The following is a 115,343-nucleotide window of genomic DNA, read 5'->3' as shown; positions in this document are numbered from 1 at the left end:
AAATCATCAGTGAAAGGATGACAACCTTAAACTTTAAACCCTGAACTTTAAACTCTCCTATTCTAAAATCCTCAAACCTCACTTACCATCCAAGAAAGACCATTCCAACTCCGCAGACCGTCACCACAGCACCGCTTACCACCCCCATGTATCTTTCCAGTTTTTCAGTATTGAATAGTGTCGAATAGCCATAACGTCCTAAAAGTACCATTCCTAGCATCGTTAAAACCGTAGTAACCGTAAATGAAGTTACCAAAACAGCAATTTCGGGCATAGAATGCTTAACTCCTGAATAGAATAACAAAGGAATCAGGGGTTCACTTGGTCCCATTACGAAAATCATGAAAAGAACAAGTGGTGTTACTTTTATTCTTGTCTGAGGCATTACCACTTCACTGTGATTGTGTTCATACACATAAACATCATCCCCCATCACATCGAAATGTTTATGGGGTTTATTTCTGATCGCCTGGATAACACCGTAGATTAAATAAACTCCTCCAAAGATCAGTAATGCCCATCCTGAAAAATTTCCTCTGATGTCCTGAAACCAGGAGATTTTATTCAGCTGCCAACCCAAAAACACTCCGATAAAACCAAGGATCAGAGAACTCAGAACGTGTCCAAGCCCACAGACCACTGTTAATATTGCGGTTTTCATTCCGCTCCATTTTTTTGATTTTGAAATCACGATGAAAGGCAGATAATGATCTGGCCCTGAAGCTGTGTGTATAAAACTTATTGAAACGGCACTCAAAAGAAGCGCCCAAACTGTACTATCCATTTTCTATTAATGCTGTTATTTCAAATTCTTTACTAAGTTTTGGCTAAAGCCAATGGAAGGTTTCTTTTTATTTGCGCGGGCTAAAGCCCGCTTCTGTTGAATATGTGCTCTCGCAGATTTTGGAGATTACGCTGATGCCAGCCTTGTCAAGGTTTAAAACCTTGACAAGGCTCCTGAATAACTCAACTCTTACTCCAGCGACCAAAGGATCTCCTGCACGTAAACGAAAAAGTTGTACATCATTTCCCCACCATGCCCTAAGGCTCTTACTACAAAACCATTATCTTCCATCGCAGAAACGCCTACTTCCATCTCTTCAATATGTTGAGCTGCCGCTTCAACGATCTCTTCAATCAATCCATTTTTATCTACATTTTCTTTTGTGCTGTAGAAGATCAATGTTCCCTGATGGGTATATTGTTCCAGATTACCTATACTGCTGATCGGAATCAAGTCAGGTTGGATCACCACATTATCCTTCACTACCAATTTATTATTATGATAGATTTCCATAAGGTTCTGGAAACGTCTCAGCTTGAAAACTTCTCCATAATGCTTTCTTCCGCAGGTGATAATTTCACTGATGATGATCTGACTGTTGTTTCCGATATGAACATTCGCTTTACTTTTAAAATTCGAATCTTCATGCGGAACAATAGGATGCGGAACATACGCGAAAGAGGTTTCGTCCTCCATCGTTACATTCAGTTCCTGAACAGCCTTATCTTTCATGTTGAAAAGTCTCTGATATGACTGCGACTGCAATTGAAGGGAGGATCCTTTTTCAAGCGCTACATCCAAATGGTAATGGTCACCATCCAGAATCCCCGGAGAGGAGCTCATCACCATCTGATAGAGCTTTTTGTCACTTTTTCTCTGCCCTACAGAAACAACTCTGAAAGGAAGCGAGACATAAAGATCTTTCACATATGATTCTCCTCCCTTGAATCCTGCGATAATATTTAAACGACTATCCATTTATCTTACTAAGTTCGGTTCTTCAATTTCTTCTAAAAGAGCGTATTTTTTGATCCAGCCAATCACTTTATCCAATCCTTCATCTGTTTTAAGGTTGGTAAAAACAAAAGGATTTCCTTTTCTCATTCTTCTGGCATCGTTCTCCATCACTTCTAGACTGGCTCCTACATAAGGTGCAAGGTCAATTTTGTTGATGATTAATAAGTCTGATCTTGTAATACCAGGCCCTCCTTTTCTAGGGATCTTTTCTCCTTCTGCAACATCAATAATAAAAATTGTAACATCTGCAAGGTCAGGGCTGAAAGTCGCGGAAAGGTTATCACCTCCACTCTCGATAAGAACCAGTTCAATTTCAGGGAAACGTGCTGCCAGTTCATCTACTGCTTCAAGGTTCATACTTGCATCTTCACGGATCGCCGTGTGAGGACAACCTCCGGTTTCTACCCCGATAATTCTGTCGTGAGGAAGAAGGCTGTTTTTGGCCATAAACTCAGCATCTTCTTTAGTATAAATATCATTGGTAATAACGCCAAGATCATATTTCCCGAATAATTTTCTGCTTAAACGTTCCAATAATGCAGTTTTTCCTGAACCTACAGGTCCTGCCACTCCTACTTTTATATATTTTCTGTTTTCCATTTTTTCTAAATTTTACTTTATTTGTTTTTTTAACGCTATGTGCGCTAAGATTTTTTTATTGATTGTGAAGATTTTTCTTTCGTAAAGGCATCTTCATTCATTTAACTTATTTCCTACGACATATAAAGTCTTGAATAAAGCCTTTCGTGCTGCATACACCTGATATCAAAAGCAGTATTACAAAGTCCCACCATATCTCTATCCAGCTCCATGGTTTCCCAAACTGTTTTTTCCATAACAGGATATAAGGAGAATAAGATATCTTGTCCATCAAGCTGTCCCAGGGGTACCAGCTTTACAGCATTGGTAATCATCCCGGCAACAGAAGTATAATAGAATCCTAACAATGCTTCATATAAAGGAATTTTCATTAAATAAGCATAGACTCCAAAGACGATACAGTAATGAGAATTGGCTTCTTTGTTACGAACGGCTTTTTCGAATTCATCCATTAATGGAAAGTTGTCTCTTCTTTTGAAGATTTTTATCAGTCTTAATCCTAATTTCTGACTGGCCTGACGGATTTCTCTTGGACATTTTATAGCATTACACTCATTGTCAAGATCCAAAAGTGCCTGCAAATCTCCTTTTTCAGCTGCTTTATAAGCCAGTTTTACAAAAGCACCATCATTAAATTTAAGGTTGTACTGAAGCATATTCTGAACAAACTCTTTCGCTGTCTCTACATTATGGACAATCCTTTCCTGAACGTAAGTCTCAAGTCCATTAGAATGAGTATAGCCCCCGATAGGAAGAGTGGGATCTGCAAGATGAAGCAGTCCTGATAAAAAGTTGATGTTCATATTATTCATCTTTTGGAGCAGCCATTTTTAAGATTTTGGTAAAAATTGTAGAACCAAGACTTCCATGTCCGTGAGGTTCTACATTCGATTTTAGAAGATTAAGAAGTTTTACGGATTGTTTTTCCGGTTTAAAACCGCTTGCTTCCAGCCATCTGAACATAGGCATTTCAAACGGAAGCAATACTTTATCTTCCTGAATAAAAAGCGGAATATGCTTGTTTCCGATTTCATAACATACAGTTCCCATTTCCAATAAAGAGCCGGGAACCATTACGATCGCATCTGTTTCCAGCACATTGATCGCAATTACTTTTTCTGCATCCTCAAAAAGAATATCTCCTTCACGCAAACGCTGACCTTCTTTTAGAAACTTGATGGCAACATCTACTCCATTTCTGGTTCTTTTGCGTTGGATTCTTTTCGTGGTTTCAAACCACTCCAGATCCAGATAATCGATATTCTTTTCCGTAGGATTTTCGGTGAGATTGCCTATGGTTTGATTAATTATCATCTTTAGCCGATTTTTTTCTGAAGTCAAAGTTTTTAGAAATACCAACCCCGAATGTTGAACCACTAAGTCCTGCTACGTAACTCTTCGTCCAGCCTTCTTCTTTAGTTTTAGTCTGAAGCATTGAAAGTTCTGCAAATTTGAATTTCAGGGCCCAGCCTCCACCTAATAAGATTCCGATCAGAGGATAAGCACGAAGACGGAACCCATTAAAGTTCTGCATCGCATCCGCTGTTGTTGACTGTTGCTGCCCCCAAACGTAGTGAGCATCTATCTGCCCGATCAATACGAAGTATTTTCCAAGCATTAAAGACGGACTGTACCAAACTCCGGCTTCATTTTGTTTATACACAACATTATGATTTACAGAATTTTGTGAGTATGCATAATTAACCCCAACGAGGTCATTGTTATTGATAAAATATCCCACACCTAATGGTGCACTGGAAACGGTACTGCTGCTGCTGGTAGGAGTAGTAACTTTTGAATAATCCAATGAACCATACATCATAAATTGTCCTTTGGGTCCATCTTCATCACTCTTCAGCCTGTGTCCTCCTAAAAACTGAGCGCTTACATTACCAGAAAGTAAAGACATCCCGGCTATAGCAAGAGAAAAAACTGTTTTATTTAAATATTTCATTCTAAACGTAGTTCTATAATTGTTCTATAATTGTTTTAAAATTCTAATAGATCGACTTTGAGTAAAGAGAGTGTCTGGAAATGTCATTCTGACGAAGGAAGAATCTCTTTGATAATCCCATGGAGATTCTTCACTCCATTACATTTCGTTCAGAATGACAAAACCAAATAATTTTAGTTTTCAGACACTTCTTTAAAGCTTATCTTAGAACAAGTAATATAACTGTGTTAAAGGAAGTGTCTCTGCCGGTTCACAAGTGATGTATTCACCATCTACCGTTACTTTATAGTTTTCAGGATTTACTTCAATTAAAGGAGTCTTATCGTTATGAATAAGATCTTTTTTACCAATATTTCTACAGTTTTTCACCGGAAGAATCATTTTCTCTAATTTGTAAGAAGCAATCGTTCCGTTATCAATAGAAACCTGAGAAACAAAATTGGCACAAATACCATATTTTGCCTTTCCGTGAGCACCAAACATATTTCTGTAGATCACTGGCTGCGGTGTTGGAATAGAAGCATTCGGATCTCCCATTTTAGCGGCGATTACAAACCCTCCTTTTACAATCATTTCAGGTTTCACTCCGAACAATGCCGGTTTCCAGATTACTAAATCTGCCAATTTTCCTTCTTCAATAGATCCTACATATTCTGAAATACCGTGTGCAATCGCTGGGTTGATTGTATATTTAGCAACATATCTTTTTGCACGATAGTTATCGTTTCCGCTATCTTTATCTTCAGCCAAATCACCTCTCTGCTCCTTCATTTTGCTTGCAGTCTGCCAGGTTCTTGTAATCACCTCACCTGGTCTACCCATTGCCTGAGAGTCAGAACTCATGATACTGAAAACTCCCATATCATGAAGAATATCTTCAGCTGCAATGGTTTCAGGACGGATACGTGAATCTGCGAATGCCACATCTTCAGGGATGTTTTTGCTCAGGTGATGGCAAACCATCAGCATATCTAAGTGCTCGTCGATTGTATTTACGGTATAAGGACGTGTAGGGTTAGTAGACGCTGGTAATACGTTTGGATACATCGCAGCTTTGATGATGTCCGGCGCGTGACCTCCCCCTGCTCCTTCCGTGTGGAAGGTGTGGATTACTCTTCCGTTGATCGCTCTCATGGTATCTTCAAGGAATCCTCCTTCATTTAAAGTATCGGTGTGGATCGCAACCTGAACGTCATATTTGTCGGCTACTTTTAATGCTGCATCAATCGTTGCAGGTGTTGCTCCCCAGTCTTCGTGGATTTTTACTCCTAATGCTCCTGCTTCTACCTGCTCTTCGATAGGCTCTTCTGCAGAACAGTTTCCTTTTCCGAAGAAGCCTAGGTTCATTGGGTATTCTTCTGCTGCTTCAAGCATTTTCTGCATATTGAATTTCCCTGGGGTTACTGTTGTCGCGTTCGTTCCGTCATTAGGACCTGTTCCTCCTCCGATCATGGTAGTAATACCACTGTATAGAGACGTTTCAATTTGTTGTGGGCAGATGTAGTGAATGTGTGTATCAATACCTCCGGCAGTTACAATATATCCTTTTCCACCGTGAACTTCCGTAGAAGCACCGATGATCATATTAGGAGATACTCCATCCATGGTATCAGGGTTACCTGCTTTACCGATCCCTACGATCTTACCATCTTTAATACCAATATCTCCTTTTACAATTCCCCAGTGGTCGATGATTACTGCTCCGGTGATACAAAGATCAAGAACGCCTTCGTCTCTTTTAGCAGTAACATTCTGTCCCATCCCGTCACGTACGGTTTTTCCCCCTCCGAAAACGGCTTCGTCTCCGTAATGGGTGAAATCTTTTTCGATTTCAATAATGATTTCAGTGTCTCCCAGTCTGATTTTATCTCCAGCGGTAGGGCCTAATATATTGGCGTATTGTTTTCTGTCTATGTTTAAGCTCATCTTAGTGATTTTTAAAGTTTAACTCTTCAGCTTTTGCAAGGCTTGCTTTTTTCTGATCTTCAGAATCTACCTGTCCATCAACAAGATTATTAAAGCCCATTGCTTTTTTGGTTCCTCCTATTTCTACCAATTCCACTTCTTTTTCTTCTCCCGGTTCAAAACGTACTGCAGTACTGGCTACAATATTCAGTCTCTTTCCGAAAGCTTTTTCACGATCAAAGCTCATTGCCTTGTTTACTTCAAAAAAGTGAAAGTGTGAACCAACCTGAATAGGACGATCTCCTGTATTGGTTACTTTTATTTTGACAGTTTCTCTGCCTTCATTGCAGATAATTGTACCTTCTTTTACAAAAATTTCTCCTGGTATCATAATCAATAGGAATTAACGGATTGGGTTGTGTACGGTTACCAGCTTTGTTCCATCAGGGAATGTAGCTTCAATCTGAACATCGTGGATCATATCTGCCACGCCAGGCATTACATCATCTTTAGTTAAAAGATTAGCGCCTTCCTGCATCAGTTCAGCTACTTTTTTTCCGTCTCTTGCTCCTTCAAGCAAAAAGTGGCTGATCAGCGCTATTGATTCTGGATAATTTAATTTAAGGCCTCTAGCCTTTCTTTTTAGAGCCAGCTCTCCTGCCAGAAATAGCATAAGCTTCTCCGTTTCTCTCGGTGTTAAGTGCATAATATTTTTATTTAAAATTGGACAAACAGTATCCTGTTCGCCTTTCTGAAAAGGCAAATAGATAGGTTCAAAAATTTGAAAATGGGAATGATGCTTATGGATCAGTACCTATAACAGGATACAAACCACAGCAGATCATTAAAGTTTAAGATAAGATTAGCAGCCTGCTATTTGCAGGGAATGATACAGAATGTATCTTGGTGCTGTAATATAAACGCGGTTTTGAACGGCCGCAACGGGAGTCTCAAAAGTATACTTTGCAAAGAAATAGTGAAGCCACTGCTGAGCAAGTATTGAATAATCAAACTTTACTTTCTCCCAATCATTGGAATCCTGTACATCCTGCGCATCTGAAAAACTATAAATTTCAGGCTGGGTCTGCTGATCCGATTTTTGCTGAAGAAGGTTGATTTTTGATAAGACATCACTGTATGATTTAGTTTTCCCTGTATGGGTAAAGATACCTACACATAAAGCTGAGAAAAATAATACAAAAGAGAAAAATATGACTCTTTTTTTCATACCTGATTAATAATGATGTAAAAGTAGAGAAATCTTAAAACTCCGGCTATCAAAAAAATTATTTAAAATGTTCAAAATCGCAACAAATACAATTTTATATAAATTTAACATTTCTTTATAAATCCTTTATTTACAACACTTAAAGATAGCTTATCAACTATGACAAATATTTTATTGTCCCAATTCCAATAATTATAACAAATCTATATATCTTTTTCTTCTATATAAAGGATTGAATAAATACATAAAATATCTCCAACATATAATACTCAAAAAACATTATATGCCAATGATTATCCTTTAATAAAGTTTATTTTACAAAAAGAGGTGTGATTTTTTTCTTTCCTTATAATTGTCGTAAATTTGTATACAACATACTTATTTAATTTAATAAAATAATAAAACGTAATATGTCAAAAGCAATTTCGCAAGTACCATTAGCGGTAAATGAGCCGGTAAATTCTTATGAACCGGGATCTCCGGAAGTAAAAAGCCTTATCAACACTTATAAGAAAATGTGGGCTGAGAAGGTTGAAATCCCAATGATTATCAACGGAAAGGAAGTAAAAACTGATAATAAAGTACAACTTCAGTCTCCTCAGGATCATGCTCACGACTTCGGATTTTATTACCAAGGTGGTATGCAGCATGTGGATGACGCTATCAACGCGGCATTGGCAGCTAAAAAAGAATGGAACGAACTAGGTTGGGAACAACGTGCAGCAATTTTCTTAAAGGCTGCTGATCTATTGGCAGGTCCTTACAGAGATGTAATCAATGCTGCTACAATGATCGGACAATCTAAAAACGTACACCAGGCTGAAATTGATTCTGCTTGTGAGTTCATCGATTTCTTAAGATTCAATGTTGAATTCATGACAGAAATGTATTCTGAGCAGCCGGTTTCTGACAATGGAATCTGGAACCGTGTAGAATACAGACCATTAGAAGGATTCTGTTTTGCAGTAACTCCATTTAACTTTACAGCGATTTCCGGAAACCTTCCTACTTGTATGGCGATGTTAGGAAACGTTGTGGTTTGGAAACCTTCTGATAAGCAGGTTTATTCTGCTAAAGTAATCATGGATGTATTAATTGAAGCGGGTCTTCCTGCTGGAGTAATCAACATGATCTTTACAGATGGTAAAGAAACTGCTGAGAAAGTATTGGCTCACAGAGATTTTGCAGGTCTACACTTCACAGGTTCTACAAAAGTATTCCAGGGAATGTGGAAAATGATCGGTGATAATATCCACAACTACAGAACATATCCAAGAATCGTTGGAGAAACTGGAGGTAAAGACTTTGTTATTGCTCATCCTTCTGCAAACGTAGAAGCTGTAGCTACCGCTTTAGTAAGAGGTGCTTTCGAATACCAGGGGCAGAAATGTTCTGCAGCTTCAAGAGCTTATGTACCTAAGTCACTTTGGGCTGATGTGAAAAAAGTAATGGAAGCTCAGATGGCTACTATCAAAATTGGTTCTCCTGAAGATACCTCTAATTTTGTAAATGCTGTAATTGACAAAAACTCTTTTGAAAAATGTAAAGGATATATCACCAGAGCAAACGAATCTTCTGAAGCTACTGTAGCTATCGGTGGAACATGCGATGATTCTAAAGGATGGTTTGTACACCCAACGGTAATTGAAACTACAAACCCTCAATACGAAAGTATGGTTGAAGAGATCTTCGGGCCAATCCTTTCTGTATTTGTGTATGAAGACCAGGACTGGAAAGAAACTCTTAAATTAGTTGATTCTTCTTCTCCTTATTCGTTAACAGGTTCTGTATTCTCTCAAGACCGTTACGCAATTGCTGAGGCTTATAAAGCTTTAGAAAATGCATCTGGTAACTTCTACATCAACGATAAGCCAACTGGTGCTGTAGTAGGTCAACAGCCTTTCGGTGGTGGTAGAGCCTCAGGAACAAATGACAAAGCGGGTTCTAAAATGAACCTTCTTAGATGGACGTCTGTAAGAAGTGTAAAAGAAACTTTTGTTTCTCCAAAAGATTATAAATATCCTTACCTAGGGTAATAATGAGTAATGGGCAATGAGTAATTGTTGTCTGTTCTTTCAATATAGCCTCGGAATTTCGGTTTCGGGGCTTTTTTATGGGATATGATAAAGTTTGAGAGTATTAGCGTTTGAGGGTAAGAATGTTTAAATTTCAAGGTTCTGATTCTGCTTGTCATCAACCCCTTTATTCAATCCTACTCTAATATTCTAATACTCTCAAACCCTCCTACTCCTTTACTACCTAACATCTTTTAACAAACTTTACCTATATTTTACGATTCCTTCCACCTTGTTAGGAATAATAGTTGTTTTTTCATGATTACACCCCAAAATAAAATTGTATGAAAAAGTTATTGTTAACAGCTATCGGCATAGGATTATTTGCAGTGAGCTGTGGAACCAAGGAGTCATCCATGTCTACAAGCAACAGTGATTCAGCTAATACACGGGCCGCATCACCCATGACAACAGACACTATGACTACAAAAATGACGAATCCGGACAGCATGAAGATGAAAAAGGATTCGATGACAACACCTCCTGCCAAATAGCATTATATACGTTTAATTTAAAAATGGAAAATCTGCAGTTGAAAGCGCTGCAGATTTTTTTTGTTGAAAAGAATGGTAAATCATAGGAATTAAAAGAATGAAATTTAAATTGGATTCTTAGGTTTTGGCTAAAGCCAATGGAATTTGATTTTTTATTTATTGAGTGGCTGGGCTAAAGCCACCCCTATTGATGTTGATATCTGAATGAATATACATAAACGCAATAGTTCTTTAACGATAAGATCTTTTATCTTTTATCTTTTATCTTTTATCTTTTATCTTTTATCTTTTATCTTTTATCTTTTATCTTTTATCTTTTATCTTTTTAATAAAATCATTATATTTGATATAACACCAAACATAAAAAAGTATCATTATGAAAAAAATATGGGCAGGAGCAATACTTGGACTTCTTTTCCTTGGAGGTTGTGCTCAAAACAAAGAAAAAAGAGAGGAATTTAAGGCAGCTCATGACAAAGATTCCTTAAGAAACAAAATGGGTGATTCCGCAGTAGCTAATTCTGAACCGGTACCGGATACTTCAAAAGCCAAAACCGACAGTTCAAAGGTGAAATAAAATCGCAAATCCACAGAATATCTGTGGACTTGCACTTAAAAAAACTTGACTGAAAAAAAACCGGGCAATCAACCCCGATTATACTGTATAATCATATTCTAATCAGAATATTTTTTGTAAATGAAAATAGGAACCGTGGTTATTTCATGAAAAACGAAATATACACGTGTTCCGTATCTAAAGTTTCATGGTTTGTTTTTTGTGGAAGAGTATTATTTTATTTCAAGAAAAAAACAATTCCTTCTAAAATAAAATAGATAAGATGTAATATTGTAGTCATTCCCTTAACACTGTTGCAAAGATAGGATTGCAGCAGTCTTACAAAAAACAATAGGTTATCCATTTTCATGAAAATAGCAAGACAGAATATTAAAAGCTATTTATTTTTAATCGTTTTCACGAAAATGAACATCTTTATCTAACTGGTTTTCAGCATCAAGATGTTTAATATAAGCTGAAGGTGAGAAATCTGTAACGGCTTTAAATACAGCAGCAAATTTACTGTGTGAAGAAAAGCCACACTCGTCAGCAAGAATACTGATTTTGTATTGTCTGTACTTCTCATCATTGATAAGTTTATCTACAATATAGTTGATTCTTAACCTGTTAATATAAGTCTTAAAATCTGCAGTCTTGTGCTGATTAATTACATAAGAAAGATATTTCGTATTGGTATTGAGTTCCCCTGCTAAAAATGAAAGTGACATTCCTTTATTGTTATAGAGATCACCTTTCTCAAACTCATCAAGAAGTTCAAGCAGCTTAGTCTCAGTTTCAGAAGTCATCAAAGAGTCATTTCTCTTTCGAGCGGATTCAGAATCTTTCTCGTCTATTTCTTCTACGGATATATTAGAAAATTCAGAATTTATGGGCTGCCTTAATAAAGATGATTTGTAACCGTTGCCCACACTCATTTGAGTCCTAATAATATTTCTCAGCTTTGTAACCTGTCTTTTCTGTCTTGTTCTAAAAAAGATAATTAACCCTACCAAAGAAACCAACAATATAATAATAGCTACATTTTTAGCTACATTCATCGATCCATTTCCTTTGTTCATTTTAGGAACCGCTGAATCTTTAGTTTTTACAGTAAATCCTTGATTCCGGGCTGCAATACTGTCATAGGCTCTCACATATTTAACAGCATATAGAGATGCTTTAAAATTATCTCCTATTCCTTCATAATAATCATTGATATTGGAGTAAACCGCTTTTTTAAGCTTTAGACTTCGGGAGGTATCCGCAATTTTTTCAGCCTTTTTCAGGTATAGCTCTGCATCTTTCCAGTTCTTTTGCTTTACACGAATTCCCCCTAGACCGTTATAAACCAGTCCAAGGGTGCAGCTTCCAGCTTTAAGCAAATCTTCAGCTTTCCTGTAATAATCTTCGGAAACCGCATAGTCATTAAGCTTAAAATAGATATCTCCCAGCAACTGATAAGAAGCGGCCTGAGTTCTGTCTTCACCCTCACCGTCTATTTTTTCAAAATTTTTCAGAGAAAACTCAATGTATTGTATTGCATTTACATAGTTACCTGCTTCCATTTCATAGAAAGCCATCTCCTGATTCAGATGTCCCTCAGCTTCATTACTATTTTGAAAACCGGAAATTTGTCTGGAGGCTCCCAGTCCTTTAATAATGTATTTTTTAGATCTTTCGTATAACCCTACCTGTCTATACTGTCTCGCTAACAATCGGCATACGCGGGCCATCCATTCCGTATCATGAGACTGTTCAATTAAAGAATGGGCATTTTCACTGTAGCATATTGCTTTTTTAAGATCTCCACCATGATGGTAAAGCTCTGAGGACAGCATGAGACTTTTCACTTTCTCTAATGGTTGATGAGCCACCATATAAAGGGAATCGGCTGTTTTGATGGCCTTGGGTAAATCTTTATAGGCTGTGATAGAGGAAGTCCTTTCGCACACCTGATCGAAGTCGTTTTTTTTCTGGGCAGATATAGAGATTGCTGTAGCCAGCAAGAACAAAAGTTTCAATAGATTATTAGACATAAAAAAACAAATTATTATTCTTATAATAATTCATCATTTTCTCACGGGTGTCTTTTTGTTTTTTACAAAATTAGTAATATTTTGCTTTTTATTAAAATATTCTACTGAAATTTAATCATTTAACTAAAATAATCATTTACATTAATTTTAATAATAAGCTTGAAACAATAGATGTTTTTCTTTCATATAGGGCTATCCCTGTATTAAAAATAAAGTTCTTCAATAATTATTTTCAATGTGAATAACTTAAATGTCATCATATTTATTACATTTGCAGGAAACAAAACGTTTTTTATGAAAAAAATAGTGATACTTTCTACTCTATTTATAGGTGCTTTTGCATGGGCGCAGGGCATCAAATTTGAAGATGGCAACTTTGCCTCTATCCTTGCCAAAGCTAAAAAAGAAAACAAACTGGTTTTTGTAGACGCTTACGCATCATGGTGCGGCCCCTGTAAACTGATGGTCAAAAATATCTTCCCTTTGAAGAATGTTGGGGATTATTATAACGCTCATTTCATCAATGTTAAAATTGATATGGAAAAAGGAGAAGGAATAGCGTTGGCAAAAAAATACAACGTAAAAGCATTCCCTACCTATTTATTTATTGACGGAAACGGTGAAGCTGTACACAGAACTTTAGGATATGTAGAAGAAAAAGACTTCATCCAATTTGCTACAGATGCTGGAGACCCCAATAAAAGACTTACTTCTTTAAAACAACAATTTGAAAAAGGAGAAAAGGAACCTGGATTTTTAAAAAACCTTGCAGAACTTACCATTTATAATGATGGAGAGTTTGCTGAAAAAGTATTGAATCGTTATTTTCAGGTGAAACCTACAATGGATGAAGAGGATGCCCAACTTCTTATTTCGGGTATACAAACAACAGAAAGTCCTTTGTACAAAATCTTTCAGGATAAAAAAGCAGAGATCGTGAAACTTTTCCCTGACGACAGGTATGAAAGATTTAATCAGAACTTCCAAATGAGTACGATTACTAAAAAGGCTTATAATCCTGATACTAAAACCTGGGATGACCAATACTTTATTACAGAAGTTCAGAAATTCGTAAGCAAAGAAAATGCAGAAAAATTACTAAAGAAACTAAAAGCCAGCAGAGCTTTAAAAAACAAAGATATTGCCCTTTTTGAAAAGCTGACTTTAGAGGTATATCAGGACTATTCTAAGGCAAACGGTTCAGAATTAAATTCTGCAGCCTGGAACTTCTTTGAGAATGTAAGCAATAAAACCTCTTTGGAACAGGCTATTGCATGGGGTCAGGAATCTATAAAAAAAGGACAGAGCTATGCCAATACAGATACACTAGCTAATCTTTACAATAAGATTGGTGATAAAAAAAATGCGAAGATGTGGGCTGAAAAATCCATCGAACTTGCAAAAAGTGAAGGACAGGATTCTTCTGATACCGAGAAACTATTGAAAAGCCTTTAATTTACAGGCAAAAACATAAAAAAACCGCAGAATATTCTGCGGTTTTTATTTTCTATAGGCTTTAATTCCAACAAATTTTCGATTTGTTATAGCCTTTCATTTGATTAATATTCAAAAAGAACACTTCCCCAGGTAAACCCGCTACCGAAAGCTGAAAGAAGTACTAAATCTCCTCTTTTGATTTTCCCTTGTTCAATAGCTTCACTTAATGCAATAGGAATAGAAGCTGCAGTTGTATTTCCGTATTTCTGAATGTTGTTGAAGATTTTCTCATCCGGTAATCCAAACTTTTGCTGAACAAACTGAGCAATTCTAAGGTTAGCCTGATGAGGGATAAACATATCAAGGTCTTCGATTGTTTTTCCGGCTTTATTCAAGGCCTCCATCATGGTTTCCGGGAATCTTGTTACCGCATGTTTGAATACAAAGTTTCCGTTCATGATAGGATATACTTCCTTATCTGTTACATTTTCCGGTTCTTTTCTCATTCTATCGCTCCATCCGAACTTAGAACCTGGAAACTGCGTACATAATTCATCTGCATATTTCCCTTCAGAATGCATATTTACGGCTAAAATATCTCCTGCATTTTCATCTTCTGTTGCCGAAAGCACAACAGCTCCTGCCCCGTCTCCAAAAATAACAGAAACACCTCTTCCTTCATCAGAAAAATCCAATCCAAAAGAATGAACTTCTGCTCCTACAACAAGGATATTTTTATAAGTACCTGATTTAATAAATGCGTTAGCCACACTCATAGAATATACAAATCCTGAACACTGATTTCTTACATCTAATGCTCCGATGGTATCACATCCCAGCATATCCTGAAGCAAAACTCCACATCCCGGAAAATAATAATCCGGTGAAAGGGTTGCAAAAACAATATAGTCAATATCTTTAGCTGTTAAACCCGCTTTTTCTATGGCTTTTTCTGATGCTTTGAAGCCCAGATAAGCAGCAGTTTCCTGAGAATCATTTCTGTTTTTTCTGTGTCTTCGTTCCTTGATGCCTGTTCTCTCCGTAATCCATTCATCATTGGTAGTCATTAGTTTGGCTAGATCATCATTGGTAACAACGTTATCTGGAACATAAAATCCCACACCTTTTATTGTACTTTTAATCATATAGTTTTATAATTTTGGCAAAGATAAACTTATTTAAAACATAGTATTTCAAAATATTAGTATTTTTACTTTATGCCAATTGATACAATATACAGAAGTACCCACTGCGAATGGGTAGATGTAGAGGCTCCTACTGCGGAAGACCTGAAATTCCTTCATGAACGATACGAAATCAATAATCTCCTTCTGGAAGATACCATAGACCCCAATCACCTTCCCAAATATGAAGAAGACGGGAATGTAAAGTTCTTTCTTCTCCGTGAAAGTACAGAACTGGAAAGGAAAAACCTGAACACCATCAGCGATATCAGTACAAAAATTGCGATTTTCATTCTGGATAAAACCATTATCACCATCCACAGAATGAAAACAAGAAGTATTTCTGAAACGAAAAAAAAACTTACCCTCACGCAGGAAGAAGTAACTCCGCAGAAAGTAGCTTTGATGATCGCGATATTGATTATGAAAAGCTTCGATGATGAATCCATAAGCTTACTGGAAACGATGGATAATATTGAGAATGAAATTTTCCTTAAAAATACCAACCACACCAGCCAGATCCGAAGACTCTACAAACTGAAAAGAAAATCCGGACTGAATTCACGGGTTTTAGTCATTTCCACAGATGCTATTGATAAGTTTAAGCTGCTGAACCTTCAGGATTCTGAAATTGTGGATTTAAAGGATAAACACAAGGACGTGGTTGCCGATTTTGACCATCTGAACATCCAGATTACCAACCTTATTTCAATGTTTCTGGCCCTTTCGGATCAGAAAGCCAACCAGGTGATGAAGGTTTTGGCTATTTATTCAGTGTATTTCTTACCTATCACCTTTATTGCAGGAGTTTATGGGATGAATTTTGATAATATGCCTGAGCTTCACCATAAATATGGCTATTATTTCACCTTGGGAGGCATGGCATTGGTTGTCATCAGTACGTTCATCTATGTGAGGCGTAGACAGTGGTAATGCTAAGGATGAATTTATGTTTCTCACAGATCATGCAGATGATTATGGAAATCAACTTGAACTGTAAGCATCTCATCTGGTGGAATATCTGATTTTTGTTCTTGCAATACATCTAATATATTATCCATCTTTACTATAAAACAGTCTTATGATTTCCAAATAAATAGTAATTTAGAGATTGCTTCACCGACGGTTCGTAATGACAGCATATTACGAACCGAAAACCATAGCCTATGAAAACTGAAACCCTTAATAAAATTCTGGAAGATCCTTCTCTATCACAGGCGTCTAAAGATAAGCTTATGGCTCTGCAAGGGAATATTTCTACAAAGGAGTTTTCTGATCTGTTGGATGCAGAAGGAAATCAGTATATAGAATTTGTGCAGGAAGGCGGCGGTGTCTGGGGAAGTGCATTGGTGGGCTATCTTTATGCATTAGAGGTGTTCGGAATCCGTTTTTTGAAAGTTGCAGGAACCAGTGCCGGAGCCATCAATACGATGCTTATTGCAGCCTGTAAAACAAAGGAAGAACCTAAAAGTGAGCTTATCAAAGAAATCCTTTTCAGTTGGGATTTTGCTGATTTCATGGATGGAAAAACGTATGTAAAGACAACCCTTCATGCAATGCTGAACAATAAGAATTTCTTTAAGATCAATGCTATTATTGCAGCTATTTTGTTCATTATTCTTGTCAGTATTCCTTTTGCAGCTCCTTCAGAAAGCATTCTGAGTGCCAAACTGATGTTTTTAATTCCTTTAATTCCTGCAGTTATCCTTTTTTTCTGCATCAAAAAATTATACAACAACTTCAGAAAGGAAAACAGTGGGCTTAATCCAGGAAATGTTTTCCTGAACACCATGAAAACTGCTCTGGATAATTTTGGAATAAAAACGGTGGCTAATCTCAATGAGAAGTTTATACAAAAGGAGCACGACCTCAACCTCAACTACCGCTATGGAAACGGACAGGAATACTATAACATTACGTTAGCAAGTATTGATAAAATCAAGGCTAAAAACCTGGAACATATCGATCAGACAAGATATAAGATTTTCTATGACAGTGCTTTTAATAATGATTATTATAAAAACAACCCGTTCTACCTGCTTCGCTCCGAATATGTTGTGATTACTACAGACATCAATGCCAAAATAAAAGTAGAACTGCCTACTATGGCTAATTTATATTGGTCTGAAGAAGAACTGAAACACATTAGTCCGGCAGAGTTTGTAAGAGCATCCATGTCCGTCCCTTTTTTCTTTGAGCCTTTTCAGAAGAGAATTAATAAGGACGAAGATTCTGTGAAATATGCATGGAAATTCTGGATGAATACCAAAAAGGAAGATATTAATCCGGTGAGAGTTTTCATTGATGGAGGCAGTATTTCCAATTTCCCTATTGATCTGTTTCATGCGGATGAAGTGTTTTATCCTAGAATGCCTCTTTTTGCAGTACAACTTACCAGTGACTCTGATCTTCTTTCTGAAAAAGGAAAAACAAGTGAAGAAATCCTGAAAACACCTTTCAGCTATGCCGGAAATATCATCAGTACTTTAAAAGGTTTTAATGACAAGATGTTTCTTACCAAACATAGTTTCTATCGTTTATACAGTATACAATCCGTCAACTGTGGAACCAGCAGCTGGTTGAATTTCTTCATGAAACAGGAAGAAAAGGAGGATCTTTTCAACCGGGGTTTTCAGGCTGCTCTTGATTTTCTGAATCAGTTTGATTGGGAGAAATACAAATATGAACGGATGATGCTCACCATGAAGGAGAAAAAAATACTAAAAGAAGAAGACACCCCAACGGTAGGGTAAAAATTTTTAAGTATTTTAGTTTAAAATTACATCCATGAAATATATCTGTGATTGTTGTGGTGAAGAAAAAGAAGACTGGCCTGCATTAGCTTATAATGCTCCCCATTTTTACTCTTGCCTTTCTGAGGAAGAAATGAAAAACGCAAAGCTCACTTCAGACCTTTGCTTTGTTGAAAGTCCTGAAGAGACCAATAGATTCATTCGGGCTGTTTTGATACAGGAAGTTAGCGATGACTGCAGGGATCTTGATTATGGAGTATGGGTTTCATTAAGTGAAAAAAGCTATACTGAATATGTTGAAAATTATGATCATAAAGAATTCAAAGCTGAATATTTCGGATGGCTTAATACCTATCTTCCCGACTATGATTTTTCTGAAAGTATTCCTACAACAGTCGTAGTGGATAATACCATCGGACGCCCGTTTGTTTTCCCACATCAAAGCTATGACCATCCTTTCGTTCATGATTTTTATAATGGAATTACGAAAGAAGAGGCTGAAAAAAGAATTAACAGGGTTTTAAATAGTTAAATATGAACAGGTTTAATAAATACATTTTCCTGATAGGACTTTCAATGATTTTCCTTTCCATCATTATGTTTTTACTATCTGTAGGAATGTTTACTGCAAGAGGAAGCTATCCGGTATTTATAATCAAACTCAGTGAGATCTCTTTTGTGCTATGGCTTCCCTTTTTAATTATAGGAGTATTTTTAACTGTATTAGGAATAGGAATCTATTTAAAGAAGAGCACTAAATAGATTCCCATTATGTTTTTATAGATTATCCAAAAAATTAAGATACATCGGGACACTTCTCTCAATCCACTCATCCGAAGAGTCACGCTCTATGCCATAATAAACAAAAGGTTCTTCATAGTGTCCTTCAACATAATCAAAAGTCAGTTCATAAGGACGAAACAGTTCCTTCATAGTATATTTGTACTCTCCGGTTATACTATAGCCTTCTTCATCAATCCCTGCAGTAACGGCCAATGACATTTTCTTTCCTGCTAACTTGTAGCCACTGTTACTTCCGTAAGCCCAACCGTACAAAACAACTTCATCTAACCATTGTTTTAAAAGTGGTGGACTACTAAACCAGTAAAAAGGGAACTGAAATACAATTTTATCATAAGATTCCATAAGCTCCTGTTCTCTGGCTACATTAATTTTTCCATCAGGATAAGCTTCATATAATTGATGAACGGTATATTTTTCAGGATATTTTTTTAATTCTTCAATCCATCTTTTATTGATGACAGATTTTTCAATTTCAGGATGAGTAACGATTACTAAAGTCTTCATTATGTTTAAATTTCTATTGCAAAATTACAACACACTACTTACATTTCGTACATTAGCAACCTATTGTAGGGTACTATAAAAAATGTAAGTAATGACTAAAATAAAGGAAACCTCAACCAATTTTGCCAATAAAAAAGCTCTTGCAGACGAATGCCCGGAAGTGTATGCATCCAATATCATCGGCGGACAATGGGCATTAGCTATCTGCTGCTACCTCATCAATGGTAAAATGAGATTTGGTGAATTAAAGAAAAAACTTCACAACATTACAGAACGTATGCTTACTCTTCAACTTCGCAGATTGGAGGAAGATAAAATCATCACAAGAACTGTTTATGCTGAAGTTCCGCCAAGAGTAGAATATGAATTAACCGAGATTGGTTATAAGCTAAAACCTATTATTCTGGAATTCGAAAAATGGGGAATAGAACATAAAGAATTAATAAAAAAAGAAATCTACCACAAGGAATGATATTTTAAACCACAAAAGTCACAAAAGCTTTATGCTTAAACACTTTAGTTCACTTAAGAAAGTTTATAATAATACTGCATAAAAGTTCACTTAAGTTTTTGAAAATCTTTGATTTTCGTCTTATATGAACTTATTATACGCGAAACTTCTCCCTTCAAATTACTTAAGTGGTTAGTTCTTTTGTGACTTTTGGAGTTAAATTTTATAGTCCAGAATCATTTAATTCTTTTCCGTTTCTTTCCACAAAGGTTTTTGTACCAACACTTTTGCATGAATCGGACAGGTTTCATGATGGGCTCCTTTCAGATATCCGGTGCTCATCAGAAATTCATTTACAATTTCTCCGCCTGTAAATTTGAAGGTTTTCTTGAAAAGTTTCATCCATTCCGGTAATGTTTTGGGATGATGATGTTCTATCCATTTTTCAAAGGAGCCAAAGTCTTTTTGCAGTTCCATAATGGTCTTTGCATTTTCAATGGCTGCATTTACCTTCAGCTTATTTCTGATAATCCCACTATCATTCAAAAGCCTTTCACGGTCTTCTTCTGTGTAGGCTGCTATTTTCTGGATGTCGAAATTATCATATGCCTTTCTGAAACTGTCTTCTTTCTTTAAAACTGTTTCCCAGCTTAAGCCTGCCTGATTGATCTCCAAAATCAATCGTCCAAACAATTCATTATCATCATGAATGGGAAATCCATAATAGTTGTCGTGATAGTTTTTATGCAGTTCTTTTCTGCTCTTAGGCTGCATTCCCTCTATGGCTAAGCAATAACTCATTGAAGTATATGTTTTAGTTAACGGGATAAAGATAAGACAGGATCGTGACAACTGTTAGTCAGTAGAGAATTTTTTTTTGAGGAAATGAAGATGGAGACTGGAAAATAGAAGTTCCTTGATTCCAAAAGAACAGGGCTGGCGAAAATTCAGGAAATTTTTGAAGGAATCATTTTACAACATACCTAAAAAACGACCTCAATCAATAACTTTCCACTCTACACCTCAAAAATATTAGCTAGATTCGTAATCTCAAAGTATCAGCCATGAAATCATTATTCTCACTTCTTCTTTGCTTATTCTTAATTTCCACAAATGCTCAGACTATCTATTCAAAAGCTTATGGAAATGCGCGGAATCCTGCTGTTATTTTCATTCACGGAGGTCCTAGTGGTAATGCTACTTTATTTGAAGGAACTACAGCTCAGAAGCTGGCTGATAAAGGATTTTATGTTATTGTCTATGACAGACGTGGTGAAGGACGTTCTAAAGATGAAAGTGCAACCATGACCTTCAAAGAAAGTTTTGAAGATCTGAATCAGCTTTACCAAACTTATCATATCAAAAAAGCTCATATTCTTGCCCACAGCTTTGGAGGAATCATTGGTACACTATTCACCAATCAGTTTCCTGAAAAAGTAAGAACATTAACCCTGGCAGGTGCACTATTCACCCAACAGCAAACCTACGATCATATTTTAAAACAGGCCAAAGAACACTTTAAAAATGATTCCGCTCAGTTGCAGGAAATTTCTGAAATAGAAAACCTGGACAAAAGCTCCGCTGCTTACAGAAAAAGATGCTATGAAATTGCCAGTAAACTTGATTTCTTCAATATGCCCAACCCTACTCCGGAAAGTAAAAGTCTGAGAAAGGAATATGAAACTGGTGAATTCTATAAAAATAACATCAGAAACCACAATTCTCCAACTAAATTTTATCAGAATGAGCCTTTGAATAACCTTGACAATACAGCAATTTTAAAAGAGATCAAAAGAAAAAGCATTCCTCTTTTTGCGGTGTATGGAAAAAATGACGGAATATTCTCTGAAAAGCAGCTGAACAGTCTTAAAAATATTGTCGGAAAGAAGAATTTTAAACTTATCGATAACTGTTCACACTATTTATTTGTAGATCAGCAGGATGAATTTTTAAAATTTATTGAGCTGAAATTAAAATAAAGTGTAGTTTTGTAGGAATGTCAGACACCAGAATCCATATGAAGACTTATAAGGCCATCATTACGATGCTTATACTGGCGTTTTCATTATCACCATGTTCTGTCAAAAGAAATGTTCTTGATATTTTTGACATTCAATACATCAGCGGTTTAAACAAAGTAAAGATAACATCCGGGCTTTCTTTACACTGTGATACTTCTACTACTTCATCAAAAATTTCCATTTCAAAAGCTGAAGCAAAATCTAAATACAAAGAAACTTTCTCAGATTTTAATGCCAGTATCAGAATTACAGGGGAACATCTTAGCTTTTTTAATGAATATTCTGGGCATACAACAGGAAACAGCCCACCGAAGTATATTTTATTTAAAAGACTGAAATTGAATCTGGCTTAAAACTTCATTTAAGCCTGAAAACCAGTTTTTTACAATACAATATCAATTTTAATGAAACATACTACCAACAGCCAGTCTTATGACCTGGCCGGATTATACACTTTATCTCTCCGAATGGTCATCGGATGGACTTATTTTTCAGCCTTCTGGCGCAGACTTATCCTCGAAAACAAGCTTATTCCTGATGAAAAGGGATATATCGGGGAGAAATTCAATCATTTTTTACCGAATGCTCTGGGAATTAAACCTATTATAGAGTACCTGGTTATCCATCCGGATGCTTTGCAAAGGTCTATGATGATTTTTACAATTATTGAAGCCATCGTAGGATTATTTATCATTTTAGGTCTTTTTACCCGACTGATGAGTATAGGAATTTTCAGCCTTGCTCTGGGAATCTTATTGGGTTCAGGATGGCTGGGAACTACCTGCGTGGATGAATGGCAGATTGGAGTTTTGGGAGTTGCAGGTGGTTTCGTTCTGTTCCTTACGGGGAGTGGTTCTTATTCCATCGATAATTATTTTATAAAGAGAAACAACAGCTTTACCCTATCCAAATGGTTCCAATGGCTAGGTTCGGGAATTCTTCCTATAGCTCAGCCAAAGGTGTTTGTACTAACGGGTTCACTACTGATTTTCGGACTTACCCTTTATACCAATCAATATTTTCATGGGGGCGTTTGGGGAACCTTACACAATAAATCTGTCAAACCAAAGCTTGAAATTTCCAATATTTCCCGTCGTGATTCAGATTTAACATTTGAAGTTTACAGAACTGAAGGCGCCGATGTATATGGTTCTTTCCTTATAGGAATCCATATTCTGGATAAAAACGGAAATATTTTAAAGGAAATCGATCATAAAGAGCTTTCAGAATTTTCTAAAGACAATATCAAAAATCATTATGTAGCCAAAGTAAAACCGGGAAAACACAGTCTTGTTATTCCATTAGGTGCTAAGGCTGATGTCAATATCGGAATTGATGATATTCTTCAGAAAGATGCTATTCATACCTTGAAACTGATTGATATTAGTGGGATTGAATGGGTGGAAATTATAAGATAAAATATTATACCTCATCTGTATTTGCCAGGGAAACATGATTTGGGATGTGTGTTTTGGCTAAAGCCAAATGAATGGGATTTTAATAATGAGAGCGGGCTAAAGCCCGCTCCTATTAATGTTGATATCCGAATGGATAAAATGAAAAGTTATCTCTTCTCCACAATTACTTCATATATACATGAGCTGTCAGGATTGAGTTTCAGCACTTTCATTTCAAATAAAACATCCAGTCCCATAGTATCGCATACTCCCTGTATAAAAGGTTCTATAACCGGCCACTTCAGCAGTCCTGCGATCTGGAGACTTTGTGTGATTTTGTGGTAACGGTCTACTCCTTTAATCAGTAGTTCAACTCTGTGGTCATTTAATTCTTTGAAATCAAAATTATATTCGGGACTGGATGTAAAAACTGCTCCAATTACGATTTTGGCGACTGCCGGAATTCCTGGCTGCAGATCAGGTTTTGCTTCCAGATTTCTCAAAGCCATTTTTGATCCGAGATCGTACATAAAAGCAGTAGAAAGCTCATTAATGGTCTCTGCACCATAAAGCTTACCTGCCTGCTTCAGTAATCCGCCATAAAATGCTCCTGTAATATCTGAGAGACGTTGGGTAAGTTCTGTAAACGTCCCGGGAAAGAAATCTGAAATAATCAGGTTCTGATCCATTTCTGGCAAATAGACATCATGTTTCCTGAAATCTGATAATGCCGTAAAAGTTTCCGGAAGCTGTATTGGATTCATAGTTAAATTTTATAAAGTAGGTTATTAGCAAATACAAATATTTTTAAATCATAAAACACGGTATCGATTTAAAAATATCCAGAATGAATAAAATATCTGTTCCTCTATTTCTTTATTCAATTTCAGAAATCAGGAATACCACCCTTTACTTTAGCATCAAAAAATACATGAAAGTAATGGAAAACTATAACACTAAATATTGGATTACAGATAAGCATGTAATATTATACTCCAATCTGGGCCTTTTGAAAAGGTTTTATAGGGATGAGGGAATCTATTCATATTTTTTCATTTGGTAGCGTAAAGCTAAAAAAAATAAATAAATTCTCCAATAAGTGATATTATTTTTATAATAAAAGATTGATATATAATTAGAACGGAAGGAGGAAGATGGAAATCATAATAATTAATGTAATGAATCTTAAGTCATTATCATTTTAAACAAAAAACCTCCGGAATATCCGAAGGTTTTAGTTAAAATTTAGTGCATGGCTTCACTCAAATCTATCTTTTCTTTACTCTTTCTTTCTTTAATAAATAAGATAAACGGAATACATATTAAAAATATTACCCCGAGGTAAAGAAATACATCCATATAAGACAATACTGTTGCCTGCTTGGTGACAGAGAGGTCTAGCATTTTATAAGCAGCATTCATTGCGGCATCAGGAGTCATCCCTTTTGCAATGAAACTGGCTTTCAAAGCTGCCAGCCTTTGCTGGACATCAAAACTGTTTACATCGAGGTGAGAAATCAGATTATTCCTGTAGGTCTGGCCTGCATTGGCAATGAAAGTCGTAATCGCGGCAATCCCGAAAGATCCTCCCAACTGTCTCATCATTCCTGTAAAGGCTGCTCCCTGACCAATTTCTTGTCCTTTAAGAGTACTTAATGACAAGGATGTTATCGGAATAAATAGTAATCCTAATCCTGCACCTCTTACAATCAGCATCCAAAAGAAAGCATCTTTACTGGTGTCCGGAGTCAGAATTTTATATCCCCAGAAACTATAGATAAAGAAGATAAACAATCCGAGGGAGACCAATATTTGTTGTTTTGCACCTTTCGCCAATAATCTACCAATGATAGGCATCATAAAGGCTGTTGTTAATGCAGCCGGAATCATCAATGCTCCTGACTGAAGTGCCGTCCAACCCAAAATACTCTGCGTGTACAGTGGAACAATAAATGTGGACCCATAAAGCCCAAATCCAAGTACAAATGACATCATTGTTCCGATTCTTAAATTACTGTTTTTAAGTACCCTAAGCTCTACAATCGGATATTTAAAGGTAAGTTCCCGCCAAAGAAATAATATAAATCCTAAAACAGCTGCTACTGTAAACGCTACAATCATTCCACTGGCAAACCAGTCTTCCTCATGTCCTCTTTCCAGAATGAATTGTAATGAACCTACTGTTACTGCCAGCAAACCAATACCTATCCAGTCAACATCTGAAATTTTACGTTTTTCAGCATATTTCGGACTTCTCACAAACTGCAGTGTCATCAAAGTTGCTGCAATCCCAATTGGAATATTAATATAAAAAATATAGGGCCAGCTGAAATTATCAACGATATATCCTCCCAATGGTGGGCCTAATGTAGGACCAATAATTACCCCAAGACCATAAATGGCTTGAGCCATACTTCTTTTTTCTATCGGATAAGATTCCGTAATGATCGTTTGTGAAGTTACCAATAAGGCTCCCCCACCGATTCCCTGCATCAATCTGAAAAATACCAGCTCCCAAATATTGGTCGCATTTCCACATAAGAATGAAAATATGGTGAATATAATGATGGATGCCGCAAAGTAATTTCTACGTCCAAACTGCTGGGAAAGCCAACTGGTCATCGGTACGATAATTACGTTTCCGATGGCATAGGCAGTAATTACCCAGCCCACTTCTGAAAGCGTAGCTCCAAGATTCCCCTTCATTTCATTCAAGGCAACATTGACAATCGTGGAGTCTACAATTTCAAGAAGGGCACAAAGAATAGCTGTGATTGTAATAATCACTCTTCGGGCTCCATATTCTACTAATGAGTCTTGCATAATTTTATTTGAATATTTGTATTAATGTAAAATGTTAGGATGTATTAATGATTTTCAATTCATCATGAATACATTTTACGTAAATACATGAATACTATTTCAAAGAAACCTCAGCCTTCACATTCATCCCTGTTCTTAATCTTTTTGCAATATTCTTATCTATATTTACAAAATCAATTTTTACGGGAAGTCTCTGAACTACTTTTACGAAGTTTCCACTTGCATTATCCGGAGGAAGGATAGAGAACGTAGCCCCAGTAGCCGGAGAGAATGAACTTACTACTCCCTCAAATTCCTTATCAGGGAAAGCATCAATCTCAATTTTCACTTTCTGGCCTTCTACCATTTTATCTACCTGCGTTTCTTTAAAGTTCGCCACTACCCATTTTTGGTCATTTTTAACCAAAGCAAATAGCTGGGCTCCTGCCTGAAGATACTGACCTGCCTGAGTGGATACTTTTCCAACATATCCGTCTTCAGGAGCTAAAATTACCGTGTATGATAAGTTTAATTTAGCATTTTCTACATCTACTTCTCTTTGTTTTGCTACTGAATTCGCAACACTGATCTGTTGAGAGCTCGCTGCAGTCTGAGAAGAAGCAATGGTAGTCTGCTGCGCAATTTGGTTTCTTTGCTCTACCAACACCTGAAGTTGTTTATCTGCAGATTGTTTGGCAGCCAAAGCCTGCTCATATTGCTGTTCTGTAATAGAGTGATCCTTTACAAGATTCGCATATCTTTTTAAATCCTGAGAAGTCTTCCAAACATTTACTTTAGCCGCTTCAATCTGTGCATTGGCTGTTGCTACAGCAGCTTCAGAGCTATTGATATTCTTAGAAGTAGCGGTAGTAGTAGCTTCTGCAGTAGAAATATTACTTTTTGCTGTTGTTAAAGCAGCTTGTGACTGTTCAAGAGCCATTTTTTGGTCTCTGTTGTCCAAAATCACAAGAGTGTCCCCTTTTTTTACAAATTGGTTATCTTTTACTTTTACCTCAGCTACATATCCTGATATTTTGGAAATTACCGGTGCCATATTGGAAGCAATCTGAGCATCGTCAGTCTCTTCATGATACTGCCCGTAGCTATATGCTCTGTAACCGTAGATTCCTCCTCCGATTACTACAGCTGCTAAAATGATAGGAAAAACTAAACTTTTTTTCTTTTTAGGTTCAGCTGCCTGTGTATTATTATTTTCCATTTTGGTTTCGATCTGATTATTTAATTGTTAAAGTTCCTGTTGTTTGCAATAGTTTTCTGTAAGCTAGAGCGGCGTCTGCTTTTGCATTGATTACGCCAACGTTAGCAGCAATCTGAGCGGCGTCTGCATCCAATAATTCTGTCATGGTTGCAAGACCGTTGTCATATTTGTTTTTTGTAATTCTGTAGTTTTCATTAGCCTGTTCAGCAGATTTTTCAAAAACAGAAATTCTTTTTTTAGAATAATCTGTATTCTGATATTCTCTGTTTACATCAAGCTTAATGTTATCATTCAGCAATTCGTCAGTAGCTGCCAATTGCTTTTCTCTCGCTTGAGATTGTCTTAATGATGAGTTTTCTTTCCAAATATTGGATAAGTTGTAAGAAATTCCGATTCCTACATTCAATGCATTATATACGGTAAGAAACTTAGGAATATCTGCTGCTATGTAGCCTCCGGTAAATGCTAATGAAGGAAGATTTTCTGCCTTGGCTGCTTTCGTTCCCAATTCTGCTGCTTTTCTCTGTTGAACTAAAGCCTGAAGATCCTTACGGTTTTCTCTTGCTTCGTTCACATAAAAATCAACAGGTTTTACTTCTGAGCCTTCTTCAATATAATTCTGATCTACCTCAAGTGTTGTATTTTCAGGAAGTCCTAATAACAAATCCATATTGATATTGGCAATATTGTAATTATTTTTAGCTTCAAGCAGCTGAAGTTCAATATTAGAAGTCTGAAGATTGGCTTTTAACCTGTCGTTTCTAGCGATCAGTCCATTGTTTTCCATTTTAAGGAAAGTTTCGTCTCTCTTTTGGGATGCCGCCAGATTTTCTTCAAAAACTTTGATAGACTGATTAGCTTTAAACAGATTATTATAGGCCTGAGCCACATTATAAGCAATAGCAGTCTTGTCATTTTCCGTGCTTAGCTTTGATGCCTCTACCAAATATTTTGCTGACTGAATACCATATTTAATTCTTCCGCCATTGTAAATAGGAACACTAAGATTAGCCGAACCGTATAATACCTGATGAATCTCCGGGCCGCCTGCTGCACCTGAAGCTCCTCCAAGTTTCATATCTACAGTCGGTTTCATCGGAAGGTACATATAACTTCCTGAAATCTTCAGCTCCGGAAGCTGTCTGTTTTTAGCTTCCAAAAGATCAGCAGTAGCCTCCTCGATCTTGGCTGCATCGATCTTGAGATTCTTGCTGTTCTGGATTCCCAGCTGCACAGCTTCGTCAAGAGAAAGGGTCTTTTTCTCCTGAGCATTTGCATTTGCTATTCCTACGAATAGTGATAATGCAATCACTGAGTTATTTATTCTCTTCATAACCTAAAAGGTCTTTTAGTAAATGTTTTATATGTTTGTTAAGTTCTGTATAGTATTTTTCATCAAAAACACTCTCATCTTCTGTATTATTAAGGAACTCCTTATACATTAGTTTAGCATTAAGTGCATAGAACAAGGTTCCGCTCACCGTGGAATGAAGTAGATAAATAGGAGGATTCTTTGTGAAAATTCCATTTTTCAGACCACGCTCCAGCAATTGAGAGTACATGGAGATGAAGCCTATCTTTGTCTCTTTCAAAAACTCTAAAATCTGAGGATTTTCCGCATGCAACTGCTCTCTCTGCATAATCCTGTAAAAACATTTTTGATTTTTGATTCTGTCTGAGAATTGATCTATTATTTTTACAATTTTCTCCCACTCATTCATGTCAGTTCGCTCCAGGATATCCTTTGAAAAAAATTGTCCTTCCCTCATCCTATATTCCACCAGTTTCTCATAAAGCTTCTCCTTAGAACCAAAATAATATGAGATCATAGAGATATTTACATTAGCCGCTTTTGCAATTTCCCGGGTTGAAGTTCCTTCAAAACCCTTTTCTGCAAAGAGTTTTTCTGCTGCGAATAATATATTTTCTTCTTTTGAAATCATGTTAGTGTTCATTTTCAGGGTGCAAATTTACACAAGTTTTGAAACAAATCAAACGATTGATTGATTTTTTAATATAGATTTAATTTATATTTACAAAAAACAAACTCTATGGGCTTATTCGATTTCTTTTTAAAGATATTTAAGAGAGAGAAAAAAAAACAGACAAATGAAGTAACTTTTAAGAATGATACTCCGCAGGAAGTGCCAATTGCTCCAATCAATGAAGAGATATCCGCTCCATTAGAAGAAACAATTACTCCGTTAACGCAAGAGACGAATACCACATCCATTGAAGACACCCCTGCTGTATCAGAAGAAACGGTTGTTCCATTCAATGAAGATGGAAACCGCTTCGACCTTGAAATCATTGAAGCCTTCAAAAGATATCATTCTAATCCTACACTTGATGTCAATCTTCCGCTTGAAGATGACAGAGGTAATACCTACCTCGCTCATGAAGCTTATGGAACCCTTTTCAAAGAATGGAAAGATATTCAATCAAAATGGGACCGCATGTCTTTATTTTACCGTTTCTGGGACCCATCTCAATTTGAAAAGCTTGAAGACTGGCAGGTGATTGAAAGGTTCGTAAAAGATCGATATTCTAAAAAAGCACTTCAATATTTTGAAGAAAATATGTCGGATAAAAGGCATTTTACTAAGGAAGAACTTGTTTCACTTTCAAAACTTCATCGGGTATTATTGAATAACCCTGCAGCAAAGGACTATATTGAAACAGCCTATGAAGATCATCCTGATGATAATGCTGTAAAAGTGGAATATGCAACGGTGCTCCATATTATAGGAAATCACTCTGAAAAAGAACTTTCCCATCAGTTATTTCATGAAGTACTGGATAACAAAATACAACAAAATGATACGGAATCAGTTTTTGATTGTTTCAGGTTCTCCGAAGGCTATACGGATTCTTCTATTTTTGCCATGCTTTATCTGATGAATACGGAAGCTGATAATGATACATGGGATTATGTTGCTGAAGAATATTATTATTGTCCTGTATTCAGATATGAACATGCTGTACAATTGGCTCAGACCGGTAATTCTTTGAGAGCATTGGCAAAACTTACCTCTTTAAGTCAGGAGTTTCCATGGTTCAGGACTGCTCTAGAGAGTACCATTGGTAATATTAAATTGATGCGAAAACAGCTCGATAATCCTGATTTTATGGAAAAAGAACTTCAGGAATTTCAGACTTCATTAAAAAATATATAGAGTAAACAAAAAAGCATTACATTTAGCCACTTAAAAATTTTAGATCATGAAAAAAATAATCTCAGTTCTTGCCATCGGTTTATTTACATTCAGCTTTGCCCAGGAAAAGCCTAAAGAAGGAGGATGTTGCGCTGGAAAAGACAAAAAAGAATGTTCTGTAAAGGATAAAAAGGCATGTTCAGATGCTCATCACAAAGGTTGTGATACCAAGGTAAAAACAGCAGAAAACACGGCAAAAGATAAAAAGACCCCTACAAAAGAAAAGAAAACAGCTTAAAAAACAAACTCCGGAAATTGTCCGGAGTTTTATATTATGTACTTTTATGAATATATCTTGATAATTTTATTCCAAGATCTGTCCAGACTATTTTAGGGTTTCCGTTTCGGGTAAGATGCAGATCTGCTGTATTGATTTCCTCCAGAATACTTTCAATATTGGCTCCACTGATAAATTTTGAAAAACCTGCCCAGTTAAAACCATTGGCATCAATCTTTTTATACACCAGATTTTCCGATTGATAATTCTGAAGAAGTGCTAATCTGAAAATCTCAGAACAGTAATTTAAAAAGTTCTTCTGCTTTTCTCTGTTCCAGCCCGCTATTTCTCTTGCCCATAGAATAATGCTTCTCAGATATTCCGGTTTCTTCTTTACCATAAAAGCATCACGAACCCACTGCACAAAAAGTCTTTCAAATTCATTAGTCTTATCTCCTGAATTCAGCAATTTTATCGCTTCATTAAGGTTTCCTTGGGCTTCATGAACAATTTCTCTTACTTTTTCTTCAGTAACAGAGAAATTTTTCTTTAAATAGCCTTCAATATCTTCATCATGAATCCTTGGAATTTCCACCACCTGAGTACGGGAAAGTATCGTAGGAAGAATATCGTTGGTACTTTCTGCGGTAAGAAGGATAATAGTTTTGGCCGGTGGTTCTTCAAGAAATTTCAGAAACTTATTTGAAGCAGCAATATTCATTTTATCAGCTCTCCACACGATCAGTATTTTGGTTCCGCCTTCGAAACTTTTTAATGAAAACTTCTGGTTCTGATCATCAACTTCATCTGCAGAAATAAAAAGCTGCTTGTTTTCTGATTCTAAAAAGGCAGTCCAGTCATCATAGCTTGCATACGGAGAAGCCAGAATCATTTCTCTAAACTCTTCAAATTTATTTTTACTTAAAGAATTTTTGTTATCTGTAAACACAGGGAAACTGAAGTGCAGGTCTAAGTGATTAAGATGTTCTACTTTTGAAGCAGCATGCTCATTTTCCTGGCTTAAAATCTCTTTTGCATAGGCCAACACCATCGGTAAAGTCCCATATCCCTCCTTTCCTACGAAAAGCTGGGCATGGCTCACTCTGTTTTCGGCAATGCTTTCTCTAAGAAGTTTTTTCAAATTTTCCTGTCCGGCGATGTTCTCCCAATTCATGTTTCAAAGATAAAAAATCTGAAGAAGATATCAGAGTTAAATTTGTGAATGGTTCATTTTTGCTTTGCAAAGTCAAGAGTGAATGGATGGTAAAAGAAATTACAGTGTAAAACAGATTCCCATTTCACCATTCACATGATACAAATAGTGAATTATGGCAATAAATTATACAATTAGATAAATAAAGTAAAATCATGATTCACAATTGACAGCAATAATCTCTAAAGATTAAAAATTCCCCATTATACAGCCCTTAACAAACTTTAACCACATATAATTTTTACAATTCATTAATATTTAAGATATTTGCGCATTATTTTAAAAATAAAGAATGAAAAAAATCTTTGTAGTATCATTCATATCAGTTGGATATTTTCTAAATGCACAGAGTCTAAGTAACTCTCCGTATGCAAAGTATGGAATTGGAGATGTAAAATATGATAATACGATCGAAACTGTTTCCATGGGAGGTATCTCTACTGCTTTTATAAGTGATTTTACCAGTAATTTCAACTTTGCCAACCCTGCAAACAATGCTAATTTCGAACTTACAAGTATAAAACTTGAAGCTACTAACGAAAACAACTATTTCAAATCGAATTTTAACGATATGAAATCTACAAAGCATTCTACGTATCTTTCTAATATTTCATTAGCATTTCCTATTTCCTCAAAGGTGAAAATGGGAATCAGCTACCAACCGTACAGTTCAAAAAGCTATGATATCCTTAGTCAGCGTAAGGCAGATAATGGGACTATTATTGACCAAAACCAATTTAGAGGTAGTGGTACTTTAAACACAGCTGCTGTGGCTTTATCTTATAAGATCAACCAGGAATTCTCTGTGGGAGCAAGGGCTAATTTATATTTTGGGGATCTGTCTGATCTTACTGAGTTCAGCTCTGCAGGTTCAGAATATATTGCCGGGTATGAAACGAAAAACAGAATCAGAAACTTCAACTTTACCTTAGGAACAAGCTATCAGAAGCTGAATAGTCGTACTGATAAGAAATTAACGATCGGAGCTACCGCAACTTTCGGAAATATTGGTAATATGACTACTGAGTTTACCAACAGTACTTACAGATATGCTGATGCAGCTGGTACAAAAACAGATATCAATCCGATTGATTACAAAGAAGATAAATCTAAAAACCTTCTTCCGCTTCAGGCATCCGTAGGGGTTGGATATGGAAGTGAGAACCATTGGTTCCTTTCCGGACAGGTTGATTATAAAAAAGGGGAAGATATTGCTTATTTCGGACAGTCTTTCAACTTACAGGATACTTACAGGATTTCTGCCGGTGGATGGTACTTACCTAATTATAACAACTTCAGAAGCTACTTCTCAAGAGTAATCTATAGATATGGAGCTTTCTATGAAAGAGGAAACCTTAAGCTGGAAGGTAACAGCATCAATAAATTCGGTATTTCTGCCGGAGTAATGCTTCCATTCAAAAACAGCAGTATAACAAGAATGAGTGGTTTAGAGATTGGTGTAGAACTAGGTAAGAGAGGTACTCTTCAAAATAATCTTATCAACCAGAACTTTATTAACCTGAAAGTCGGCTTCAATTTTGCTGATAAATGGTTCAGAAAGTCTCTTTATAACTAGAATGAATTTTTCAAAAAAAATAGTATATAAAAATATAGCATACCTTTTTAGTTGTGCTATATTTTTTATATTGACATCCTGTGAAGAGGATCTTACTAAAAAGAACGGAAATAACAGCAAAAATTTTCCTTCACAGATCATTAATAATGCGAATATCATACAGCGTGATTCCGGATTTGTAATTCTGAAAGCCAAAGCTCCTATTATTGAAAAATATGAACTGATTGACAGTCCTTATACGGTAGCCAGAAAAGGAATTGATATAGAATTTTTCGATAAGAAAAAACCCAAAATGCCGGGAACAATCAAAGCCAAATATGCCAAGTTTTTTGATTACAAAAAGTTTTACGAAGCGAAAGGCAATGTAAGAATTACAACCAACGAGGGCCAAAAATTTGCCATGCAGAGTGTGTACTGGGATCAGATCAAAAAAAGGATCTATACCAAGGATACCGTGTATGTAACGATGGAAGACGGTTCTACATTGGTAGGTGCCAACGGGATGACTGCTAAGGATGACTTTTCGGAATATACTTTCTATAATAATTCAGGAGACTTTAATTCTAAAAGACTTTCTGAGAATAAAAAATAGCTTCTGTTATTATGAAAACGCTTGCCATTGGACTGATGTCCGGAACAAGTTTAGACGGTTTGGATATCTGTCTTGCTGAATTTGAAAAAAAAGACAAATGGCATTTTCAGATCCTGAAAGCTGAAACGCTCCCCTATCCAGCTGATTGGGAAAATAAACTCAGAAATTCCATCCATCTTTCGGTAACAGACCTGCTGGAACTACATTCTGATTACGGATTCTATCTGGGGCAAAAAACTAAAGAATTTATTGAAAAGCATCAACTTGAGCATATTGATCTGATAGCCTCTCACGGACATACGGTTTTCCATCAACCCCAAAAAAAATTTACGCTTCAGATTGGAGACGGCAGAGCTGTTAAAATAGAAACAGGAATACCGGTACTTTATGATTTCAGAAGTCAGGATGTTCTGATGAAAGGAAATGGAGCTCCGCTGGTTCCTATAGGTGATGAGCTTCTTTTTTCACAATATGACGCCTGCCTTAACCTGGGTGGGTTCTCAAATATCTCTCTGACATCACTAGGTAAAAGAATCGCCTTTGATATTGCTCCTGTCAATATTGTCCTTAATCATCTGGCTCAACAGTTGAATGAAAGCTTTGATAAAAATGGGGACATGGCGAGAAAAGGACAAATAAATGAAACGTTAATTGCTGAACTTAATTCTCTAGACTTCTATCAGCAGCTTCATCCCAAATCATTAGGGATAGAATGGTGCCATCAATATATATTTCCAAAACTTGAAGGTATACTTCCTCTGGAAGCCCTGGCTACGTTTACTGAACATATTGCCCAACAAGTTTCTATGGTCATCAACGAAAATGACATAAAGGATATATTGATAACCGGAGGAGGTGCTTATAACACCTTTTTAATAGAGAAAATAAAAGCAAAAACAGAATCCAAGATCATTATTCCGGAAAAGGAAATTATAGAATATAAGGAAGCTTTAATCTTTGCGTTCATGGGCGTATTAAAAATGAACAATGAGGTTAATATCCTGTCGTCTGCTACAGGAAGTATCGCTGACCATTGTTCGGGGATAATCGCTTAATCTACCACCTTTTTTCATAGCACTAAGGTATTTCTTCTTCATAACAGCATTGATATTCTGCTAAACAAATCAATTGATACCATCAATATCATAGGTTGGCTGAAAATTAGTATTTTTAACACATTTCTAAAGCAAAAAGAAATTGTAAAAAGAAATGGCATCAGTCACAAAAATTAAAACTTATCATTTTCTCCCCTGCAAGTATGGACTGGAGCTGCTATTGGATATCGGACGCATCGAAAGTCTGAATCATTATGTATTAGACAGCACATTACATCAGCTTAGCTTCTACGAAATCATCTTTATTGAAGAAGGAAGGGGAACTTTTACATTGGATGAAAATAAGATGCCAGTAGCTCCTCAAACTGTTATTTTCACAAGTCCGGGACAGATACGTTGTTGGGAAATTGAAGAACAAGTTAAGGGCTATACACTACTCTTTGAAAAAGACTTTCTTCATCTTTTCTTCTCGGATGAATTATTTCTGTATCGTTTTCAATACTTCCATCAATACTCAAGCCCTACACAAATGCAGGTATCAGAGGTCTCATTTGGGAAATGCCTTGATCTTTTATATGGAATAGAACAGGAATTCGGGCAGCTTCAGAATGACAGCAATCATTTGATCAGATCACTTCTCTATCAATTATTGGTGATTCTCAATCGATATTACGCAAGTGTTTACAACGTTCAGAGGGACACTTCTGTTCATTCTGATTTTTATAGATTCCGATCTTTATTGGAAAAGAAATTTGTGGATGACCGAAGTGTTGAAGTTTATTCAAGAATGCTAAATATCAGCCCTGGATTCCTTAATAAAATCTGCAAACAGTTTAGTGGATTATCAGCTCAGCAAATGATCCATTACAAGGTAATTTCAGAAATAAAAAAACAGCTTTATCAAAATAAATCTGCCAAAGAGATTTCCTATGAATTTGGGTTCTCAGATCCATCTAATTTCAACCGCTTCTTTAAAAAACTTACTGGTATTACCCCACAACAATACAGAAAGAATATATAAATGACCTTTTTAAGGATAAAATGACCTTTTTATAAAGTAAGAGTGTTCCTATTTTTACAAAAAAAAGGAATATGATAAAATATACATTTAGTTTTCTGCTGTTCGTAATCAGTATATCCTTATTACAGGCAGAGCAATTATACGTTAATCCTCTAATCGGCAATGATGCCAATGCAGGAACAAAGATACAACCCTTAAAAACTATTCTGGAGGCTGCAAAACGAGTCAACTTGAACAAAGAACAGGAAGCTACTACAATTATTCTTTCAGAAGGGATACACTTATTAACTCAACCCGTCCTATTCACCAATGATAAATATACTCTTAAAAACCGGCTTGTCATTCGTGCCGATGTCATGCCTGATGATGCAGGCTGGTCTCCTCAAAAAATGCCGGTTGTAGTAACGGCCACTCCATTGGAACCAGGTGTAGGCGGACAAGAAGCAAGAGGTATACAGCCAGAGGTTAGCCATGTAACTATTGAAGGACTTCGTTTTAGTGGCAGCCCGGATTACTCTTATATGGATGGCACCAATCTGCGCCGTTCTTATCCTATATGGCGTGACGGGAAAAACCTGGATGATCTGCTCGTAACACAATGCCTGTTTGCCGGAAATGCAGATGTATTACCTTTGCATGTGGGAGTTATAGCCAATGGTTATGGTCTGGTAATCGATCATTGTGTCTTCTTCAACTGTAAAATTCCTGTTGTTTTTTGGAAAAACGATGGTGGAACAGGAAGCCGCAGTGCTATGCGTTATTCGCTGGTATATGGTGGCTATTTCTGTGGCGTTTGGACTACACAAGGAACCAATGGGGACGAATTCGACTTTCATCATAACATTATAGCCAATACGAATACGATATGGATCAGAGAAAAAGGTAGTAAACGCCGATACAAAGCTTCTGATAGTATTTTTGCCGATTATACCCAACTGGCAGGATATGGAAGCGGTCCGTTAAGCGACAGTGATGCAACATCAACAGACTTTCTGGAAATGAAAAATGTACTGACTACCGGAAGTGTAATCATTGAAAAGGATCAAAGTAAGCGTAATTATCTACAATTGGCAGAAGGCTCAATAGGGTTAAATTTAAAGACCGGACTTTTTAAAAGGAATCAGTAACAAAAAAACCTTCATTTCTGAAGGTTTTTATTTATTATTTGTAGGCTTCGATCTTATCTGTCAATGTATTGATAAAGTTCTGTAACGGCTTTTCTACCATCATTTTGATGAACGGGTTGAATTTACCTTCAAACAACATCTGAACTTCTGTCTGGTTCTCGCTGATTGGGTTTAGAGTAGCAGTTAATGAAAAATCTAAACTTGAACTTGCAGATTTAAGCACTGCTTTCTGATCGTCTACCTCATCAATTTTAAGCGCAATTTCCGGCATTCCCTGTAATCCGAATTTAAAACCATTATCTCTGGTTTCAAATTTCTGAAGACCATCCGGCATGAAATCTTTGTAATTTTCAGGAGTTTTCAACAGCTCAGATAACTCTTTAGATGATTTATTGACAATAATTTTTCGTCCTTCTAAATTCATTTTTTTATTTTGTATTTAAATTCTTATAAAGATAAGGTTCTTTACATTTACGATAACAACAAAATTATAAAAAAAATCTACAAAGACGTTATCCAAAGCATACTTTTGAAGGCAGAAGATTAAACTAGAAAAAAAAACTTACGGTACATGAAGCTTATATAAATATAATATTTTGAAACAAGAACAAAAACAATTTCTAAAAGAGTATCACCCTATTGGTATTTATTTTTATAAAATCTATAAGCGAAGTCCTGATACACTATTTCATCGGCGCCTTCTTTTATATTATAAGGAGAATTCGTGGGAAAATAATCTTCATATATAATACTGTCTTTTTTAAAAAGAATACCTGAACACCATTCTTACCTTGCATAATAATCGTTTTATCTACAGCAATATCAGGATAAGAAAAAGATAGAACCTTTCCATCTCTTTTCAAAAAATAACAAGGGGGCTTAATCTTTATTTTCCCTTAAACCTTATATTGATCTGAATAAATTTTTAATACTCCTACATCCGCACTATCTGCTAGTTCTAATAAAATATTGTCGACTAAAGTAGTATCCGTAAGTATGTTCCTGCTATCAGATTTTGTTAATGAATTTTTTTTTGACTCCTTTGAACAAGAAAAGACAAACATCCATACAATTATGACATATACTATTTTTTTCATAATACAATCATTTTAAATAAGAACCCAAAACCATATTTTTTTTCTTTTTCAAAATAATCAGGTACTTCTATCTCACCAAGCCATCTGCCCATAATAAATACAACATCTTCATGTCTAAAGCTTTTTGTACCATATCAAAATAATTTCTCATTTAAATTAATAAATATTTTTTTAATCTCTATCACGGGAATATTTGATTAGTAAAATCTATATTAATGAGGACATGTCCACTCAGGATAACTCTCCCTAAGAAAGAATACCATTTTAAACCAAACAATTGTTCACACTGAGAAAATAAAGCGTATCAAATGGTTTATTTTGTTGCTATAATTTGATATATTTGCGTATCAATTGTGGTAAAAAGCGGGATAAAAACAACCTGTTTTCCCGTCTTTTAAAATCGCTAGCCTCTAAGGATCAATACTAACTATAACTATCTGAGATGTATAAAGTTTTTGTGAACGAAAAAAAATTATTGATATCTAAGCATCCCGAAGAACTTGAAAAAAAACTTGGGTATGAAAGTTTCACGACTTTAGAGATTGCATTGGATCTTTTAGAAAATACCTCTGTGAACGAACTGAATGTTTACGGTGAGAATATTGATGAAATCTGGCAGGAGTTTCAAAAGCTGTTCAGAATTATAGAAGCAGCCGGAGGACTTGTTATTAAACCTGAAGGTGAAATGCTTTTCATCAGGAGATTAGGGAAATGGGATCTTCCAAAAGGGAAAATGGAAAAAGGAGAATCCAGGGAAGAGTCTGCGGTAAGAGAAATTGAAGAAGAAACCGGTTTAAGAGATGTAGAACTGGTACAATTTATCAATACTACTTACCATATTTATATTGAAAGAAACGGTGAAAAAATCCTGAAATGCACCCATTGGTTTGAAATGAACTTCAATGGTGAAGATACTTCAAAACCGCAGATAGAGGAAGGAATTACTGAAGTTGCCTGGAAAAACGTCCCTCAGATTGAAGATGAAGTTTTCCCAAGCACATTCAAGAATATTAAGCTTATTGTAAAAGAATACTGGGCTTTAAAGGCTAAATAAAATCAATTACCTTTTCCAGCGCTATTCCTCTTGATCCTTTCAAGAGTATATTTTCTGTCTGAATTTTATGATGTTGTAAATATTCAATCAGTTCAATAGTGTTTTCAAAAGCAAGATTTGATGAATTCACTCCTTTAAAGTGTTTTCCAACAGTAATGATGGTATCAAATCCAAGTGTATGGGCTAATTCTAAGATGTTTTGATGCTCTTTTTCACTTTCTGCCCCCAATTCCAGCATATCACCAATGATGATGGTTTTACGGCCTTCAAAAGTGATAAAGTTATTTAATGAAGCGGTCATTGAACTTGGGTTGGCATTATAAGTATCCAGTACCAATGTTCTGTCTTCTTTTTTCACGACTTGCGAACGCATATTGGTCGGAGTATACTGCTCCACTGCATATTTTATTTTGTCAAAGCTGATTCCAAAGTGCAGTCCAAGGCTTGCAGCAGCACAAAGATTGGTAAAATTATATTCTCCAGTCAGTTTAGATACGGTCTTTTCTCCCTGATACATTAATCCTACAAAATGATCTTCTGAGAAAGCCTCGAAATTATAATCCGACCCTACTGTTCCAAAAGTAATCTTAGGTGAATAATTTTCCGTTTTTTCAACCTGAATGGGATCATTTTCGTTAACAATGATTGTCTGGTGATTTTCTTTAAGATAATCGTACAACTCGGACTTTCCTTTAATCACTCCTTCAAAGCCTCCGAACCCTTCCAGGTGTGCTTTTCCAAAATTGGTAATATATCCGAAATCCGGCTGTGAAAGGGTACAAAGAAGTTCTATTTCTTTCTGATGGTTGGCTCCCATTTCTATCACGGCCATTTCATGCTCAGGTTTGATAGAAAGAATCGTCAACGGAACCCCGATGTGATTATTAAGGTTTCCATAGGTATACTGAACATTAAACTTTTCTGAAAGCACAGCATGAATCAGCTCCTTAGTTGTTGTTTTCCCATTACTTCCTGTAAGGCCTATAAAAGGAATGGTAAGTTGGCTTCTATGGTAAACGGCCAATTGCTGCAGGAATTCCAGAGTAGACGGAACATAGAAAATATTCTTATCCTTATTTTCAAATTCAGGCTGTTCAACAATCACAGCCAAAGCCCCTTCTTCTATGGCTTTTTCGGCCAGTGTTGCTGCATTAAAATTATCACCGGAAAAGGCAAAAAAGATATCGTTTCTGGCTATTTTTCGGCTATCGATCGTTACTTTATCAGCCTGTAAAAATAAAGGATAAAATTGTTCTATATTCATGTGGAAATATATATTTTTTCAAATAGAAATCGCTACATCTGCATCAATATTTTTGAGTTTTTTAAGTTCAGCGATTTCATCATTCAAAAATAAAAAACCTTCCGAAAATCCGGAAGGTTTTTTAAAAGTATTTTTTGATAAATATTATCTTCTAGTTCTGCTCTTATCATTAGTTCTGGCATCCTGTGCAACACGGAAACCAATCCAACCATAAGCTTTACCTTGATTTTTATATCTTCTTTGTCCCGGATCAAGCCAGTACGCAGTATCTTGCCAAGAACCTCCTTTTACCACTCTAACATCGTTAGAAATTGCGGATGTTCTATCCTTAGAATCTTTCTGCATTTTAACTCTACCGTTTGCATCTACAATAAAGTTCTTTCTAGGTGCATTGTACATATCGAATCCTGCAGCCGAATCTGATTCTCTTCTGTATTCTAGAGAAGACATTTTATCACCATCTCTATAGTTTCTGTAATCAGCAATCGTTTCTCTTTCGAATTGTCCAGGAAGTCCTTTGTATACTAATCTACCATCAGCTAGAGTATCATACTTGATATTTCCCTCATCAACCATTTTATAAGTTCCGTCACCGTTTCTTACAATGGCCTGAGGCATATTTCCTCTGTAGTAGTTGAAGTCGTTGTAATCTTCATCAATGATAGGTCTGTAAACATCAGCCGTCCATTCTGCAACGTTACCATACATACCATAGATTCCAAGATCGTTAGATGGATATTGTCTTACATCTGAAGTTTGTGCAGATCCATCGTTTTTCCATCCAGCGATACCAGAATAATCTCCTTTACCCATTTTAAAGTTTTCAAGGAACATTCCTCTTTCTTTTCCTTTGGTACCTCTTAATCTTTCGATCTCAGGTTTTTTACCTAGGTATTGGTTATATTCTCTGTTTTTCGCCATTCCTAAAGCTGCATATTCCCATTCAACTTCTGTAGGAAGTCTGAATTTCTGAACCATTGCACCATTAGGAGCTCTGTTTGCTGCCAGCAATCTTTGGTTGGTAGTTTTCATACCAGCTTTCTGCTGCATTCTTTTTTCGTTGATATACCCTTGCATTTCAGGATCATTCGCTTTGAATTTATCCATGTTAAATGCTGTTCCACCCTGGTTATTGGATTCGTTGATATACATATCCTTAGCAATAATACCCGCCTGCATCAAAGCTTTTTCATTCGCTCTGTCTGTCAACCATTCACAGTATCTGTTTGCCTGTGTCCAGGAAACCCCTACTACCGGATAGTAATCGAATTCCGGAGAACGCAGATAGGTTTCATTATAATCGTTTCTAGATAATTTGTTGTCCCATAATAAGGTATCCGGCAAAGCACCGTTATAGATTTCCTTAAAACTAGGGTCACTTGGAGGGAATACATACTTCAACCATGTCAGGTATTCGCGGTATTCGTAGTTAGTAATTTCTGTTTCTCCGATAAAGAATGAACTCACCTGCATTCTGCGTGGTGTATTATTCCAATCGTGCATAACATCATCTTTCACTAATCCCATTGTAAAAGTTCCACCTTCTACATATACCATTCCCGGCCAACCCTTCTGCTTCTGTTGCTTTCCTGCAAAAAACCAACCCTGTTTTTCGTTTGGTTTCCAACCTGTTTTACTGACAAATTTTTTGGTACCGCCACCTTTGCTGGTCCCTGATCCGCCACAGCTGGTTAATGCAAGTGTAGAACTTAATGCTATTAATGAAAACAACTTTAGTTTTTTCATAGTCGATATAAATATTTTCAAGAGTACAAAGAAAAAATAAATTATTCAATAAATCAAATAAAGATTTGATTTTTTTGAACAACGATAACAAATTAATTTTATTGTATTACAATTTAATTCTAAAATTTTCATTTATTTTGTAATTTAGCAATTTCAATAATAAACATGAAACGAAAAGTCACGCTTTTATCTTTAATCGCTTTTGCATCAACACTTTACGCACAAAGAAACACTATAGAATGGAATGGATCTAAAATTCAGGACTTTGGTGACACAAAAATAAATCTTCCAAATTTTAAAAATGAAGGTTTTTCTTTTAACCAAAATAACGTTTTTATAGTAACAAAGCAAAAAATCGGAGAAAAGGAGCTAAAAGTTTCTGACCTTGCCTGGGATGGTGTTTCCAACCAGGATTTATTCGAATTAGACAAAGGAGGACTTCCTGAACGTGATATTGCAGAAGTTACTTATTATACATTAGATGGGGAGAGATATGCCAGCATCAGTGTAGCTTTGTTCAAAAAGACAAAAGGAGGTGTTCAAAGATTATCTTCGTTTAATGTTTCTGAAGCCTCTACTCCAATTAACACTTTTGGAAGTGTCAATAAAATAGGAACTACCGGCAACCCTCTTGCCAGTGGTAACTTTTACAAAATAAAGGTTGACAAATCCGGAGTATTTAAAATTACAGCACAATTTTTAAGAGATAATGGCATCAACCCTGCTTCTGTAAATCCAAAAAATATGAGAATTTATGGAAACGGAGGTATTATGCTGCCTGAGTTCAATCAGGACCCACGATATAATTCCTTACAGGAAAATGCCATTCAGGTAGTGGGTGAAGATGATGGAGTATGGAATGATAATGACTATGCCTTATTCTATGCACAAGGCCCCAATGGATACAACCTTTATGATACCAATAATGGGCAGGGGTTCAAAAGAAAAGAGACAAGATCAGATTCCAGTAATAACCTCAAAAATATATATGATGACTTTTCCTATTATTATATCAATTTTGATAAAGGAGCAGGAAAAAGAGTGGCTACTATAGACGGGAACTTACCCGCTCAAATGATTACCCGGTATGATAACTACCAGGTCATCAACAATGATCAGAATAATTTATTGAAAGTAGGAAGAATATGGGTAGAAGACCCTCCTTTCACGACAGAAAAGACGATCACTCTTACTACTAATTCTCCTATTCAGTCTACAGATGTTATAAAATACAGATCACAGATAATAGGATACAGATCTCAACAGAATTCTATTGACATTAAAATTAACGGTCAGAATCCATATCAGAATAGTGTTCCTACTGATGAACCAACGTATTCGTATATTTTCTATCCTATGAGATATAACGGAAGTATTACCAATCAGACAGGAAATCAGATTACCTTGAAATACACTCCGGATATCTCTAAAAACCCAAATGGTACCTTCTACTTTGACTACCTTGAAGTTCAGTACAAAGAGAATCTTGCCTTCAATGGCTCTCAGATGAATTTCAGAGACTACTCTATTGTAAGTGGAAGCAATACGGATTATGGATTCAGTATTTCTAATACGTCCGGCCTGGAACAGGTATGGGATGTTACCGATATTACGAATGCAAACAGAAGAGTGAATAAGGCAGGAGCTGGTTCTTTCAATTTTGCTTATACTGCTTCTGATCAGAATTTCAACAATGAATTTGTAGCATTCCGTGCTGATGCCGCTTTTACACCACAGTTTGTAGGAAGAATTGCCAATCAGAATCTTTCTGCGATCAGCAATATCGATTACCTGATCCTTACTGTACCTGAACTGATGGGACAGGCACAAAGACTGGCGAATTATCATCAGACAAAAAATAATTACAAAGTAGAAATTGTAGATGTTAATAAGGTCTATGAAGAATTTGGAAACGGAAGTAAGGACCTTACCGCAGTAAGAGATTTTGTTACCAAATTAAACACTCCGGAAGGAAGGCTTAAATATGTATTTATTCTTGGAGATGCTTCTTATGATTATAAAAACAGAATTTCCAATAATAACAATATTGTCTCGGCTTATCAAAGTGAACATTCTTCAGATTACGTACAGTCCTTCGTTACAGATGACTATATCGTAATGACCCAGCCTCAGACAGCAAATAATATAATATACAATCTCCCCAACCTTCCTGTAGGAAGAATTCCGGCAGCCAATAATACTGAGGCAGCTAACATGATTGATAAAACGCTGGCTTATTACAATGCCCTTCCGGGGCAATCCAGTCCTTTTGGTGATTGGAGAATGAGACTTGATTTTGTGGTGGATGATAACGAGGAAGGCGGAGGTCCTTTCCATAATGTGATGAACAGTGCATTGGTGAATGTATTTGAACAACCAGGAGTACAGCCACTAAAAGAATATAATGTAAAAAAACTATATCAGGATGCTTTTACAGTACAAAGTACTGCGGGAGGACCGAGATATCCACAGGTGAACCAGGCCATCTCCAACAGTATAGGAAACAGTTTATACCTGTTCTATTTTGGCCACGGAGGAATTAATGGCTGGGCTCAGGAAAGAGTTTTAACAAGTACTGAGATTCAAAATTCTAATAACTTCTCTAATGTATACAGCAGATTCCCGTTCGTATCTACTATAACCTGCGAATTTACATTATGGGATGAGCCTGCTACCAATTCTGCAGGAGAGCAGTTTATAAAACTTAAACAGGGAGGTCCAGCTACAATGATTACTTCCAGCCGTGCTATCGGAATTGATTATGGACGTGACTTCACAGATATTTTCACCAGAAATATATTTAAATTAACAAATGACGACTTTAATACGTTAGGTTACGCTCATTTAAATGCAAAAAAAGAAAAAGGGGTCAACGCTAATCATTTAAGAGTAAATCTACTGGGCGATCCGGCTATGAAACTGAGCAGACCTCAAAGGTTATTAGCCATTGATGATATTGAAACTCCGGTTCCCGGATTGATCAGAGGACTTGACTTCGTTAAAATAAAAGGCCATATCAACAATCCTAACGGTACTTTAAACAATACCTTCAACGGAAGAGTTTCTATTAATATTTTTGATAAAAGACTGAATAAAAAGACCCTGAATAACAATAACTGGCCATACCCTGTATTAAATTATACAGAAGAAGGAAGTGCTATTGTAAAGGCTTCCGGAATAGCTGTAAACGGTGTTTTCACTGCAGAATTCTATGTTCCTAAAGATATCAACTATACTGTTGGTGAAGGAAGAATATTAGGATATGCTGATAATAAGGTAACCGATGTATTCAATAATCAGGCTGTTCAGGTTGGAGATATCAATCCTAACGGAATTAATGACAATCAGCCGCCAAAAGTAAAACTGTATATGAATAACACCAACTTTGCAGATGGTGGAATTACCAATCAGAATCCAATGCTTCTGGCTTGTCTTACTGATGATACGGGAATTAATTCTACAGGATCAGGTGTAGGTCATGATATTACAGTATATTTAGACGGTCAGGTTATCAATACCGTTATTCTTAATGATTTCTACTCACCGGGAGAAGGAAACGGATGCTTAAATCCAAGTCTTGCAGAATACCAAAAAGGAAATGTAAGCTACCCATTCAGAAATCTGCCAGTCGGACAACACCAATTAACATTTAAAGTTTGGGATATAAACAATAATTCGACAACAACCACGTTAAATTTTGAGGTTAAAGATGAAGCTGACCAGCATCTGACGATCAACCGTCCACTGAACTGGCCAAATCCATTCACCAATAAAACGTATATTCAGTTTGAACACAATTGTGATGATATTCTGGATGTGAATGTACAGATTTATACCATAACGGGTAGATTGGTAAAAACTTTATCTCAGCCGGTAGTTGCAGAACCTTTCCTACAAGGCTTTAGAACCCCTCGTCAGGCCATAGAATGGGATGGAAAAGATGATTTTGGGGCTACCGTTGCAAAAGGTACATATATTTTTAAGATATTTGCAAAAAGTCAAAACCAAGAAAAATGCAAAGGAAGTGCCACAGCTGTAGAAAAAATGGTACTTTTGAAATAATTAAGTAATACATAGACAATAAAAATTATAAAAAACTGATAATATATAAAAGACAACATATGAATTTAACTACTAAACTGCTTTTAGGACTTGGGTTAAGTGCTGGTTTTCTAGGCTATTCACAGATAAACCCCGTACTTACCGGAGCTCCCTTCCTGAGAATTGCGCCAGATGCAAGAGCGGGAGGTATGGGAGATCAAGGGGTAGTAACCTCTCCTGATGCATTCTCACAATTCTGGAATGCAGCTAAATATCCTTTCAGCAGAACAAGTTCTTCCGTAGGTCTTAGCTATACACCTTATATGGGAAAGCTAACCAATGATGTATTCTTATTATACGGAGCATTCCATAAATTCCTTGGGCAGGATGAAAGATCTACCATTTCCGCGAGTATCTATTATTTCAATATGGGGGAAGTAGACCTTACTCAATTAGTAGGTAATGATGTTACTTCAAACGGGGTATCAAAGCCTAATGAATTTTCCATTGATGTAGCTTATGGTTTGAAACTTTCAGACTCCTACTCCATGGCTGTAACGGGTAGATTTATCCGTTCAGACTTAGCCGGAGGATTCAATACAGATAATACACTTAAAGCAGCAAACTCTTTTGCCGTAGATATTTCAGCATACTATACTTCTGAAAGATTTTCAAGTTTCGGAGGATATGACGGTAAATTTAATGCAGGTTTGGCCATCCAAAACCTGGGTCCAAAGCTTGACTATACCGGAAATGAAGAATCAAGATCTTATCTTCCAACAATGGCAAGATTAGGGATTGGGTATGATATGTATATGGATGACCTGAACAGACTCGGGATTTCCTTTGAAGGTTCAAAACTTTTGGTACCGGGATCCGAATATGTAGGAGTAGATGCCTACAGAAGGCCTAAATATGAAATTCCAAATGTAGGTCCAATAGCCGGTATCGGAAAATCATTCAAAAACCCAAACAGTATCATGTATAGTGGTGCTTTAGAATATTCCTATGACAATGCTTTCTCAGTAAGAGGAGGTTACTTCCATGAAAGTGAAGAACAGGGAGCAAGACAGTTCGCTACTGCAGGTATCGGATTGAAATACCGTTCTTTCGGATTGGATCTTTCTTATCTGATCAATATGTCTAAAGTGAATACAGCATTGGATAACACTCTTCGTTTCGGGCTTACCTGGAACATTGGTGAAGAAACGTCCAACAACGATCGCTAATATATTCCACAATTATACAAAGCCTCATCCATATGGTATGAGGCTTTTTTTATTCCCTTGACTCTGCTCATCATGTCACTACATCCGGTAAATTCTATTCCCTTCTGGCCACTTGGCGAACCAAAAATTCATTATTGACAAGAACCTTGTTTTCTTTATTAAAAAAATATAACATTTAAGTTTATAAAAGTCTATCCTTTATGGCGATTTTTCTAAATTCAATAGCTATTTTTGTAATATGAACTATTCGGCGGAGCTAAAAAAATTTGTAACCAGTCAATATCTGTATTCTGCTATCAGAATTACACTGGCTACTGTTCTCCCATGTTTAGTTCTTGCTCACTTTGGAATTTTAAAAGAATACTTTCTCTTTCCTCTCGGAACCAGTTTTGTAGCCCTTACGGATCAGCCCGGACCTTTTATCAGAAGAAGAAATGCATTGGCATTTGCCATTTGCTGTTTTGTCTTTGTAGCTTTGATTGCCAGTCTGGTGATGAATTTTAAGATCTTGGTATTATTCGAGATCATAGTCTTCGGGATGTTTTTCTCCTTAATTGGAGTCTATGGCCAGCGCCTCGCTGCGGTGGGTTCATTATCATTGGTAGTACTGGCCATCTTTATCGATGGGCATCTTACAGGAGCGGATATTTTTAAAAGCCTCCTTATTTTTGCCTGTGGATGTATCTGGTTTTTGTTGATATTTCTTGTCGTAACAACAATTCGTCCTTATAAATTGGCGGGTCAGATGATTGGTGAAAACTATCTTCAATTGGCCGAATTTTTAAAAATCAAAGCCAGTTATTATCAGAAGAATCCTGATTTTGACAAACTTACCACTCAGGTGATTGCCAAACAGATTGAAATAAAAAACCTTCAGGAAGATACCAGGGAAACTGTTTTTAAAACAAGAACCATCGTTAACGAATCTACCACGACCAGTCGTTTATTGATGCTGATGTTCCTGAATTCAATGGACCTTCATGAAAAGCTGATGACTTCTGAAAGTGACTATCAGAAGCTGCAGCAAAGCTTTGAAGACAGCATGATCCTGGTCAATATTCATGATTATCTTAATCTGCTGGCTGAAGAGATTACCAATATCGGAATTGCTCTCCAAAGCGGAACACGGGCAAAACCAATGTTTAACCTTGAACTGGAATTAAAAAACCTCAACTATAATTATTTCGAACTTAGAAACAAACAACTCTCTCCTGACAGTCTGGAAAACTTCATGGTTCTGCGTCAGATCCTGATGCGTATCAACGAAATTACCAAGGAGATCAATGAGATTTACAAAGTATTTTCACAGGACGTAAAGTTGGCAAAAAGTCTATCCACAGGGTTAGACTTAAAGAAGTTCATGCCTAATGAACCCAAACTGAACTCTAAGGTTTTAAGGAATAATATTTCATTATCCTCTTCCCATTTCCGCCATGCCATAAGAATTACAACAGCCCTGCTGGTTGGATATCTTTTTTCTATGTTTGATTTTCTGGGATTGGGACATACCTACTGGATATTAATTACCATTACAGCCATTCTAAAGCCGGCCTACTCCATCACCAAGCAAAGAAACCTGCTGCGTCTCTACGGAACGGTTACCGGAGCCACCATTGCTTATATCATCCTGCATTTCATACATATCAATAGTGTTTTGTTTGCGATTCTGCTGATCAGCATGATTATGTGCTTCAGCTTTTTGAAGGGACGATATTTTTGGGCAGTACTTTTCATGACCATCTATGTTTTTCTGAGTTTTAATTTTTTAAATCCCGGAAAAGTAAATATTATTTTCAAAGACAGAGTTGTAGATACGGCCATTGCAGGAATTATAGCATTTGCAGTATCTTATATTGTATTGCCTGTTTGGGAGCATACCCAAAATCTGGATCTGATGAAAAAATCTGCAGCTGATAACCTCATCTATTTCCAAAGCGTAATGTCTAAATTCTTACAGGGAAATTTTGATATTGAAGACTATAAAGTAAAGCGAAAAAATGCCATCATTTCATTAGCCAATCTTTCTGATAATTTCCAGAGAATGATTTCGGATCCTAAAAATCAGCAGAAAAAGTTGGAAGTGGTTCACCAGTTTGTAGCTACCTCGCATCTTGTCACCGCTTATACTGCTTCTTTGTCTCAATACTCTAAAAGCAATGAGCAATATCCCGAAATAGACGCAGAAAGCTGGAGCCGAAAAATAGAGGCTGAAATGCAGCAAACCTCAACTTTATTAAATGGAGATGATATTACTGAGACTCTTAGAATGGAAAGCCGCCTGGAACCGGAAGACTCTTCCATTGAAGATATGCTGCTGAAAAGAAAGACAGAGATTGAGGAAAATGAGATTGTTGACCGAAGAGATCCTGATAAAATATCCCACTTAACAGAGCTTAAGAATATCCATGATATTCTGGAACTGATTTATGATGTGGCTAAAGAGCAACGAAAAGTAATCGAAAAATACAGAGCTGAAAAAGTGGAAGAATCCTAACATTACATCTTTGAGGTTTCTTGTCTTACGGCAACCAGATTTTTAACGAATTGTAATATCTTAGTTAAAAATCAACCATGGAAAATTTGCCACTTCCTATTTCATTCCTGTTTGGAATCATCACCCTTGTCACCCTCCTTCTATTTTGTTGGATAGTCAAAAATTCTGATTCAAAGGTTGTAAAATCCAGGACCGGAATGATCTTCCTTATCCTGATTTCTTGGCTGATGATTCAAGCTGCTTTATCTCTGAATGGTATCTATAATAGCAATTTAAATTCACTGCCACCAAAAATTGTACTGTTTGGAATCCTTCCGCCGATTTTAGGTATTCTACTTATTTTTAATCTTGAAAAGGGAAAACTCTTTATCGACAGCCTGTCACTGTTACATATTACTTACCTTAATATAATAAGGATCTTTGTTGAAATAACCCTGCATAAATTATTCCTCTATAAAATGGTACCGGAGATGATGACATTTAAAGGGATCAACTTTGATATTCTGATAGGTATTTCTGCTCCATTTATTGCTTACTATGGAATCAGGATGTCAAAAATAAGCAGGAATATGATTTTATGCTGGAATATTATAGGACTTGCGTTGCTGTTCAATATCGTTATCATAGCGTTTCTTTCAGCTCCATCACCATTACAGAAGATCGCCTTTTATCAGCCAAATATTGCCATATTATATTTTCCATTTAGCTGGCTTCCTACTTTTATTGTTCCAGTCGTTCTTTTTGGGCATTTGGTTTCAATACGACAGCTATTAAAACAGAAACAGGTTACTCCTCCACAATCGTAAAACAATAGTCATCAAAAAATTCCACTCTGGCTTTAAATTCATCTGAAAACTGCTCATCATACACCCGGCAGCTGATTTTATGAAGATGTTTCAACTCAAAAGGTTTTACTTCATAATTTTTCTTCAATGACCAATATTTAGAATGATGGATCTTATACATACTTTCCTTTACGCTCCAGATAATGGTGTAAAAAGTATCGGCTTTATCTTCAGGAATAAACCCTCTTTCATTTTCATAGGTGAATTTATCAATCACTCTTAAAATCTTGGGATTGAACTTTTCAACATCTATTCCTATTTTATTATTAGAAATAGCAATAGCTGCAAACGGGAAAGAATGGGTGATGGAGATTTCTGCATCCTTGGGAGAAAGAAAAGGTTCTCTTTCATTGTAAAGAATTTTGGAGCCAGGTTTTAATCCTTTCAGAAGCTTACGGACCATCAATACTTCTAAGAGTTTTTTAGGATGGTAATCCTTTACTTTTTCAGCATTTTCCGGTTCCAGAAGTTCGTTGATATCAAGTTCTTCACTTTCATCGTACTTCCAAACTAAAATCGTGGCATTATCATCTGAAAAATCTCGGTAAAGGGGCATTCTTTTTTTATTCGGTAAAAATAGTGAAAAGAAGCGGAAAGAGAAAATAGGGCAAGGATGGAAGATGGGAGCCGGAAGATGGAAGTAAGGAGGGTTGATAAAACAAGCGTCAACTTATTTAGAAAATCCCTAAAAAAGCAGACTTTTAATGAGTTTAAAAACCTATAACTTCCTGCTTCCCTCTTCCAGCTTCCCTTCTTATTTATTTAGACTGATGATTCACATCATTTCTATGTTCTAAAATTTCCAGATTGGCATCCACAAAGTAAGCACTTCCGAATCCGTTTACATAAGAACCTTTTGTTGGCTGTAATGCAATTAAAATAAAATCACCCATTCCAGAAATGACATCCACTACTTTCCCATGAGTTTCTTTTAATTTTGCCACTACATTATTCCATGTTTCTGAATCTCTTTCAATCTGGGAAGTGCTAGCTTCTATTGTTAAACGCTCTCTTGCATATATCTGTTTGGTAGCAGATTCATCTTCGATAAACATGATTGAGGTTTTTCTTCCTTCAGAAAGATTTTTGGTATGTTTTGCCATAAAGGAAACCAGAATATAAAACGTATTATCAACCTGAACAAACGGTGCATAACTTGAATTAGGAGTTCCTTCTGCGTCTACAGTAGCAAGAATTACACTTTTCGATCTTTCAATGAGCTCCTTTACTTTAGGAGCGACAGGCTTTGCCTTTTTCTCTGTATGGGTAGTATTCATAATATAGTATTTGTCAGATAAAAGTAGTTATTTATATTAAGACTAAATAATTTTAAATCATGTTTAATCTCATGAAACTGAAATTGAACTGCCGTTTTTTTATCTTAATTATAAATTGTAATTTTGCCTTTCGTTATCAATTGAATTTAAATTTATTCATTACATATGAGTACAACAACACAATACGTTCCTTATAAAGTTAAGGATATCTCCCTTGCAGAATGGGGAAGAAAAGAAATCACCCTTGCAGAAGCAGAAATGCCAGGTTTGATGGCTATCCGTGAAGAGTACGGACCGTCTCAACCGCTTAAAGGAGCAAGAATCGCTGGATGTCTTCACATGACGATCCAAACGGCTGTGCTTATCGAGACATTGGTAGCTTTAGGAGCTGAAGTTACTTGGTCATCTTGTAATATTTTCTCTACACAGGACCACGCTGCTGCTGCTATTGCTGCTGCAGGAATTCCGGTTTATGCTTGGAAAGGTTTAAATGAAGAAGACTTTGACTGGTGTATTGAGCAGACCTTATTCTTTGGTGAAGACAGAAAGCCATTGAACATGATCCTTGATGATGGTGGAGATTTAACCAACATGGTTTTTGATAAATACCCAGAGTTTACAAAAGATATCAAAGGACTTTCTGAAGAAACAACTACCGGAGTACACAGATTGTACGAAAGAATGAAGAACGGAACTTTGGTAATGCCGGCTATCAACGTAAACGACTCTGTAACTAAATCTAAATTCGACAACAAATACGGATGTAAAGAATCTGCAGTAGATGCTGTAAGAAGAGCTACTGACGTCATGTTAGCTGGAAAAAGAGTGGTAGTTTGCGGATACGGAGACGTAGGTAAAGGGACTGCTGCTTCTTTCAGAGGAGCTGGTTCTATCGTTACTGTTACTGAAATTGATCCAATCTGTGCGCTTCAAGCTGCAATGGATGGGTATGAAGTAAAAAGATTAGATACTGTGGTAGATAACGCAGATATTGTCATCACTACAACAGGTAACTTCAACATCGTAAGAGGAGAACACTTCCTTAAGATGAAAGATAAGGCTATCGTTTGTAACATCGGTCACTTCGATAACGAAATCGATATGGCTTGGTTAAATGAAAACTACGGTTCTACTAAATCTGAAGTGAAGCCTCAGGTAGATATCTATACCATCGAAGGAAAAGAAGTAATCATCCTTGCAGAAGGAAGATTGGTAAACCTTGGATGTGCTACAGGTCACCCAAGTTTCGTAATGTCTAACTCTTTCTCTAACCAGACTTTGGCACAGATCGAGCTATGGAACAATTCTGCTGCTTATGGAAACGAAGTATACATGCTGCCTAAGCACTTAGATGAAAAAGTTGCCGCTTTACACCTTAAGAAATTAAGCGTAGAGCTTGAAACACTTTCTCCTGAGCAGGCTGAGTATATCGGAGTAGACGTAAAAGGGCCGTTCAAGCCTGAGTACTACAGATACTAAGATTAATAATAATATGATATTATCCCACTATTTTGAAATAGTGGGATTTTTTGTTTCAACCAAGTAAAACAATATTTCCGAAGCTCCGTATTTTACCCATATTTTCTCGAAATGGTGATAATGTTAACAAAAAATGAATATATTTAGCTCTTTAAACAAAACATTAAATTCATGAAAAAACAAAGAGTATCAAATGCATTTGTCGCAGCCTCTTGGGTCGCATTGGGAGCAGGAATGATTGGTTATATCGTAGGTCTTGCAAGAGCAGAAATGCAGCTGAATGAGAAAGGTTACTATTTTACGATCTTATTATATGGTCTATTTGCTGTTGTTTCTTTACAGAAAGCTGTACGTGATAAATTAGAAAACATCCAGGTAACGGATATTTATTATGGAATCTGCTGGTTTGCTACCCTGTCCTCCATCGTATTATTGGCTATCGGGCTTTGGAATGCTACCATACTCCCAAGTGAAAAAGGATTTTATGCCTTCGCTTTCCTTCTGGCACTTTTTGGCGCTATTGCCGTTCAGAAGAATACCAGAGACAATATGCTTCAGGAATAATTCAAAAACTCTCCCTATGCCGGAGAGTTTTTTATTTTACACCAATTTCATACTATTCAAAGTATAAAAATACATCACCTGCTTACGGAGTATTAAAAAATAAACATTTATTTTATTTTAGCTATATTCATTTCACAAAATATTAATATGCATAAAAAAATTTTACCATTTCTGCTTTTTATTGCATTCTTTCAGATGATAAAAGCTCAAAATGAGTTTATCACAGTCTGGAAGCCAAGCCTTCCGCCATCTTCTTCTATAGGAATTCCATATAACTCTAATGAGAATCAGATCTGGATGCCCGGAAAAGGAACCGATTACAACATCTATTGGGAAGAAATAGATTATCCAGCCCACAATGCTACAATATCGAATGTATCTTCCGATTATCAAATACTTATCGATTTTGGACACCCATTAAATCCTATTCCTTCGGATGCCACTTACCGGGTAAAAATAAGTAACGGGAATGGAAGTTTCAATCAAATACAATTTATGAATTCTCAGGCAGTCACCGGAAATCAACCTCTTGATATCGTAGGAGATTTATTTAAAATAATAAACGTTGAACAATGGGGAGGTATAAAATGGGCTTCCATGCAACAGGCATTTTATCGTTGTCAGAATCTCGATATTACGGCAACTGATACTCCTGATCTTTCTGAGGTAACCAATATGTCTCTCATGTTTTATTCCTGTCATAATCTGGTGGGAAACCCTACCATCAATAACTGGGATATCTCCAATGTTACCTCCTTGGCAGGAACCTTCAATGCATGCTACCTATTTAACCAGCCTATAGGAAACTGGAATACCTCAAATGTGACCTCAATGGGAACCACATTTCTAATGGCACAAAAATTCAATCAACCCATAGGAAACTGGGATACCTCTAAAGTGACAACTACAACTTCCATGTTTTTATATGCTTCTGAATTTAATCAGCCTATTGGGAATTGGAATATGTCCAATAACCTTCAAATGGAACTGATGTTTGTCAATGCTGCAAAATTTAATCAACCCATAGGAAACTGGAATACCTCAAATGTCACTGATATGCACGCCATGTTCCAATTTGCCACAGATTTTAACCAGGACATCAATACCTGGAATACGGGTAATGTGAAATTGATGAGAGATATGTTTTTTATGGCTGAACAATTCAACAGTAATCTTTCAAACTGGAATGTAAGCAATGTAAAAGACATGTCCAATATGTTTAGCGGAGCAAAAAAATTCAATCAAAATATTAGCGGATGGGACGTAAGCTCTGTGAGAAACATGGTTGGTATGTTTAGTGATGCAGAAACTTTTAATCAAAATTTAGGGAACTGGAAACTCAATTCTTTACAAACAGCAACCAGCCTTATCAAAAATACGGCTATTAGCTGCCAGAACTACAACAGTACTCTTTATGGATGGAGTCAAAATCAATCAATATCTAATACTGTTAATATTTCACCTGTCTCACCTCTTGTTTATTCAACCCCACAAGCTGTTACAGCAAGAGACTATCTGATAAACTACAAAGGCTGGACGATCACGGGAGATACTTATAATCCGGAATGTGCATCTCAACTTGGAACTTCTGATATAAAAACAGATAATAAAGCAGGTGTCTACCCTAATCCTGCAACAGATATCATTTATACGAAAAACACTCATGCCGATCGTTATACCATCCTGGATCCGGCTGGCAGAATTATTATTAAAGGAAGTCTGGTGAATGAACAAATCAATATTCAAGACTTAGCTCCTGGAAACTATATCTTACAGCTTCAATTGAAAAACAATACTCAATCTTTAAAATTCATTAAAAAATAGAAATAATAAAGCCTCGCTGAGAAGTGAGGCTTTTTATATATTGAGTTCAGAGGTCAACTATTGATCAAAATGATTAGGATGCTGGGCTTTGATGTCTTCCACAGTCCCCAATACTTTATCTTTCAAAGAATCTTGATATTTTTGAAGTTTAGCAGCTACTTCTTCATTACCGCTTCCAATAATTTTAGCAGCTAAAATTCCGGCATTCAATGCTCCGTTCAACGCTACGGTTGCCACCGGAATTCCACCCGGCATCTGAAGAATTGAAAGTACAGAATCCCACCCGTCAATAGAATTGCTTGACAAAATTGGTACTCCAATTACAGGAAGTGTTGTACAGCTTGCCACCATTCCCGGAAGATGAGCTGCTCCTCCAGCTCCGGCAACAATCACTTTCAGTCCTCTTTCCTGAGCTGTTTTTGCATAATCAAACATCCTTTCCGGTGTTCTGTGCGCTGAAACTACAGTCAATTCATAAGGAATATCCAAACTTTTAAGGAAATTTGCAGCCTGTTCCATGATCGGCAGATCACTCTGACTGCCCATAATAATACCTACCATCTTCAATTTTTATTAGATGCTCAAAGATAAAAAATTAAATTTTAAAGCTGGAAGTTAGCAGACTGGAAAGCTGGAAATATATTTCCGAACAACACAATACCTATTCATTCATAGTGCAATTTCTAAAAAACTGCTATAGCTTCCATCTTCCGGACCTCCTCCCCTTTCATCTGTATCACAGAAAATCATCTCAACTGTACCCATCAGTATCATAAAAAAACAGCTACATTTGTTTGTTACACTTCATTTACTTTGAAAGATTATAAACTTATTTTCGCTGTTCTCACCGTTGCTTTTGTCTGGGGAACTACATTTTTAGCCATTCGTGTGGCTGTAGAAACCATCCCGGCATGGTTTGTAGCAGGAATCCGTCAGTTTTTAGCCTCTATTATTATGCTTATTGTTCTTCTTTCAAGAAAGGAATTCAAATGGATTGGCTGGAAAAGTTTGGGTTACCAGATTGTATTTGCCACCTTGATGTTAGTTATCGCTAACGGAATGACTACTGTTGCGGAAGAAACCGTATCAAGCAGTCTGGCATCACTTATTAGTGCCTGCTCTCCCATTCTCGTATTTTTGGGAAGTGTAGCCGTTGGGTTACAAAAATTCAGCATCCGGGCTTTTCTCGGTGTTCTATTATGCTTCAGTGGAATTCTTTTTATTTTCTGGGACGGCCTGCAGGATCTCGCCAACCCCGATTACAGAATGGGAATGATCTTCCTTTTTTGTGCCATTTCCGGATGGGCATCTGGAACAATTTTCACCAAGAAACTGAATATCCAAAGCGGAAATATCACCCTTAATCTGTTTTACCAGTTCCTGTTTGCAGGAATTGTTCAGATCATCCTGGCTTTTCTATTTTCAGAGAACTATAACTTCGGAAACTGGACCTTAAAAAGTATTTCAGCAATGTTATACCTATCTATTTTTGGTTCTGTAGCAGCTTTTTTTGCATTCCATTATGCTTTGACCAAAATCTCTCCGGTACAGGTTTCCATATTGGCTTATATCAATACCATTATTGCCATATTCCTGGGTTGGCTGATTATGGATGAACAGATCTCTTTCAAATTTATTCTGGCTGCTGCCTTAATTATTTGCGGAGTATTCATCATTAATTATAAACCGGAAATGTTTAAAAGGCAAAAGGTGACTGCATAAGATAATCAATGAGTATGAGAAAATGAATTCTTCTTTTTTCAATGGTCTTCAGTAAGGGTTCTATAATTGTTCAAACTATACATTATTTGTAGATTCCATTGATCTTTAACCAGTTTAAAAACAAATTTGTCCATTCACCCGTATTGGTATCTTTTTTACCCAATCCCCAGCCATGCCCTCCGGATTGAAACAAGTGTAATTCCGCAGAAACTTTATGGTCCTTCAAGGCCTGATACATAAGGATACTGTTTTCGACTGATGAAATAGGATCATCTTCAGACTGTGCCAGAAAGGTGATTGGAGTTTGTACTGTTACCTGCTTCTCAACAGAATATTTTATCTGATCTTTTGTCTCTGATGATTTCCCCAATAATGATTTAAAAGAATGGGTCTTGTTATTAGGCGGAAGCATAGATACAACAGGATAAATCATTGCTGTAAAGTCTGGTCTGGCTGAAACTTGATCGATGGCATCCTGTAATGGATAGTATATTTTGTCAAAAGTAGAAGAAATATAACCCGCGAGGTGACCCCCTGCAGAAAAGCCCAAAACACCTATCTTATCAGGATCAATTTTATATTTCTCTGCATTACTTCTGATGATTCGTAAGGCACGTTGAGCATCCTGAAAAGGGACTGATTCAGTTTCCCAACCTTCACCAGGCAGTCTGTATATCAATTCAAAAGCTGTAATCCCCTGTGATTTCAGCCACTCTCCTGTAGGATTGCCTTCGGAACCGGATTCAATATGGGCATATCCACCTCCACTTATTACCAAAACTGCAATTCCATTAGGGTCAGCAGGCTGATGAATAATCAATTTAGAGGTACTAATATTGGTCAAAGAACCTTTTGATGAAATAATTTCTCCTCCTTTTGGGCCGGGTCCATCCGGTATTTTTGTCCAAAGAGTAATGGTCGGCAAAACACCTGAAACTTCAGCGTTGTTCTGTGCGAAAGATAAATTTGAAAAAAGAAAGATAATCCAAAATGTATTTTTCATTTCTTTGAGCTTTACTTAACAATACTATAAGATGGATAGAATTCATGTCATCCTACCACCAAATTGTAACATTAAAAATAACACATATTGAGAAAAAAATCAAGAGATAAACAGAAGATTATTACCAATTTACAAAAAATATAGGATTCAGATTCCAACCTAAAAAATGAAAAAACACAGAAAGATCGATTTTCATATTCTTTGCATTTTTCTTATATTGTATACTCAACCTATACAACATGCTAAAAAACACATTTTTCATCCTTCTTGCTGCTTCTTTTATGCTGGTAAGCTGTGATTACAAGGAAAAAGAGAAGAACCTGACGGACAGGGAAAAACAATTATTGGAAAAAGAAAAAACGTTCGCCAAAAAAGAGTCTGAATACCAGTCGCTTTTAAAAATGAGAGATAGTATTTTTGCTAAAAAAGATTCTGTGGTCATTGCCACATGGCCTGCAGAAATCTCCGGCCCATGGAACGGAAAAGTAATCTGTACAGAATCCAATTGCAGTGATTATGCTGTAGGAGACCAGCGTACAGATCTTTGGGAGTTCGATAATGATTCTACCCAACCTGTTACCAAAATCATCAATAATAATAATCTGGTAAGACTTTATTCCGGTAAATTCGAGAATAATGAGATCAGGCTTTCTTTCAAAACAGATTCCACCGCTAAAAAGAATGTAGAAATGAGCGTTCTGCTTAATGATATTTCTGACAGCAAGATCAAGGGAACAAGAACCATTACTTCTGATGGCTGTACCGCTAAGTTCTCTGTTGAATTAGTACGTTCCACCAAATAAACACCTATGACTTTACTGAGTATACACAATCTGAGCCTTCCCATAGAGGATCCGGTACTGAAGTTCCTATTAGTACTGATTATCATCCTTGCGGCTCCCTTATTACTGAATAAAATTAAGGTTCCCCACCTTCTGGGCCTTATCATCGCCGGAGCTATTATTGGTCCTAATGGATTTAATGTATTATCCAGAGACAGCAGTATTGTAGTGACCGGAACTACCGGACTTCTTTATATTATGTTTTTAGCAGGATTGGAAATCGATATGGGAGATTTCAAAAAAAACAAATGGAAAAGTCTGGGGTATGGAGGATATGCATTTATCTTTCCATTTATCTTAGGATATCTGGGCGCTTATTATCTGCTGGATTTTTCAATGTTAACCTCCGTTTTGTTTGCCAGCCTGTTTTCTTCGCAGACTCTTATTACTTATCCTCTTATCAGTAAACTGGGAATTGCAAAAAACCAGGCGGTTAATATTACTGTGGGAGGAACGATGATTACAGACATTGCTACATTATTGGTATTGGCTGTAGTAGTTGGAATGGTTCAGGGAGATGTCGGCACCTCATTTTGGGTTAAATTATCTGTTTCTTTCATTCTTTTTGCCTTGATTGTCTTGATTCTATTTCCCATTATAGGACGTTGGTTTTTCAAAAAGGTAGAGGATAAAATTTCACAATATATTTTTGTATTGGTGATGATCTATCTGGCAGCTATGCTTGCTGAACTTGCCGGTGTAGAAGCTATTATCGGGGCTTTCTTTGCCGGATTGGCATTAAACAGGTTAATTCCTCACACTTCTTCTTTGATGAACAGGGTAGAATTTGTGGGAAATGCTATATTCATTCCTTTCTTTTTGATCAGCGTCGGAATGCTGATTGATTTTACCGTATTTTTCAAAAGTTTTGAAACCTTAAAAGTAGCTGCCATTATGTTGGTTGCATCCATCGGTGGTAAATATATCTCTGCAGTAATCACTCAAAAAACGTTTAAATTCACGAAGGAAGAGGGAAGACTTATTTTCGGGTTAAGTTCTGCTTCTGCCGCTGCAACGCTAGCCACAGTGATGGTAGGTTATAATATTATTCTTTCCGAAACTGAAACTGGAGAACCCATAAGATTATTGAATGAACATGTATTGAACGGAAGTATCTTATTGATTCTGATTTCGTGTACGATTTCATCATTTATTTCCATGTCCAGTGCTCAAAAAATTGCTGAAACAGATAATGAAGATACTGTTTCCGGAGACAGTCATGAGGAAGAAAATATCCTGTTGGCTATTAACCATGAAGAAACTGTGGAGAGAATGGTGAACCTGGGAATCCTGATTAAGGCACATTCCAATACAGAAGATCTTTTTGCTTTAAATGTCATCAATGAAGATAAAAATGAATCATCTGTAAAAAATGCTGAAAAACTCCTTCATAAAGCCACCGATACAGCCGCTGCTGCAGACGTTAAATTACAGGCTCTTAAAAGATATGACAATGATGTTATCAATGGGGTAAACAACGTTATTAAGGAACAGAAAATTACTGATTTGATTATCGGATTAGAGGATGAGAAAGGATTCTCTCCTTCCTTTGTCTACAATCTTTATAACGGTTACCTTCAGAATGATGATGTAAACGTCTTGGTGTACCATGCTGCCCAGCCACTTTCTACGATTAAGAAATATGCTGTAATGATACCTGAGAATGCCCATAAAGAGGCAGGATTCTTCCATGCACTTTTAAGGGTTTGGAACATCGCCAGAAATTCCGGAGCTTCCGTTGTCTTTTATGCCCCTGAAAACATTCTGGATATCCTTCAAAAGATCATTAAAAAGGCTAATATAGAAGCTGAATTTATCATTATGAATACCTGGCAGGATGGTGAAAAAACAGCAGCTCAGCTGAAAGCTGATGAAGCCCTGATCATTCTGATGGCCAAACGCGGAATGCAATCTTATATTCCACGTATGAGGCTTATTCCAGAATTATTGAACAAATACTTGAATGATAATAATTATCTCTTGATTTTCCCATTCTCAGAATATGATAAAAACAATCTTGAAATACGTTCTGTAGGTAATCATGGAGATTTTGTGGAAATCGGAAATGTAATACAGAAAATATTTAAGTAAGAAAATTTTGAAGCTGCGGGCTGGAAGTTATTGAGTATTATAAACGATTAAGAGCTAATGCATTAATTATCTTAAGGATGTTAAGAAGCAATTACTCATCTGTCAGTAACTTCCAACTCCCAAGCTTTTTACCTATTTTTGTTCAAAATTAAAATTCATTGAAAACAAAGAAGATATTCCTTTTAACAGCCGCTTTAAGTGTACAATTATCATTTGCCCAGTTTGCAAAGGTTGTAGATAAAGAAGGCTATGTTAATGTAAGGGAAAATGCAGATGCAAAAAGTAATATCGTAGGAAAGGTGAATTCGGATGAGATCGTCTATATATTTGAGTCTGACCCGACGAATAAGAATTGGGCTAATGTAAGTAATGGTTACATCCATAGTTCAAGACTGAAATATATACAAACTTATCAGGCTGTTCCCCCCACTCTACGTGATGGAAATAAAGCAATTTTTGAATCAGGAAATATTAAAGTAAATATTGTTTCCGGAAAATTTAATTTTAAGGAAAATGAAAAAGACTTCACCTCAACATTATATGGTGATTTCTATAAAGAACAGCAAGTTTGGGGGCTGGACGGAATAACTCCTAAGACTCATTATCTTTCCATTACTGCGCAGGTTGGAGACAAGACCGTTCAAATTCCTGCCAAGGATATCGAAAACCTTTTCCAAGTCAATAATAAATCTACAAAATGTTATTATGATCGTGAAAATGATACTTTATATATTTCAATGCTCAATTCTGATGGTGCCGGTACTTATGTTGCCCTTTTTACCATAGAAAAAGGGGAATATAAAGGAAGAACATTGGAAATTCCTTTTTAAAGTTATCTCTCGCTGATCCGTAGATTATTATGGAAAATCTGCGTGTAAAATATATAAAAATAAAAAGCAACTGTTTCAATACACAGTTGCTTTTTTATATTTTTAGAACGTGATTATTCTGAAATCACTCTCACCATTCCCTTCACCATCACAAGCTTTTCCATAAGTTCTTCTCTGGAGTCTGCCAACACATTAATGTGTCCCATTTTTCTTCCTGGTTTGGTTTCTGTTTTTCCGTATAAATGAATGTAAGTTTCTGGTAATTTAAGAACCTCTTCCATTCCTTCATAGACCACCTTTCCAGCGTAGCCTTCTGCTCCTACCAGATTCAGCATTCCACTGTAGGTAATGGCATCCGTATCTGCCAAAGGAAGATTCTTCACTACACGGTACATCTGTTCAAACTGTGAATTCGTATTACCTTCCTGGCTTTGATGTCCTGAATTGTGCAGTCTTGGAGCTGTTTCATTAACCCATACTTTCCCTTCTTTATCAAGGAATAGCTCAATGGCAAAAAGTCCCGGAGAGTTTACTGCGTTCAAAAACTTCTCAGTAATCGTATCAATCTGCTGTTGAACATCTTCAGTCAGAAGAACCGGACATACGTTGAAGTCCAAAAGATTAAGCTTTGGATCAGCCACCATTTCCGTTACCGGGAAAATATTTGTATCTCCTTTTTCATTGATGGCAACGATTACAGAAAGTTCTTTATCAATATCTACCAGGCTTTCAATCACTGAAGCTTCTTTCCACAGATGCTGATAATCATCTTCTGTTTTAATAACCTGCACTCCTTTTCCATCATATCCGCCTGTATTCATTTTCTGAACAAAAGGTAATGGCATCATGATCTTTTCATCACTGTTCCACACTACCTGAAATTCCGGGCTTGGAATATCGTGAGTTTTATAAAATTCCTTTTGGAGGATCTTTTGCTGTATGGTTTTGATGATACTGGCATTAGGAACCACTCTGATTCCCTGCTTTTCAAGTTCAGCCAACGCATCAGCATTTACGTGTTCTATTTCAATAGTTACCACCTCCTTATCTTTTCCAAAGTTCAGAACAGTATCATAATCATTGAAATTTCCTTGCGTAAAATATGAGATATTGTGGCATGGTGCATCAGAAGCCGGATCCAGAGTATAAAACTCATCATCATACTTCAAGGCACTTTGTATCAACATTCTTCCCAGTTGTCCGCCTCCCAGAATTCCTATTTTCATTTTTTATTTTTATTAGATTTACGCTTATTGAATTTTATCAATTTTTAAATATCCCAGTCCCATAGAGTTCTCCTGATTTTCAGCATCCGATTTTGTAAGAACAATAGAATATTTTTCTTTCATAGCTTCCGGAAGAATATCACTCACATTAAAAATATCATCAATATCTACCCCATGCTTATCATCAATATGGCTTACTGCTCCTTCAAATCCCATAGTCTTATAGAATTCCGTTGCTTTTGCTCTTTTCACGATCTCTCCCATCGATTGTCCTACCATCAGGTGTTGTTCATGAAATTCTTCAAAAAAACCGGGCTTATATCCTCCCAAATTAAGAAAGAACAGTTGGTCTTCTGATGAAGATTCTCCTTTTTCAACGATCTTCACTTCATAACCATCAGCAAATCTTACTTCCTGATAACAGTCAAGGTGAATCTTTCCTTCTGCCTCCTTCCAAAAGGCTTTCATATCTGGAATCAAGTCCTTCAGACTTTCAGCAATTCCAAAAAACACGTCATGCTGCTCTATGTTTCTTCCTTTGGGAGTTGCCCCAAGGATCACATAAAATAATTTCATTTCATTTTTCATGCATACAAAAATACGTTAAATTTATCTTTTTCAAATGTTTGGCAGACTACTACAATAATTTTATATTTGTAACATTAATTGTAGTATGTCAGAAATCATCATACTCTTCTTTGGCGCCATTTCTGCGGGCCTATTAGGCTCACTTACAGGGCTTGGAGGAGGGGTTATCATTATTCCTTTATTAACGCTGGGATTCGGTGTTCCAATGCATTATGCTATCGGTGCATCACTCATTTCTGTGATCGGAACTTCTTCCGGTGCAGCAGTTGCTTTTGTAAAAGAAGGCTTTACGAATATGAGAATCGGTATGTTTCTCGAAATTGCCACTACGGCTGGAGCTATTGTAGGGGCTTTAGTTTCCGGGATGCTTAATCCGAATACCATTGGAATTATTTTCGCAAGTATTCTTCTTTTAACGGTTATTTTAAACCTTAAAGGAAAACCTGACCATCAGGAACCTTTGATCCATGGAAGTCTGGAAGAGAAACTAAAACTTTACGGAACTTTTCCGGATAAAGGGATATTAAAAAATTACTCTGCAAGAAATACAGTTCCTGGATTTCTAATGATGATGTTTGCCGGAGCAATGTCCGGGCTTTTAGGTATTGGGTCTGGTGCATTAAAGGTATTGGCTATGGACAATATGATGAAACTGCCATTCAAAGTTTCTACAACCACCAGTAATTTTATGATTGGGGTAACGGCTGTTGCCAGTGCACTGATTTATTTCCAGCGAGGTGAAATTATTCCTGTAATTGCAGCTCCTGTACTGATAGGAGTAGTGATTGGAAGTTTTATAGGATCTAAAACCTTGATGGTATCCAAAACTAAAAAACTAAAGGTATTCTTTGCCATTGTGATTACAATCCTTTCGGTCTATATGATGTATAACGGTATCAACAAAAGCTTCAGATAATGAAAAAGAATTTTACAGATGTCGATCTGAACCGCTCCGTAGGAAATCTCCTAAGACTGGGTGTCATTCTGTCTGTGGCTACCTCACTCATCGGTTTTATCAAACTTTTTACAGAAGGTTTTGAAATGCCTAAAAAATATACCAGCCTTGTAGTGGGAACTTCTTCTGAGAAGGTCTGGAGCCACTTTTGGGACTCTTTATGCAAAGGGGAAGGAATGGCTATTATTCAACTGGGAATTCTTTTATTGATCGTCACTCCGCTGATGAGAATTATCTTCGCTCTAATAGGCTATTTAAAGGAAAAAGATTACATATATGTATTCATTTCCTCCATTGTTTTAGCGATTATGGCGGTTAGTTTTTTTGCAGGTTACGCCCACTAATTACATTTCATAAAACTCCAACGGCAGCTGGTCCGGGTCCTGGGTAAAGAAAAATTCTTTTCCTGTGAACTCATCAATACGGATCTCCTCACAGTTGAGTCCTTTCTCTATCAATTCATTTCGTTTTTCCGTTACATTTTCTACAGAAAAAGCAAGATGTCTCAACCCACAGGCTTCAGGACGTGAAGGACGTGCAGGTGGATTCGGAAAAGAGAACAGCTCAATGACATAATGCTCTCCAATAGCCAAATCAAGTTTATAAGATTGTCTTTCTTCACGATAGACTTCACGGACAACCTGTAATCCTAAAACCTCCGTATAAAATTGCTTTGATGTTTCGTAGTCTGAGCCAATAATGGCAATATGATGGATTTTCATTTTTTTTCCTGAATAATTAAAATTCTATTATTTTATTTCTTTACACTGATCCTTTCTTCTGGTATCAATAACATATTGAATTTTCCATTCACCATTTTGTTTCACCAATTGAAAACTATTGGCTCCACAATGGGATAATTTCCCTTTCAGATAAAAGCTATAAGGCGTAAATACACTTGCCAGATGCCCATCTGTATGCACAGCTTCTATCGTAATTCTTTCATCCAGATCATCCTGTGTAAACTTAGAAACACTTGCTATGAAGTCCTGTAGACTATCACTTTTCACCATACCCTCTTTTGTAATGGTCTGCATCATGGCATTGTCAGCAAAGGCTGTTTTTACAAGCTCAGAATCAGCATTTTTCATGCCAAGAAACAGACTGCGGATAGGTTTCTCAATTTCCTGATACTGTTGTCCGAAACAGAAGCTGCTGAATACGAAAAGAATTGCTGCTATTTTATTCATAAGAAACAGGTTTAGGTAACTAAAATAGGTAAAATAAAATTTAGTGGCTCTATACAATTTTACATCACTGTCATTGACTACATCGAATCTTTGATTTCTGACGAAGGAAGAATCTCATAATATCGCTTAGATTCTTCATTTCACTTCTGAACTACGTTCGCAGATCTTCAATCTGTATTCAGAATGATAGAGTTATAGTAATAAGATAACCGCATTAGTGTAAAATTGTATATAATTACCTAAAATTTAAATTGGTTATGAGATTTTAAAATTCATTTTTCTTAAATTGTAACAAAATTATTTCAGCCAAAGAATTTTTATATGTGGATTATTTATATGATTCTGACCATACTTTTATTGGTCTTCACTATACTACCAAAAATTCAGCATTCTCACTGGATATTCCGGGTTCCCGAATTTGCTAAAATACAGGTCACTTATCTTATATTTTTTACTTTTCTATTAGGGTTTATAATTGATTCTACAGAATATTTATGGTATTATCAGGGGTTTCTGTTTGTTTTATTTGTTTATCACAGTCAAACCCTCATTAAATATACTCGGTTCTATCCTGTAAAAAAACATAGACACCGTTACAAATCCTCGGAAAAACTCCATTTTGTTTCAGCCAATGTGTATCAGTTCAATAATGAATATGAAAGGTTTTCTAAACTTATTGAAAAATATGAGCCTGATTTTTTCATGACCATGGAAAGCAATAGCGATTGGGAAAAAGCAATGAGGAATCTGGAAAAGAAATATCCCTACCAGCACAAAGTAACTCTTGAAAACACTTATGGAATGCACTTCTATTCAAGAATTGAAATCAAGGAAGCCAGAACTCATTATTTTGTAGCAGATGATATTCCGAGCATCGAGGTACACATGGAAACAAATGATGGTTTTTCTTTTGTTTTCTTTGGAGTTCATCCACCACCACCAAGCCCTACAGAGGAGGAAACTTCCAAGGAAAGAGACGGCGATCTTCTAAGCACTGCCAAAAGGGTAAAAGATATCAAAAAACCGGTTATTGTTGTGGGAGATTTCAATAATGTTGCTTGGTCAAGGTCATCCGTGCTTTTCAGAAAAATAAGCCATCTGATTGATCCGAGAATCGGACATTCTTTCGTTTCTACGTTTCATGCCCGATACCGCCTTTTAAGATTTCCTATTGACCTCATGTTTCACAGTGAAGATATTTTCATCAAACAGTTGAAAACATTGGAAAATTTTGGATCAGATCACTTGCCGGTATACTGTGAGTTTTTCATAGACCATCACAATGATGAACAAGAGGAACTGGTAGAAACAGCCAACTCTGAAGAAAAAGCTGAAGCCGAAAAAATGATAAAGGAAGGAAAGCAGGAAGACGGCGAACGCGATGCTGTAGTCACTGAAGATTAACAAAATAGGTGAGCAAAAGCCCACCTATTGAATATTATGTCTGTTTTTAAAACTTCATTACATCCTTCACTACCCCATTCTTTTGAGTGTGTTGTAGTAATTCAGTTTCTATAAATGCTTTGATCAGCTCTTCCGAATCATCCCCCGGGAATAAAAGGTGTACGTTCGCACCTGCGTCCAAGGTAAAGAATAATGGTAAACCAGTATCTCTTCTAAAATCCCATATTTTATTGATGACCTCCAATGTTCCTGTTTTCATCAATATAAAAGCAGGATCGCTCATCATCATCATGGCATGAAGAGTAAGTGCTTCATGTTCTACCAATTTGATAAAACGTTCCATATCTCCGCTTTTCAGAATTTCCTTCATCGGAACAAAGTTTTCCCTTGCCTCCTGGAATCTTCTTTCTGCATACGGATTGGTCTTCATCAAACCATGCCCTACTGTTGAAGAAACGCTTTTCTGCCCTTCATGGATCAATAACACCCAATCATTGAAATTTTTGAATACCTCATGAATTTCAGTCTCAGGATATTCTACAGCAAATAAATCAGAGCTTCCCTGAACCTCTTCTGTTTCTCCCCAGACGATCAATCCGTTGTATAAACTTCTGCATGCACTTCCGCTTCCTAATCTGGCTAAAAATGAAGCTTTTCTCAGAGATTCTTCTTCAGAAGCTTTTCCAGTAAATGTTTCATCTAATGCCATCAGACATTTAGCTATAGCTCCGAATCCCGAAGCAGAACTTGCAATCCCGGAACTGTGTGGGAATGTATTCTCTGTTCTGATGATGTATTTTCCTTTTAAAATCCATGGAAGATACTGCTCAATATTTTTGAAGTATTTTTCAATCTTTTCAGCAAATTTCACCTCTTCATTTCCTGATAAAAAGGTTTGTACAGAAAAAGGCTCATTAGCCGAAAATTCCATCGTAGTATTGGTTTTACAATGATTTAAAGTATAACTGATACTAGGATTGGCTGGAATCTGATTGTCATATTTCCCCCAATATTTAATCAAAGCAATATTAGAAGGGCAGCTCTCTGAAACCGTTTGTGTATGAATGGTGAAATTTTCTTTTCCTATAAATGATGTTGTCATAGTTTAATTTAAGTGATACAACTTAAGTATTTAAAGCTTGCTTTCGCATTTTTTGTAGTTGACAAGTCTATCAATACATCTTCTCTATAATATCTGCATATTTTTTAAGAACTACATTTCTTTTCACTTTCAATGTGGGTGTGATTTCTCCAGTATTAATGTCAAATTCTGCCGGCATCAGGGTGAATTTTTTCACTTTCTCATAATCGGCAAGCTGATGTTGCAGCTCCTTAATTTTTTCTTTATAAAGACTGATTATTTTTTCATTTTTTACCGCATCTCCCCAATTTGTAAAAGGAATATTATTCTTTTTAATATAATCCTGTAAGAATTCAAAATTCGGAACGATTAAGGCAGAAACAAACTGTCTTCCTTCTGCAACCAGCATGATCTGCTGAATGAAATTATTATTGGTCAGAAGGTTTTCAATCTGTTGTGGAGCAATATATTTTCCGTTAGAAGTCTTCATCAGATCCTTAAGTCGGTCTGTAATAATCAGGTTACCTTTATCATCAATTTTACCTGCATCACCGGTTTTAAACCAGCCGTCTTCCGTAAATACTTTTTGAGTTTCTTCAGATCTGTTATAATACCCTTTCATAATTCCATTTCCTCTGGCCTGGATCTCATCACTTTCTCCGATACGGATTTCTACCCCCGGTAATGGTTTTCCGCTCGTAGCATGTTCAAAATGCGTTAAAGGGAAAAGAGTCAAAGTAGCTGTAGTTTCTGTTAATCCATATCCAACAGTAACGTGAATTCCCACCGACTCAAAGAACCGGGTTACTTCAGGTGATAACGAAGCCCCTCCACAAGGCAAAAACCATAGTCTTCCCCCCATTTTATTCTTGATCTTACTGAAGACCAGCATATCGGCAATGGATTCTTTTATTTTTAATCCAAAAGGAATCGGTTTCTCATTTCTTCTTAATTCTGCAGTTTCCCACCCTGTTTTCAAAGCCCAGTCAAAAATCTTTTTCTTGAAAGATGATCCTTCTTCTGCCTTTTCTAACACTCCGGCATATACTTTCTGGAAGAACCTCGGTACTGCGCACATCGCAGTTGGCTTTACTTCTTCCAAAGCTTTGGCTACATTTTTCGGATCTTCAAGGAAGTACACTCTTGCTCCTCCGTAAAGACATAATAGACTCCAGCTTCTTTCAAAAACGTGACTTAAAGGCAGAAACGCCAATGAAAGTTCTTCTTCAAAGTTTTTAAACTTAAAAAATTCAAAGTGAGAATCAAATGCTTTGATGAAATTACCATGGGTAAGCATAACACCTTTGGGTGTTCCCGTAGTTCCGGAAGTATAGATAAGTGTTGCTGTATCTTCATCTTCTTTCTTACAGATCTCCAGTTCTGAAGAAGATTTTGCGATAAAGTCTTCAAGATAAAAACTATTGAATTCTTTCTTGATCCATACTGCTTTTTTAGCAATAATAATGGTTTCAAGATGGTTATCCTCTTTGTGTAAAAGTTCCAGACAGGCATCATACTGCATTTGATTTCCTACCAAAACTACCTTAGCTCCGGAATCTTTTATGATATATTCTGCCTGCTCAGCATTATTCGTAGAATAAATAGGAACGGTAATCGCTCCTATAGCCATTGCAGCCAGATCCATAATCATCCATTCAGATGAATTGTCTGAATAAATAGCAACTTTATCGTCTTCCTGAACTCCTGCTTCCTTTAAGGCATTGGCTGTTTTAAAAATAATCTCACTGAATTTCTTCCAGCTCAGCTCTTTCCAGGCTTCTTCTTTCTTTTTAAAACCGATTGCCCCTTTTATAGGATGTTTTTCTACATTTTTAAGGATTATTGCCTCTGCAAGATTCATTTCTTCAGCTTTTTGTCGTTAATATAATTGTTCAGGTGAAAGTCGATGCTCTCTTGTATTGGGATAAACTTGTAATTCAGTTTCTCCCTTACTTTGTGATTGGAAATGGTGTTGAATGAAGATATGGCTTCAATATTTGATTCTGTAGCCATTCTCAATTTGGGAATCAGCCATCCGAAGAGGGTATTGGCTAATTTGCCTATATTTAATTGAGATCTTGTAAGAATTCTTGCCTCTTTAAGACCTAATCGGGTTCTGATCTGTTTTGCCAAATCGGCATATCTGTTGTTTTCGGAAACGATGATAAAACGTTCTCCAAAAATATTGTTTTCCATGAGTTCAACGGCTGTTTTAGCAACATCTCTCACATCTACATAAGCAGATCCTCCTGCAAAAGTAAAGCTATTGTCTTCAAAGGTTGAAAACAGTTCACCGCTGCTTTGGGTCCAGTTTCCGCTTCCTACGATCATTCCCGGATTGATGATGACTACATTTAAACCTTCAGCAGACGCTCTCCAGGCTTCCATTTCGGATAAATGCTTGGAAATAGCATAAGCAGAGTGCTCCAGTTTCGGATTAAAATCAGATTCTTCGTCCAACTCTCCTTTTTCATTATAGTTATCTAAAACAGCTACAGAGCTTACATGCAGAAATTTTTTAACATCAGATCCTTCGCAGGCATACAATAAGTTTTCGGTACCTTTAATATTGGTATGATACATTTCTTTTTCATCTTTGGGATGAAAGCTTACTTTTGCGGCACAGTGATAGACCTCATCTACCCCTTTCAAGGCATCTTTTAAGGAATCAATATCATCAAAATCCACATTGATCCATTCGATTTTATTAAAAAAATCATCAGGATTTTCCGTATAAAAGCTGTATGAATGCCTTACTTCGTTTAAATTGCTGCCCGATCTTTTGGAAGCCCGTACGTTTTTACCTCTCTTAAGAAGTTCAAGCACTATTATTCTTCCTAGAATTCCGGTTGCACCCGTTACAAAAACCATTAATTATGTTACTTGATTGCTGACTAAAATATGACAATATTTTCTATCCTACAATTCTTCAGGTTCCTGCAAAAGTTACCCAAAAAACTGCTTTTGCAAATTTGCGATTTTTAAAGCAAAATTCAACTTTATTTAACCAATATTATCATTCTGAAAATCACAAAATTTGAAACTAAAAAAGAGAACTTATTATTTTAACCACAAAATACACATTTTTTTTGAACACTTAAAAAATGTAAGTTATCAACTTTGTGCATAAGCAGTACCCTTAAGCTTTGTGAAAATTTCCGATCTTCACGAATATTTCTGTTGAAGACGTGAAATATTCCTTTCCTATGGAGAGGTCACAAAAAGTCAAAGAATTTTGATGGGGTGAGACCTACACACCATTAAATAAAAAGCCCTGAAAGCATTCAAAAACTTCCAGGACTACTATATAAAAAGTTAATCATTTATACCATTACCACATTATCTCTTCTTGGAGCTTTGTCACAAAGAACATCTGCAATACTTTTAGAGATAAGATTTGCTTCGGTAAGATTATCCAGCCAGAAAAATTCTCCCGCAGCATTGATTTCGATGAAATAATATTCATCTTCAGGAGAAACGATAATATCTATTGCTCCATAGTCTACATTGTAAATATCAAGAAGATCCAGAAGCTTTTCTTTAACATCAGTGGGAAGTTCCGTCTGTGTCCATTTATCCAGCAGATTAACTCCATCTTTTCTCCAGTCCACTTTAGCATCTTCAAACTGCTGAGAATCCACTTCAAAAGCATACACATCTCTTCCTACAATGGTAACCCGAAGTTCTTTTTTCTTCTGGATCATTTTCTGGAACTGCATTGGACAGTATAGCAGTGAATCCAGTTCTTCAAGTTTATCTTCACTCACAATATTAGTGAAGACCACATTTTCCACTCCGTTTTCATAGATGGCAAAGCCTGTTTGCATTTTGGCTACTACATTCTGATGCTTCAGAATAAACTGTTTGGCTTCTTCAGGATTATTCGTCAGACAGGTTTCCGGAATGGTAAGTCCGATTTTCTGAGCGATTTTCAATTGTTCTTCCTTACTGTCCAACCTTCTATAAACACTTGGTTTTCCTAATGCATACACATCAATAGATTCAAAGAATCCGAATAATGTATTGCGGATCTCTCCCATTGCTGCACTATAAAACTTAGGATCCATTTCCTCCTTTAGTCCTTTTCCTATATTGTAAGCCCGGCGGTACCAGACTGCTGAAATATCATTCAAACGGTATTTTTTTTCAGAGGTTTCAAGAAATGTCACCCATGCTCCGTCCTGAAAAACAGTGGACAGTTTATTATGTAAAGGATATAGGTCAACATCAAAGCGAATAACCTCGCAATCGTTTTCTTTGATATATTCCGTTACTTTTTCAATGGAAAAATTATCTGCAGTATGTGTTATAATTAAGATTTTATTCATGGATATTAATTCTTTTAATAAGATTATCAGCAATTCTTTCTGCTATGGGAAACCTTAGTTCTTTTTCAAGCATTCCCCACTCTCCCTGTGGATTAACTTCGAGGAAATAATATTTTCCATCTTTTCCCCGGATCATGTCAATAGCGCCTGTATACAATCCCATTTCCTTCATCATCGAAATCAGATTTGTTTTGATCTCATCAGGCAATTCATATACGGTCCAAAAATAGCCTTCGTGACTTACTCTCCAATCTGCATTTTCACTGTTATTGATCTTTCCTGTAAAAAACGCTCCATCTACATACATAATCCTCAATTCATATTCTTTATCAATATAGGGCTGGAAAATCATAGGACAATAGATAATATCTGAAAGGTTCTCCAATGTATCCCGTTCAATCACCATTGTGGAGACCAAATTTTCACCACTCATTGTTTTGCGGGTTACACCATGAAGTTTAGCAATTGCTTTTCCTGAACAATGCTGGTCAAAAAAAGCTTTTACTTTTTCTTCATCATTAGAAAAAAGGGTTGGTGGAGTGGTTAAGTTATTTCGCTGAGCTATTTTTAGCTGAAGCATTTTATTCCCGTCTATTTTCTTTTCATTCTCGTAAGGATTGATCCATGGAAGATGCTCCAGTTGGGTAAACAGATTGTAACGGAGACTTGCATATTCATTTCGAAAGATTTTTTCATATTCCTGATCCAGTTCTTCCGGAACGCTGATCTGCCATGCTTTTCTATGCCATACTCCTGTAATATCATCAGAATGAATAGAGTTCCCATCCTCATCCGCTATCTCAAATGAATTCTCATTGATGCTGATCTTCTGAAAATGGTTCAATTGGTCAGAATTCAGCCTGAAATATGGAATATTTTTAGATGAAAGGTGTTGAAAGAAACGATCAATAGTATAGAAATCCTGTGAGTGGGTAATACAGAGAATCATTTGCCGTTGTTATTAAAAAGGGAAACTTAACCTGTTAAGTTTCCCCCTTTGTTACAATTTTGTTAATATGTTACTGTAAAATAATCATTTTATAGCTGAGCGGCATCATCATCACCATCAGAAGGATATTTCATAGTATGCTCCATATCGTTTAACTTAGAAGTTACATCATCGATAATCGGCTTCGTAATAACATCCCTTTCTGGAATTGTGATATTCGTTCCTCCTTTTACTGTTTCCGGATCTTTAAGTTGTTTTTCAAGAAATGACGCGAAAAACGGTTTCTTTTTTGAGTTTTTGTTTTCCATAAGTTAATATGTTTGTTTATTTGATAATCGAATGTACAAAAATTTCAACTCATGGAGAAATAAATAAACACTTTAAGATAATTTTAACATATTATCAAAGCATAAAGTATATTTTTAATTCAAACCAAGAAATTGCTTAACAACTATAGCAAAATCAACAGGGTTTTCAGCCTGAACCCAATGCCCTGCATTCTTAATGGTTATAATCTTCGCTTTTGGAAATTGCTGTTTGATTCCATATTCATCCTGTGGAAGAATATAGTTAGACTTCTCTCCTGCTATAAATAAAGCTTCTCCTTCAAAAACACCGAATTTAACAGCATTGGATACGAATTCATTATACTTTTCAGACAGGGTTTTAAGATTGAATCTCCAGTTCAGCTTTTTATTATCATCCCAGTATAGATTCTTTGTTAAAAACTGTATTGTTGATTTTTCAGGAATATACTGATTCAACACAGCCTCTACATCATTTCTTGAACCTACCGTATTAAAGTCTACCGTTTCCAGAGCTTTGATGATTCCCTGATGATGGGGTGGATAAGCTTTTGGTGAAATATCTACAACGATCAGCTTCTCTACTTTTCCGGGATACTTTATAGCAAACTGCATCACTGCTTTCCCGCCTAAAGAATGGCCTAAAACATGAGCCTTCTGAATGCCATAATGTTCCATATAACGAACTATGTCATCCGCCAAATCATCATGGGACATATCATCGGAATGAAAACTTCTTCCGTGGTTTCTGAGATCAATAAGATGTACGGGAAGATATTCTCCAAGGTCTTTCCCGAAACTTCCCCAGTTATCAAGCATTCCAAATAGCCCGTGGAATACTAAAAGCGGCGTAGCGCTAGAACCTTCGCCAAATATTTTTGAGTTTAAGATTTCCATATTTTCTTTAAATAATAGATTTCAGATACAGATTCCAGATAATTCCAGTTGCATCACATACTACTAAGGTCTGCCTTCCGATGTCTGGTATCTTGTATTCATTATTACCATGTTGCCAATCTCTTCAAATAAGACTGAACTGTATTTTCCAAGCCCATATATAATGCTTCAGAAACCAAAGCATGTCCGATGGATACTTCTAATAAGTTAGGAATAGTATCTGCAAAATATTTCAGATTCTCTAAGCTTAGATCGTGACCGGCATTGATCCCCAAACCGAATTCATTGGCTACAACGGCAGTATCATAATAAGGTTTGATCGCCTGTTCTTTATTAGACAGATAGTTTTTTGCATAGGCTTCTGTATAGAGTTCGATTCTGTCTGCTCCAGTCTTTGCAGCATACTCTACCAGCTCAGGTAAAGGATCAAGAAAGATAGAGGTACGGATGCCTGCATTCTTAAATTCTGCAATAATCTCAGTAAGATAATCAAGGTGTCTTTTAGTATCCCAACCTGCATTGGAAGTAATGGCATCATCGGCATCCGGAACCAGAGTTACTTGTTCAGGCTTCACATCCAATACCATATCAATAAAAGACTGATGTGGATTTCCTTCGATATTAAACTCAGTCGTCACCAATGGTTTCAAATCATAGACATCTTTTCTTGTAATGTGCCTTTCATCCGGTCTTGGGTGAATCGTAATTCCCTGACCTCCGAATTCCTGAATTTTTATAGCAGCCTCTGTCACACTTGGTGTTTCACCTCCTCTTGCATTTCTTAATGTCGCAATCTTATTGATGTTTACGCTTAGTTTTGTCATTTTTATATTTAGATGTTAGATAGCAGAAGTTAGAAAGAGGAAGATGGAAGCCTGGAGGTTACCCAGACCTATTACTTCTTCTTGGCGTTCTAATTTCTTTATCATTTAAAATTGTTTTTTTTGAGAACAGTTAAATTTCCTGTTTTTATACTTTAATACTTACCTGCATTACCTGAAGTTCAAACTCTTTGGAGGCCACGAGTAAATGATCGAAAATATCAGCCTGGATCTGCTCGAAATGTTCCCATTTGGAATCATTCGCAAAACAATACACTTCAAGCGGAAGACCTTGCGGAGTAATTTCCAGCTGACGAACCATTCTTGTTGCATTTTTTTCTATATCTGGATCATTTTCTATATATCTCTGTGCATAATATCTGAAAACTCCAATATTGGTAAGCTGCCTTCCGTTAATAGTCTTGTCATTATTGCTCAGGCTCTCCTTTTCTCTCCTGATTTCCACTCTTTTTTGTTCAAGATAATCTGCAATAAGATTAATTTCTTTTAACCGCTCAATATCCTCATCCGTAAGAAACTTAAAGGAATTGATATTAAAATAAATAGATTTCTTAATTCTCCTGTTATTGGATTCGGACATGATCTGCATGTTTTTGATCTCCGTAGTCAGGAAATCATAAGTAGGAATGGTAGAAACCGTTTTGTCAAAATTGGTAATTTTTGTAGTCAGAAGGCTGATCTCTGTAATATTGCCTTCTATACTGTATTTGGGAATGCTGATCCAGTCTCCCACTTTCATATTCTTGGAAGTCGCTACGTGAATCCCCGTTACAAACCCTAAGATCGTATCCCTGAAAACGAGTACCAAAACAGCTGTAATAGCTCCCAAACTTCCTACAATGGTTGTTCCTTTGATCCCGAAGACCACACAAATACCTACAACCGTAAACACAAAGAGTCCAAGGATTTTTACGGTTTCTGAAATGGCATTTAATGCCATAATTTTATAGAAATCCTGCTTGATAGAAAAGTAATTTCTCAATGCTGTTAATGACCTGTACAGCATGCCTGCAAGAATCATTACTAATCCCAGATTAACACATCGTATGATGAAAATTGTTGTTTTGGGCAATGCTCCTTCTGGGAAAATAGAACCTTGGATTCCACCAACAATAGTCAGCGCGGCAAAATGAGCGACCGAATTGGTAATTTTGGATTGATAGATGGATTTAAGGACCGGAAATTTTTCTTCGTTGTGAAAAAGGCGGAAAATAAAATTGATAACAAATTTAAAAACAAAGTCTACAATTAAGAATACCGCACAAAGCAGCGCCAGCTTTACAATGATATGAATAATCCAATCTAACCCGGAGGGTGAGATCTGGGTGATATAAATGTATAACTGTTCGCTTATTTCCTGCAAATAGTTCTTGGTATCCTGTAGGTCATCTTTCATTACAGCAAATTTATAAAATTAAGGATGATGATGTTACTATTCACAATCAATTTTCATCCCAAATTTCAAAACGGTAGTAAAATTTCTTTATACCACTCAGGAAACTCCTGTATTTTCATAATCAGGCCTATTTGTTGAATCACTCAGGTTTCATATCTTCGTTTATATTTTAAAGAATGGATACAACTGTCATTAATATTCTCTGTCTTGTTTTATTGTTTGTCGGAATATTGGGAACATTTCTCCCTGTTTTACCAGGACTTTTATTAAGTATTTGCGGTTTACTGATCTACAAATTCGGGACAGATGCTGATCTTCCCATGCTCTATGTTTGGGCTTTCGGAATCCTCACAGCTGCCTCTGTGGTTTTAAGCTATGTGATTCCCGCAAGAACCAACAGAAAATATGGCGGGACACGTTGGGGAAGCATTGGTTCTGTAATAGGAACTATTGTGGGAATATTCATTCCGATTCCGTTAGGCTTTCTGGTTGGAATGTTTGCAGGCGTATTTATTGGTGAAATGCTTCATGACAGCAAGGATATGAACAAAGCTTTACAATCTACTAAAGGGGCTTTAATCGGTTTTATCTACGGCACCGGCTTTAGTTTCGTAGTAGGTGTGGCAATGTTTTTGGTAGTACTTCTTAATATGTTTGATATTATTTAACTCAAAAAAAGAAAAAATCATGTTCCATAAAGCCCTCATACTTAGCCTGGGAATTTTCGCATTAACGGGATGCGATTCTCAAAAGAAAACAAAAGCAGATACAAAAGCCCCTGAAATGACAACCAATACAAAGTCTAATGATCAGAAGAATGATCTCATTTACCTGAATGAAGGAGAAAATAGATTCCTGAAAGAATATCAGATGAATATTACTTTCAAAGGGGTTTCTGAAGACAGCCGTTGCCCTGAAGGAGTAAATTGTATCTGGGCCGGAGTGGCTCTTGCACAAGTAGAAGTCATGGGAACCTCTACCCGACCTGTACTTTTGAACCTTGCAAGCATGGACTTTCCCAATCGAAACTATCGCCAATCGGCAGATTTCAACGGCTACACTATTACTTTACAAGAGGTAACTCCATATCCTAAATCAGAAGGAGCTACAGCATTAAATGGAAAATATAAAATAGGAGTCAGTATTAAAAAAGCCGGGGCTTCATCTGACGCTACCACGAAATAGGTTTTTTCCCTTTGGAAACAAGATATTCATTAATTTTTGAGAAAGGCTTGCTTCCGAAGAATCCTCTATAAACAGAAAACGGTGACGGATGTGCCGATTTCAATATAAAATGCTTAGCCGGATCAATGAGTTCGGCTTTTTTCTGTGCAAAAGCACCCCATAATACGAAGACTACATTTTCTTTTTTATCTGAAATTTCCTTGATGATAAAGTTGGTAAATTGTTCCCAACCAAGATCTTTATGAGAATTTGGGGTATGTGCCCGTACCGTTAATGTTGCATTTAGCAAAAGAACCCCCTGTTTCCCCCAGTCATCTAATTCTTTGGAAGTCCTTATCACTCCAAGATCATCTTTTAGTTCGATAAAAATATTTTTAAGGGATGGCGGCGCTGTAACCTGCTCAGAAACAGAAAAACACAACCCATTAGCCTGATAATCGTTATGATAAGGATCCTGACCAATAATCACTACCTCAACATCCTCAAACGGGGTCAGTTCCAACGCTCTGAAAATTTGATTTTTAGGAGGAAAAACTTTGGTGGTTGCATATTCGTTCTTTACTTTTCCCCAAAGGGTTGTAAAGTATTCAGTGCTTTTTATCGGGGCTAAAATTTCTGTCCAGGTCATATTGCAAAAGTAATTAATATTAAAATAAAAGCATAATTCAGACTTTAAATATCTTCACTTTTCTTTCAATTAAAATATAAGAAAAATAAGATAAAACAATAGATAAACCTATCAATAGAAAGCTATTCAGAAGCTCAGAGGAAAGAAATACCAATCTCTCTCTCAGGACGATATAATGAATAATATACAGTGAATAAGAAATATTCCCCAGAAAATATACCACCCCACTTCCTAAAAACCTTTTGATCATATTATCTTCACCATCATATAACTGTTTAATCATAATTGCTGATAATAATGGGATAAAGAAGAGTCCTTTTTCTGTGTATAGTAATAACAGAGAAAGAATTAATACAATATAAATAACTATTTTTTTTCGCAATCCGGTACCTGCTAAAAAAGCAGCCCCTATTCCCAACAGGTAAGATGATACTGTTCGTACCAAAGAATTTAAACCATAAGTAATATCAAGATAGTCTGAAGATTTAATCATCTGCATCCGCATGTCTGAGCCTAAATATAGTTGATCAGGAAGATATGGGAGAATCACTCTTAAAACCAAGCCTGAAATAATCAATATTTCACTGCGTATTTTATACCGAACGATGAAGAAAAGCAGAAAAGGAAATATCAGATAACAAATCCATTCTGTGCTTAATGACCAATAGACCGTACCTAATGAATAATTGGGATTAAAAAAACACTGTAATAAAGCGGCATTAACTAAAAATTTGGTTTTTGAAGTTTCAATCAGAAATAGAGCAATAAAAATAACAGATACAATATAGACCGGATAAATCCTGTTTACTCTTTTCTTATAAAACTTCTGTACCGCGCTAAAATTTAAGGTTTTAAATTTATCAGCATAAGAAATTGCCAGTAAAAATGCGCTTAAGACAAAAAAGATATCTACCGCAACATAGCCTTTCTTAACAACAGTCTGAATAAGATCCGTCTTAAAATGACTAAAATGAAAAAAAGTGACCCATAATGCTACAATTCCCCTTAACCCGGTTAAGGACTTTATTTCATTTTTCATATATTGTGTATACTCTCAATCTGTTTGAGGCTAAAGATAGAAAAAAAACTGATGGATTGAATGTTTAGTCTCTTTTTAAGCTAAAAATAATATTGTCGGGATTATCTTTGTCTTTTTGATCTTCTTCAAGGGTAAAATGATATTTTAAAAGAAGCTGTTTAGAATTTTCATTGAATCTGCTTGTGATGGCTAAAACTTCCAGCAATTGTAATTCATTATATCCATAATTTAAAACAGCATTTAGAGCTTCGGACATAAGTCCTTTTCGATGATATTCTGGTAATAGTTCATAACCAACCTCAGCTGTTTTTCTGTCCTCCGAAAATTTCCATAAACAAATAGTTCCGATGAGATTGGGAGTGTCTTTATATGAAATTCCCCAGAAAACAATCTCTTTATTTTGAGTTTTCCTCTTAATATGGAGGATAAATTCCAAAGCATCATAGTTGGTTTTTGGAGAATTCCTTTTCACATATTGGTTGATAATCTCATTACTTCTGATTCGAAGAATATCCTCTATATGACCTTCATGGATCTCTTTTAAGACCAGTCTTTCTGTTTCCAGTTTCATATTTTCATTAAAAATTATCATTAAATCTTTGAAAAGAAATACAGAATAAGGAATAATTCTTCCATCAATCTATTTTGTAAATCACTCAAATATACGTAATAATCAAAATTCTCACTAAATTTGCACTGTGTATATAGATAAAGAAGATTTAGACGAATTAGAGTTTCCGCAATTGCTCGCGGAAATTTCCCCATTTGCGTATTCTCCGAAAACAAGAGAAAAAATTCTTCAACTTCGTCCGATGGAAATTGACGAGGCGGAACTTTCATTGAAAAAAACATCAGAATATCTGTCGAGTTTTGAAAGTTCAAATGCAATTCCGTTTGATGAGTATGAAGATATTGAAAGTGAGCTGAAACTGATGCTGATTGAGAACTACCGTCTGGAAAACAGTGCTTTCATTAAAATAAAAACCATCACGGAACAGATCGGAAGATTACAGAAGTTCTTCCCTACCATGCCGGAAACGTTTCCTACTTTATTGGAAGAGGTTTCTGTCCTGGAATTCAGAAAAGAGATCATTGACAAAGTAGATAAGGTATTCAACCGTTTTGGTGAGGTAAAAAGTGAGGCATCCCCAGCTTTAAAAGGGATTAGAACTGAGATCCAGCATGCTAAAAAAGCGATTCAGGAAAACTTTAACCGTGCTCTGACTACATATGGACAGAGTGATTTTTTGGATGATATAAGGGAAACAATTATTGACGACCAAAGGGTGTTGGCGGTAAAATCAGGATTTAAGAAAAGAGTTCCGGGCAGAACCCTGGGCATTTCAAAAACCGGTTCTATCACCTATATCCAGCCGGACAGTGTTGTAAAACATTATTTCAAACTTCGTGAAAATGAAGAGGAAGAGAAAAAAGAGATTGATAAAGTTTTAAGAACGCTTACTGCTGAACTGGCAGAATTCCAGCCTCAACTTTGGAGATATCAGGTGTATATTTTTGATCTTGACCTGATAATGGCTAAAGCTAAGTTTGCTGAGCTTATCAACGGTGTTCTTCCAAAGATCAACCGTCATAGAACATTGAGACTTAAGGATGCTTTCCATCCGTTATTGTGGTTGAGAAATAAGGTAGAGAACAAAACAATTCACCCACAAACCCTGGCTTTAACGGATCATAATAGAATTATATGTATTTCCGGACCTAATGCCGGTGGAAAATCAATTACATTAAAGACTGTAGGCTTGCTGCAATTGATGATTCAAAGTGGGATTCTGGTCCCTGTTCATCCAAAGTCCGAAATGTTTTTCTTTGAAAAGATCATGACTGATATAGGTGATAATCAATCTATTGAAAACCATCTATCCACTTATTCATCAAGATTAAAGAAAATGTCCGGAATCATCCGTGAGGCTGATGCGAATACACTTTTACTGATTGATGAGTTCGGAACGGGTTCTGATCCTGAATTGGGAGGTGCTTTGGCTGAAAGTTTTATGGAATTTTTCTACGATAAGAAGAGCTTTGCGATCATTACAACGCATTATACCAACATCAAATTGGTTATAGAGCAGCTTCCAAATGCTCAGAACGCGGCAATGCTTTTCAATGAAGAGACCCTGGAGCCCATGTACAAACTGGAGGTTGGCCAAGCAGGAAGTTCTTTTACTTTTGAAGTTGCTGAAAAGAATAAAATCCCAAGGTTCATCATTCATTCTGCTAAGAAAAAGGTAGAACATGACATTGTGAATCTTGATAAAACGATTGTAAAGCTTCAACAGGAGAAATTTGAGGTTGAAAAACTGAAATCGGATCTTGCGGAAAGAAAAGAATCTGTAGAAGACAAGCGTGATAATCTTCAGAAACTGAATGACCAACTTCAGCAGAAACTATTCAATTTCCAGAAACTTTACGAAGAGGAACACCGTAAACTCCAATTCGGGAATAAGATTGAAACGTTCATTGACAGCTATACAAAAGGAAAATCCAGAAAAGATGTGGTGAAGGACTTTGTGAAATTGCTCGAACAGGAAAAATTCAGAAAGATTGGTGCTGATAAGGATGAATCCAAACGTCTTCAGGTGGTTAAGAGAAAGATCACCCAACAGCTTAAAAAGGAAGAAGTGATTGAAAAAATTGCTGAAACCAACGAAAAACTGGAAGAAAAACGCAAGAGTGACCGCGAAATATGGATGAAAATAGGGCAGCGTGTTCGAATTACCGGAAGTACCAGCGTAGGAACGATTGAGAAAATCTCCAGAAATAAAGTGATTGTCAATTACGGAACTTTCAAAACGACGATTGATGCAGATGAACTAGAGAGAATTTAATCCATTTGAAAATGGATCAATTTGAGAGTTTGAAAATTAACTGAATACAATAATGGAAGAGAGTGTCTGAGGATGCTCTCTTTTCTTTTGTATATTCTCATGAGAATTTCTTATTTTTAACAAAAAACAATAATTATGAAGCCATTAAAAGTATTATCAGACCTTATTCCAATACCAAGTTACACCGTCATTATTCTATGTTTTTTCTTTCCTTTTTTCCTGATCAAGTGTGGTGATACCACCTTAATGTCTATTAAGGGAACAGATTTGGTAACAGGCGTTTCCAAGCAAGCAATGAATGATCGTATGAAGGAGAATTTGAAAAAAAACTCTCCCTTTGGGTCCGCTTTTGGAAATGATTCTGATGACTCATCGTCAAATGCTGACAGCGAGTATTCACCACTTAATGCTTCCAATGATAAAAATAACAAAGAGAATATTCCCCCAAGTCCGTTTATCATTCTTGCTTTTTTAGCTGCCATTGCAGGAATTGTCATTCATCTGATAAAAAGTATTAAGAAAAAATATATCTATCATATTGCCATTTCCCTGTTGGGTCTTATCTCTTTATTAACTTTCTATTTAACATTCCAATCCAAGATGGAAGGTCTTGGAAATAATAAAGTTGGAATGGGATTAGGCGGCGGCGTCACCATCAGCTATGGTTTTGGGACTGCCTTTTATGTATGTGGAGCGTTGTTCCTGCTCGTGCTTCTTTTCTTCGGAGTCTTTTCCTATTATCTTAAAAATGATCCGAAGGCTATTTATGACTCGTCAAATCAGAGGTCAGAGTCTTAGTACAAGATTTGTAGATAAAACCATTATTCTAACATGTACAAGATCTATCGCTCAGTATTTTTAATTGGGATTTTCAGTATTTCGTCTTTTATGAATGCCCAGCAGAAAACACCAAATCCTGCACAAAAATTCAGTACGATAAAAATTGATGATATTTCAAAGGAAAACCTAATTACACCTACTTATGAGACCCTGGTTTCCTATGCCAAACAAAAGCAGCCTGTCAATGGGATATTTTACACCGCAACCTATAATCAAGACACCAATACACATAGTGTAGAATTGAAAGACAAAGCTGACAGCCTTGTTCCATTAATCTCTTATGAATTCAAGGACGGAATAATCAGCTCTATTATGACAGGTAAAAGAGATACACAAAAGTATACAAGAACAACTGAAAATTCAGGTTATACCCAGCAATTCTCTAACGCAATTCAGACCCAAATTGACTTCTATAAAAATGGCTTAATTCATACCATAAGACATTTTGGATATGGAGTAAAAGCTTCCGGCTATCCGGTAGGGATATGGTATGCCTATTCTGAAGATGGTACATTACAAAAGAAAATAGACCATGACTCTCATTTCAGAATGAGTTTTTATGACCTTCTGGCTATAGGAGATTCATACGGCTTTCCTAATATAGGTATCACTAGAGCTTTTAATGATATTCATTCCTATTGGTACATCTTTCTCAATCCACATCCAGAAGACAGAACGACGAAAGAGATAACAATATTGGTAGATGATAAAACAGGGCAAATAATATACAGTATCACTAATGAACAACAAAAATATTTGAAAACTAAAGCCTATGATAGACTAAACCTTAGCAAAGAATCCCTGGAATGGGTACTGGAGAATGATAAGTACCATATTCCTGATGAAGAATTTTATAAATTATTTAGAGGGTATTGGTAATTTCAATAAATACCTTTTTATTTTACCCATCCAAAAAACATTTAATTTATATATTTGGGGATCTAAAATTTGTTAAGATGATTTCAGTAAACAAGACATTGTACCTGTCTGCTTTCAGTTTTTTTTCTTTAGCCTTCGTCAAAGGACAGAATAAAGTTCCTTTTGGTGTTGTAAAAGCTGAAGAAGGCTATGCCAATGTTCGTGTGCATAAGGATAATTACAGGAAAATTGTAGATAAGATCCGCATGCGCAAAGGGGATGTTTTTGTTTATGTAAAGCCTGCTCCCGGAGAAACGGAATGGATCTGGATCAAATATCCTGAAAAGCAGGACGAGGACAAACCTTTTGTACGCTATGAAACCCTTGACAAAGAAGGAATGGTGAACAAAGAGCGCATTGCCTTTGTTGATCAGCTTCCCGCCTATACACCTTCTAAATCTAAAAACGGAAAATCACTGATCTTTACAGATAATTCTGACCCTAAAATTCCTACTGCCCAGAGAAGTAAAGTGGTGATTGACATATATCCATCTAATGCCAGTTACCGTAAAAAGGAAAAAGATGCCGAAGGAAAGCTTCTTACCATTGATAAAGTAAAACCATGGGGAATTGGAAATGATCTTCCTGAAGGAATGACGGAGATTAAATCAATCAGACTTCAACAACCTGGAAGAGGTTCTGTTTTCGTGAGAGAAGCCATCAAAAATATGTTCCAGCCTACCATGGATTTCAACAATATTGGAGTAACCTCTCTGGACAATGACAACATTTTCCTTTACATGATCAATGGTTCCGGCGAAAACAGATATACAACCCTTTGGACTATCAAGAAGGGAAGAGTAATCAGCCAGATTATTTATCATAATCCGGAATAAATTCATTAATTTTGCAGCCGAAAAAGTTTTACGCTTATTCATCATAGAAACTGGTTCTGCATAACCGCAGATTAAAAGGGAACCGTGTGAAAATCACGGACTGTCGCGCAACTGTAAGTAACTGAAATCTTTATCAAAAGATCCACTGTGCGAGGCATGGGAAGGAGATAAAAGATGTTACAAGTCAGGAGACCTGCCGATTTCTTAAACAAGAAACTTTCGCGATTTGAAGTTTTATTGATCTGATGGATTCTTTCAGGGGCCTCCAACGTTCCTGTCATTATTCTGTTGTTTTGATACGATTTCATTTCGCCTTAATTAATAATGAAATATGACTACAGAAGAAAGAATTGAAGCTGCAGAAACCAGAATCTTTAAAGCGGTTTTCCCTAACACAACCAATCATTACGATACTCTTTTCGGAGGTACAGCCATGCAGCTTATGGATGAAGTAGCCTTTATTGCTGCGACCCGTTTCGCAAGAAAAAGAGTGGTAACAGTAAGCAGTGACAAAATCGATTTTAAAAAACCAATTCCTGCCGGAACAATTGTAGAACTGATCGGAAAAGTTTCATATGTTGGAAAAACCAGTATGAAAGTAAGTGTTGAGATCTACACAGAACAAATGTACTCTTACGAAAGAGAAAAAGCAATTGTGGGAGACTTTACTTTTGTAGCAATTGATGAATTCAAGAAACCAATCCAGATCTTATAAATAAAAGTTTCGGGCGGCCTTTGGCCGCCCGAAACTTTTCATACTATTTATTTTAAAACTTTTTCCGTTTCCAGACCTTTCCTCAGTAACAGTTCAAAGGCCTCTCCCATTTCATCCGAAGCTCTGGTAATGGCATTTTCAAGCATATTTCTGATCTGCTTTTCGGTAACCCCAGCCTCTGTCCAGCTTTTTCCTGAAGTATAGGAGTTCAGAATAAAAGGCATAATCCTGTCAATAGAACAGGCAAAAATGGCATCCGGAGTTGCCTCTTCCTCAAACTCAAGCCATAGATTAAAGAATTCCGAACGTAAAGGCTCATCCAGAATTCCGAAAATTTTCTGTGCAGACATCTTTTCTCTTTCAAACTTTCCTACCATAGCAGCTTCGTCGAAAAGAAAAGTATCACCCGCTTCAATTTCGACAAGATCATGAATGGAAAGCATTCTTATCACTCTCAACAAATCAATATCCATACGGTTTTTAGCATAGGGATAAAGGATTTGGGCCAGAATAATGATCTGCCAGGAGTGTTCTGCTGTATTCTCTCTTCTGGAATCATCTGCATTGTAATTTCTTCTCTGTACATTTTTCAGGGCATCTACAGCCAGGATAAAATCGATTTCTTTCTGGATTTTCATTTTACTTTCCTCTATTATATTGATCTGATGGATATACCTTGGTTCTGGTAGTCCACTTATTATTCTTTTTTTCTTTGATGATAACTTTCACATAGCCATCTTCGCTTTCGTCTTCTTCTTTTTCAAGCACTTTATCGAGTCCTTTATTTGGAATGACTTCATATTCTGTAGTAAAAAAATTACAACATCCGGATTTTCCAAAGGCAATAAGGCGTTTACGAACCGGATCTGTTTCAAAAAAATCAAAATTATCTGATCCCAACTCTGTAAGTTCTTTACTTTTTACAAACGACATTCTGGTACTATTGAATACATATACATCATAAGATGCTGAACTGTAATTCCCCATATTTCCATTTCTTATCGCCAGATCTTCGGTTCCGTCAAAATTAAAGTCACCAAAAATCACAGGACTTTGTTCATTTGTTAGGGCTATTACTTTTCCACGCTCCAGCCTCTGTCCTTTTCCAAGTTTTAAAACCAGATTATCTGATGTAAAGCTCTGCACTTTACTGTTTTTATTATCAAATACCTCAACAGTTCCTTTATCCATACATTGGTCATCGAAACAATTGTCTATATGAATGATAGCATTATAATTTTTGGATGCCTCTTTAACTTCAAATTGATATTGTCCAAAACATAAAGGACCTAATAGCATAAAAGCGGATATACTCCTGTAATAATTCAAAATATTCATGTTCATAGTAATATTGGATTCAAATGTTTTATAAAAAACTTTCAAACAAAAATACGAATCATAGTTCCGATTTCAAAACTCAAATGTATTTAAACATCTTTAGAGAAATGCTTTTACAAATAATTCGTATCTGAAAACTGCAGCTAAAAGATATCTTACACAATATAACTAATTATACTTTTATTTCCTGTCTTGCCATTCTGTAAGGATCTAAACATCCAAAACATTATTAATCCACTATAGCTAAAAATATTTTATCAGCGATGAAAAACCTAAGTATTTACATTTATCAAAAAAACAATTTTTACGTCCTCTATTTTCCCAAATTCTTAAACTTTTTTGAAGATTTCTTTCTTAAAATTTAATGAGTGAAATTTTACACAAAAATTATTCAACTGATTACCAACACATTAATCATTTCATTTTCAAAATTTCACTACTTTGTATTGCATAATACCATTTTATTTACATATCTTTGTAATGTAAAATTAGAATAGGCTCAACTAGCTAGGAGCATTTTTCTAAAATATAACCTTAATTAACAAAACTTATCAAAGATGAATACTGAAAATACCAAAGCGCAAATGCGAAAAGGAATTCTGGAATTCTGTATTCTAAGTCTCATCAATAATCGCGAAATGTATGTTTCTGATCTTATTGACGAACTGAAAAAAGGAAAACTGGATGTTGTGGAAGGTACCCTCTACCCTCTTCTCACAAGACTTAAAAATGGAGAGTTTCTCTCTTACAGATGGGAAGAATCTACTGGAGGACCACCCAGAAAATATTATCAGATCACAGAAAAAGGAAAACTTTTCCTGGATGAACTTCAAAACACGTGGAATGAGCTTACCGCTTCAGTAAACCAAATTACACAACAACATTAAAAAACAAAGCTATGAACAAGACACTCTCAATAGGACTCGCAGGTTTTTCTTTTACAATAGAAGAACACGCATATATAAAGCTCAGCGATTACCTGAACGCTCTGAGAAGCTCACTTGATGCTTCGGAAGCAGATGAGGTAATGCATGACATAGAAATAAGAATGGTGGAGATCTTCAGAGATTCTCTGGGAAAACGTGAAGTGATCAACGATACGGATGTAGAAAAAGTAATCGCACAGATCGGAACACCTGAAAAGATCGAAGAGCAGGAAGAAGCTTATTTTTCTGAAAAAAATACAACTAAAAATACAAACACAGGAAATCCTTATACAGACAAAAAACAATTGTTCCGTGATCCTGAAAAACAGAAAATTGCAGGGGTTTGCGCAGGTTTAGCTCATTATGTAGGAATGGACATTACTGCCATGAGAGTTATCTGGGTAGTTGTTTTCTTAGTAATGATTCCTGCCGCAGGAAGTGCTTTAGTGATCTTACTTCTTTATTTAATCCTTTGGTTAGTACTTCCAAAAGCACAAACCGCTTCAGATTTCCTGAAGATGCAGGGAAAGCCTATGAACTTCGACAATCTTAAGAATGAGTCTAATAAATTGGTACAATTTGCCAATGAATCTACTCAGAGGGTCGGAGAAATCTACAACGAAAACAAACCTTACATTGACAATGCAGGAAGTGGAATATGGAATATATTCAAATATATAATTGGTGCATTCTCTGTATTGGTAGCTGTAGGAAGTATTATTGGAGTATTTGTACTATTTGCCCTTTTCGGGATGGATACAGATTTCCCTGGAGCCAATCAGATCAGATTCTATATGGATGATAACGGTCTGGATAAAGTACTGGCAGCTATCATGATTATAGGAAGTTTAATTCCTGCCATTCTTTTCAGCTTACTAAGTATTAAAATATTCTCTCCAAAAACAAAACTGAGAAATCTTGGATGGGTAGTGGGCGGATTATTCCTTCTTCTGATCGGACTGGGGACTTATTTCGGAATCAGCATGGCTAAGAAAAACCTGATCTACAAAGGCAGTAAAGAAGATGTAGAAAATATAGCCATCAATACGACTTCTGACACCGTATATGTGGACGTAAAGCAAGTAAGTATTCCGCAAAATTATAAAGCGTATGACGATGACATCTATTCTGATAAAAGATCAGTGTATGAAGAAGATTATATCTCAGTAGAAGTGACAAGAAAACCGGAAGTAAAAACCCCTTACTTAATCATCAAAAAAGAAGGAAACGGTTATAACTTCCCAATTCAGGTAACAGTTCCTGTAGAAGTTGTAAACAATAAAGTAATACTTCCAAATTACATTAAATACCCGTATGAGCACAGATTCAGAGATTACAGAGTAAATTATGAACTTGTAGTTCCTCAAAATGCAGTGGTCATCCCATTGAAAAAAGACAGAATTGATTTTGATGGTGACCTGAACGGAGACGGTATCGATGATGATGACCAGAACAAAGATGAAAACCACAACGGAATCAGAATCGAAAAAAATAAGATTACTGTAAACGGGTCCAGTATAGAATATAACTCTAATGATAAAGACAGCATTATCATTAACGGTAAAAAAGTTCCGAACAACCAGGCTAAGAAAGTAATTGATTCCGTAGCATCTGATATCAAAAAAATCAACAAAGATGTGGACATCAAAATAAAAGACGGAAAAAACGAAATATCCATACAAACTAAATAATTAACTACAGAGAGTGGTAGAAGGTGTGAATGAAAGGCAACCGTTTGAAATTCACACCATTCTTCTCTCAGAAAAGTGAAAAAAGCTAATATTTAGTTCTCTATGTGAAAAAAATGTTTTAATTTCGTATAGCTAAAATTTAATAACCAACCAACACTAAAAAACACTCTTATCATGATACAATTTGCAATGGAATTCGTAATGAAAATCGTAGATTTAATCAACGGTTTGTTTTAAGAGCAATAATATTTCAATATATTTGTAAAAGTATAACCAGTTTGGTTATACTTTTTTGTTTTTAATCCAAGAAACTATGAAAAAGCTGATAGGCAAACTAATGTTAAAATTATTAGGCTGGAAAGTTGTTCTGCAGGGCGACGTTAACAACCTGAACAGATGTATTCTGGTGGTAGCACCACATACCCATAATATGGAATACATCTTAGGAAACTTTGCCTATTGGTCTCTGAATAAACCTTTAAAAATCATCATTAAGGACGCCCACACCAAAGCTTGGTACGGAAGTGTTGTAAAAGGACTTGGTGGTATTGGTATTGACAGAAGTCAGAAAAATGACCTTGTCAATTTTGTAGCCAGCAAGTTTGCCAAAGAAGATTTCAGTCTTGTTATTACTCCGGAAGGCACCAGAAGCTGGGTTCCGAAATGGAGAAAAGGATTCTACCATATGGCAATGGCAGCAAAAGTACCCATTGTATTGGCGGCAGGAGATTTCAAAAGAAACATCGTATACCTTGGTTACACAATTCCTTATGAAAGAATTGCGTCCGTTCCGTTTTCTGAGATCATGCAGGAAATTCAGGATTATTATGTGAAAAACGACATTGTTCCTAAGGTTTCTGCCAACTGGAACCCTAATATTATGGGTTCAGGGGAATAATAAAAGTAAAATAAATTACGATCTTCCCATCATCATTTATCAATTATCTCTTATCTATAAAAAAATGAAAGGTCAGACAAAAGAAGAAATATTAGCATTCATCAATAACTGGGGTGGCGAAACCCTGGCAAAAGCAATGGAAATCAAATTCATTGATATAGATCTTGAAAATGAAACTCTTACCGCTACAATGCCTGTACTCCCAAGAACTCATCAGCCTTTTGGGATCATGCACGGAGGAGCAAGCTGCGTACTGGCTGAAACATTGGGTTCAAGCCTGTCTAACATCTTCATTGATGGTGATAAATATTATGGTGTAGGCACCAACATTAATTCCAATCACCTAAGAAGTAAAAAGGACGGAATAGTAACGGCTACTGCCCGTTTCATCAGAAAAGGAAAAACAATGCACGTCTCTGAAATTGAGATCAGGGATGAAAAAGGAACGCTTATCAACCATACGACGATGACGAATAATATCATCAATAAGTAGGTTGAACAGACATACCATTAAAAAGCTCAAAAAAAATTGGGCTTTTTTTATTTTCCTACCGTAATCTTTTATTTTTCTGTCCCTTTACTGATGTTGTTATAAAAAACAGCTCATATAATTTTGACATCTTTAAGACTAATAATACCTTTGCAGAAAGGAAAATCAACTTCGGAATTTCCTATATTATTTCCGGTTAGTGATTTTCAAAATCCGTTCATAACACATGATTTATTTCAAACTTCCCTTCAACGAAGGATTGCATACTGTAGAAGAAACAACTGATAAAAACGCAGTCAATTTTTATTCTTATAACAGCCTGAATCAGATCAACTTTAATGGAAACATCATCAAGGTTGATGCTGTAAAATTTAATGACATTACGATCACTAATGAATCCCTGGTAAAAGATACAACGGGTTTTATAGCAGAAACTAAAGAAGAATACTGCAATACTCTACAACAGGTAATTGAGGTTATTAAAGAATATGATCTTCCTAAACTGGTGTATGCAAGGAGAAAGATCTTTACAGACTTTAATACGATTGATTATAAGGCAAGTTTCGATAAATTATGTCAATCCTATCCCAATGCCTTCAGGTATCTTTTTAACGATGGAGAAAATGCATGGATGGGGGCTTTTTCCGAAGTACTAGGTAAGTTTAATAAAATCACCCATGAGTTTGAAACTATGGCACTGGCAGGAACTCTTCCTACATCTGAAGGATGGACAGAAAAAGAGATTGAAGAACAGAAACCGGTTACCACTTACATTCAGAATATTCTGAAAAACTATTCAGACAACATTCAGCAGTCTGAAACCTATGACCATATTTCCGGAAATATTAAACATCTTCGTACGGACTTTAAAACGATAATAAAGCCCAATGACCTTGACAGTTTAATAAAGGATTTACACCCTACTCCTGCAGTATGTGGTATTCCTAAAGATTTCTGCAATGAAAATATCCGAAAATATGAGAAATTCCCTCGTGAATTTTATGCTGGTTATATCAAAGTGGAAACAGAAGAGAGTGTTCTTTATTTTGTGAATCTTAGATGCGCAAGACTTTATAAAGGTTCAGTACATATTTTTGTAGGCGGAGGAATTACCGCTCAAAGTAACCCGGAAAAGGAATGGACGGAAACAGAGCTTAAGTCTGAGGCTATTTTAAAGAATTTGGTTGTTTCTTAATATTCTTTCTCTTCATATTATAAATCTATTACAGGAAATCAGCTGATCCTTTTGTTCTAATGGACTATAAAAACTGGTAATTTATAAAAAAATCTTAAGTGATAAACTTTTGATACCTTTACAAAACACCAATTGAAAAAAAACATTATTATGAAATCAAATCTTTTTCTTGCTCAATTATTGCTTTTGGGGCTCTTATCCTGTAAGTCTGAAAAAACAGCCAATTTTGAAAAAACAGTTACAGACCAAGAGCAGATTGCCTCTAATACACTGATTGGTAAAAACGGATATGAAATCCAAAAGAACCAATATTTAATTAAAAAGAATTTCGAGGGTGCTCTTACTTCTTTAGATCAGCAAGAACAGCTTTTTAATTCAATTATTAAAACGTTATCAGGATTATCCACTGATGGCATTAAAGAAAGCTCACCTGTAAAAACAACTGCCATTGAGTATTACAAAGCAATGAAGAACTTATTTCTCATCGAGCGGCTGTCTATTGAACAACAACAGCAACTTACTTTTACTAAGGATACCATTAAAATAGATAAAGCTCAAGACAGCCTGCTTCAAATTGACCGAAAAAAATTAGATCTGTACAAAGTAGTTGCTGAAAAACAATCAGAATTCCAAAAAGCACTCAAAAGTTTTAATCAAGCCAATAATTTGTAACTCTTTTATTCCATATTGATTAGTTATGCTCCTTTAGCCGGAAAAACCCACAGTAAGCAATAAAAAACCTCCTTCAAAAAGAAAGAGGCTATATCTATATAAAATTTTTGAGTTATACTTTTAAATTCCATCATTTGAAATAATTATATATTGAATTTCAAATAGTTATAATTTTTAATTATGATTTTTGCCTAATCTTTTAGAAAGTTATCCGATTTTTCACTCAAAACAAACCTATAAACACCTGACAATAAACATATTAAACAACAGAAGCTATTTGGATAGCTCAATAAAATTTAATTTACTTTTTTACACCGATTCGGCTCCAGGTATCCATTACAAAAAGCAGGATAAGGCCTATTGCTGCAGCAGATGCAGAAAATACAAACTTAATGTTATCTTCATCAGCGATAAGGTCATTCTGCCAGTTGATAGCATATAAATTAATAGCGATGAAAATGATGAACAGTACTAAAAATACTTTATAAAACTTCTTCATAATTTTTAAAAATTAACATAATTCAGCACCAATTGGGCAAAATTTGCAGTGAATAATTTAATTGAAATCGCTAAAAGAATAATACCAAAAACTTTCTGAAGAATCATCAAAGTAGCATCTCCTATTTTCTGCTCCAACCATTTCGCTGATTTCAGCACCAAATATACGAAAATTGTATTAAGAATAATCCCGCAAATAATATTAATATCATGAAATTCAGCTCTGAGGGACAATGCTGTTGTTAAAGTTCCGGCACCAGCTACCAAAGGAAATGCGATGGGAACGATAGATGCGGCCTTTGCTTCGGTTGTTTTATTGATCTCAATTCCTAGAATCATTTCCAGCGCTATGACAAAAATCACAAAAGCTCCGGCGATGGCAAATGAATTTACATCTACTCCAATCAGTTTTAGAATCTTATTTCCTACAAACAGGAAAACAATCATAATTGCTCCAGCTGTAATCGAAGCCTTTCCAGCCTCAATCTTTCCGAACTTCTGCTGAAGGCTTACTATAATGGGAACTGAGCCGATAATATCGATAACGGCAAAAAGAACCATAAAGCTGGTAACGATCTCTTTAAAAGAGAAACCATCAAAAATTTCCATCTCTTTGTAATTAAAAATTTCGCAAAAATATGAAAATAAACTGACTATTTGCTAATTTGTGAATATAAATTAACAATTGTTTTCAAAAGTTCCTCAATTCCCTCTTGAGATTTCACAGGAGAATATTTCTCCATCTGAATTTTCTGCTGCAGTCTTCCATATTGTTCTGCCAAGGATGAACCTTTGTGTTTTTCAAGAAAAGTCTTAAACTCTGTAACAGAGCCTTGGAAATACTGATTCCTTACTTCCTGATCCAATTCTTCCAATGTAATAAAGAACTTTTCATATTCGGCGTTATCTTTGAGGTTTTCAAGATAACCAAAATAATCATTGATATCCGTTTTCAGCAAGTCTCGGATTTCTTTTTCTGTTTCTGCCACTGAACCCAAAGGTTTTTGAGATACAGTTTCCCTAACTAATGTGCGTTTTTTTTGCCAAGTCTTAAATAACAGATACACAACAAATAAGCCTAAAAGAATCGCAATATTGGTCAAAAGAATACTCCAATGAAACTTACTTTTCTCTTTAACTTTAAATGAGGTGGTTTTCAGAACCGGTGTATCTACGGTCTCTAAAAGGTTATTGGTATATTCATTCACTTTTTCTACCGTAGAACGGGATTCCAATACCTGATCGTGCGAAAATGTATGTACATCCAATATTCTTTGCCCTACATCCACATATTCTTTATTTTCAGGATCAAAGAAAGCAAATGGTTCCATCTTGATAGAAATGGCTCCTGATTTATTAGGAATTACTACATAATTGGCCAGAATCTCCCCCTTCATTCCGGTTTTACCTGGAGAAACTTTTGATGTAATCTTTGGAGCAAAAACTTCATAATCGGGAGATGTTGCAATTTTCGGAAGTACAAGGTCCGGTAAGTTTCCTTCTCCGGCAACCTTTACTACAACATTCAGAGGCTTTTTAGCCTCAGGTTTTTCTTTAGTAGTATTGTAAACACTTACGTTAAAATTTCCAACCGCATTTTTAAAGCCATCCGGAGCTCCTTCCGGAAGCTTTCTTACGTTAATCTTTACTTTATTGGAAACAATTTTATTTTTATTTGAATAAGTACTCACAGATGCAGATACTCCAGGAACTTCAACGTAACCAGCCTCATTTGGGAATACCATAAACACGGCTAATATCTGAGATGCCATATTTCCGTTATCAGACGGATCAATCTCTGATTTATTGAAATTGATAGGATGTACATTGATATTATCCTGCTGTGGAAGGCGGATATTCTTTACTTTTCTAAGGTTATCCATATTTCTGGAATATACTTTCAGAACAGCAACAGTAGGCTGATCCTGATAGACATCCCTGTCTTCAATCTCCATATTCAGATAGACTTCATTGGAAGTATTACTGGCCAGAGATTTCTTTTCAATAATATCACGGATATTAACGTCGAAAGGTTCGGTTTTATAAATTTTATTATTTACAGTTACCAGTACAGATCCTATTTTGATCTTTCCTTTTTTCTTAGGTTCAAGAGCAATTCTGGATACTTTTTGAGTAATAAGCGTATTGGTAGCCGGATCAATGACTGTATTGGTTACAGATCCACTACCGATAATGTTGAATTTTGAAAGGTCCGGAAGCTGAAAACCTGTCTGTTGAACAAGGTCACTTCCATTAAGTTCAAGAACAATGGTAAGGTTTACAATATCCTTTCCAGCATACTCGGTTTTATCTGCGTCAAGAGAAAGATTTACCTGTCCGTAAGTAATTACGGATGCCAAAGTAAGCAATATGTAAATCAATTTGTCTTTCATCACCAATCTTTCTCGTTGCTTGCGGGCATCGAATAAGAATTCTTATTTAAAATTCTTCTGGCGGTTTCTTTTTCTTTTTCGTTTATTTTATCTAAGAGCTGATTTTCAAGATTTTTTGGCATTTTGCCCTCATTATTCTGATTCTGTTGAGGGGTACCCTGGTCACTTTTGCCTTCGTTTTGCTGGCCATTTCCCTGATCCTGCCTTTGGTCTTTTTTATCACCTTTCTGATCTTCACCTTTGTTTTGATCACTACCGCCTCCACCTCCTTTTCCGGAGTTATTCTGCTCGTTTTTATTTTGCTGCTTTTCTTTTTCTTTCAGTTTGGCAATTTCATAATTCTTACGGGTAGCCTCACTGTAAGGGTTTTGTTTAAGCGATTTTTTATAATAATCTGCCGCTTTTTCCGGCTGATTCATCTGCATATAAGTATTTCCTAAATTATGAAGGGCTGCAGCCTTATCCGGAAGAGTCTGTGACAGCTGTTGTGCTTTTTCAAACTCGGCTTTTGCTTCTTCATATTTTTTGTTTTTATACAGAGCATTTCCCATATTGTAATGAGCCGTAAAATCTTTATCATTAGATTTCACAGCTTCCATATATTTGGAAGAGGCTCCATCATAATCTTTACCGTCAAATTTCTGATTGCCTTCATGAACCAAAGTCCTATAGTTTTCCTGCCCAAACAAAAAGCCTGAGAAGGAGAAAGCAACTATAAACGATAAAAATATGGTTTTAGTATTCATTACCTGCAAAATTATTCCTTTATATGTTAAGAAACAGGGGTTTATTTGTTAAAATTCGGTTAAAGTACCTGTAGATATTCTTCTATAAATAAAGGGAAACTACAGATTAAAATCATTTTTGGGATTAAAAATATAAATTAAAAAGAAAAACAGGATAGATACTGCTAAAAAATATTGATAATAATGGTTTGCATTCTGAGATTTCACCAGTGTTTCTGATCCTGAAGACTTCTTATTAATAGCATCAATAATCCTGTCCGGAGCTTCATTGATATTATTACCATCAATATATGTTCCTCCCGTAGAACCAGCCATTTTACTTAGGGCTTCAGTCTGTCTCTTGGAAATAACAGTACTTCCGTTGACATCTGTTTTATACCCCATCAGCTGTCCGTCATTGTATACGGGAACCGGGGCTCCTTCATCTGTTCCTATTCCTACAGAGGTAATGGTTATTCCTTCTTTATTAGCAAGCCTTATGGCGGCATTATCATTCCCTTCATTATCCTCACCATCACTCAGTAGTATAATTTTTCGCGATCCTTTGCTTACATTTTTAAATTTCTCCGTGGCAGCCTGCATTCCTTTCAGGAAATCTGTCCCCTGAATCTTCATAGAATTGGTTTCAATAGCACCAATATAGGTTTCAGCAGAATTATAATCTGTTGTTAAAGGCATGATTGATATGGCCTGCCCGGCAAAAATGACAATCCCGATCTTATCGTTCTTCATTTTCGACATCGTCTGTATCATTAGGTTTTTAGCTTCTGTAAGACGGCTCGGCTCAATATCTTCAGCATTCATAGAGTTGGAAACATCCAGCATAAAAATTACATTATTTAATCTCTGATTGCTTTTCACCTCTTCTGAACCATTCAGAAGATCAATGATCGAGAATATCAGGAATAATGTACCCAATAGATATAATGCAGGAAAAAACCTTGTAAATCCTGAATTTTTCTCAAATAAATTATCATGAAACTGACTGGCAGCAAAAACATCCCTCTTTTTCTTTCTCCATTTTAAAAAACGGACCAAAAAGACAGCTAACAGCGGCAGTAACAACAGTAAAAATAGATACCAGTAATTTCCTAAAGACCAACTCATCAGCTTAAAATTTTATAAAACACCCATCTCAATAATGCATCCAGCACCAACATACCCAAGGCTACCCATAAAAAGATTTTGAAATATTCCTCATAATTGTACAGCTTTGACACTTTAACATCAGATTTTTCCAATTGATTGATCTCATCATATACTTCTTCAAGACTACTGTTAGAAGTAGCCCTGAAGTATTTCCCTCCTGTAGTCTGAGCAATTTCTCTCAGTGTATTTTCATCAATAGTCACCTCAGCTTCCGTAAAAATAAGGTCTCCGAAAAAATCCACAGCTGTTGGCATCAGTGCATAACCATTTGTACCAATCCCAATGGTGTACACCTTTATATCATTATTTTTGGCCAGTTCTGCAGCAAGTTGTGGCGGAATCGCATTTTCAATATTGCTTACCCCATCCGTCATTAAAATAATGACCTTACTTTTGGCTTTACTTTTAATTAAATGGTTCACTGCAACGGAAAGACCTTCTCCTATGGCTGTTCCAGGCTCAAGACCGTTAGAGTTAAGGTTTTTGATCTCATCAATCACCACCTGATGGTCTGAGGTAACAGGAACTTTGGTAAATGCTTCTGCGGCATAGGCTACTACTCCAATCCTGTCATTCGGACGTTTCTGAACAAATTTAACGGCAATATCTTTAAGGGCAGTAATACGGTCGGGATTTAAATCTTTTGCCAGCATACTGAGTGAAACATCAATAGACAGCATAATATCTACTCCCTTGGTATCATCCCTGTCCTGTGAAACGGTAAAAGTCCTTGGTCTTGCCATGGCAATAATAAGCGCCGACAGAATAATGTACTTTGATATTTTTAATAAGAAAAGAACTCCTTGTATTCCACCGCTCGTTCCCATATTTTTGATGGTAGGAACTTTTATGCCTTTTCTTTTCTTTTTACCCGCATCTTTTATCAAAAGAGGAATAAACAGCAAAAAAAGCAGCAAAAACCACGGGCTGTAAAACTCAAAATTAAACATCTTTTCTTAAGTTTTCGAATTCTAAATCTTTGGATGATCTTTTCACAAAATCTCTTATATCTGCAAAGTCTTTCTCCATCGTAGCCTGATCCGGGAAAGTTTTGGCAAATTTCACCAAATCTCCTCTCAGGAATACTTCTTCTACAATTTTCTCATTATCCTGAGAAATGGTATTGTTCTTTTTCATAACATCGATAAGATCATCAGTCAAAAGAACATCTGCCGGAAGATGGTATTGTTTGGTAATAAAATTCCTTGATATTTCGATCAATTCCACATAAAATGAACGGAAGTTTCCTCCTTCAATATATTTTTTCTTTTTAAGAGAGTCTAATTCCTTCAGGGTTTGGTTCGTAGTTACCACGGGAGCGTTTTTCGCTTTTCGACCCCATTTTACAATCATGATAATCGCTATAATGAGAGCAATAGCAGCCAATGCTGCCAGAATATAAAACTTGTACAATTCCCAATAATCTTTAGCTTCCAGCTTCACCTCTTTATTTTTCATGATGTCATTAATCTGATCAGCTTTCTGGGCTGTATTGATGACATCTATTTCGTAAGGAATTGTTTTAAGAATTTTATCTCCTACTTTGAACTCCAGTTCAGGAATGGTAAACTTCCCTTCTTCAAAAACCGCAAATTCTATTTTTCTTTCGTATGAATTGGCATTCTGGCCAATACTGTCTTTGGTTTCTTCAAAGTGAAAAGGCAGCAATTCATTTTTTGCTGCAGAATTTACCTGCTCGTCATGGAGGTTGTCAATCTTTATAATAAGGTGATTGGTTTCTCCCAGAGCAATGGTTTTCTTCTCTACATTAGAAGATAATATCTGTGAAAAAGCATTTGCACAGATTAGATAAGATAGTATTAAAAGTATTTTTTTCAATGTTAAATAATAATAAAGGCTAAGCCTGATGTTCTATTGACGGGCAAAACCCGGGGTTATTTTTTCTGAAAATAATTATACAACAGTTTTGAATAATCTGAACCGGTATTTACATTCATAAAACTGGCTGAACTGTTGGAAAAATCATCCTCCAAAGCTCTTAATTTTTGTTTCTGAGCTTCTGCAAAGGTATACCTCCATCTTGCACTGGAAGTATTGGCCCATATTTCTTTTCCTGTTTCTGCATCATATAATAATGTGTAGCCTACATCAGGAATTTCATTGTCTTTTTCATCATATATCCTCAGTCCTAACAGCTGATGTTTCTTGGAGGCGACTCTCAACATTTTGGAATCATATTCATCCTGAAAATCTGAAAATAAAAACACAAGAGATTTTCTTTTAAAAATCCCCATCATATATTCAAGAGCTTTATCTATTTTAGATTCTGCAGGAACATAATCTGCAGTAAGAATATTGCTGATAATAGAAAGGATATGCTTCCTTCCTTTTTGAGGCGGAATGACCTTATATACTTTATCTGCAAACAGGATCAATCCCACTTTATCATTATTCCCTGCTGCTGAAAACCCAAGGCTGGCTGCTATTTCCGCAACATATTCTCTTTTCAGCTGATTCTTTGTTCCATAATCCATAGAGGCAGAAATATCTACCACAAGCATCATCGTCAGCTCCCTTTCTTCTTCCATTACCTTTACGAAAGGTTCACGGAAACGTGCCGTTTTATTCCAGTCGATTCTTCTGATCTCATCACCAAACTGGTAGGGACGGACTTCTGAAAAAGTCATCCCCTGCCCTTTAAAGGCGCTATGATATTGCCCCATCAAAGCAGCCTCCGTCTTTTTTCTGGTACGGATTTCTATCTGCTTTACTTTTTTTACAATATCTTTTATCTGCATAGAGGGTTTTTATGTTTAAAGTTGAAGGTTTTGGGTTTAAGGTTTTCGGGATCCGGGACTCGAGTTTTGGGAGTTGAAGCCTGTTTAAACTCTATCACTTTTCTAGTTCTTAAACTCAATAGATACATTCAACCATTCGTCGTCAAACTTTGGACTGTATTTCTTATAAAAATTAATGGCAGGTTCATTCCAATTTAATACCTGGAAAACCATTCCACTGTATGCATTTAATTTTCCATATTCCAATGTAGCATCAAACAGGAGTTTTCCAATCTGTTTTCCTCTCATTTTTTCTGTTACTACCAAATCCTCAAGATAGAGCCTTCTTCCTTTCCATGTTGAATATCGATCATAGTACAATGAGATTCCTACAATTTCACCATTCAATTCTGCAACGAAAGCTCCCCAAACCGGAGATTTCCCAAAGCCATCTTCAGTAAATTCATCCAGCGTTACGGTTACTTCATGTAATGCTTTTTCGTATTCTGCCAGTTCCTTAATCAACTCCAGCATGGAAGCAGAATCTTCCTGAACTGCTTTTCTAATAATAACATCACTCATTATGGCGCCTGTATTTTTGCTAAAATCCTGTTAATGATCTCTTCTGTTGAAATCTCTTCGGCTTCGGCTTCAAACGTTAAGCCCATTCTGTGTCTCAGTACATCTTTAGCCAATGCCTTTACATCCTCAGGAATTACAAAAGCTCTTCCTTTTAAGAATGCGTACGCTCTTGAAGCAATCGCAAGGTTAATAGAAGCTCTTGGAGAAGCTCCGAAACTGATATAATTCTTAAGTTCAGAAAGTCCGTAATTTTCAGGATAACGGGTTGCAAAAACCATATCCAGAATATACTTTTCTATTTTCTCGTCCAAATAGATCTGGTTGATAATCTCTTTTGCATCAACAATATCCTGAAGTGAAATCACAGGATTTACAGTGGGTTGATGGGATGTAGAAACCATTCTCATTACCTTTCTTTCATCTTCGAAAGCAGGATAATCAATAGTACACTTTAGCATAAAACGGTCACTTTGTGCTTCTGGCAATAGATAAGTACCCTCTTGATCGATCGGGTTCTGAGTAGCCAGTACCAAAAATGGTTTTGGAAGCTTCATGGTTTCGTCACCAATAGTCACCTGCTTTTCCTGCATTACCTCTAAGAGTGCTGACTGTACTTTTGCAGGGGCACGGTTGATCTCATCCGCAAGAACAAAGTTCGCGAATACCGGACCTTTTTTTATAGAAAAATCATTGTCTTTAATATTGTAAATCATGGTTCCCACAACGTCTGCCGGAAGCAAATCCGGTGTAAACTGAATTCTTGAGAACTCACCATGAACTGCATCTGCCAGGGTTTTGATGGCTAAGGTTTTTGCCAGTCCCGGAACTCCTTCCAACAGAACGTGACCATTTCCTAAAAGCCCTACCAACAGACGGTCTACCATGTATTCCTGTCCAATAATCACCTTGTTGATTTCCTGTCTCAGAAGAGAAAATAAGTAGTTTTTTTCTTTTACTTTTTCCGTCAACTGACGGATATCCTCGGCTTGATATGTATCTGACATAGCTTGATTTAAAATAAGTGGTAAATTTCTGATAAATACTTGCATTAATCAACATAATCAATGCCATATTTGAGTTAAAGTTTGTTAAATATTCCGGGTTTAACAACTTATTTTGAATTCAAAATAAATTTTATTGCGATAATTCTATTGACATATTTCAATCTTTCACACTATCATTCAATCTATTATAAAAGTGTTGTGACAAATAATTGCCACAACACTTTTATATCAATTTATACAATAGAGTTTATTTTAGATATCCTATCAGAATAAAAATTCAACAATTTACTATTCGTAAGCAATATCCGAAGATTCTATTTTTTTTATTTCTGGCTTGTTTAAAATAATGTCCTGAATGATCGTATTTATTTTTTTAAATCTTTTACCATTTGAACAAAACCATCCATCCTCTCTATTGTGTATATATTTTACGGAAAAATCATCTATAAAAAGTTCATCATATATTTTAGGATTAGTCCCCCATTTAGAACAATCAATTTCATGAGGAAAACGTTGAAATTGATTTTCAGAAAATGCCTTTAATATTTTCTCCCTTTCATTTTCTGTTAATTTCATTTCTATTTTGATGGTATCATCACTATATCTTCTTTCAAAAATATTAGTTTTCGAATGATAGCTGTCGGTTAAGCTTTCATAGCCAAATGAAGAACCAGGATTCAGCTCTAATTTTCTATTACAAGAAAATAGAAATAACAAACAACAGATTGCCAGATACAATTTATATTTTACCACGATACTCCTTTTGCATAGAATTATAGTTTGGTAATATTTATTGTAAATGCCCCCTCTGGCATATCTACAGAATCTTCGTAAGATCCTATATTGATGTAATATTCTGTTCCTGCGGTTGTTGTAACAGTCATTGTTTCAGCAGAACCTCCACCGCCATTATCCATTGTCCCCACACAAGCCAAACTATTACAAGTTCCGCTAAACACTCCTATTTTAGGATCAAAAGAAGCTGCCGAAGGTGTAGCCTTAATGGTATATTGACTCCCATCTCCTGTAAATTTAAACCATAAGCCATCATTCATTCCATCATTAGCACAGGCCAATATAAATCCGCCATTATTAGTAGAAGACATTCCATCAGCCTGTGTATAAGCATAAGGGAACGCAGAAACCTGCAACGCTCCGGAGCATGCATCATTTACGGGCACAGGAGGAATAGTTTTAAAAGTATAATCTGCGCAACCGGCAGATTCTCCATTAGCAGAAACAGCTGTAACTTTTAAATAATAATTAGTATCATTATTAAGAACAACAGATGGAGAAAGGTTATAACTCACCCCATTCACTGTTTGATGGTTAATAACATCTGTCCCTCCAGGAGTAGTTCCTAAAGATACCCTATAAGAAGTAGCTCCCGTTACCGACTGCCAGCTAATATTAGGTGACAAAGAAACAAATTGAGCATTATTCGCCGGAGAAATCACAAAAGGACAACCTGGAGTAAGATTAGCATTCAAACCTGAAATTGTTACAGCAGATTTATAATCTACCCTTATCCCTCCCGGTGGAGATGCCGGATCAACAACAGCACGATCACCTTTGTAAACAAGAGTGGAATTCTGTAAGTACGGATACACACGGAAAGCTTCATCAAAATTATTAATGTCAATACTTGGCGAATTTTCTTTTGCAGCCACCACCAGATTATCCATATTATTATAAGCAAACGGCGTTGTAAAAACTACTTCAACCTTATTAGCATTTTTTGTTACTGTACCTGCAAAAACCTGAGTCAATTGAGCAGCAGGCACCCAATCTGTGCCAGAGGCAAAAGAGGCTTTTGGAGTATGCCCCAGATAAACAGTCCAATTGGACGAGTCATTAATAGTGGCAGAGGGATCAAGATAAAACGTAAGTCCTGTTATAGTTCCAGCAGTACTAGCATTCAGTTCCTGCTTGGGATATATCTGCTGAACATAGGAATAGGAAAAAAAACTACTTACTGGCGCAGTTCCCACACTTGTACTTCCGATATTGATATTGATCTGAGCATTAACAGTAAACACTGCTAACAACAGAGATAAAAGTAAAATTCTTTTCATTATTAATAATATTACCATTGAATACAATGCTAATTTAACAATAAAATATTGATTCCTCTAATAAAAAAAAATATTCAATCATTTCTATTAATTAACATGAAGACTATCAGCATTAATTCTACTACTTAATTAAAATATTTAAACATTCAATAACAAAAACACTATTAACCTAAAAACAAAATCAAATAATCATTATTTTTAATACCTATTTTAATATATTTACATTAAATATCAACGATATGTATAAAAGACTATTTTTTGCAAGTCTATTCCTTACAGGTCTATTCAAATCACAGACGACAACTATGACGAATCTGATTTCAGATGCGGTATACTATGACGGCTATGCTGCACCGGTTGCCAATCCGGTTCCTAACGGCCTTATCAGACTGGGAAATACCAGATACGCAAGAAAGCTTACCGACACTGAACTAGACTCTTTTAAAGCAAAAATTGCCATGAGAGTAACCATTGGTGCTTTATGTGATAATTACGATCGACTGGGAGAGGTATTTTTGGCATTGGTACCTAAGAATCAGCCTACTTATACTATGGATGATGCTGGGGTAAAAAGAATTGAAGCTGCCCGGTATATTACCCCGTTCATGAACAAAAACCGTTCACCAATAGAGGTTCCTTACACCTATGATATCAGCAACCTCTACAGTGTATTTCATAATACAGAACTGCGTAATGCTTATGATATGTATATGGAGCTTGATGTCTTTGGCGTCCCTTATGCTGCACAAACACAGGTTGCAGGATGCTCAGGCAGAATTGATGTTTTTTCAGGAAATCTAACGTTCTTTTCAACAGATGTAGGAGCTACTCCTACAGATTATAATACTCTTGTTCCTATATTAAGCTATAACAGACTCAACAACTATAATAGTACTGATGCTCCGGGGGAAACCGTAAGACTTGTCACCTTCAACCTTCCTACCGCAGTTAACAATGCTAATTTTGTTGTCATCACTACCCCTCACGGCGCGAATGCAGGAGGAGAAGAATATATAAGAAGACAAAATTATACTTATATAGATGATGTCCAGATGCTGACTTATACTCCAGGAGGAATATCCTGCGAGCCTTACAGAGTATACAATACACAAGGTAATGGAATTTATGGAACCGTCCCAAAATCTTTTGATGACTGGACCTCATGGAACAACTGGTGCCCAGGAAACTCAGTTCCTATCCGTGGATTCACTATGGCTAACATAACTGCCGGAAATCACACATTAAAACATACAGTTCCTACTGCCGTTTTTAATGGACAACAGGGAGACGTATACTTGTCAGTTTATATGCAAGGTAAAAGCAATGCTTCTTTAAATGTAAAAGACATAAAAACCATTGATGTAAACATTTATCCCAACCCCACCACTGATTTTGTCAATATAAAAACAAAAGAGGATGTAGTATCCATGACGTTGTTCAGTATGGATGGAAGAAAACTAACCGAAGTTTACAAAGAAAACAGAATCAACCTTTCATCCTATAGCACCGGAGTTTATTTTTTAAATATTGTTCTGAAAGACGGAACTACTTTTAAACATAAAATCATTAAAAAATAATCAATTTTAATTGGCAAAAAAGAGCCTATTTTCCTTACAATCTTTTTGAAAAAAGATAAAATAACTCATAAAAAACAGTTAATAAAATAATAAAAAACTCTCCTTTGACAAAAATCATCGGAGAGTTTTTGGCTTCATAAAAACTGATAAATATCTAAAAAGGAGAAGTTAAAATTTCTAAAACCCATCACGATCTCGTCAAATTTCCACGCAAAAAGAAAATAATAAATAATGTATTTTTTGGGTCTCATGGAACTTTTACTTTAATCCTTTACCCAAAAAATTGTCATTTTCAGTTTATTAAACTATTTTTGGTGATTAAAATTTCTGCAAAATGAATTATCATTTTCAAGCACACAGACAGGTAAGAAGAAACCTTTTAGATATCCTGCAGAACACTTCCCATGAGGACCTTCTGCTGATTCCTGATGGTTTCAACAATAATATTTACTGGAATATTGCCCACACGGTTGCTACTCAGCAGCTTTTGCATTATTACTTAAGCGGGAACCCTTTCCGTATTGATAAATATTGGGTTGAAACGTACAAAAAAGGAACGTTACCTAACTTAAATGTTCAAAAATCCGAGGTTGAAGATCTGGAGTTTTTATTAACCGAAACCTCTAAGATATTAATGAAGGATTATGACAGCGATTTCTTTTCAGACTATACGCCTTACACCACAAGTTTTGGAATGGATCTGAAAAGCATTCAGGATGCCATTATCTTTAACAATATGCATGAAAGCCTGCATTATGGTTATGTTATGGCGCAAAAAAGAGCAATTTTAGGAGAAAAGTACTAAATGTTTAAAGTTTACAGTTCATAGTTTAAGGTTATGGGAACCATTAAAAGATTTGAGGACCTAGAGATCTGGAAGTTGTCGCGAGAACTTTGCAAAGAGGTTTATCATATCGTTGAATCTATTCATCTTAAAAATAATTTTAAACTTTGCAGCCAGATTGATGGCTCTTCAGGTTCCATTATGGATAATATAGCAGAGGGATTTGAGAGAAACGGAAATAGAGAATTTATTCAATTTCTTTCAATTGCAAAGGCTTCCTGCGGAGAAACAAGATCACAGTTATATCGGGTTTATGACAGAAATTTTATTTCACAGGAAAAGTTCGAAACTTTAATTGAAGTAACGGAAACATTAAGTAAAAAGATTAATTCTTTTATAAAATATTTAAATACAACAGATTTAAAGGGAACAAAGTATAAACCTTAAACTCAAAACATTGAACTTTAAACAATGACTTTGAACCCTAACATAAAATTATAGACAAATCAATGAAAGACGATTTTATTTTCGGGCTGCGTCCCGTGATTGAAGCAATTGAAGCGGGAAAAACGATTGACAAGATCTTTGTGCAAAATGCACTTCAGGGTCCTATTTATGCTGAACTAAAAGCGATTTTAGCGAAAAATAAAATCCGTCCCAATTATGTTCCGGTTGAAAAACTGAACCGTTTTACAAGAAAAAACCACCAAGGTGTAGTTGCTTTTATTTCAGATGTTCCATTTCATAAGGTGGAGGATCTTATTCCACAATTATTTGAGGAAGGGAAAACTCCTTTCCTGTTAATTTTGGATAGACTTACAGATGTAAGAAACTTTGGAGCCATCTGCAGAACGGCAGAATGTGTGGGTATAGATGCTGTCATTATTCCTGAAAAAGGAGCAGCTCCTATCAATTCTGATGCGATTAAAACTTCTGCAGGCGCTATTTATAATATTAAAATCTGTAAGGAAAACAATCTTGCTCATGCAGTAGATTTCCTTCAGCAGAGTGGAATTACTGTATTTTCTGCTTCTGAAAAAGCTCAGAAATTAATCTATGATGTAGACTTCACAGAACCATGCGCTATTGTTATGGGAAATGAGGAAACAGGAATTTCTAAAGAAGTATTACATCATTCTGATGAAAAAATAAAACTTCCTATTGAAGGAAAAACTCAATCTCTGAATGTTTCCGTAGCATGTGGAGCCATTTTGTATGAAGCGGTGAGACAGAAGAGTTTGAAAATAAATTAATTCGATAACACAACACTTAAAAAATCAGAAAATGAAAAACATAGCAGCAATAGCGCTATTATCATCTATAGCTCTTGTGTCTTGTAAAAAAGAAACAGCAAAAATCACGAAAGTAGATCCTAAAACAGGAAAAACAGTAACGGTAGAAGTTCCTGCGGATTCTGTAGCGAAAGTTGCAGAAAATCCGGCTATCAGAGATTCTGCTGGAATCGTTATTCAGACTTTCAAACTTGAAAAAGGGAAAACTTATCCTCTTACTACTTATCAGAGAGATGTAAAAACAATGACGGATCCTCAGGGGAAATCTATCACTGCGACTTCAGAATCTACAGATGAAATGAACTTCGTAGTAAACGATATCAAAGGGAATGTGTATGACATGACTCTTAACCTGGTTTCCAAAAGAAGTTCTCAGTCTGCACAAGGTAAAACAGTAGTAGTAGACACTAAACAGCCTCTTCCTAAAGAAGATGATCTTAAAATGATCTGGAATATCAACAAAGCGCTTACCAGCAACAAACTTGATATGAAAATGGATACCAAAGGAAATGTTATTTCTATTACAGGTTTTGATGCTGTTTATACAAAAGTTACAGCAGCTATAGGAACTCTTATTAAGGATGCTAATGAAAGAGCAAGCGTTGTAGCAAGTCTTAAACAGTCTTTTAATGAGAAAGTATTGAAAGATCAGTTCAGCAAAAATCTTTCTATCATTCCTAAAAAAGGGATTAAAATAGGAGAAAAATGGACAACTTCTGAAAACGCTGATCCAAACGGAACCATCAAGGTTACTTCAAACTATGTTTTAAAAAGCTTAGGAAACGGAACTGCTGAAATTGCTGTAACCGGAGGTATTCCTAAGAAAACTGAAAAGAAAGCTCAGGGACCTATCACCCACAGCATGAGCAGTGAACTTGCTCAGAACGGAACTATCAAATTTGATGAAAACACAGGATGGATCACCAACCAGAACATCAATGTAAAAACGACACAGATCGAAAGCATTTCAGACGGAAAACAATCTCAATCTATGAAGAGCGTTTCCAATTCTTCTGTAATGGTAAACCCTTCTGTAAAATAATTAAAGCTTAAAAGAGTAAGAGTCAATGTTTGATTCTTACTCTTTAAACCTTAAATCAATTTATTATGAAGTACATTCTTGAGTTAGTACTGTCTGCCATTATTATTTTCTTTGTCTGGAATATTCTGAAAAGAATTTTCTTTAAGACATTTTACAGCTACAGGTTCAATAACCAACAGCATAATAATTCAAGAGAGGATATCCACGACTCGAATAAGAATAACAAAAAAGACCTTAAATGGGATGCGGAAACCGTAGACTATGAAGAGGTAAAAGAGAGTAATGACAAAAGGTAAAAAATCCAAGAAATAAAAGATAATAACCAGCATGGCAAAAAACAAAAACTTAATTTATATTGCAGTTTCATTAGTAGTATTTATAGTTTTAGCATTTTTATATTCCACTCCTGTATTTTCAGGAAAACAGCTTTTCCAGCATGATATTGTGCAATACAGAGGGGGAGCAAAAGAACTTCTAGACTATAGAGCTAACACAGGAAATGAAACCTATTGGAGTGACTCCATGTTCGGAGGAATGCCGACTTATCAGATGGGTAGCCAGTTTAAGGGCGATATCATCAAGAAAATCGACAGCAATCTGAACTTCCTGCCAAGACCGGTCAATTATCTCTTCCTGCTTTTTGCAGGTTTTTTCCTTTTGGGAATGGTAGTGGTCAGAAACTGGAAATATGCCTTACTGGGCGCAACCTTTTTCGGGCTTTCCACTTATTTCTATATCATTATTGCTGCGGGACACAATGGAAAGGTAAATACCATTGAGTATTTCGCACCGCTTTTAGCCGGTATTTTACTGGTTTACATCCGAAAACAATACATCTGGGGATTCATTGTTACGACCCTTTTTATGGGACTTCAGATTGCAGCGAACCACCCGCAGATGACCTATTATCTGTTTCTGGCTTTAGGATTTTTATTCCTTTCTGAATTAATCAGAGCGATCCAGAAAAAGACTCCGATGAAACATTTCCTTATTTCTTCAGGAATCATCGCAGCCTCTTGTGTTATAGGAGTTGGAATGAATTCCCAAAGAATCATGGCCAATTCTGAATATGTAAAGGAAACTGTTCGTGGAAAACAGATCTTAACCAATGACAGCCATACTTCAGGAAAATCCGGAATGGATAAAGAAAGTATGCTGATGTGGAGCTACGGGCAACTGGAAACTTTAAACCTTTTCATTCCAAGATTAATGGGTGGCGGAAGCCAGGAACCGGAAGCTAAGGAAATGATGAACAAGGTACAGGAGCTTGTTCAGGAAAATGTAGGTTCGCAGGCTGAAATGGACAGAATTTCGAAAGGTTTCAGCGGAATGACCTATTGGGGAGATCAACCGGGAACTTCAGGACCAGCATACCAGGGAGCTATCGTATGTTTCCTTGCGCTATTAGGCTTCTTCTTTGCATCAAAAAAATACCGTTATTGGATCTTAGGAGCTTCTATTCTGACCATTTTATTGGCCTGGGGAAGCAACTTTATGCCTTTATCCGATTTCTTTATTGATTATGTTCCGTTTTACAATAAATTCAGAGCACCTTCTTCTATCCTTGTGGTAGTAGAGTTGCTATTCCCTTTAATTGCTATTTTAGGATTATACAGATTCTTCACAGATGAAAAGCTGACAGAGGAATACAAACAGAAAATTCTGATGTATGTAAGTGGTGGGACTTTAGGGTTACTGTTAGTTCTTTTACTATTCGGTAAATCATTGCTAGGGTTTTCTACTGCGGGTGAGAAGACTTACTTCCCTCCTTTCTTGTTGGATTATTTAGTGGATGAAAGATATAAGTTATTTAAAGCAGATGCTGTAAAAGCATTTATCTATGTAGCAATTGCTGCTGCTGCTTTATTCTTTAGCCTGAAGAAAAAACTTAGTCCTAATATTGCTTTGGCAGTGATTGGTATAGTAAGTTTATTTGATCTGTGGACGGTTAACAAACGTTATTTAAATGACGAAAACTATGTAGACAAAATCTTTGCAGAAAACCCTTTCCAGACAGAAAGCTCAGATCTATTAGTAGAAAAGACACAAGGAAATCCAAACCTTGAATCTATTTTATCTACTGTAAATATTAATAAGGCTTTAGAGACTATCGCGGATAAAGACAAGGCACATTATAGAATTTACAACCAAACTCTAGGAGTTACCAGTGAGACCAACACCTCTTACTTTAAAGCTTCTATCGGAGGTTATCATGCTGTAAAGCTAAGAAGATATGATGATGTATTGAATGCTTATATCAACAATATCGACAGTGTGAGAACTCCTAAAATCCTTAACTTACTGAATGCAAAATATATGGTTTTCGGAGGTCCGGATCAGCCTCAGGTTGTTCCTAATCCTAAAGCCAACGGAAATGCATGGTTTGTAAGTGATCTTAAGTTTGTAGATACGCCTAACGAAGAAATTAAATCTATCGGGGAAATCGACAACAAAAAAACAGCTGTCATTGCAGCTTCTGACAAGGCTTATTTCAGTAATAAACCAGTTCAGGCTGACTCTACAGCATTTATCAATCTAACGACCTACCAACCTAACGAACTAGAATTTAAATCGCAGTCTAAAACACCTCAATTGGCTGTTTTTTCTGAAGTCTATTATCCGCACGGATGGAAGGTTCTTGTCGATGAAAAAGAGGTTCCTTATATCAAAGCTGATTATTTGCTTCGTGCGGTACACGTTCCTGCAGGAAATCACCACATCAGAATGGTATTTGAACCGGAAGTGATTGAAAAAGGAAAATGGATCTCACTTTTAAGCTTCGGATTATTTATTGCATTGGCTGCCTTTGGAATTTTCTGGATGAATAAGAACAAGAAAAAAGAAGCTTTAGCTGAACCGAGTGCCTAATGTAAACATTGTACTGTGTCATTCTGAATGGAGCATAGCACAATGAAGAATCTCAAGTCAAAATGAAAACATTAAGAACACATAATTACTATGTTTAGATACTAACCAATAAAGTAAAAACAGTATTGTATACGGGTGTTACCAATGATTTGAAAAACAGATTATATTGGCATCAACATCCAGAAGCTATTGATAAGAGTTTCACATCAAAATATAAATGCTTTTATTTAATCTATTTTGAGCATTTTGATGTTATTAAAACCGCAATAGCAAGAGAAAAACAAATAAAAGGCTGGACTCGATAAAAGAAAGAAAACTTAATTACAGAATTCAATTCTGATTGGAAATTTCTGAAGGAAGAAGTAGAATGAGATTCTTCACTACGCTACGCTTCGTTCAGAATGACAAATGAATGACAAACGTCTGATTTACCCAAGAAATGGAACAAAAGAAAATATTAATTATCACCTATTACTGGCCTCCTGCGGGAGGCCCTGGTGTTCAAAGGTGGCTGAAATTTGCTAAATATCTGCCGGATTTTGGATGGAAACCGGTGATCTATACTCCAGAGAACCCAAGCTATCCACTGATGGATGAAACACTGATGAAGGATGTTCCTGAAAATATTGAAATCGTTAGAACCAAGATCTGGGAGCCTTATCAGCTTGCTGAAAAGCTTAATAAAAGCAATAAAAAATTCAAGGCTGGACAATTTGATGTAGGAAAAAATCAAAGCTGGAAATCCAAACTTTCTATTTGGGTAAGAGGGAATTTTTTCATTCCTGATGCCAGAGTTTTCTGGGTAAAACCCTCTATTACATTTCTGGAAAAATATTTACAGGAGAATAAGATTGATACCATTGTAACTTCTGGCCCGCCCCACTCCCTTCATCTGATTGGATTAGGCTTAAAAGATCAATTTCCCAACCTTAAATGGATTGCTGATTTCCGCGATCCATGGACAGAAATTTCCTATTATAAACATCTGAAGCTTACCAAGAGTTCAGATAAAAAACACCGTCAACTGGAAAGTGCTGTGTTTAAAAATGCCGACATTACCCTGGCAACAAGTTATACGGATGCCTATAATTTCAGAAAAGCAGGAGCCAATGCGGTTTGTATTACGAATGGTTTTGACGAAAGTGATTCAAAAGAAAACACAGCACAGCAAAAAGAGTCCAATACAACTTTTGTACTAAGTTATATCGGAGTTCTGGAACAACTTAGAAATCCGGAAAACCTTTGGAAAGCACTGGATGAACTGGTAAAGGAAAATGAAGAATTTGCAAAATATTTCAGCTTAAAATTTGTAGGCAGAATTGATGATAAGATTCTGAATACCCTAGAAAACTCAAATCTGAAAAATCATATTTTGAACTTGGGTTATCTTTCACATGGCAAAGCGGTGGAAGAAATGCAGACCTCAGAAATATTGCTGATTACCAATTTTCCGAACGAATCTTCAAAAGGAATTATTCCCGGAAAAATATTTGAGTATCTGGCCTCCGGCAAACAAATCCTTTCATTTGGCCCCAATCAGGCTGATGTTGCCAGAATACTGGAGGAAACCCATGCAGGGAAACATTTCAGCTATAATGATTCCGAAACCGTAAAAAGATTCATCCTTGAAAAGTTTGAACTTTGGAAAAACGGGAATCTTTCTGAAAACACACAACATATTGACCAGTTTTCCAGAAAAAATCTCACCCAACAACTGGTCGAAATTTTATAAAGAAGCATCAGAAATTTTCAAACTACAAAAGCCACAAAAGTGTTTAAAATAAAACTTTTGTGGCTTTTGTGATTAAACTAGAAAGTAGCTAATCTTTTTTACCCTTCTTAAATTGTCCATTGGTCATTCACCACGGCAATCAGATAGTATTTTCCCTGGAACTCTTCAAATACAAAACGAAGGGTCTTCCAGTCCATTTCACCATTCTTTTCAGTTCCTTTGATATAGTTTTCTGTAAAATCTTTCTTAGGATAGATTTTTTCAAGGTTATTCAGAGAGTTTCCGCCACCAATAAATTTGTTCAAAGAATACTGAGATGCAGTAAAATCTGCAGCAAAAACCCATTTTCCAAGATAGTCATTAATTGTTGCTTTATAAGGATCTCCGGAACCATCCTTTGCCCCCCAGGTAAATAATGTTTTGGTAGGCTGGTATTTTTCAAACTCTTCTTTAGAGAAATGTTTATCTCCTTTGGGATCTACAAAAGCATACATGGAGAAACTAATTCCCTTTTCGGGATGAATTAATGAAGCAAATGTTTTATAATCCTTAGCTTTCAAGGCTTGTAAGACCTCATCATTGACCTTTTTAATATCACCTTCTTTCTTTACTTTTTCTTTAGCAATTGTTGCACTATCCAATGGTGTTACACGGGTAATGGTATCAATTTCACTGGGAACCGGCTTTCCAGCTTCTTTCTTACAGGCTACCACCAGGCTCAGCATAAGTATTGAAACGAATAGTTTTTTCATATCTTTTAGTTTTGTTATAGATAGAAAAACACCAAAACTGATGCCAATGCGGTGTTTTAAAGTGTAAGGTTCCAAGTTAGTATTCTTTCAATAG

115 protein-coding genes and 1 riboswitch are annotated in these 115,343 nt (G+C 36.1%); of the genes, 56 read left to right on the top strand and 59 right to left on the bottom strand.

Annotated features, from left to right (window positions below; all coding sequences use genetic code 11):
* Positions 1-82 precede the first annotated feature (82 nt).
* The 10 genes from EG344_RS18035 to EG344_RS17990 form a co-directional block, all read right to left on the bottom strand.
* Positions 83-784, bottom strand: a complete 702-nt coding sequence (locus tag EG344_RS18035; protein ID WP_123910757.1) for a hypothetical protein — start codon at positions 782-784, stop codon at positions 83-85.
* A 189-nt stretch (positions 785-973) separates the two neighbouring features.
* Positions 974-1,762 carry an urease accessory protein UreD gene (locus tag EG344_RS18030; RefSeq protein ID WP_123910756.1) on the bottom strand — a complete coding sequence of 263 codons (789 nt, stop codon included), beginning with the start codon at positions 1,760-1,762 and terminating at the stop codon, positions 974-976.
* Complete coding sequence (ureG, locus tag EG344_RS18025; RefSeq protein ID WP_045499433.1) at positions 1,763-2,401, bottom strand: urease accessory protein UreG; 639 nt, start codon at positions 2,399-2,401, stop codon at positions 1,763-1,765.
* Positions 2,402-2,514: 113 nt separating this feature from the next.
* Positions 2,515-3,204 carry an urease accessory protein UreF gene (locus EG344_RS18020; RefSeq protein ID WP_123910755.1) on the bottom strand — a complete coding sequence of 230 codons (690 nt, stop codon included), beginning with the start codon at positions 3,202-3,204 and terminating at the stop codon, positions 2,515-2,517.
* 1 nt (position 3,205) lies between these two features.
* Positions 3,206-3,715, bottom strand: coding sequence for an urease accessory protein UreE (gene ureE, locus EG344_RS18015; protein ID WP_123910754.1), 510 nt, complete (start codon positions 3,713-3,715; stop codon positions 3,206-3,208).
* Positions 3,705-4,355 (bottom strand): hypothetical protein, encoded by a 651-nt coding sequence (locus tag EG344_RS18010; RefSeq protein ID WP_123910753.1) that lies wholly within the window; start codon positions 4,353-4,355, stop codon positions 3,705-3,707. Before EG344_RS18010 ends, ureE begins: the two co-directional genes overlap by 11 nt.
* A gap of 204 nt (positions 4,356-4,559) precedes the next feature.
* Positions 4,560-6,281: an urease subunit alpha gene (gene ureC / locus EG344_RS18005; protein ID WP_123910752.1), complete on the bottom strand. Its 1,722-nt coding sequence runs from the start codon at positions 6,279-6,281 to the stop codon at positions 4,560-4,562.
* 1 nt (position 6,282) lies between these two features.
* Positions 6,283-6,651 carry an urease subunit beta gene (ureB, locus tag EG344_RS18000; RefSeq protein ID WP_123910751.1) on the bottom strand — a complete coding sequence of 123 codons (369 nt, stop codon included), beginning with the start codon at positions 6,649-6,651 and terminating at the stop codon, positions 6,283-6,285.
* Between the two features lie 12 nt (positions 6,652-6,663).
* Complete coding sequence (gene ureA, locus EG344_RS17995) at positions 6,664-6,966, bottom strand: urease subunit gamma (protein ID WP_089690243.1); 303 nt, start codon at positions 6,964-6,966, stop codon at positions 6,664-6,666.
* A 156-nt stretch (positions 6,967-7,122) separates the two neighbouring features.
* Entirely contained in the window at positions 7,123-7,488 is a 366-nt protein-coding gene (locus tag EG344_RS17990; protein WP_123910750.1) for a hypothetical protein, read from the bottom strand.
* Between the two features lie 410 nt (positions 7,489-7,898).
* Between EG344_RS17990 and pruA the strand changes: the two genes are divergently transcribed.
* The 3 genes from pruA to EG344_RS17975 all read left to right on the top strand — a co-directional run bounded on the left by pruA (position 7,899) and on the right by EG344_RS17975 (position 10,634).
* Positions 7,899-9,524, top strand: coding sequence for an L-glutamate gamma-semialdehyde dehydrogenase (pruA, locus tag EG344_RS17985; protein WP_123910749.1), 1,626 nt, complete (start codon positions 7,899-7,901; stop codon positions 9,522-9,524).
* A 323-nt stretch (positions 9,525-9,847) separates the two neighbouring features.
* Positions 9,848-10,057: a cytochrome C551 gene (locus EG344_RS17980; protein WP_123910748.1), complete on the top strand. Its 210-nt coding sequence runs from the start codon at positions 9,848-9,850 to the stop codon at positions 10,055-10,057.
* 376 nt (positions 10,058-10,433) lie between these two features.
* On the top strand, positions 10,434-10,634 hold the full coding sequence (locus tag EG344_RS17975; protein ID WP_123910747.1) for a hypothetical protein: 201 nt from the start codon (positions 10,434-10,436) through the stop codon (positions 10,632-10,634).
* 386 nt (positions 10,635-11,020) lie between these two features.
* Here EG344_RS17975 and EG344_RS17970 read toward each other — a convergent pair whose 3' ends face one another.
* Positions 11,021-12,649: a tetratricopeptide repeat protein gene (locus EG344_RS17970; protein WP_123910746.1), complete on the bottom strand. Its 1,629-nt coding sequence runs from the start codon at positions 12,647-12,649 to the stop codon at positions 11,021-11,023.
* Between the two features lie 294 nt (positions 12,650-12,943).
* On the opposite strand from EG344_RS17970, the gene EG344_RS17965 reads away from it, so the two are divergent.
* Positions 12,944-14,104: a thioredoxin family protein gene (locus tag EG344_RS17965; protein WP_123910745.1), complete on the top strand. Its 1,161-nt coding sequence runs from the start codon at positions 12,944-12,946 to the stop codon at positions 14,102-14,104.
* 104 nt (positions 14,105-14,208) lie between these two features.
* Here the strand turns inward: EG344_RS17965 and EG344_RS17960 are convergent, their stop codons facing one another.
* Positions 14,209-15,231: a 3-oxoacyl-ACP synthase III family protein gene (locus EG344_RS17960; protein WP_123910744.1), complete on the bottom strand. Its 1,023-nt coding sequence runs from the start codon at positions 15,229-15,231 to the stop codon at positions 14,209-14,211.
* A gap of 72 nt (positions 15,232-15,303) precedes the next feature.
* On the opposite strand from EG344_RS17960, the gene EG344_RS17955 reads away from it, so the two are divergent.
* The 4 genes from EG344_RS17955 to EG344_RS17940 all read left to right on the top strand — a co-directional run bounded on the left by EG344_RS17955 (position 15,304) and on the right by EG344_RS17940 (position 18,785).
* Entirely contained in the window at positions 15,304-16,203 is a 900-nt protein-coding gene (locus tag EG344_RS17955) for a CorA family divalent cation transporter (protein ID WP_123910743.1), read from the top strand.
* Positions 16,204-16,436: 233 nt separating this feature from the next.
* Positions 16,437-18,023 carry a patatin-like phospholipase family protein gene (locus tag EG344_RS17950; protein ID WP_123910742.1) on the top strand — a complete coding sequence of 529 codons (1,587 nt, stop codon included), beginning with the start codon at positions 16,437-16,439 and terminating at the stop codon, positions 18,021-18,023.
* Positions 18,024-18,057: 34 nt separating this feature from the next.
* Positions 18,058-18,555, top strand: a complete 498-nt coding sequence (locus EG344_RS17945; RefSeq protein ID WP_123910741.1) for a DUF2199 domain-containing protein — start codon at positions 18,058-18,060, stop codon at positions 18,553-18,555.
* A 2-nt stretch (positions 18,556-18,557) separates the two neighbouring features.
* Positions 18,558-18,785, top strand: a complete 228-nt coding sequence (locus EG344_RS17940; RefSeq protein ID WP_123910740.1) for a hypothetical protein — start codon at positions 18,558-18,560, stop codon at positions 18,783-18,785.
* A 15-nt stretch (positions 18,786-18,800) separates the two neighbouring features.
* Here EG344_RS17940 and EG344_RS17935 read toward each other — a convergent pair whose 3' ends face one another.
* Positions 18,801-19,331: an NAD(P)H-dependent oxidoreductase gene (locus tag EG344_RS17935; protein ID WP_123910739.1), complete on the bottom strand. Its 531-nt coding sequence runs from the start codon at positions 19,329-19,331 to the stop codon at positions 18,801-18,803.
* A gap of 91 nt (positions 19,332-19,422) precedes the next feature.
* Between EG344_RS17935 and EG344_RS17930 the strand changes: the two genes are divergently transcribed.
* The gene (locus EG344_RS17930; protein ID WP_123910738.1) at positions 19,423-19,803 is read left to right on the top strand and encodes a winged helix-turn-helix transcriptional regulator; all 381 of its coding nucleotides are present in this window, start codon (positions 19,423-19,425) and stop codon (positions 19,801-19,803) included.
* Between the two features lie 219 nt (positions 19,804-20,022).
* On the opposite strand, the gene EG344_RS17925 is transcribed toward EG344_RS17930, so the two are convergent.
* Positions 20,023-20,583 carry a DNA-3-methyladenine glycosylase I gene (locus tag EG344_RS17925; protein ID WP_123910737.1) on the bottom strand — a complete coding sequence of 187 codons (561 nt, stop codon included), beginning with the start codon at positions 20,581-20,583 and terminating at the stop codon, positions 20,023-20,025.
* A 263-nt stretch (positions 20,584-20,846) separates the two neighbouring features.
* Here EG344_RS17925 and EG344_RS17920 point away from each other — a divergent pair, with 263 nt between their 5' ends.
* The 3 genes from EG344_RS17920 to EG344_RS17910 are packed head-to-tail and all read left to right on the top strand — an operon-like array spanning position 20,847 to position 23,221.
* Positions 20,847-21,761 (top strand): alpha/beta fold hydrolase, encoded by a 915-nt coding sequence (locus EG344_RS17920; protein ID WP_123910736.1) that lies wholly within the window; start codon positions 20,847-20,849, stop codon positions 21,759-21,761.
* Between the two features lie 38 nt (positions 21,762-21,799).
* Positions 21,800-22,156 carry a hypothetical protein gene (locus EG344_RS17915; protein ID WP_164464462.1) on the top strand — a complete coding sequence of 119 codons (357 nt, stop codon included), beginning with the start codon at positions 21,800-21,802 and terminating at the stop codon, positions 22,154-22,156.
* Between the two features lie 51 nt (positions 22,157-22,207).
* Positions 22,208-23,221, top strand: a complete 1,014-nt coding sequence (locus tag EG344_RS17910) for a TQO small subunit DoxD (protein ID WP_123910734.1) — start codon at positions 22,208-22,210, stop codon at positions 23,219-23,221.
* A gap of 146 nt (positions 23,222-23,367) precedes the next feature.
* On the opposite strand, the gene EG344_RS17905 is transcribed toward EG344_RS17910, so the two are convergent.
* The 5 genes from EG344_RS17905 to EG344_RS17885 form a co-directional block, all read right to left on the bottom strand.
* Positions 23,368-23,964 carry a hypothetical protein gene (locus tag EG344_RS17905; RefSeq protein WP_123910733.1) on the bottom strand — a complete coding sequence of 199 codons (597 nt, stop codon included), beginning with the start codon at positions 23,962-23,964 and terminating at the stop codon, positions 23,368-23,370.
* 481 nt (positions 23,965-24,445) lie between these two features.
* Complete coding sequence (locus tag EG344_RS17900; RefSeq protein ID WP_123910732.1) at positions 24,446-26,023, bottom strand: DHA2 family efflux MFS transporter permease subunit; 1,578 nt, start codon at positions 26,021-26,023, stop codon at positions 24,446-24,448.
* Positions 26,024-26,117: 94 nt separating this feature from the next.
* The gene (locus EG344_RS17895; protein WP_123910731.1) at positions 26,118-27,221 is read right to left on the bottom strand and encodes an HlyD family secretion protein; all 1,104 of its coding nucleotides are present in this window, start codon (positions 27,219-27,221) and stop codon (positions 26,118-26,120) included.
* Between the two features lie 16 nt (positions 27,222-27,237).
* A complete protein-coding gene (locus EG344_RS17890) occupies positions 27,238-28,554 on the bottom strand; it encodes a TolC family protein (protein ID WP_123910730.1) in 1,317 nt (438 codons plus the stop codon).
* On the bottom strand, positions 28,538-29,164 hold the full coding sequence (locus EG344_RS17885) for a TetR/AcrR family transcriptional regulator (RefSeq protein ID WP_228412757.1): 627 nt from the start codon (positions 29,162-29,164) through the stop codon (positions 28,538-28,540). The genes EG344_RS17890 and EG344_RS17885 overlap by 17 nt, the downstream gene beginning before the upstream one ends.
* 108 nt (positions 29,165-29,272) lie before the next feature.
* On the opposite strand from EG344_RS17885, the gene EG344_RS17880 reads away from it, so the two are divergent.
* Together EG344_RS17880 and EG344_RS17875 are read left to right on the top strand one after the other, a co-directional pair.
* Entirely contained in the window at positions 29,273-30,397 is a 1,125-nt protein-coding gene (locus EG344_RS17880) for a hypothetical protein (protein ID WP_123910728.1), read from the top strand.
* 46 nt (positions 30,398-30,443) lie between these two features.
* A complete protein-coding gene (locus tag EG344_RS17875; protein ID WP_123910727.1) occupies positions 30,444-30,674 on the top strand; it encodes a hypothetical protein in 231 nt (76 codons plus the stop codon).
* Positions 30,675-30,708: 34 nt separating this feature from the next.
* On the opposite strand, the gene EG344_RS17870 is transcribed toward EG344_RS17875, so the two are convergent.
* Positions 30,709-31,827 carry an ATP-binding protein gene (locus EG344_RS17870; RefSeq protein ID WP_123910726.1) on the bottom strand — a complete coding sequence of 373 codons (1,119 nt, stop codon included), beginning with the start codon at positions 31,825-31,827 and terminating at the stop codon, positions 30,709-30,711.
* A gap of 331 nt (positions 31,828-32,158) precedes the next feature.
* Here EG344_RS17870 and EG344_RS17865 point away from each other — a divergent pair, with 331 nt between their 5' ends.
* The 5 genes from EG344_RS17865 to EG344_RS17845 all read left to right on the top strand — a co-directional run bounded on the left by EG344_RS17865 (position 32,159) and on the right by EG344_RS17845 (position 37,237).
* Positions 32,159-33,442, top strand: a complete 1,284-nt coding sequence (locus EG344_RS17865; protein WP_123910725.1) for a hypothetical protein — start codon at positions 32,159-32,161, stop codon at positions 33,440-33,442.
* 1 nt (position 33,443) lies between these two features.
* Positions 33,444-34,034 (top strand): LPS export ABC transporter periplasmic protein LptC, encoded by a 591-nt coding sequence (gene lptC / locus EG344_RS17860; protein ID WP_123910724.1) that lies wholly within the window; start codon positions 33,444-33,446, stop codon positions 34,032-34,034.
* A gap of 11 nt (positions 34,035-34,045) precedes the next feature.
* Positions 34,046-35,089, top strand: a complete 1,044-nt coding sequence (locus EG344_RS17855) for an anhydro-N-acetylmuramic acid kinase (protein ID WP_123910723.1) — start codon at positions 34,046-34,048, stop codon at positions 35,087-35,089.
* Positions 35,090-35,243: 154 nt separating this feature from the next.
* Positions 35,244-36,110 carry an AraC family transcriptional regulator gene (locus EG344_RS17850; RefSeq protein WP_123910722.1) on the top strand — a complete coding sequence of 289 codons (867 nt, stop codon included), beginning with the start codon at positions 35,244-35,246 and terminating at the stop codon, positions 36,108-36,110.
* Between the two features lie 71 nt (positions 36,111-36,181).
* A complete protein-coding gene (locus EG344_RS17845; RefSeq protein ID WP_123910721.1) occupies positions 36,182-37,237 on the top strand; it encodes a hypothetical protein in 1,056 nt (351 codons plus the stop codon).
* A 34-nt stretch (positions 37,238-37,271) separates the two neighbouring features.
* Here EG344_RS17845 and EG344_RS17840 read toward each other — a convergent pair whose 3' ends face one another.
* Both EG344_RS17840 and EG344_RS17835 read right to left on the bottom strand, forming a co-directional pair.
* Positions 37,272-37,661 (bottom strand): SRPBCC family protein, encoded by a 390-nt coding sequence (locus EG344_RS17840; RefSeq protein WP_123910720.1) that lies wholly within the window; start codon positions 37,659-37,661, stop codon positions 37,272-37,274.
* 472 nt (positions 37,662-38,133) lie between these two features.
* A complete protein-coding gene (locus tag EG344_RS17835; protein ID WP_123910719.1) occupies positions 38,134-38,334 on the bottom strand; it encodes a hypothetical protein in 201 nt (66 codons plus the stop codon).
* A gap of 442 nt (positions 38,335-38,776) precedes the next feature.
* Here EG344_RS17835 and EG344_RS17830 point away from each other — a divergent pair, with 442 nt between their 5' ends.
* Positions 38,777-39,388 (top strand): NUDIX hydrolase, encoded by a 612-nt coding sequence (locus EG344_RS17830; RefSeq protein ID WP_123910718.1) that lies wholly within the window; start codon positions 38,777-38,779, stop codon positions 39,386-39,388.
* Here EG344_RS17830 and EG344_RS17825 read toward each other — a convergent pair.
* Both EG344_RS17825 and gldJ read right to left on the bottom strand, forming a co-directional pair.
* Complete coding sequence (locus EG344_RS17825; protein WP_123910717.1) at positions 39,381-40,652, bottom strand: UDP-N-acetylmuramoyl-tripeptide--D-alanyl-D-alanine ligase; 1,272 nt, start codon at positions 40,650-40,652, stop codon at positions 39,381-39,383. The genes EG344_RS17830 and EG344_RS17825 overlap by 8 nt on opposite strands.
* 144 nt (positions 40,653-40,796) lie before the next feature.
* Positions 40,797-42,398 (bottom strand): gliding motility lipoprotein GldJ, encoded by a 1,602-nt coding sequence (gldJ, locus tag EG344_RS17820; protein ID WP_123910716.1) that lies wholly within the window; start codon positions 42,396-42,398, stop codon positions 40,797-40,799.
* A gap of 165 nt (positions 42,399-42,563) precedes the next feature.
* Between gldJ and porU the strand changes: the two genes are divergently transcribed.
* From porU to EG344_RS17800, 4 genes are all read left to right on the top strand, one after another.
* Positions 42,564-46,460, top strand: coding sequence for a type IX secretion system sortase PorU (porU, locus tag EG344_RS17815; RefSeq protein WP_123910715.1), 3,897 nt, complete (start codon positions 42,564-42,566; stop codon positions 46,458-46,460).
* Positions 46,461-46,519: 59 nt separating this feature from the next.
* Entirely contained in the window at positions 46,520-47,668 is a 1,149-nt protein-coding gene (gene porV, locus EG344_RS17810; RefSeq protein WP_123910714.1) for a type IX secretion system outer membrane channel protein PorV, read from the top strand.
* A gap of 238 nt (positions 47,669-47,906) precedes the next feature.
* Positions 47,907-50,162 carry an FUSC family protein gene (locus EG344_RS17805; RefSeq protein WP_123910713.1) on the top strand — a complete coding sequence of 752 codons (2,256 nt, stop codon included), beginning with the start codon at positions 47,907-47,909 and terminating at the stop codon, positions 50,160-50,162.
* Positions 50,163-50,239: 77 nt separating this feature from the next.
* Positions 50,240-50,968 (top strand): hypothetical protein, encoded by a 729-nt coding sequence (locus tag EG344_RS17800; protein WP_123910712.1) that lies wholly within the window; start codon positions 50,240-50,242, stop codon positions 50,966-50,968.
* Here the strand turns inward: EG344_RS17800 and EG344_RS17795 are convergent.
* Positions 50,949-51,563 (bottom strand): 4'-phosphopantetheinyl transferase superfamily protein, encoded by a 615-nt coding sequence (locus tag EG344_RS17795; RefSeq protein WP_123910711.1) that lies wholly within the window; start codon positions 51,561-51,563, stop codon positions 50,949-50,951. The genes EG344_RS17800 and EG344_RS17795 overlap by 20 nt on opposite strands.
* A gap of 202 nt (positions 51,564-51,765) precedes the next feature.
* A complete protein-coding gene (locus EG344_RS17790; RefSeq protein ID WP_123910710.1) occupies positions 51,766-52,284 on the bottom strand; it encodes a HugZ family protein in 519 nt (172 codons plus the stop codon).
* Positions 52,285-52,449: 165 nt separating this feature from the next.
* Between EG344_RS17790 and ahcY the strand changes: the two genes are divergently transcribed.
* The 3 genes from ahcY to EG344_RS17775 all read left to right on the top strand — a co-directional run bounded on the left by ahcY (position 52,450) and on the right by EG344_RS17775 (position 56,151).
* Positions 52,450-53,763, top strand: coding sequence for an adenosylhomocysteinase (gene ahcY, locus EG344_RS17785; RefSeq protein WP_123857086.1), 1,314 nt, complete (start codon positions 52,450-52,452; stop codon positions 53,761-53,763).
* Positions 53,764-53,934: 171 nt separating this feature from the next.
* Complete coding sequence (gene yiaA / locus EG344_RS17780) at positions 53,935-54,327, top strand: inner membrane protein YiaA (RefSeq protein WP_065392731.1); 393 nt, start codon at positions 53,935-53,937, stop codon at positions 54,325-54,327.
* Positions 54,328-54,474: 147 nt separating this feature from the next.
* Positions 54,475-56,151, top strand: a complete 1,677-nt coding sequence (locus EG344_RS17775) for a BspA family leucine-rich repeat surface protein (protein WP_123910709.1) — start codon at positions 54,475-54,477, stop codon at positions 56,149-56,151.
* A gap of 57 nt (positions 56,152-56,208) precedes the next feature.
* Here EG344_RS17775 and purE read toward each other — a convergent pair whose 3' ends face one another.
* The gene (gene purE, locus EG344_RS17770) at positions 56,209-56,712 is read right to left on the bottom strand and encodes a 5-(carboxyamino)imidazole ribonucleotide mutase (protein WP_123910708.1); all 504 of its coding nucleotides are present in this window, start codon (positions 56,710-56,712) and stop codon (positions 56,209-56,211) included.
* A 252-nt stretch (positions 56,713-56,964) separates the two neighbouring features.
* Between purE and EG344_RS17765 the strand changes: the two genes are divergently transcribed.
* Positions 56,965-57,873: a DMT family transporter gene (locus EG344_RS17765; RefSeq protein ID WP_123910707.1), complete on the top strand. Its 909-nt coding sequence runs from the start codon at positions 56,965-56,967 to the stop codon at positions 57,871-57,873.
* An 82-nt stretch (positions 57,874-57,955) separates the two neighbouring features.
* On the opposite strand, the gene EG344_RS17760 is transcribed toward EG344_RS17765, so the two are convergent.
* Complete coding sequence (locus tag EG344_RS17760) at positions 57,956-58,876, bottom strand: alpha/beta hydrolase (protein ID WP_123910706.1); 921 nt, start codon at positions 58,874-58,876, stop codon at positions 57,956-57,958.
* A gap of 239 nt (positions 58,877-59,115) precedes the next feature.
* On the opposite strand from EG344_RS17760, the gene EG344_RS17755 reads away from it, so the two are divergent.
* The 3 genes from EG344_RS17755 (at position 59,116) to EG344_RS17745 (ending at position 62,639) form a co-directional block, all read left to right on the top strand.
* A complete protein-coding gene (locus EG344_RS17755; RefSeq protein ID WP_123910705.1) occupies positions 59,116-59,679 on the top strand; it encodes a hypothetical protein in 564 nt (187 codons plus the stop codon).
* Positions 59,680-59,685: 6 nt separating this feature from the next.
* On the top strand, positions 59,686-61,809 hold the full coding sequence (locus EG344_RS17750) for a cation:proton antiporter (protein WP_123910704.1): 2,124 nt from the start codon (positions 59,686-59,688) through the stop codon (positions 61,807-61,809).
* A gap of 158 nt (positions 61,810-61,967) precedes the next feature.
* Positions 61,968-62,639 carry an SH3 domain-containing protein gene (locus EG344_RS17745; protein WP_123910703.1) on the top strand — a complete coding sequence of 224 codons (672 nt, stop codon included), beginning with the start codon at positions 61,968-61,970 and terminating at the stop codon, positions 62,637-62,639.
* A gap of 113 nt (positions 62,640-62,752) precedes the next feature.
* Here the strand turns inward: EG344_RS17745 and EG344_RS17740 are convergent, their stop codons facing one another.
* Positions 62,753-63,865, bottom strand: coding sequence for a 5-(carboxyamino)imidazole ribonucleotide synthase (locus tag EG344_RS17740; protein WP_123910702.1), 1,113 nt, complete (start codon positions 63,863-63,865; stop codon positions 62,753-62,755).
* 24 nt (positions 63,866-63,889) lie between these two features.
* Positions 63,890-64,441 (bottom strand): DUF1543 domain-containing protein, encoded by a 552-nt coding sequence (locus EG344_RS17735; protein WP_123910701.1) that lies wholly within the window; start codon positions 64,439-64,441, stop codon positions 63,890-63,892.
* A gap of 97 nt (positions 64,442-64,538) precedes the next feature.
* Here EG344_RS17735 and EG344_RS17730 point away from each other — a divergent pair, with 97 nt between their 5' ends.
* Together EG344_RS17730 and EG344_RS17725 are read left to right on the top strand one after the other, a co-directional pair.
* Entirely contained in the window at positions 64,539-65,369 is an 831-nt protein-coding gene (locus EG344_RS17730; RefSeq protein ID WP_123318315.1) for a sulfite exporter TauE/SafE family protein, read from the top strand.
* Positions 65,369-65,752, top strand: a complete 384-nt coding sequence (locus EG344_RS17725; RefSeq protein WP_123910700.1) for a DUF1634 domain-containing protein — start codon at positions 65,369-65,371, stop codon at positions 65,750-65,752. Before EG344_RS17730 ends, EG344_RS17725 begins: the two co-directional genes overlap by 1 nt.
* On the opposite strand, the gene EG344_RS17720 is transcribed toward EG344_RS17725, so the two are convergent.
* A complete protein-coding gene (locus EG344_RS17720; protein WP_123910699.1) occupies positions 65,753-66,130 on the bottom strand; it encodes a VOC family protein in 378 nt (125 codons plus the stop codon).
* 27 nt (positions 66,131-66,157) lie between these two features.
* The gene (locus EG344_RS17715; RefSeq protein WP_123910698.1) at positions 66,158-66,598 is read right to left on the bottom strand and encodes a nuclear transport factor 2 family protein; all 441 of its coding nucleotides are present in this window, start codon (positions 66,596-66,598) and stop codon (positions 66,158-66,160) included.
* A 321-nt stretch (positions 66,599-66,919) separates the two neighbouring features.
* Between EG344_RS17715 and EG344_RS17710 the strand changes: the two genes are divergently transcribed.
* On the top strand, positions 66,920-68,002 hold the full coding sequence (locus EG344_RS17710; protein WP_123910697.1) for an endonuclease/exonuclease/phosphatase family protein: 1,083 nt from the start codon (positions 66,920-66,922) through the stop codon (positions 68,000-68,002).
* A 46-nt stretch (positions 68,003-68,048) separates the two neighbouring features.
* Here the strand turns inward: EG344_RS17710 and EG344_RS17705 are convergent, their stop codons facing one another.
* From EG344_RS17705 to EG344_RS17665, 9 genes are all read right to left on the bottom strand, one after another.
* Complete coding sequence (locus tag EG344_RS17705; protein ID WP_123910696.1) at positions 68,049-69,104, bottom strand: diphosphomevalonate/mevalonate 3,5-bisphosphate decarboxylase family protein; 1,056 nt, start codon at positions 69,102-69,104, stop codon at positions 68,049-68,051.
* A 70-nt stretch (positions 69,105-69,174) separates the two neighbouring features.
* Entirely contained in the window at positions 69,175-70,944 is a 1,770-nt protein-coding gene (locus EG344_RS17700) for an AMP-dependent synthetase/ligase (RefSeq protein WP_123910695.1), read from the bottom strand.
* Positions 70,941-71,954, bottom strand: coding sequence for an NAD-dependent epimerase/dehydratase family protein (locus EG344_RS17695; protein ID WP_123910694.1), 1,014 nt, complete (start codon positions 71,952-71,954; stop codon positions 70,941-70,943). Before EG344_RS17695 ends, EG344_RS17700 begins: the two co-directional genes overlap by 4 nt.
* A gap of 452 nt (positions 71,955-72,406) precedes the next feature.
* A complete protein-coding gene (locus tag EG344_RS17690; protein ID WP_123910693.1) occupies positions 72,407-73,411 on the bottom strand; it encodes an MvdD family ATP-grasp ribosomal peptide maturase in 1,005 nt (334 codons plus the stop codon).
* Positions 73,404-74,360 (bottom strand): MvdC/MvdD family ATP grasp protein, encoded by a 957-nt coding sequence (locus EG344_RS17685; RefSeq protein WP_123910692.1) that lies wholly within the window; start codon positions 74,358-74,360, stop codon positions 73,404-73,406. The genes EG344_RS17690 and EG344_RS17685 overlap by 8 nt, the downstream gene beginning before the upstream one ends.
* Positions 74,361-74,449: 89 nt before the next feature.
* Entirely contained in the window at positions 74,450-74,668 is a 219-nt protein-coding gene (locus EG344_RS17680; protein WP_123857120.1) for a microviridin/marinostatin family tricyclic proteinase inhibitor, read from the bottom strand.
* Between the two features lie 114 nt (positions 74,669-74,782).
* Positions 74,783-75,562 carry an alpha/beta fold hydrolase gene (locus tag EG344_RS17675; RefSeq protein ID WP_123910691.1) on the bottom strand — a complete coding sequence of 260 codons (780 nt, stop codon included), beginning with the start codon at positions 75,560-75,562 and terminating at the stop codon, positions 74,783-74,785.
* A 104-nt stretch (positions 75,563-75,666) separates the two neighbouring features.
* A complete protein-coding gene (locus tag EG344_RS17670; RefSeq protein ID WP_123910690.1) occupies positions 75,667-76,386 on the bottom strand; it encodes a pyridoxine 5'-phosphate synthase in 720 nt (239 codons plus the stop codon).
* Between the two features lie 145 nt (positions 76,387-76,531).
* Entirely contained in the window at positions 76,532-77,800 is a 1,269-nt protein-coding gene (locus EG344_RS17665) for a mechanosensitive ion channel family protein (protein WP_123910689.1), read from the bottom strand.
* Positions 77,801-77,976: 176 nt separating this feature from the next.
* Between EG344_RS17665 and EG344_RS17660 the strand changes: the two genes are divergently transcribed.
* Both EG344_RS17660 and EG344_RS17655 read left to right on the top strand, forming a co-directional pair.
* The gene (locus EG344_RS17660; RefSeq protein ID WP_123910688.1) at positions 77,977-78,468 is read left to right on the top strand and encodes a DUF456 domain-containing protein; all 492 of its coding nucleotides are present in this window, start codon (positions 77,977-77,979) and stop codon (positions 78,466-78,468) included.
* Positions 78,469-78,487: 19 nt separating this feature from the next.
* Positions 78,488-78,985, top strand: coding sequence for a hypothetical protein (locus EG344_RS17655; RefSeq protein WP_123910687.1), 498 nt, complete (start codon positions 78,488-78,490; stop codon positions 78,983-78,985).
* Here EG344_RS17655 and EG344_RS17650 read toward each other — a convergent pair.
* From EG344_RS17650 to EG344_RS17640, 3 genes are all read right to left on the bottom strand, one after another.
* Positions 78,972-79,613 carry a uracil-DNA glycosylase gene (locus EG344_RS17650; protein ID WP_123910686.1) on the bottom strand — a complete coding sequence of 214 codons (642 nt, stop codon included), beginning with the start codon at positions 79,611-79,613 and terminating at the stop codon, positions 78,972-78,974. The two genes, EG344_RS17655 and EG344_RS17650, sit on opposite strands and share 14 nt — an antisense overlap.
* A 37-nt stretch (positions 79,614-79,650) precedes the next feature.
* Complete coding sequence (locus EG344_RS17645) at positions 79,651-80,652, bottom strand: acyltransferase family protein (RefSeq protein ID WP_123910685.1); 1,002 nt, start codon at positions 80,650-80,652, stop codon at positions 79,651-79,653.
* A gap of 64 nt (positions 80,653-80,716) precedes the next feature.
* Complete coding sequence (locus EG344_RS17640; RefSeq protein WP_123910684.1) at positions 80,717-81,223, bottom strand: GNAT family N-acetyltransferase; 507 nt, start codon at positions 81,221-81,223, stop codon at positions 80,717-80,719.
* A 127-nt stretch (positions 81,224-81,350) separates the two neighbouring features.
* Here EG344_RS17640 and EG344_RS17635 point away from each other — a divergent pair, with 127 nt between their 5' ends.
* The 5 genes from EG344_RS17635 to EG344_RS17615 all read left to right on the top strand — a co-directional run bounded on the left by EG344_RS17635 (position 81,351) and on the right by EG344_RS17615 (position 86,807).
* Positions 81,351-83,498, top strand: a complete 2,148-nt coding sequence (locus EG344_RS17635) for an endonuclease MutS2 (protein WP_123910683.1) — start codon at positions 81,351-81,353, stop codon at positions 83,496-83,498.
* Between the two features lie 135 nt (positions 83,499-83,633).
* Positions 83,634-84,296 carry a hypothetical protein gene (locus tag EG344_RS17630; RefSeq protein ID WP_123910682.1) on the top strand — a complete coding sequence of 221 codons (663 nt, stop codon included), beginning with the start codon at positions 83,634-83,636 and terminating at the stop codon, positions 84,294-84,296.
* Positions 84,297-84,329: 33 nt separating this feature from the next.
* Positions 84,330-85,217, top strand: coding sequence for a hypothetical protein (locus EG344_RS17625; protein WP_123910681.1), 888 nt, complete (start codon positions 84,330-84,332; stop codon positions 85,215-85,217).
* A 77-nt stretch (positions 85,218-85,294) separates the two neighbouring features.
* The gene (locus EG344_RS17620) at positions 85,295-86,092 is read left to right on the top strand and encodes a hypothetical protein (RefSeq protein ID WP_123910680.1); all 798 of its coding nucleotides are present in this window, start codon (positions 85,295-85,297) and stop codon (positions 86,090-86,092) included.
* A gap of 34 nt (positions 86,093-86,126) precedes the next feature.
* Positions 86,127-86,308: riboswitch (cobalamin riboswitch) on the top strand.
* Positions 86,309-86,423: 115 nt separating this feature from the next.
* Positions 86,424-86,807, top strand: coding sequence for an acyl-CoA thioesterase (locus EG344_RS17615; RefSeq protein WP_047098292.1), 384 nt, complete (start codon positions 86,424-86,426; stop codon positions 86,805-86,807).
* 47 nt (positions 86,808-86,854) lie between these two features.
* Here EG344_RS17615 and EG344_RS17610 read toward each other — a convergent pair whose 3' ends face one another.
* Positions 86,855-87,445, bottom strand: a complete 591-nt coding sequence (locus EG344_RS17610; protein WP_123910679.1) for an HD domain-containing protein — start codon at positions 87,443-87,445, stop codon at positions 86,855-86,857.
* Position 87,446: 1 nt separating this feature from the next.
* On the bottom strand, positions 87,447-88,145 hold the full coding sequence (locus EG344_RS17605) for an XAC2610-related protein (protein WP_164464461.1): 699 nt from the start codon (positions 88,143-88,145) through the stop codon (positions 87,447-87,449).
* 557 nt (positions 88,146-88,702) lie between these two features.
* Between EG344_RS17605 and EG344_RS17600 the strand changes: the two genes are divergently transcribed.
* The 6 genes from EG344_RS17600 to EG344_RS17575 all read left to right on the top strand — a co-directional run bounded on the left by EG344_RS17600 (position 88,703) and on the right by EG344_RS17575 (position 94,017).
* Positions 88,703-89,032, top strand: a complete 330-nt coding sequence (locus EG344_RS17600; protein ID WP_045499677.1) for a PadR family transcriptional regulator — start codon at positions 88,703-88,705, stop codon at positions 89,030-89,032.
* 11 nt (positions 89,033-89,043) lie between these two features.
* The gene (locus EG344_RS17595; RefSeq protein WP_123910677.1) at positions 89,044-90,762 is read left to right on the top strand and encodes a PspC domain-containing protein; all 1,719 of its coding nucleotides are present in this window, start codon (positions 89,044-89,046) and stop codon (positions 90,760-90,762) included.
* Between the two features lie 313 nt (positions 90,763-91,075).
* Positions 91,076-91,660: a 1-acyl-sn-glycerol-3-phosphate acyltransferase gene (locus EG344_RS17590; protein WP_123910676.1), complete on the top strand. Its 585-nt coding sequence runs from the start codon at positions 91,076-91,078 to the stop codon at positions 91,658-91,660.
* A gap of 64 nt (positions 91,661-91,724) precedes the next feature.
* A complete protein-coding gene (locus EG344_RS17585; protein ID WP_068944176.1) occupies positions 91,725-92,153 on the top strand; it encodes a PaaI family thioesterase in 429 nt (142 codons plus the stop codon).
* Between the two features lie 223 nt (positions 92,154-92,376).
* A complete protein-coding gene (locus EG344_RS17580) occupies positions 92,377-93,345 on the top strand; it encodes a chorismate-binding protein (RefSeq protein ID WP_123910675.1) in 969 nt (322 codons plus the stop codon).
* A gap of 150 nt (positions 93,346-93,495) precedes the next feature.
* Complete coding sequence (locus tag EG344_RS17575; RefSeq protein ID WP_123910674.1) at positions 93,496-94,017, top strand: hypothetical protein; 522 nt, start codon at positions 93,496-93,498, stop codon at positions 94,015-94,017.
* A gap of 301 nt (positions 94,018-94,318) precedes the next feature.
* On the opposite strand, the gene EG344_RS17570 is transcribed toward EG344_RS17575, so the two are convergent.
* The 12 genes from EG344_RS17570 to EG344_RS17515 all read right to left on the bottom strand — a co-directional run bounded on the left by EG344_RS17570 (position 94,319) and on the right by EG344_RS17515 (position 105,202).
* Positions 94,319-94,516: a hypothetical protein gene (locus EG344_RS17570; RefSeq protein WP_045499691.1), complete on the bottom strand. Its 198-nt coding sequence runs from the start codon at positions 94,514-94,516 to the stop codon at positions 94,319-94,321.
* 5 nt (positions 94,517-94,521) lie between these two features.
* Entirely contained in the window at positions 94,522-95,124 is a 603-nt protein-coding gene (locus EG344_RS17565) for a MarC family protein (protein WP_115973180.1), read from the bottom strand.
* A gap of 44 nt (positions 95,125-95,168) precedes the next feature.
* The gene (locus tag EG344_RS17560) at positions 95,169-96,908 is read right to left on the bottom strand and encodes a BatD family protein (RefSeq protein ID WP_123910673.1); all 1,740 of its coding nucleotides are present in this window, start codon (positions 96,906-96,908) and stop codon (positions 95,169-95,171) included.
* Complete coding sequence (locus EG344_RS17555) at positions 96,908-97,654, bottom strand: tetratricopeptide repeat protein (RefSeq protein WP_123910672.1); 747 nt, start codon at positions 97,652-97,654, stop codon at positions 96,908-96,910. Before EG344_RS17555 ends, EG344_RS17560 begins: the two co-directional genes overlap by 1 nt.
* A 99-nt stretch (positions 97,655-97,753) precedes the next feature.
* Positions 97,754-98,761, bottom strand: coding sequence for a vWA domain-containing protein (locus EG344_RS17550; RefSeq protein ID WP_123910671.1), 1,008 nt, complete (start codon positions 98,759-98,761; stop codon positions 97,754-97,756).
* Positions 98,761-99,753: a VWA domain-containing protein gene (locus EG344_RS17545; RefSeq protein ID WP_123910670.1), complete on the bottom strand. Its 993-nt coding sequence runs from the start codon at positions 99,751-99,753 to the stop codon at positions 98,761-98,763. Before EG344_RS17545 ends, EG344_RS17550 begins: the two co-directional genes overlap by 1 nt.
* Entirely contained in the window at positions 99,746-100,642 is an 897-nt protein-coding gene (locus EG344_RS17540) for a BatD family protein (RefSeq protein WP_123910669.1), read from the bottom strand. Before EG344_RS17540 ends, EG344_RS17545 begins: the two co-directional genes overlap by 8 nt.
* 56 nt (positions 100,643-100,698) lie before the next feature.
* On the bottom strand, positions 100,699-101,562 hold the full coding sequence (locus tag EG344_RS17535) for a DUF58 domain-containing protein (RefSeq protein WP_123857150.1): 864 nt from the start codon (positions 101,560-101,562) through the stop codon (positions 100,699-100,701).
* Between the two features lie 102 nt (positions 101,563-101,664).
* Positions 101,665-102,123, bottom strand: coding sequence for a GNAT family N-acetyltransferase (locus tag EG344_RS17530; RefSeq protein ID WP_123910668.1), 459 nt, complete (start codon positions 102,121-102,123; stop codon positions 101,665-101,667).
* Positions 102,123-103,127 carry an AAA family ATPase gene (locus tag EG344_RS17525; RefSeq protein ID WP_123910667.1) on the bottom strand — a complete coding sequence of 335 codons (1,005 nt, stop codon included), beginning with the start codon at positions 103,125-103,127 and terminating at the stop codon, positions 102,123-102,125. The genes EG344_RS17530 and EG344_RS17525 overlap by 1 nt, the downstream gene beginning before the upstream one ends.
* Before the next feature lie 288 nt (positions 103,128-103,415).
* Positions 103,416-103,880, bottom strand: a complete 465-nt coding sequence (locus EG344_RS17520) for a hypothetical protein (RefSeq protein WP_123910666.1) — start codon at positions 103,878-103,880, stop codon at positions 103,416-103,418.
* Positions 103,881-103,900: 20 nt separating this feature from the next.
* A complete protein-coding gene (locus tag EG344_RS17515) occupies positions 103,901-105,202 on the bottom strand; it encodes a hypothetical protein (RefSeq protein ID WP_123910665.1) in 1,302 nt (433 codons plus the stop codon).
* Positions 105,203-105,441: 239 nt separating this feature from the next.
* Here EG344_RS17515 and EG344_RS17510 point away from each other — a divergent pair, with 239 nt between their 5' ends.
* The 9 genes from EG344_RS17510 to EG344_RS17470 all read left to right on the top strand — a co-directional run bounded on the left by EG344_RS17510 (position 105,442) and on the right by EG344_RS17470 (position 114,497).
* Positions 105,442-106,779: a peptide-N-glycosidase F-related protein gene (locus EG344_RS17510; RefSeq protein WP_123910664.1), complete on the top strand. Its 1,338-nt coding sequence runs from the start codon at positions 105,442-105,444 to the stop codon at positions 106,777-106,779.
* Between the two features lie 334 nt (positions 106,780-107,113).
* Entirely contained in the window at positions 107,114-107,584 is a 471-nt protein-coding gene (locus EG344_RS17505) for a DinB family protein (RefSeq protein WP_066694648.1), read from the top strand.
* A gap of 33 nt (positions 107,585-107,617) precedes the next feature.
* Positions 107,618-108,010 carry a four helix bundle protein gene (locus EG344_RS17500; RefSeq protein ID WP_123910663.1) on the top strand — a complete coding sequence of 131 codons (393 nt, stop codon included), beginning with the start codon at positions 107,618-107,620 and terminating at the stop codon, positions 108,008-108,010.
* Between the two features lie 62 nt (positions 108,011-108,072).
* Positions 108,073-108,816: a 23S rRNA (guanosine(2251)-2'-O)-methyltransferase RlmB gene (gene rlmB / locus EG344_RS17495; protein ID WP_123910662.1), complete on the top strand. Its 744-nt coding sequence runs from the start codon at positions 108,073-108,075 to the stop codon at positions 108,814-108,816.
* Between the two features lie 31 nt (positions 108,817-108,847).
* Positions 108,848-109,897 carry a DUF6263 family protein gene (locus EG344_RS17490; protein ID WP_123910661.1) on the top strand — a complete coding sequence of 350 codons (1,050 nt, stop codon included), beginning with the start codon at positions 108,848-108,850 and terminating at the stop codon, positions 109,895-109,897.
* A gap of 65 nt (positions 109,898-109,962) precedes the next feature.
* The gene (locus tag EG344_RS17485) at positions 109,963-110,193 is read left to right on the top strand and encodes a hypothetical protein (RefSeq protein ID WP_123910660.1); all 231 of its coding nucleotides are present in this window, start codon (positions 109,963-109,965) and stop codon (positions 110,191-110,193) included.
* 31 nt (positions 110,194-110,224) lie between these two features.
* On the top strand, positions 110,225-112,765 hold the full coding sequence (locus EG344_RS17480) for a YfhO family protein (RefSeq protein WP_123910659.1): 2,541 nt from the start codon (positions 110,225-110,227) through the stop codon (positions 112,763-112,765).
* A gap of 125 nt (positions 112,766-112,890) precedes the next feature.
* The gene (locus EG344_RS17475) at positions 112,891-113,070 is read left to right on the top strand and encodes a GIY-YIG nuclease family protein (protein WP_317126479.1); all 180 of its coding nucleotides are present in this window, start codon (positions 112,891-112,893) and stop codon (positions 113,068-113,070) included.
* Between the two features lie 134 nt (positions 113,071-113,204).
* Positions 113,205-114,497, top strand: coding sequence for a glycosyl transferase family 1 (locus EG344_RS17470; protein ID WP_123910658.1), 1,293 nt, complete (start codon positions 113,205-113,207; stop codon positions 114,495-114,497).
* A gap of 107 nt (positions 114,498-114,604) precedes the next feature.
* Here EG344_RS17470 and EG344_RS17465 read toward each other — a convergent pair whose 3' ends face one another.
* Positions 114,605-115,249 (bottom strand): hypothetical protein, encoded by a 645-nt coding sequence (locus tag EG344_RS17465; protein WP_123910657.1) that lies wholly within the window; start codon positions 115,247-115,249, stop codon positions 114,605-114,607.
* Positions 115,250-115,343: the final 94 nt, after the last annotated feature.

Source organism: Chryseobacterium sp. G0162, assembly GCF_003815715.1.
In the GTDB taxonomy this organism is placed as follows: domain Bacteria; phylum Bacteroidota; class Bacteroidia; order Flavobacteriales; family Weeksellaceae; genus Chryseobacterium.
Note: the sequence above shows the minus strand (reverse complement) of the source record. Positions and strands in the feature narration are given on the sequence as shown.

Excerpts from the sequence above, each read along its gene's own strand:
- purE (WP_123910708.1), bottom strand. The coding sequence starts at position 56,712 with ATGGTAGGTATTATTATGGGCAGTCAGAGTGATCTGCCGATCATGGAA.
- EG344_RS17870 (WP_123910726.1), bottom strand. The coding sequence starts at position 31,827 with ATGAATTGGGAGAACATCGCCGGACAGGAAAATTTGAAAAAACTTCTT.
- EG344_RS17740 (WP_123910702.1), bottom strand. The coding sequence starts at position 63,865 with ATGAAAATAGGAATTCTGGGAGGCGGACAACTGGGAAGAATGTTGATA.
- EG344_RS17505 (WP_066694648.1), top strand. The coding sequence starts at position 107,114 with ATGAATTATCATTTTCAAGCACACAGACAGGTAAGAAGAAACCTTTTA.
- EG344_RS17885 (WP_228412757.1), bottom strand. The coding sequence starts at position 29,164 with ATGATTTCAAAAGAAGAAAATATATTATTCGCAGCAGAAAAACTCTTT.
- EG344_RS17560 (WP_123910673.1), bottom strand. The coding sequence starts at position 96,908 with ATGAAAGACAAATTGATTTACATATTGCTTACTTTGGCATCCGTAATT.
- EG344_RS17645 (WP_123910685.1), bottom strand. The coding sequence starts at position 80,652 with ATGAAAAATGAAATAAAGTCCTTAACCGGGTTAAGGGGAATTGTAGCA.
- EG344_RS17705 (WP_123910696.1), bottom strand. The coding sequence starts at position 69,104 with ATGACAACATCATTTATAGGAAAAGAAAATTTCACCATTCATACACAA.
- EG344_RS17685 (WP_123910692.1), bottom strand. The coding sequence starts at position 74,360 with ATGATTCTCTGTATTACCCACTCACAGGATTTCTATACTATTGATCGT.
- EG344_RS17790 (WP_123910710.1), bottom strand. The coding sequence starts at position 52,284 with ATGAATACTACCCATACAGAGAAAAAGGCAAAGCCTGTCGCTCCTAAA.
- EG344_RS17760 (WP_123910706.1), bottom strand. The coding sequence starts at position 58,876 with ATGAAAAATACATTTTGGATTATCTTTCTTTTTTCAAATTTATCTTTC.
- EG344_RS17905 (WP_123910733.1), bottom strand. The coding sequence starts at position 23,964 with ATGAATCCAATACAGCTTCCGGAAACTTTTACGGCATTATCAGATTTC.
- EG344_RS17615 (WP_047098292.1), top strand. The coding sequence starts at position 86,424 with ATGACTACAGAAGAAAGAATTGAAGCTGCAGAAACCAGAATCTTTAAA.
- EG344_RS17670 (WP_123910690.1), bottom strand. The coding sequence starts at position 76,386 with ATGACAAAACTAAGCGTAAACATCAATAAGATTGCGACATTAAGAAAT.
- EG344_RS17800 (WP_123910712.1), top strand. The coding sequence starts at position 50,240 with ATGGAAAATTTGCCACTTCCTATTTCATTCCTGTTTGGAATCATCACC.
- EG344_RS17545 (WP_123910670.1), bottom strand. The coding sequence starts at position 99,753 with ATGTTTAATTTTGAGTTTTACAGCCCGTGGTTTTTGCTGCTTTTTTTG.
- EG344_RS17465 (WP_123910657.1), bottom strand. The coding sequence starts at position 115,249 with ATGAAAAAACTATTCGTTTCAATACTTATGCTGAGCCTGGTGGTAGCC.
- EG344_RS17970 (WP_123910746.1), bottom strand. The coding sequence starts at position 12,649 with ATGTCTAATAATCTATTGAAACTTTTGTTCTTGCTGGCTACAGCAATC.
- EG344_RS17515 (WP_123910665.1), bottom strand. The coding sequence starts at position 105,202 with ATGAAAAGAATTTTACTTTTATCTCTGTTGTTAGCAGTGTTTACTGTT.
- EG344_RS17660 (WP_123910688.1), top strand. The coding sequence starts at position 77,977 with ATGGATACAACTGTCATTAATATTCTCTGTCTTGTTTTATTGTTTGTC.
- EG344_RS17700 (WP_123910695.1), bottom strand. The coding sequence starts at position 70,944 with ATGAATCTTGCAGAGGCAATAATCCTTAAAAATGTAGAAAAACATCCT.
- EG344_RS17595 (WP_123910677.1), top strand. The coding sequence starts at position 89,044 with ATGAACAAGACACTCTCAATAGGACTCGCAGGTTTTTCTTTTACAATA.
- EG344_RS17990 (WP_123910750.1), bottom strand. The coding sequence starts at position 7,488 with ATGAAAAAAAGAGTCATATTTTTCTCTTTTGTATTATTTTTCTCAGCT.
- EG344_RS17750 (WP_123910704.1), top strand. The coding sequence starts at position 59,686 with ATGACTTTACTGAGTATACACAATCTGAGCCTTCCCATAGAGGATCCG.
- EG344_RS17890 (WP_123910730.1), bottom strand. The coding sequence starts at position 28,554 with ATGAAGAGAATAAATAACTCAGTGATTGCATTATCACTATTCGTAGGA.
- EG344_RS17965 (WP_123910745.1), top strand. The coding sequence starts at position 12,944 with ATGAAAAAAATAGTGATACTTTCTACTCTATTTATAGGTGCTTTTGCA.
- EG344_RS17775 (WP_123910709.1), top strand. The coding sequence starts at position 54,475 with ATGCATAAAAAAATTTTACCATTTCTGCTTTTTATTGCATTCTTTCAG.
- EG344_RS17955 (WP_123910743.1), top strand. The coding sequence starts at position 15,304 with ATGCCAATTGATACAATATACAGAAGTACCCACTGCGAATGGGTAGAT.
- EG344_RS17895 (WP_123910731.1), bottom strand. The coding sequence starts at position 27,221 with ATGGAAAATAATAATACACAGGCAGCTGAACCTAAAAAGAAAAAAAGT.
- EG344_RS17675 (WP_123910691.1), bottom strand. The coding sequence starts at position 75,562 with ATGGAAATCTTAAACTCAAAAATATTTGGCGAAGGTTCTAGCGCTACG.
- EG344_RS17910 (WP_123910734.1), top strand. The coding sequence starts at position 22,208 with ATGAAACATACTACCAACAGCCAGTCTTATGACCTGGCCGGATTATAC.
- EG344_RS17600 (WP_045499677.1), top strand. The coding sequence starts at position 88,703 with ATGAATACTGAAAATACCAAAGCGCAAATGCGAAAAGGAATTCTGGAA.
- EG344_RS17925 (WP_123910737.1), bottom strand. The coding sequence starts at position 20,583 with ATGAGTTATTGCTTAGCCATAGAGGGAATGCAGCCTAAGAGCAGAAAA.
- EG344_RS17805 (WP_123910713.1), top strand. The coding sequence starts at position 47,907 with ATGAACTATTCGGCGGAGCTAAAAAAATTTGTAACCAGTCAATATCTG.
- EG344_RS17900 (WP_123910732.1), bottom strand. The coding sequence starts at position 26,023 with ATGCAAGACTCATTAGTAGAATATGGAGCCCGAAGAGTGATTATTACA.
- EG344_RS17580 (WP_123910675.1), top strand. The coding sequence starts at position 92,377 with ATGATTTATTTCAAACTTCCCTTCAACGAAGGATTGCATACTGTAGAA.
- EG344_RS17835 (WP_123910719.1), bottom strand. The coding sequence starts at position 38,334 with ATGAAAAAAATAGTATATGTCATAATTGTATGGATGTTTGTCTTTTCT.
- EG344_RS17570 (WP_045499691.1), bottom strand. The coding sequence starts at position 94,516 with ATGAAGAAGTTTTATAAAGTATTTTTAGTACTGTTCATCATTTTCATC.
- EG344_RS17610 (WP_123910679.1), bottom strand. The coding sequence starts at position 87,445 with ATGAAAATCCAGAAAGAAATCGATTTTATCCTGGCTGTAGATGCCCTG.
- EG344_RS17650 (WP_123910686.1), bottom strand. The coding sequence starts at position 79,613 with ATGACCTGGACAGAAATTTTAGCCCCGATAAAAAGCACTGAATACTTT.
- ureA (WP_089690243.1), bottom strand. The coding sequence starts at position 6,966 with ATGCACTTAACACCGAGAGAAACGGAGAAGCTTATGCTATTTCTGGCA.
- EG344_RS17535 (WP_123857150.1), bottom strand. The coding sequence starts at position 101,562 with ATGCAGATAAAAGATATTGTAAAAAAAGTAAAGCAGATAGAAATCCGT.
- EG344_RS17735 (WP_123910701.1), bottom strand. The coding sequence starts at position 64,441 with ATGAAATTATTTTATGTGATCCTTGGGGCAACTCCCAAAGGAAGAAAC.
- EG344_RS17880 (WP_123910728.1), top strand. The coding sequence starts at position 29,273 with ATGGGCTTATTCGATTTCTTTTTAAAGATATTTAAGAGAGAGAAAAAA.
- EG344_RS17725 (WP_123910700.1), top strand. The coding sequence starts at position 65,369 with ATGAAAAAGAATTTTACAGATGTCGATCTGAACCGCTCCGTAGGAAAT.
- EG344_RS17690 (WP_123910693.1), bottom strand. The coding sequence starts at position 73,411 with ATGAATAAAATCTTAATTATAACACATACTGCAGATAATTTTTCCATT.
- EG344_RS17855 (WP_123910723.1), top strand. The coding sequence starts at position 34,046 with ATGAAAACGCTTGCCATTGGACTGATGTCCGGAACAAGTTTAGACGGT.
- EG344_RS17665 (WP_123910689.1), bottom strand. The coding sequence starts at position 77,800 with ATGAAAGATGACCTACAGGATACCAAGAACTATTTGCAGGAAATAAGC.
- EG344_RS17930 (WP_123910738.1), top strand. The coding sequence starts at position 19,423 with ATGACTAAAATAAAGGAAACCTCAACCAATTTTGCCAATAAAAAAGCT.
- EG344_RS17470 (WP_123910658.1), top strand. The coding sequence starts at position 113,205 with ATGGAACAAAAGAAAATATTAATTATCACCTATTACTGGCCTCCTGCG.
- EG344_RS17485 (WP_123910660.1), top strand. The coding sequence starts at position 109,963 with ATGAAGTACATTCTTGAGTTAGTACTGTCTGCCATTATTATTTTCTTT.
- EG344_RS17950 (WP_123910742.1), top strand. The coding sequence starts at position 16,437 with ATGAAAACTGAAACCCTTAATAAAATTCTGGAAGATCCTTCTCTATCA.
- EG344_RS17490 (WP_123910661.1), top strand. The coding sequence starts at position 108,848 with ATGAAAAACATAGCAGCAATAGCGCTATTATCATCTATAGCTCTTGTG.
- EG344_RS17510 (WP_123910664.1), top strand. The coding sequence starts at position 105,442 with ATGTATAAAAGACTATTTTTTGCAAGTCTATTCCTTACAGGTCTATTC.
- EG344_RS17555 (WP_123910672.1), bottom strand. The coding sequence starts at position 97,654 with ATGAATACTAAAACCATATTTTTATCGTTTATAGTTGCTTTCTCCTTC.
- EG344_RS17605 (WP_164464461.1), bottom strand. The coding sequence starts at position 88,145 with ATGAATATTTTGAATTATTACAGGAGTATATCCGCTTTTATGCTATTA.
- EG344_RS17625 (WP_123910681.1), top strand. The coding sequence starts at position 84,330 with ATGTACAAGATCTATCGCTCAGTATTTTTAATTGGGATTTTCAGTATT.
- EG344_RS17915 (WP_164464462.1), top strand. The coding sequence starts at position 21,800 with ATGAAGACTTATAAGGCCATCATTACGATGCTTATACTGGCGTTTTCA.
- EG344_RS18035 (WP_123910757.1), bottom strand. The coding sequence starts at position 784 with ATGGATAGTACAGTTTGGGCGCTTCTTTTGAGTGCCGTTTCAATAAGT.
- EG344_RS17940 (WP_123910740.1), top strand. The coding sequence starts at position 18,558 with ATGAACAGGTTTAATAAATACATTTTCCTGATAGGACTTTCAATGATT.
- EG344_RS17480 (WP_123910659.1), top strand. The coding sequence starts at position 110,225 with ATGGCAAAAAACAAAAACTTAATTTATATTGCAGTTTCATTAGTAGTA.
- EG344_RS17620 (WP_123910680.1), top strand. The coding sequence starts at position 85,295 with ATGATTTCAGTAAACAAGACATTGTACCTGTCTGCTTTCAGTTTTTTT.
- pruA (WP_123910749.1), top strand. The coding sequence starts at position 7,899 with ATGTCAAAAGCAATTTCGCAAGTACCATTAGCGGTAAATGAGCCGGTA.
- EG344_RS17590 (WP_123910676.1), top strand. The coding sequence starts at position 91,076 with ATGAAAAAGCTGATAGGCAAACTAATGTTAAAATTATTAGGCTGGAAA.
- EG344_RS18020 (WP_123910755.1), bottom strand. The coding sequence starts at position 3,204 with ATGAACATCAACTTTTTATCAGGACTGCTTCATCTTGCAGATCCCACT.
- EG344_RS17550 (WP_123910671.1), bottom strand. The coding sequence starts at position 98,761 with ATGAGTTGGTCTTTAGGAAATTACTGGTATCTATTTTTACTGTTGTTA.
- EG344_RS17755 (WP_123910705.1), top strand. The coding sequence starts at position 59,116 with ATGCTAAAAAACACATTTTTCATCCTTCTTGCTGCTTCTTTTATGCTG.
- EG344_RS17920 (WP_123910736.1), top strand. The coding sequence starts at position 20,847 with ATGAAATCATTATTCTCACTTCTTCTTTGCTTATTCTTAATTTCCACA.
- EG344_RS17935 (WP_123910739.1), bottom strand. The coding sequence starts at position 19,331 with ATGAAGACTTTAGTAATCGTTACTCATCCTGAAATTGAAAAATCTGTC.
- lptC (WP_123910724.1), top strand. The coding sequence starts at position 33,444 with ATGAATTTTTCAAAAAAAATAGTATATAAAAATATAGCATACCTTTTT.
- EG344_RS17850 (WP_123910722.1), top strand. The coding sequence starts at position 35,244 with ATGGCATCAGTCACAAAAATTAAAACTTATCATTTTCTCCCCTGCAAG.
- EG344_RS17865 (WP_123910725.1), top strand. The coding sequence starts at position 32,159 with ATGAAAAAAATCTTTGTAGTATCATTCATATCAGTTGGATATTTTCTA.
- EG344_RS17875 (WP_123910727.1), top strand. The coding sequence starts at position 30,444 with ATGAAAAAAATAATCTCAGTTCTTGCCATCGGTTTATTTACATTCAGC.
- EG344_RS17565 (WP_115973180.1), bottom strand. The coding sequence starts at position 95,124 with ATGGAAATTTTTGATGGTTTCTCTTTTAAAGAGATCGTTACCAGCTTT.
- EG344_RS17695 (WP_123910694.1), bottom strand. The coding sequence starts at position 71,954 with ATGGTTTTTGTAACGGGTGCAACCGGAATTCTAGGAAGAATAATAGTG.
- ureE (WP_123910754.1), bottom strand. The coding sequence starts at position 3,715 with ATGATAATTAATCAAACCATAGGCAATCTCACCGAAAATCCTACGGAA.
- EG344_RS17845 (WP_123910721.1), top strand. The coding sequence starts at position 36,182 with ATGATAAAATATACATTTAGTTTTCTGCTGTTCGTAATCAGTATATCC.
- EG344_RS17975 (WP_123910747.1), top strand. The coding sequence starts at position 10,434 with ATGAAAAAAATATGGGCAGGAGCAATACTTGGACTTCTTTTCCTTGGA.
- ureB (WP_123910751.1), bottom strand. The coding sequence starts at position 6,651 with ATGATACCAGGAGAAATTTTTGTAAAAGAAGGTACAATTATCTGCAAT.
- gldJ (WP_123910716.1), bottom strand. The coding sequence starts at position 42,398 with ATGAAAAAACTAAAGTTGTTTTCATTAATAGCATTAAGTTCTACACTT.
- EG344_RS17830 (WP_123910718.1), top strand. The coding sequence starts at position 38,777 with ATGTATAAAGTTTTTGTGAACGAAAAAAAATTATTGATATCTAAGCAT.
- ureC (WP_123910752.1), bottom strand. The coding sequence starts at position 6,281 with ATGAGCTTAAACATAGACAGAAAACAATACGCCAATATATTAGGCCCT.
- EG344_RS17715 (WP_123910698.1), bottom strand. The coding sequence starts at position 66,598 with ATGAATAAAATAGCAGCAATTCTTTTCGTATTCAGCAGCTTCTGTTTC.
- EG344_RS17575 (WP_123910674.1), top strand. The coding sequence starts at position 93,496 with ATGAAATCAAATCTTTTTCTTGCTCAATTATTGCTTTTGGGGCTCTTA.
- EG344_RS18030 (WP_123910756.1), bottom strand. The coding sequence starts at position 1,762 with ATGGATAGTCGTTTAAATATTATCGCAGGATTCAAGGGAGGAGAATCA.
- yiaA (WP_065392731.1), top strand. The coding sequence starts at position 53,935 with ATGAAAAAACAAAGAGTATCAAATGCATTTGTCGCAGCCTCTTGGGTC.
- EG344_RS17795 (WP_123910711.1), bottom strand. The coding sequence starts at position 51,563 with ATGCCCCTTTACCGAGATTTTTCAGATGATAATGCCACGATTTTAGTT.
- EG344_RS17730 (WP_123318315.1), top strand. The coding sequence starts at position 64,539 with ATGTCAGAAATCATCATACTCTTCTTTGGCGCCATTTCTGCGGGCCTA.
- EG344_RS17500 (WP_123910663.1), top strand. The coding sequence starts at position 107,618 with ATGGGAACCATTAAAAGATTTGAGGACCTAGAGATCTGGAAGTTGTCG.
- EG344_RS17720 (WP_123910699.1), bottom strand. The coding sequence starts at position 66,130 with ATGAAAATCCATCATATTGCCATTATTGGCTCAGACTACGAAACATCA.
- rlmB (WP_123910662.1), top strand. The coding sequence starts at position 108,073 with ATGAAAGACGATTTTATTTTCGGGCTGCGTCCCGTGATTGAAGCAATT.
- EG344_RS17630 (WP_123910682.1), top strand. The coding sequence starts at position 83,634 with ATGAAGCCATTAAAAGTATTATCAGACCTTATTCCAATACCAAGTTAC.
- ahcY (WP_123857086.1), top strand. The coding sequence starts at position 52,450 with ATGAGTACAACAACACAATACGTTCCTTATAAAGTTAAGGATATCTCC.
- EG344_RS17640 (WP_123910684.1), bottom strand. The coding sequence starts at position 81,223 with ATGAAACTGGAAACAGAAAGACTGGTCTTAAAAGAGATCCATGAAGGT.
- EG344_RS17655 (WP_123910687.1), top strand. The coding sequence starts at position 78,488 with ATGTTCCATAAAGCCCTCATACTTAGCCTGGGAATTTTCGCATTAACG.
- EG344_RS17525 (WP_123910667.1), bottom strand. The coding sequence starts at position 103,127 with ATGTCAGATACATATCAAGCCGAGGATATCCGTCAGTTGACGGAAAAA.
- EG344_RS17945 (WP_123910741.1), top strand. The coding sequence starts at position 18,058 with ATGAAATATATCTGTGATTGTTGTGGTGAAGAAAAAGAAGACTGGCCT.
- porU (WP_123910715.1), top strand. The coding sequence starts at position 42,564 with ATGAAACGAAAAGTCACGCTTTTATCTTTAATCGCTTTTGCATCAACA.
- EG344_RS17530 (WP_123910668.1), bottom strand. The coding sequence starts at position 102,123 with ATGAGTGATGTTATTATTAGAAAAGCAGTTCAGGAAGATTCTGCTTCC.
- EG344_RS17585 (WP_068944176.1), top strand. The coding sequence starts at position 91,725 with ATGAAAGGTCAGACAAAAGAAGAAATATTAGCATTCATCAATAACTGG.
- EG344_RS17840 (WP_123910720.1), bottom strand. The coding sequence starts at position 37,661 with ATGAATTTAGAAGGACGAAAAATTATTGTCAATAAATCATCTAAAGAG.
- ureG (WP_045499433.1), bottom strand. The coding sequence starts at position 2,401 with ATGGAAAACAGAAAATATATAAAAGTAGGAGTGGCAGGACCTGTAGGT.
- EG344_RS17960 (WP_123910744.1), bottom strand. The coding sequence starts at position 15,231 with ATGATTAAAAGTACAATAAAAGGTGTGGGATTTTATGTTCCAGATAAC.
- EG344_RS18010 (WP_123910753.1), bottom strand. The coding sequence starts at position 4,355 with ATGAAATATTTAAATAAAACAGTTTTTTCTCTTGCTATAGCCGGGATG.
- EG344_RS17710 (WP_123910697.1), top strand. The coding sequence starts at position 66,920 with ATGTGGATTATTTATATGATTCTGACCATACTTTTATTGGTCTTCACT.
- porV (WP_123910714.1), top strand. The coding sequence starts at position 46,520 with ATGAATTTAACTACTAAACTGCTTTTAGGACTTGGGTTAAGTGCTGGT.
- EG344_RS17825 (WP_123910717.1), bottom strand. The coding sequence starts at position 40,652 with ATGAATATAGAACAATTTTATCCTTTATTTTTACAGGCTGATAAAGTA.
- EG344_RS17980 (WP_123910748.1), top strand. The coding sequence starts at position 9,848 with ATGAAAAAGTTATTGTTAACAGCTATCGGCATAGGATTATTTGCAGTG.
- EG344_RS17680 (WP_123857120.1), bottom strand. The coding sequence starts at position 74,668 with ATGGAAAACAAAAACTCAAAAAAGAAACCGTTTTTCGCGTCATTTCTT.